Source organism: Bradyrhizobium sp. 956_D2_N1_4, assembly GCF_052076025.1.
GTDB classification, from domain to species: domain Bacteria; phylum Pseudomonadota; class Alphaproteobacteria; order Rhizobiales; family Xanthobacteraceae; genus Bradyrhizobium; species Bradyrhizobium barranii.
This window is the reverse complement of the sequence record NZ_CP197237.1, coordinates 1,841,113-1,956,455: the sequence shown is the minus strand read 5'-3', so window position 1 is coordinate 1,956,455 and position 115,343 is coordinate 1,841,113. Positions and strand designations below refer to the sequence as shown.

105 protein-coding genes (2 of these 105 only partly in view) are annotated in these 115,343 nt (G+C 62.8%); 42 read left to right on the top strand and 63 right to left on the bottom strand.

The features are described from left to right. From AB7535_RS08760 to AB7535_RS08750, 3 genes are all read left to right on the top strand, one after another. Positions 1–1,432, top strand: the 3' portion of a protein-coding gene (locus AB7535_RS08760; protein WP_085404202.1) for a branched-chain amino acid ABC transporter ATP-binding protein/permease. It extends 338 nt beyond the left edge of the window; only the last 1,432 of its 1,770 coding nucleotides appear in the window; the start codon falls outside the window, past its left edge; it ends in the stop codon at positions 1,430–1,432. Beyond that, positions 1,429–2,142 carry an ABC transporter ATP-binding protein gene (locus AB7535_RS08755; protein WP_014496276.1) on the top strand — a complete coding sequence of 238 codons (714 nt, stop codon included), beginning with the start codon at positions 1,429–1,431 and terminating at the stop codon, positions 2,140–2,142. The genes AB7535_RS08760 and AB7535_RS08755 overlap by 4 nt, the downstream gene beginning before the upstream one ends. A 643-nt stretch (positions 2,143–2,785) precedes the next feature. Further along, complete coding sequence (locus AB7535_RS08750; protein ID WP_085404203.1) at positions 2,786–6,145, top strand: adenylate/guanylate cyclase domain-containing protein; 3,360 nt, start codon at positions 2,786–2,788, stop codon at positions 6,143–6,145. 63 nt (positions 6,146–6,208) lie between these two features. Here AB7535_RS08750 and AB7535_RS08745 read toward each other — a convergent pair whose 3' ends face one another. The 6 genes from AB7535_RS08745 to AB7535_RS08720 form a co-directional block, all read right to left on the bottom strand. Continuing rightward, the gene (locus AB7535_RS08745; protein WP_439037272.1) at positions 6,209–7,471 is read right to left on the bottom strand and encodes a patatin-like phospholipase family protein; all 1,263 of its coding nucleotides are present in this window, start codon (positions 7,469–7,471) and stop codon (positions 6,209–6,211) included. A gap of 425 nt (positions 7,472–7,896) precedes the next feature. After that, positions 7,897–8,973, bottom strand: a complete 1,077-nt coding sequence (locus tag AB7535_RS08740; protein ID WP_354077561.1) for a hypothetical protein — start codon at positions 8,971–8,973, stop codon at positions 7,897–7,899. Between the two features lie 995 nt (positions 8,974–9,968). Continuing rightward, positions 9,969–10,187, bottom strand: coding sequence for a DUF1127 domain-containing protein (locus AB7535_RS08735; protein ID WP_434057411.1), 219 nt, complete (start codon positions 10,185–10,187; stop codon positions 9,969–9,971). Between the two features lie 1,212 nt (positions 10,188–11,399). Next, complete coding sequence (locus AB7535_RS08730) at positions 11,400–11,804, bottom strand: nuclear transport factor 2 family protein (protein ID WP_085398148.1); 405 nt, start codon at positions 11,802–11,804, stop codon at positions 11,400–11,402. Positions 11,805–12,747: 943 nt separating this feature from the next. After that, positions 12,748–13,878 (bottom strand): L,D-transpeptidase family protein, encoded by a 1,131-nt coding sequence (locus AB7535_RS08725; RefSeq protein ID WP_439037271.1) that lies wholly within the window; start codon positions 13,876–13,878, stop codon positions 12,748–12,750. Between the two features lie 195 nt (positions 13,879–14,073). After that, on the bottom strand, positions 14,074–14,343 hold the full coding sequence (locus AB7535_RS08720; RefSeq protein ID WP_085401693.1) for a hypothetical protein: 270 nt from the start codon (positions 14,341–14,343) through the stop codon (positions 14,074–14,076). Positions 14,344–14,615: 272 nt separating this feature from the next. On the opposite strand from AB7535_RS08720, the gene AB7535_RS08715 reads away from it, so the two are divergent. After that, positions 14,616–15,845, top strand: coding sequence for a cupin domain-containing protein (locus tag AB7535_RS08715; RefSeq protein ID WP_071915263.1), 1,230 nt, complete (start codon positions 14,616–14,618; stop codon positions 15,843–15,845). Positions 15,846–16,055: 210 nt separating this feature from the next. Here AB7535_RS08715 and AB7535_RS08710 read toward each other — a convergent pair whose 3' ends face one another. From AB7535_RS08710 to pdxR, 3 genes are all read right to left on the bottom strand, one after another. Next, positions 16,056–16,376 (bottom strand): DMT family transporter, encoded by a 321-nt coding sequence (locus tag AB7535_RS08710; protein ID WP_085401694.1) that lies wholly within the window; start codon positions 16,374–16,376, stop codon positions 16,056–16,058. Positions 16,377–16,482: 106 nt separating this feature from the next. Further along, positions 16,483–16,938: a carboxymuconolactone decarboxylase family protein gene (locus tag AB7535_RS08705; RefSeq protein ID WP_063984223.1), complete on the bottom strand. Its 456-nt coding sequence runs from the start codon at positions 16,936–16,938 to the stop codon at positions 16,483–16,485. Positions 16,939–17,065: 127 nt separating this feature from the next. After that, positions 17,066–18,487, bottom strand: coding sequence for a MocR-like pyridoxine biosynthesis transcription factor PdxR (gene pdxR, locus AB7535_RS08700; protein ID WP_085401766.1), 1,422 nt, complete (start codon positions 18,485–18,487; stop codon positions 17,066–17,068). A gap of 203 nt (positions 18,488–18,690) precedes the next feature. Between pdxR and AB7535_RS08695 the strand changes: the two genes are divergently transcribed. Beyond that, positions 18,691–19,341 carry an FMN-dependent NADH-azoreductase gene (locus tag AB7535_RS08695; protein ID WP_135217212.1) on the top strand — a complete coding sequence of 217 codons (651 nt, stop codon included), beginning with the start codon at positions 18,691–18,693 and terminating at the stop codon, positions 19,339–19,341. A gap of 136 nt (positions 19,342–19,477) precedes the next feature. On the opposite strand, the gene AB7535_RS08690 is transcribed toward AB7535_RS08695, so the two are convergent. Further along, positions 19,478–22,345 (bottom strand): ATP-binding protein, encoded by a 2,868-nt coding sequence (locus AB7535_RS08690; RefSeq protein ID WP_135217211.1) that lies wholly within the window; start codon positions 22,343–22,345, stop codon positions 19,478–19,480. A gap of 317 nt (positions 22,346–22,662) precedes the next feature. Here AB7535_RS08690 and AB7535_RS08685 point away from each other — a divergent pair, with 317 nt between their 5' ends. Continuing rightward, entirely contained in the window at positions 22,663–23,550 is an 888-nt protein-coding gene (locus tag AB7535_RS08685) for a haloalkane dehalogenase (RefSeq protein WP_085401697.1), read from the top strand. A 162-nt stretch (positions 23,551–23,712) separates the two neighbouring features. Here AB7535_RS08685 and AB7535_RS08680 read toward each other — a convergent pair whose 3' ends face one another. Beyond that, positions 23,713–24,516, bottom strand: coding sequence for a ThuA domain-containing protein (locus tag AB7535_RS08680; protein ID WP_244623528.1), 804 nt, complete (start codon positions 24,514–24,516; stop codon positions 23,713–23,715). A gap of 200 nt (positions 24,517–24,716) precedes the next feature. Here AB7535_RS08680 and AB7535_RS08675 point away from each other — a divergent pair, with 200 nt between their 5' ends. Continuing rightward, positions 24,717–25,139 (top strand): DUF805 domain-containing protein, encoded by a 423-nt coding sequence (locus tag AB7535_RS08675; RefSeq protein WP_085401698.1) that lies wholly within the window; start codon positions 24,717–24,719, stop codon positions 25,137–25,139. A 200-nt stretch (positions 25,140–25,339) separates the two neighbouring features. Here AB7535_RS08675 and AB7535_RS08670 read toward each other — a convergent pair whose 3' ends face one another. From AB7535_RS08670 to AB7535_RS08655, 4 genes are all read right to left on the bottom strand, one after another. Next, the gene (locus AB7535_RS08670; protein ID WP_085401769.1) at positions 25,340–26,419 is read right to left on the bottom strand and encodes an NAD(P)H-dependent flavin oxidoreductase; all 1,080 of its coding nucleotides are present in this window, start codon (positions 26,417–26,419) and stop codon (positions 25,340–25,342) included. Positions 26,420–26,429: 10 nt separating this feature from the next. Beyond that, on the bottom strand, positions 26,430–27,143 hold the full coding sequence (locus tag AB7535_RS08665) for an SDR family NAD(P)-dependent oxidoreductase (RefSeq protein WP_085401699.1): 714 nt from the start codon (positions 27,141–27,143) through the stop codon (positions 26,430–26,432). Between the two features lie 137 nt (positions 27,144–27,280). Further along, a complete protein-coding gene (locus AB7535_RS08660) occupies positions 27,281–28,240 on the bottom strand; it encodes a helix-turn-helix domain-containing protein (RefSeq protein ID WP_245344104.1) in 960 nt (319 codons plus the stop codon). 180 nt (positions 28,241–28,420) lie between these two features. Continuing rightward, on the bottom strand, positions 28,421–29,230 hold the full coding sequence (locus tag AB7535_RS08655) for a LytTR family DNA-binding domain-containing protein (protein ID WP_161495844.1): 810 nt from the start codon (positions 29,228–29,230) through the stop codon (positions 28,421–28,423). A gap of 120 nt (positions 29,231–29,350) precedes the next feature. Here AB7535_RS08655 and AB7535_RS08650 point away from each other — a divergent pair, with 120 nt between their 5' ends. The 3 genes from AB7535_RS08650 (at position 29,351) to AB7535_RS08640 (ending at position 31,450) form a co-directional block, all read left to right on the top strand. After that, positions 29,351–30,322, top strand: a complete 972-nt coding sequence (locus AB7535_RS08650) for an alpha/beta hydrolase family protein (RefSeq protein WP_085401700.1) — start codon at positions 29,351–29,353, stop codon at positions 30,320–30,322. 165 nt (positions 30,323–30,487) lie between these two features. Next, the gene (locus tag AB7535_RS08645; RefSeq protein WP_201266186.1) at positions 30,488–30,856 is read left to right on the top strand and encodes a hypothetical protein; all 369 of its coding nucleotides are present in this window, start codon (positions 30,488–30,490) and stop codon (positions 30,854–30,856) included. Between the two features lie 27 nt (positions 30,857–30,883). Continuing rightward, positions 30,884–31,450, top strand: coding sequence for a hypothetical protein (locus AB7535_RS08640; protein ID WP_085401701.1), 567 nt, complete (start codon positions 30,884–30,886; stop codon positions 31,448–31,450). A gap of 415 nt (positions 31,451–31,865) precedes the next feature. Here the strand turns inward: AB7535_RS08640 and AB7535_RS08635 are convergent, their stop codons facing one another. After that, on the bottom strand, positions 31,866–32,279 hold the full coding sequence (locus tag AB7535_RS08635) for a hypothetical protein (protein ID WP_245328455.1): 414 nt from the start codon (positions 32,277–32,279) through the stop codon (positions 31,866–31,868). A gap of 579 nt (positions 32,280–32,858) precedes the next feature. On the opposite strand from AB7535_RS08635, the gene AB7535_RS08630 reads away from it, so the two are divergent. Further along, on the top strand, positions 32,859–34,001 hold the full coding sequence (locus AB7535_RS08630; RefSeq protein WP_144030759.1) for a hypothetical protein: 1,143 nt from the start codon (positions 32,859–32,861) through the stop codon (positions 33,999–34,001). Positions 34,002–34,117: 116 nt separating this feature from the next. On the opposite strand, the gene AB7535_RS08625 is transcribed toward AB7535_RS08630, so the two are convergent. The 8 genes from AB7535_RS08625 to AB7535_RS08590 form a co-directional block, all read right to left on the bottom strand. Next, entirely contained in the window at positions 34,118–34,450 is a 333-nt protein-coding gene (locus AB7535_RS08625; protein WP_144030760.1) for a hypothetical protein, read from the bottom strand. Positions 34,451–34,484: 34 nt separating this feature from the next. Then, complete coding sequence (locus AB7535_RS08620) at positions 34,485–35,954, bottom strand: DUF692 domain-containing protein (RefSeq protein ID WP_085401704.1); 1,470 nt, start codon at positions 35,952–35,954, stop codon at positions 34,485–34,487. 17 nt (positions 35,955–35,971) lie between these two features. Next, positions 35,972–36,169 (bottom strand): hypothetical protein, encoded by a 198-nt coding sequence (locus AB7535_RS08615; protein WP_135217343.1) that lies wholly within the window; start codon positions 36,167–36,169, stop codon positions 35,972–35,974. A 655-nt stretch (positions 36,170–36,824) separates the two neighbouring features. After that, a complete protein-coding gene (locus tag AB7535_RS08610; RefSeq protein WP_085401706.1) occupies positions 36,825–37,154 on the bottom strand; it encodes a GcrA family cell cycle regulator in 330 nt (109 codons plus the stop codon). A gap of 83 nt (positions 37,155–37,237) precedes the next feature. Next, positions 37,238–37,879 carry a glutathione S-transferase family protein gene (locus AB7535_RS08605; RefSeq protein ID WP_085401707.1) on the bottom strand — a complete coding sequence of 214 codons (642 nt, stop codon included), beginning with the start codon at positions 37,877–37,879 and terminating at the stop codon, positions 37,238–37,240. A 151-nt stretch (positions 37,880–38,030) separates the two neighbouring features. Then, positions 38,031–38,210, bottom strand: coding sequence for a hypothetical protein (locus AB7535_RS08600; protein WP_085401708.1), 180 nt, complete (start codon positions 38,208–38,210; stop codon positions 38,031–38,033). A 147-nt stretch (positions 38,211–38,357) separates the two neighbouring features. Next, positions 38,358–38,663, bottom strand: a complete 306-nt coding sequence (locus AB7535_RS08595; RefSeq protein ID WP_085401772.1) for a hypothetical protein — start codon at positions 38,661–38,663, stop codon at positions 38,358–38,360. A gap of 144 nt (positions 38,664–38,807) precedes the next feature. Further along, positions 38,808–39,023, bottom strand: coding sequence for a dodecin family protein (locus AB7535_RS08590; protein ID WP_063986511.1), 216 nt, complete (start codon positions 39,021–39,023; stop codon positions 38,808–38,810). A gap of 271 nt (positions 39,024–39,294) precedes the next feature. On the opposite strand from AB7535_RS08590, the gene AB7535_RS08585 reads away from it, so the two are divergent. Then, a complete protein-coding gene (locus AB7535_RS08585; protein WP_063984238.1) occupies positions 39,295–39,687 on the top strand; it encodes a hypothetical protein in 393 nt (130 codons plus the stop codon). 886 nt (positions 39,688–40,573) lie between these two features. Here AB7535_RS08585 and AB7535_RS08580 read toward each other — a convergent pair. The 5 genes from AB7535_RS08580 to AB7535_RS08560 are packed head-to-tail and all read right to left on the bottom strand — an operon-like array spanning position 40,574 to position 44,842. Further along, the gene (locus tag AB7535_RS08580) at positions 40,574–41,281 is read right to left on the bottom strand and encodes a hypothetical protein (protein WP_439037270.1); all 708 of its coding nucleotides are present in this window, start codon (positions 41,279–41,281) and stop codon (positions 40,574–40,576) included. After that, positions 41,278–41,715 (bottom strand): acyl-CoA thioesterase, encoded by a 438-nt coding sequence (locus AB7535_RS08575; RefSeq protein WP_085401710.1) that lies wholly within the window; start codon positions 41,713–41,715, stop codon positions 41,278–41,280. Before AB7535_RS08575 ends, AB7535_RS08580 begins: the two co-directional genes overlap by 4 nt. Further along, complete coding sequence (locus AB7535_RS08570; protein ID WP_085401711.1) at positions 41,715–42,623, bottom strand: fumarylacetoacetate hydrolase family protein; 909 nt, start codon at positions 42,621–42,623, stop codon at positions 41,715–41,717. The genes AB7535_RS08575 and AB7535_RS08570 overlap by 1 nt, the downstream gene beginning before the upstream one ends. A gap of 43 nt (positions 42,624–42,666) precedes the next feature. Further along, positions 42,667–43,773 (bottom strand): cupin domain-containing protein, encoded by a 1,107-nt coding sequence (locus tag AB7535_RS08565; RefSeq protein WP_085401712.1) that lies wholly within the window; start codon positions 43,771–43,773, stop codon positions 42,667–42,669. 52 nt (positions 43,774–43,825) lie between these two features. Then, on the bottom strand, positions 43,826–44,842 hold the full coding sequence (locus tag AB7535_RS08560; protein WP_354112471.1) for a carbon-nitrogen hydrolase family protein: 1,017 nt from the start codon (positions 44,840–44,842) through the stop codon (positions 43,826–43,828). Between the two features lie 127 nt (positions 44,843–44,969). Between AB7535_RS08560 and AB7535_RS08555 the strand changes: the two genes are divergently transcribed. The 4 genes from AB7535_RS08555 to AB7535_RS08540 all read left to right on the top strand — a co-directional run bounded on the left by AB7535_RS08555 (position 44,970) and on the right by AB7535_RS08540 (position 49,823). Beyond that, on the top strand, positions 44,970–47,129 hold the full coding sequence (locus tag AB7535_RS08555) for a thiamine pyrophosphate-dependent enzyme (RefSeq protein ID WP_135215362.1): 2,160 nt from the start codon (positions 44,970–44,972) through the stop codon (positions 47,127–47,129). Continuing rightward, positions 47,126–48,691 (top strand): indolepyruvate oxidoreductase subunit beta family protein, encoded by a 1,566-nt coding sequence (locus tag AB7535_RS08550; protein WP_085401715.1) that lies wholly within the window; start codon positions 47,126–47,128, stop codon positions 48,689–48,691. Before AB7535_RS08555 ends, AB7535_RS08550 begins: the two co-directional genes overlap by 4 nt. Before the next feature lie 155 nt (positions 48,692–48,846). Next, entirely contained in the window at positions 48,847–49,341 is a 495-nt protein-coding gene (locus tag AB7535_RS08545; RefSeq protein WP_085401716.1) for a MarR family winged helix-turn-helix transcriptional regulator, read from the top strand. Then, entirely contained in the window at positions 49,341–49,823 is a 483-nt protein-coding gene (locus tag AB7535_RS08540; RefSeq protein WP_063984247.1) for a MarR family winged helix-turn-helix transcriptional regulator, read from the top strand. Before AB7535_RS08545 ends, AB7535_RS08540 begins: the two co-directional genes overlap by 1 nt. 79 nt (positions 49,824–49,902) lie before the next feature. Here AB7535_RS08540 and AB7535_RS08535 read toward each other — a convergent pair whose 3' ends face one another. The 5 genes from AB7535_RS08535 to AB7535_RS08515 are packed head-to-tail and all read right to left on the bottom strand — an operon-like array spanning position 49,903 to position 55,039. Further along, complete coding sequence (locus AB7535_RS08535; protein WP_085401717.1) at positions 49,903–50,631, bottom strand: SDR family NAD(P)-dependent oxidoreductase; 729 nt, start codon at positions 50,629–50,631, stop codon at positions 49,903–49,905. Positions 50,632–50,633: 2 nt separating this feature from the next. Next, positions 50,634–52,250: an ATP-dependent acyl-CoA ligase gene (locus tag AB7535_RS08530; RefSeq protein ID WP_167768111.1), complete on the bottom strand. Its 1,617-nt coding sequence runs from the start codon at positions 52,248–52,250 to the stop codon at positions 50,634–50,636. Positions 52,251–52,257: 7 nt separating this feature from the next. Then, positions 52,258–52,734: an aromatic-ring-hydroxylating dioxygenase subunit beta gene (locus tag AB7535_RS08525; protein ID WP_085401719.1), complete on the bottom strand. Its 477-nt coding sequence runs from the start codon at positions 52,732–52,734 to the stop codon at positions 52,258–52,260. Beyond that, a complete protein-coding gene (locus AB7535_RS08520; protein WP_135215363.1) occupies positions 52,731–54,071 on the bottom strand; it encodes a Rieske 2Fe-2S domain-containing protein in 1,341 nt (446 codons plus the stop codon). Before AB7535_RS08520 ends, AB7535_RS08525 begins: the two co-directional genes overlap by 4 nt. Positions 54,072–54,088: 17 nt before the next feature. Further along, on the bottom strand, positions 54,089–55,039 hold the full coding sequence (locus AB7535_RS08515; RefSeq protein ID WP_085401721.1) for a PDR/VanB family oxidoreductase: 951 nt from the start codon (positions 55,037–55,039) through the stop codon (positions 54,089–54,091). 445 nt (positions 55,040–55,484) lie between these two features. Between AB7535_RS08515 and AB7535_RS08510 the strand changes: the two genes are divergently transcribed. Further along, complete coding sequence (locus tag AB7535_RS08510; RefSeq protein ID WP_085401722.1) at positions 55,485–56,408, top strand: catalase; 924 nt, start codon at positions 55,485–55,487, stop codon at positions 56,406–56,408. 8 nt (positions 56,409–56,416) lie between these two features. Here the strand turns inward: AB7535_RS08510 and AB7535_RS08505 are convergent, their stop codons facing one another. Then, positions 56,417–57,346 (bottom strand): helix-turn-helix domain-containing protein, encoded by a 930-nt coding sequence (locus AB7535_RS08505; RefSeq protein WP_085401723.1) that lies wholly within the window; start codon positions 57,344–57,346, stop codon positions 56,417–56,419. Positions 57,347–57,795: 449 nt separating this feature from the next. Here AB7535_RS08505 and AB7535_RS08500 point away from each other — a divergent pair, with 449 nt between their 5' ends. The 10 genes from AB7535_RS08500 (at position 57,796) to AB7535_RS08455 (ending at position 68,037) form a co-directional block, all read left to right on the top strand. Beyond that, positions 57,796–58,749: a helix-turn-helix domain-containing protein gene (locus tag AB7535_RS08500; RefSeq protein WP_085401724.1), complete on the top strand. Its 954-nt coding sequence runs from the start codon at positions 57,796–57,798 to the stop codon at positions 58,747–58,749. A 52-nt stretch (positions 58,750–58,801) separates the two neighbouring features. Then, positions 58,802–59,752, top strand: coding sequence for a helix-turn-helix transcriptional regulator (locus AB7535_RS08495; protein ID WP_244623229.1), 951 nt, complete (start codon positions 58,802–58,804; stop codon positions 59,750–59,752). Positions 59,753–59,853: 101 nt separating this feature from the next. After that, positions 59,854–60,147 carry a hypothetical protein gene (locus tag AB7535_RS08490; protein WP_085401726.1) on the top strand — a complete coding sequence of 98 codons (294 nt, stop codon included), beginning with the start codon at positions 59,854–59,856 and terminating at the stop codon, positions 60,145–60,147. Between the two features lie 116 nt (positions 60,148–60,263). Then, positions 60,264–61,469, top strand: coding sequence for an NAD(P)/FAD-dependent oxidoreductase (locus tag AB7535_RS08485; RefSeq protein ID WP_085401727.1), 1,206 nt, complete (start codon positions 60,264–60,266; stop codon positions 61,467–61,469). A 79-nt stretch (positions 61,470–61,548) separates the two neighbouring features. Next, positions 61,549–62,346 (top strand): acetoacetate decarboxylase, encoded by a 798-nt coding sequence (locus AB7535_RS08480; protein WP_085401773.1) that lies wholly within the window; start codon positions 61,549–61,551, stop codon positions 62,344–62,346. A gap of 33 nt (positions 62,347–62,379) precedes the next feature. After that, the gene (locus AB7535_RS08475; protein WP_085401728.1) at positions 62,380–63,555 is read left to right on the top strand and encodes a DUF3734 domain-containing protein; all 1,176 of its coding nucleotides are present in this window, start codon (positions 62,380–62,382) and stop codon (positions 63,553–63,555) included. 32 nt (positions 63,556–63,587) lie between these two features. Further along, positions 63,588–64,736, top strand: coding sequence for an HlyD family secretion protein (locus AB7535_RS08470; protein WP_085401729.1), 1,149 nt, complete (start codon positions 63,588–63,590; stop codon positions 64,734–64,736). 83 nt (positions 64,737–64,819) lie between these two features. Further along, positions 64,820–66,436, top strand: a complete 1,617-nt coding sequence (locus tag AB7535_RS08465) for an MDR family MFS transporter (protein ID WP_135215364.1) — start codon at positions 64,820–64,822, stop codon at positions 66,434–66,436. Positions 66,437–66,470: 34 nt separating this feature from the next. After that, positions 66,471–67,253, top strand: coding sequence for a 3-hydroxybutyrate dehydrogenase (locus tag AB7535_RS08460; protein WP_085401731.1), 783 nt, complete (start codon positions 66,471–66,473; stop codon positions 67,251–67,253). 52 nt (positions 67,254–67,305) lie between these two features. Further along, positions 67,306–68,037, top strand: a complete 732-nt coding sequence (locus AB7535_RS08455; RefSeq protein ID WP_085401732.1) for a YoaK family protein — start codon at positions 67,306–67,308, stop codon at positions 68,035–68,037. A gap of 63 nt (positions 68,038–68,100) precedes the next feature. Here AB7535_RS08455 and AB7535_RS08450 read toward each other — a convergent pair whose 3' ends face one another. The 3 genes from AB7535_RS08450 to AB7535_RS08440 all read right to left on the bottom strand — a co-directional run bounded on the left by AB7535_RS08450 (position 68,101) and on the right by AB7535_RS08440 (position 70,082). Then, positions 68,101–68,967 carry a PhzF family phenazine biosynthesis protein gene (locus tag AB7535_RS08450; protein ID WP_085401733.1) on the bottom strand — a complete coding sequence of 289 codons (867 nt, stop codon included), beginning with the start codon at positions 68,965–68,967 and terminating at the stop codon, positions 68,101–68,103. Positions 68,968–69,036: 69 nt separating this feature from the next. Next, positions 69,037–69,246: a hypothetical protein gene (locus AB7535_RS08445; RefSeq protein ID WP_085401734.1), complete on the bottom strand. Its 210-nt coding sequence runs from the start codon at positions 69,244–69,246 to the stop codon at positions 69,037–69,039. Next, entirely contained in the window at positions 69,243–70,082 is an 840-nt protein-coding gene (locus AB7535_RS08440) for an AraC family transcriptional regulator (RefSeq protein ID WP_085401735.1), read from the bottom strand. The genes AB7535_RS08445 and AB7535_RS08440 overlap by 4 nt, the downstream gene beginning before the upstream one ends. A 452-nt stretch (positions 70,083–70,534) precedes the next feature. Between AB7535_RS08440 and AB7535_RS08435 the strand changes: the two genes are divergently transcribed. From AB7535_RS08435 to AB7535_RS08405, 7 genes are all read left to right on the top strand, one after another. Further along, positions 70,535–72,412 (top strand): PAS domain-containing sensor histidine kinase, encoded by a 1,878-nt coding sequence (locus AB7535_RS08435; RefSeq protein WP_354074959.1) that lies wholly within the window; start codon positions 70,535–70,537, stop codon positions 72,410–72,412. After that, entirely contained in the window at positions 72,409–73,080 is a 672-nt protein-coding gene (locus AB7535_RS08430) for a response regulator transcription factor (protein WP_038944749.1), read from the top strand. The genes AB7535_RS08435 and AB7535_RS08430 overlap by 4 nt, the downstream gene beginning before the upstream one ends. Positions 73,081–73,180: 100 nt before the next feature. Continuing rightward, positions 73,181–73,561: a response regulator transcription factor gene (locus AB7535_RS08425; RefSeq protein WP_038955794.1), complete on the top strand. Its 381-nt coding sequence runs from the start codon at positions 73,181–73,183 to the stop codon at positions 73,559–73,561. Positions 73,562–73,714: 153 nt separating this feature from the next. Next, positions 73,715–75,616 (top strand): FUSC family protein, encoded by a 1,902-nt coding sequence (locus AB7535_RS08420; RefSeq protein WP_439037267.1) that lies wholly within the window; start codon positions 73,715–73,717, stop codon positions 75,614–75,616. Continuing rightward, positions 75,613–75,816 (top strand): DUF1656 domain-containing protein, encoded by a 204-nt coding sequence (locus tag AB7535_RS08415; RefSeq protein ID WP_028155834.1) that lies wholly within the window; start codon positions 75,613–75,615, stop codon positions 75,814–75,816. The genes AB7535_RS08420 and AB7535_RS08415 overlap by 4 nt, the downstream gene beginning before the upstream one ends. 10 nt (positions 75,817–75,826) lie before the next feature. Beyond that, a complete protein-coding gene (locus AB7535_RS08410; protein WP_354112470.1) occupies positions 75,827–77,125 on the top strand; it encodes an HlyD family secretion protein in 1,299 nt (432 codons plus the stop codon). Between the two features lie 256 nt (positions 77,126–77,381). Continuing rightward, positions 77,382–78,428, top strand: coding sequence for a helix-turn-helix domain-containing protein (locus AB7535_RS08405; protein ID WP_063986513.1), 1,047 nt, complete (start codon positions 77,382–77,384; stop codon positions 78,426–78,428). Between the two features lie 195 nt (positions 78,429–78,623). Here AB7535_RS08405 and AB7535_RS08400 read toward each other — a convergent pair whose 3' ends face one another. The 10 genes from AB7535_RS08400 to AB7535_RS08355 form a co-directional block, all read right to left on the bottom strand. After that, complete coding sequence (locus AB7535_RS08400; protein WP_085401739.1) at positions 78,624–79,562, bottom strand: malonate decarboxylase subunit epsilon; 939 nt, start codon at positions 79,560–79,562, stop codon at positions 78,624–78,626. 9 nt (positions 79,563–79,571) lie between these two features. Next, a complete protein-coding gene (locus AB7535_RS08395) occupies positions 79,572–80,522 on the bottom strand; it encodes an AEC family transporter (protein ID WP_071915304.1) in 951 nt (316 codons plus the stop codon). After that, on the bottom strand, positions 80,519–81,400 hold the full coding sequence (gene mdcB / locus AB7535_RS08390) for a triphosphoribosyl-dephospho-CoA synthase MdcB (RefSeq protein ID WP_085401740.1): 882 nt from the start codon (positions 81,398–81,400) through the stop codon (positions 80,519–80,521). Before mdcB ends, AB7535_RS08395 begins: the two co-directional genes overlap by 4 nt. Further along, complete coding sequence (gene mdcG, locus AB7535_RS08385; protein WP_085401741.1) at positions 81,397–82,077, bottom strand: malonate decarboxylase holo-[acyl-carrier-protein] synthase; 681 nt, start codon at positions 82,075–82,077, stop codon at positions 81,397–81,399. The genes mdcB and mdcG overlap by 4 nt, the downstream gene beginning before the upstream one ends. Then, on the bottom strand, positions 82,052–82,774 hold the full coding sequence (gene mdcE / locus AB7535_RS08380) for a biotin-independent malonate decarboxylase subunit gamma (protein WP_085401742.1): 723 nt from the start codon (positions 82,772–82,774) through the stop codon (positions 82,052–82,054). The genes mdcG and mdcE overlap by 26 nt, the downstream gene beginning before the upstream one ends. Continuing rightward, positions 82,761–83,699, bottom strand: a complete 939-nt coding sequence (locus AB7535_RS08375) for a biotin-independent malonate decarboxylase subunit beta (protein ID WP_085401743.1) — start codon at positions 83,697–83,699, stop codon at positions 82,761–82,763. Before AB7535_RS08375 ends, mdcE begins: the two co-directional genes overlap by 14 nt. Continuing rightward, on the bottom strand, positions 83,696–84,013 hold the full coding sequence (mdcC, locus tag AB7535_RS08370; protein ID WP_085401744.1) for a malonate decarboxylase acyl carrier protein: 318 nt from the start codon (positions 84,011–84,013) through the stop codon (positions 83,696–83,698). Before mdcC ends, AB7535_RS08375 begins: the two co-directional genes overlap by 4 nt. A 9-nt stretch (positions 84,014–84,022) precedes the next feature. Then, positions 84,023–85,669, bottom strand: a complete 1,647-nt coding sequence (mdcA, locus tag AB7535_RS08365; protein WP_085401745.1) for a malonate decarboxylase subunit alpha — start codon at positions 85,667–85,669, stop codon at positions 84,023–84,025. Next, positions 85,666–86,532, bottom strand: coding sequence for an MBL fold metallo-hydrolase (locus AB7535_RS08360; RefSeq protein WP_135215368.1), 867 nt, complete (start codon positions 86,530–86,532; stop codon positions 85,666–85,668). The genes mdcA and AB7535_RS08360 overlap by 4 nt, the downstream gene beginning before the upstream one ends. Before the next feature lie 94 nt (positions 86,533–86,626). Continuing rightward, positions 86,627–87,412, bottom strand: a complete 786-nt coding sequence (locus AB7535_RS08355; protein WP_071915311.1) for an alpha/beta hydrolase — start codon at positions 87,410–87,412, stop codon at positions 86,627–86,629. Positions 87,413–87,717: 305 nt separating this feature from the next. On the opposite strand from AB7535_RS08355, the gene AB7535_RS08350 reads away from it, so the two are divergent. Further along, the gene (locus AB7535_RS08350) at positions 87,718–88,059 is read left to right on the top strand and encodes a hypothetical protein (protein ID WP_085401747.1); all 342 of its coding nucleotides are present in this window, start codon (positions 87,718–87,720) and stop codon (positions 88,057–88,059) included. A 336-nt stretch (positions 88,060–88,395) separates the two neighbouring features. Here AB7535_RS08350 and AB7535_RS08345 read toward each other — a convergent pair whose 3' ends face one another. Continuing rightward, positions 88,396–88,800 (bottom strand): hypothetical protein, encoded by a 405-nt coding sequence (locus AB7535_RS08345; RefSeq protein ID WP_085401748.1) that lies wholly within the window; start codon positions 88,798–88,800, stop codon positions 88,396–88,398. Between the two features lie 23 nt (positions 88,801–88,823). Here AB7535_RS08345 and AB7535_RS08340 point away from each other — a divergent pair, with 23 nt between their 5' ends. The 4 genes from AB7535_RS08340 (at position 88,824) to AB7535_RS08325 (ending at position 95,663) form a co-directional block, all read left to right on the top strand. Next, positions 88,824–89,996, top strand: coding sequence for an efflux RND transporter periplasmic adaptor subunit (locus AB7535_RS08340; RefSeq protein ID WP_085401749.1), 1,173 nt, complete (start codon positions 88,824–88,826; stop codon positions 89,994–89,996). Beyond that, positions 89,993–93,136 (top strand): efflux RND transporter permease subunit, encoded by a 3,144-nt coding sequence (locus AB7535_RS08335; RefSeq protein ID WP_085401750.1) that lies wholly within the window; start codon positions 89,993–89,995, stop codon positions 93,134–93,136. The genes AB7535_RS08340 and AB7535_RS08335 overlap by 4 nt, the downstream gene beginning before the upstream one ends. After that, the gene (locus AB7535_RS08330) at positions 93,123–93,539 is read left to right on the top strand and encodes a thioesterase family protein (protein WP_085401751.1); all 417 of its coding nucleotides are present in this window, start codon (positions 93,123–93,125) and stop codon (positions 93,537–93,539) included. The genes AB7535_RS08335 and AB7535_RS08330 overlap by 14 nt, the downstream gene beginning before the upstream one ends. A 168-nt stretch (positions 93,540–93,707) precedes the next feature. Next, entirely contained in the window at positions 93,708–95,663 is a 1,956-nt protein-coding gene (locus tag AB7535_RS08325) for a PAS domain-containing sensor histidine kinase (RefSeq protein WP_245344106.1), read from the top strand. Between the two features lie 11 nt (positions 95,664–95,674). Here AB7535_RS08325 and AB7535_RS08320 read toward each other — a convergent pair whose 3' ends face one another. Further along, positions 95,675–97,966, bottom strand: a complete 2,292-nt coding sequence (locus tag AB7535_RS08320) for an FdhF/YdeP family oxidoreductase (RefSeq protein ID WP_085401752.1) — start codon at positions 97,964–97,966, stop codon at positions 95,675–95,677. 240 nt (positions 97,967–98,206) lie between these two features. On the opposite strand from AB7535_RS08320, the gene AB7535_RS08315 reads away from it, so the two are divergent. Next, a complete protein-coding gene (locus AB7535_RS08315; RefSeq protein WP_085401753.1) occupies positions 98,207–99,454 on the top strand; it encodes an oxalate decarboxylase family bicupin in 1,248 nt (415 codons plus the stop codon). Positions 99,455–99,548: 94 nt separating this feature from the next. Here the strand turns inward: AB7535_RS08315 and cydB are convergent, their stop codons facing one another. The 13 genes from cydB to AB7535_RS08250 form a co-directional block, all read right to left on the bottom strand. Then, positions 99,549–100,535: a cytochrome d ubiquinol oxidase subunit II gene (gene cydB, locus AB7535_RS08310; RefSeq protein WP_085401754.1), complete on the bottom strand. Its 987-nt coding sequence runs from the start codon at positions 100,533–100,535 to the stop codon at positions 99,549–99,551. Positions 100,536–100,537: 2 nt separating this feature from the next. Further along, positions 100,538–101,947 (bottom strand): cytochrome ubiquinol oxidase subunit I, encoded by a 1,410-nt coding sequence (locus AB7535_RS08305; protein ID WP_085401755.1) that lies wholly within the window; start codon positions 101,945–101,947, stop codon positions 100,538–100,540. 18 nt (positions 101,948–101,965) lie between these two features. Beyond that, positions 101,966–103,504 (bottom strand): malate dehydrogenase (quinone), encoded by a 1,539-nt coding sequence (gene mqo, locus AB7535_RS08300; RefSeq protein WP_085401756.1) that lies wholly within the window; start codon positions 103,502–103,504, stop codon positions 101,966–101,968. A 42-nt stretch (positions 103,505–103,546) separates the two neighbouring features. After that, positions 103,547–103,951 carry a hypothetical protein gene (locus AB7535_RS08295; protein ID WP_085401757.1) on the bottom strand — a complete coding sequence of 135 codons (405 nt, stop codon included), beginning with the start codon at positions 103,949–103,951 and terminating at the stop codon, positions 103,547–103,549. Further along, positions 103,948–104,373, bottom strand: a complete 426-nt coding sequence (locus tag AB7535_RS08290) for a hypothetical protein (protein ID WP_085401758.1) — start codon at positions 104,371–104,373, stop codon at positions 103,948–103,950. Before AB7535_RS08290 ends, AB7535_RS08295 begins: the two co-directional genes overlap by 4 nt. 13 nt (positions 104,374–104,386) lie before the next feature. Then, entirely contained in the window at positions 104,387–105,823 is a 1,437-nt protein-coding gene (fumC, locus tag AB7535_RS08285) for a class II fumarate hydratase (protein ID WP_085401759.1), read from the bottom strand. A gap of 164 nt (positions 105,824–105,987) precedes the next feature. Then, positions 105,988–106,653, bottom strand: a complete 666-nt coding sequence (locus AB7535_RS08280; RefSeq protein ID WP_085401760.1) for a YoaK family protein — start codon at positions 106,651–106,653, stop codon at positions 105,988–105,990. A gap of 18 nt (positions 106,654–106,671) precedes the next feature. Next, positions 106,672–107,508, bottom strand: coding sequence for a formate dehydrogenase accessory sulfurtransferase FdhD (gene fdhD, locus AB7535_RS08275; RefSeq protein WP_439037266.1), 837 nt, complete (start codon positions 107,506–107,508; stop codon positions 106,672–106,674). Positions 107,509–107,511: 3 nt separating this feature from the next. Further along, a complete protein-coding gene (locus tag AB7535_RS08270; RefSeq protein ID WP_085401762.1) occupies positions 107,512–108,111 on the bottom strand; it encodes an HdeD family acid-resistance protein in 600 nt (199 codons plus the stop codon). A 137-nt stretch (positions 108,112–108,248) separates the two neighbouring features. Beyond that, positions 108,249–108,872, bottom strand: a complete 624-nt coding sequence (locus AB7535_RS08265; RefSeq protein ID WP_085401763.1) for a histidine kinase dimerization/phosphoacceptor domain -containing protein — start codon at positions 108,870–108,872, stop codon at positions 108,249–108,251. A 38-nt stretch (positions 108,873–108,910) separates the two neighbouring features. Continuing rightward, positions 108,911–109,411 carry a Dps family protein gene (locus AB7535_RS08260; protein ID WP_063986515.1) on the bottom strand — a complete coding sequence of 167 codons (501 nt, stop codon included), beginning with the start codon at positions 109,409–109,411 and terminating at the stop codon, positions 108,911–108,913. Between the two features lie 125 nt (positions 109,412–109,536). Next, positions 109,537–110,100 (bottom strand): cytochrome b, encoded by a 564-nt coding sequence (locus tag AB7535_RS08255; protein WP_085401764.1) that lies wholly within the window; start codon positions 110,098–110,100, stop codon positions 109,537–109,539. Then, positions 110,097–111,149: a catalase family peroxidase gene (locus AB7535_RS08250; RefSeq protein WP_085401765.1), complete on the bottom strand. Its 1,053-nt coding sequence runs from the start codon at positions 111,147–111,149 to the stop codon at positions 110,097–110,099. Before AB7535_RS08250 ends, AB7535_RS08255 begins: the two co-directional genes overlap by 4 nt. 357 nt (positions 111,150–111,506) lie before the next feature. Between AB7535_RS08250 and AB7535_RS08245 the strand changes: the two genes are divergently transcribed. Both AB7535_RS08245 and AB7535_RS08240 read left to right on the top strand, forming a co-directional pair. Then, positions 111,507–112,400: an SDR family NAD(P)-dependent oxidoreductase gene (locus AB7535_RS08245; protein ID WP_085401048.1), complete on the top strand. Its 894-nt coding sequence runs from the start codon at positions 111,507–111,509 to the stop codon at positions 112,398–112,400. 229 nt (positions 112,401–112,629) lie between these two features. Next, a protein-coding gene (locus AB7535_RS08240) for an ATP-binding protein (protein ID WP_085401047.1) crosses the window boundary here: on the top strand, positions 112,630–115,343 show its 5' portion. 190 nt of this gene lie beyond the right edge of the window; 2,714 of the gene's 2,904 nt are visible here — the first part of the coding sequence; its start codon is at positions 112,630–112,632; its stop codon lies beyond the right edge, outside the window.

Below are 115,343 nucleotides of genomic sequence, written 5' to 3'. Positions count from 1 at the left end.
CTCGACCGTCGCCTGGGGCCTTGCGATCGGCTTCCTGTTCGGCAATGTCGAGGGGCTCGGCCGCTTCAACGGCATCTCGTCGATCCCGCCGATCAGCTTCGGTTCCATTGCGCTGGTCACGAGCGCCCAGATCTATTTCCTGATCTGGGGCATCGTCGCCGCAGTGCTTTTCCTCGGCTACAACCTGCTGGACTCCCGGCTCGGCCGCGCCATGCGCGTGCTCCGCGGCGGCAATACGCTGGTCGAGAGCCTCGGCATCAACGCTTTCCGCATCAAGCTCGTGACCTTCGTGATCGCGGCCTTCCTCGCCTCGCTCTCCGGCTGGCTCTATGCGCATATGAGCCGCTTCATCAGCCCGGGTCCGTTCGATGCCGGCATGGGCATCGAATATCTGATGATGTCGATGGTCGGCGGCGCCGGCAGCCTGCTCGGCGGCGTCGTGGGGGCCGCGGTCGTCACGCTGCTCAAGAACAGCGTGCAGGATTATCTGCCGCTGATCGCCAAGGGTGCCTCCGGCCAGCTCGAGATCGTCGCCTTCTCCGCACTGTTCATCTTGTTCCTGCAATGGGCCCGGCAAGGCATCGTTCCCTTCGTCGCCCGCTATCTGCCCAAGGCCAGGCGCGAGCGACCTCAACCGGCGCCGCCCCTGCCCCGTCGCGCGCAACCGACGCCCGGGGAGCTGCTTCTGAAAGTGGATGGTGCCGAGCGCCGGTTCGGCGGCCTCGTCGCGGTCAACAATGTCAGCTTCGAGGTCCGCGCCGGCGAAATCCTTGCCGTCATCGGCCCCAACGGCGCCGGCAAGAGCACGATGTTCAACTGCCTGACCGGGGCGCTCCGGGTCAACAAGGGTGAGATCGTCTTTGCGGGACGCCCGATCACGCATGACGCGCAGTCCCGCATCGCCAAGGCGGGCGTCGCGCGAACCTTCCAGCATGTGAAGCTGAGGCCGCGCATGAGCCTGCTGGAAAACGTGATGCTCGGCACCTATGCGCGCACGAGCGCCGGCCTGTTCGCCGGCGCCTTCCGCCTCAACGGGCGTGAGGAAGCCAGTACCCGGCACGAGGCGCTGATGCAGCTCGAACGGGTCGGGCTCGGCGAGAAGCCGTTCGAGCTCGCGGGCAATCTGCCGCTCGGCAACCAGCGCATCCTCGAGATCGCGCGTGCGCTCGCCGCTGACCCTGCGCTGCTGGTGCTGGACGAGCCGGCCGCCGGCCTTCGCCGCCAGGAGAAGCTGCGGCTTGCGGAACTGCTCAGGTCGCTGCGGGCGGACCATCTGACCATCCTGATCGTCGAGCATGACATGGAGTTCGTGATGTCGCTGGTCGACCGCATCGTGGTGCTCGATTTCGGCTCAAAACTCTGCGAAGGCGCGCCAGCCGCGATCCGCAGCGACGAGCGGGTGCAAGAGGCCTATCTCGGAGGCGTCGCGTGAGCGAGATGCTGTCCATGACGGATGTGACGGTCTGCTACGACAATGTCGAAGCGGTCCGCAACGTGTCGCTGTCGGTCGAGGAAGGTCAGATCGTCACCGTCATCGGCCCGAACGGTGCCGGCAAGACCACGCTGCTGATGGCGGCCATCGGCCTGCTGGCCTCGCGCGGCCGCATGGTCTTCCAGGGTCACGACATCGGCAGGATGTCGGTCGAAGACCGCGTCGAGCGCCGGCTGTGCCTGGTGCCGGAGAAGCGCGAGCTGTTCTCCGACATGACGGTCGCGGACAACCTCCTGCTCGGCTCCTACAGCCTGCGCGACCGCTCGGGCGTCCAGAAGACGCTGGACGAGGTCTATGACCGCTTCCCCCGGCTGAAGGAACGGCAGCGCCAGGCGGCAGGCACGCTCTCCGGCGGCGAGCGCCAGATGCTCGCGCTCGGCCGCGCGCTGATGGCCAAGCCGAAACTGCTCATGCTGGACGAGCCGAGCCTCGGCCTCGCGCCGCTGATCGTGCGCGAGATCTTTCGCACCATCGCGTCGCTACGCGACTTGGGCGTCTCCATCCTGCTGGTCGAGCAGAACGCCCGCGCCGCGCTCGAGACGGCTGACTATGGCTATGTGCTCGAGACGGGCGAGGTCGTGCAGTCGGGCCCGGCCAAGGACCTCATCCACGATCCCAGGCTGATCACGGCCTATCTCGGCGGGCACTAGCGCTGGTTCGGATCAGGCTCGGCGAGCCGTACAACAAAAATATCGAAAAACAACCCCATGCACAGTAGCTGGCGACAGCGATATCAATGGCTTGATACCCAGCAACTGCGGATTTAGCGAAATCAACTTGATCCGTCGGGCAAAACAGTGGCACAATGCCATCATCGCTGCCCATGGATAGCCGATGGCTTCCATCGCCAACTCGGACATCCCAGTTACTAGGGGATCAGCAAGCTAAAGCCCGCCCGCGACGATTGGGAACGGTGGAGCATACCATCACCCGATGAAATGGCGTCGCCTGCGCGCCCACATCTTGGGCGACAGCAAAGGCTAATCAATGATGCTCTAATCGGCGCGATAAACCGAACATCAGTTGCGCTCCATCTTGAATCCGCATTTTGGCACAAAGTGCATATTACGTCCGGCCTCGCCGAGCACCGCCATTGGCTCATGGCAGACCTATCGTGGCCGTCTGCTTGATGTCGACTTTTGACCCAACTGCGACATCGCTTGGCAGCATCCAGTTTTCGCCGGAGCCCTTTCAATTGGGCGAGAGGTCCGGCGATCTGCGCCTCCGGCGATAGATGCGCCTTCGCAGGCTATTCCAATGTGCTATTCTTATCGCATAAGCCATAGGTATCCCATGACAGGTACTGCGGAGTGGCTCGCATCGATCGGTTTGGGGGAGTACGCCCAGCGTTTCGCCGAGAACGCCATCGATTTCTCGGTCGTTAGCGATCTCACGGAGCAGGACCTCAAGGACCTTGGCGTCCTGCTTGGGCACCGGCGCAAAATTCTGCGCGCAATTGCAGAACTCAAGAGTGAAGTCCTCGTATCAGTCCGAACGGCCGCCAAACCAGCGCCGCGGGACAGCGCCGAGCGGCGCCAACTGACGGTCATGTTTTGCGATCTGGTGGACTCGTCGGCACTTGCGGCCCGACTGGATCCAGAGGACTTGCGCGCAGTCATCGGCGCCTATCACGACTGCATCGCGGATGTTATCGCCCGGAGTGAGGGCGTCATCGCGCGGTACATGGGGGATGGCGTGCTTGCCTATTTCGGCTATCCCCAGGCGCACGAGGACGATGCCGAGCAGGCGACACGCGCGGGACTGACACTGGTCGATGCCGTGGCCAATCTCCAGACAGATATCGGTACGAGACTACAGGTCCGCGTTGGCATCTCCACCGGAATGGTCGTCGTGGGCGATCTGACCGGCGAAGGCGCCGCCAAGGAGCAGGCGGTGATTGGTGAGACACCGAACCTGGCCGCTCGCCTGCAGCAGTTCGCCGAGCCCGGCATGGTGCTGATTTCCGAGAGCACCCACCAGCTCACCGATGGACATTTCGAGTACCGCGATCTCGGCCCTGTCGCGCTCAAAGGATGGGCGGAACCAATACCTGCCTGGCAGGTGCTCGGGATCAGTGGAGTGGAAAGCCGCTTCGAGGCGCAGCACAAGACGCGGTTGACATCGCTAATCGGGCGTGACGAGGAGATCGAGCTGCTGTTGCGGCGCTGGCGGCATGCCGCGTCAGGCGAAGGCTGCGTCGTGGTTCTAACTGGAGAGCCGGGTATCGGTAAGTCGCATATCGCGCTGGCGCTTCAAGAGCGGCTCCAGGCCGAACCACACATTACGGTACGGCACTTCTGCTCGGCGCACCACGCCAACAGTGCGCTGTATCCATTCATCGTCAACCTCGAACGTGCCGCCCGGTTCGAGCGAGGCGAGACGCCGACGGAGAAGTTTGCCAAGCTTGAAGCTCTGCTCTTGCGGTTTGGCGCCGATGCAGACCGCGTGGTGCCGGCCCTGGCCAATCTTCTGTCGCTTCCGCTCTGCGATCGCTATCGCCTTCCCGAAATGACTCCGCAAACCCGCAAGGACATGACGCTGGCGGCGTTCCTGGCCCAGCTCGAAGCATTGGCGGCGCGTCAGCCGGTGTTCGTGATATTCGAGGATGCCCATTGGGCGGATCCGACGTCGCTGGAACTGCTCGCGGTTACACTGGAAAAGCTGCCGCGGCTTCGCGTGCTGCTGCTGATCACGGCGAGACCGGAGTTCGCCCCGCCCTGGCCTGGTCATGCCCATGTGACGACGATCTCGCTCACGCGGCTCAGTCGGCGCAACGGGGCGGCATTGGTCGAGCGCGTCACCGCCGGCAAGACGCTCCCCGAGGAGGTCATGCACCAAATCCTCGCCCGTACCGATGGCGTACCCTTGTTCGTCGAGGAACTGACGAAGGCCGTGCTCGAAACCGGGCTGTTGCAGGAACGGGACGACCATTACACGCTCAGCCGTCCGCTACCATCGATGGCGATTCCGACGACGTTGAGCGCATCGCTGATGGCCAGGCTCGACCGATTGGCTCCTGTGAAATACGTGGCTCAGATCGGCGCCGTCGTGGGGCGCGAGTTCTCCTACGAACTGCTGAGCGCCGTTGCCGAGTTGCCAAGGCAGACGCTGGAGGAAGCGCTTGCCCAGCTTGTCCGGGCGGAGCTGATATTCTGCCGGGGCGAGATACCCCGGGCTGTCTATACTTTCAAGCATGCGCTGGTACGCGACGCTGCAGAATCCGGGCTGCTGAAGAGCCGACGCGCTACGCTGCACGCCACCATCGCGGACGTGTTCGAGCAACAGTTCCCGGAAATCGTGGAGGCTCAACCCGAGACTCTCGCGCTCCACCTCACGGAGGCGGGACTGTTCGAAAAGGCAGGAGAATATTGGCTTCAGGCGGGAAGGAAGGCGGCCATGCGCTCCGCCAACCTCGAAGCTATCGCACACCTGCGGAAGGGCATCGAGGTGTTGGCCCATTTGGCCGACGGTGCTCGGAAGGACAGACGAGAGCTTGATTTCCAGTTCGCGCTGGGACCATGCCTGATCGCTACCCAGGGACCGGCATCGCCACATGCGGTGGCGATCTTCGCTCGCGCGCGCGAGCTGTGCCAGCGCCTCGCCGATCCCCCCGAGCAACTACAAATCATGTTCTGGTTGACCACCGCGAGCGTCATTCGTGGTGAGTTGCCGGTCGCCGAAGAAATGATCTCGGCGCTGCTCGAACTCGCGGAGGCGCGCGGCGATCGACCAACGTTGCTCAACGCGATGCGTGGACAAGGCATGATTCGACTTTTCATGGGACATCTCGAAGGAGCCCACGAAGTGATCGTACGGGCCTTCGAAGCGTTCGAGGCAAGCAACGAGCAGGACAGATTGGCGGCGCGTGCCGCCGGCCAGGATGCGGGCGTGGCCGACCTTGCCCTGATGTCATGGGTGCTCTGGCTGCTGGGCCGCCCCGATACCGCGCTCGCACGACTGGATACCGCCATTCGGCGTGCCGACGCCATTGGTCATCCGCATTCGCAGGCCTATGGATGTTACTATGCGTCCATTCTCCACGCTCTTCGGGGCGAGTTCCTGACTGCGCACGGCTATGCGGAACGCTGTCTTGCCTTGTCGGAGGAGCACGGATTCCGGCAATGGAGAGGATTGGCGCGCGCCGTTCGAGGGATAAGTGCCACCTTTCTTGATCCTTCGTCCGCCGCGCTCGCGGAAATCCAGGGGGCGATGAACGAATATCGCAACGCGGGCTATCAGCTCGGCATCACGGCCCTATACGTGCTCCTGAGCCCGGCCCTATTGTCGAGCCGTCAGCGCGAAGCCACGCTCGAGCTGATCGAACAGGGCCTTGCCACAACCAGCCGCAATAGCGAGCGGATATTTGAGGCCGAACTGTACCGACTGAAGGCGCGCGCGCTGCTCTTCGATGAAGTACCGGGAGCCGGCACCGAGGCGCAATCACTGTTCGAGCGCGCACTGACAACTGCAACAAGCCAACACGCCAAGGCCCTTGAACTTCGAGTTGCAGTGGACCTCGGCGCCTTGTGGGTCGATCAGGGCAGACACAAGGACGCGCTCAATCTGCTCGCGCCCATCTACGCCGGCTTCGCCGAGGGTTTTGAAACGCAGGATCTAAAGCAAGCGAAGGCACTGCTCGATCGACTGCAGTAATTTTTCCCGGATCACAGATATTGGAGTCTGGTTCAGCGGTCGCAGAGCTACTTGCCTTTGGCACTAGGCATCCGCTCGCTCTTGGCATTTACGATACGTATCTTTCACCTTTTGCCATCCCTCCTTGTCGTTCTTCTCTGGATGCTCATTTATGAAGTGTGGCCCTTCATGCGGGTCGAGGTCTGCATGTGCGTGATACCTCTTGATTGCTTGTTCCGCAGCGGCTCTTCCCAACACTCGCCCGTTATAGAGGTTGCTGTGATTCCATTTGAAATTGATGTGCCCCGGCACCTGGATCTCGACGATTATGCCTTCCCATTTGGGTTCGTCGTACTGCACGTGATATTTGAAGATCCTGACGTCGTCTTCGCCAACGGTCGCTGCGAATAATTGGCAAAGATTCGCCAGGGCATCATGAAGGTCTTTCGGTTTGCGGACCTGCTTCGAATCGACGATCCTGCTCACCCATATTTCGTCCAGATCACGGTGCTCCTCGAGCAAGCTCTCGAAGTTGACCGTGTCGATCAGCGCTCCTTCGCAGTACGTAACTCCGTCGATCTCAACTGTTTCTTCGATGAAGGGAAGAGCTGAGCACGCACATAGGCTGGACGCGCTGATTGGCCCTTTGTACTCTTTCTTGTCGGCTTGCTGGATCATTGGTCGGTTGGAAAACAACGCGAGCTTATGGTCATCAAGATTCCAGGCGTTGTGAAATATGACGGGCTTTCCAGGCTCTTTGAGCGCTTCGAACTTTATGCTCTTCATGAACTGGCTATTCGGATAGTTGATCTTGGAGAGGCCAGTGACATGGGACAAGTACATCATTGACGTGAGATAGCGAACGAAGGGATTGGGTGCCAGGACCTGATTAAGGATCCATCTGTTGATGTCTCCGTCGTCCGGGATCGTGAACTTCTGTTGAGGGAACCAGAGCGACATAGAATCCCTGAAGGCATTCACCATGGTCGATGGGTCCCATAAATGCAGATAGTTCTTGGGATCCATGACGAAGCTGGTCAGAGCCCTGCTCATGCTTCCTGCCCAATCCGGACCAAACACGGTGTTTATGGGGAAGCGCTTATAGCCTTCGTCGTCTCGAAACACGCCATTCTTGAAGAATTGATAGGTCTTTTCCGCCATGGCTTTGTTTTCAACTCCATCAAACTGATTGTAGACGATCCCAACCCAAGCGCCGATGCAGGACAAAGCCCACACGTCAAACCTTATATCTTCGTTGGCAAGGGCTTCCAGAACCCCGATGTGCAATCCTGCTGCCGGACCGCCTCCGCCGAGCGCAATCGCTCTCTTTACCATCGGATCCTCCATCTGATTTATCGTGTGGCTTATTCTCCAATCAACTTTCTGAATTGCGTGAAGAGATTGGTCATTCTTGGGCTCTCGGCCGCACAGAATGCCATCGAACCAAATCTGACAGTTCATAGAGCCAGCATTGCGAAATACGATACGTGCGACGGAGCGGTGGACGTCGATATTCGATCTCGAATCTGCTGATCCCACTGGCGCACGAAGAGCCTGCTTAGCCTATCGCGGTCTGAACCGTCCATTTGTGAACCACTTCACGTACGATACTTATTGCCGCCCATGGCCGCGGACCTGTTGTCCAATCGCGACTTCCGTTATTGGCCCAAAGCGGACGCTTTGTAGTCTTTGCTCAGATGTCGGCTTGTGACCCGGAACGGACATATCGAAATCAAAACAGACCGAAACGGACGAGAAGCACCGCGACTCAACTACGGGAGTCCTTTTGTCACCGTAAAGGGATTGAACCCACGTTCCGCGAGGGCAGCCCACGAAGCTGCGCCAAGATGTGACAATCGGAAATAGAGCCGCGGTTTGGTCGGATCGGTGTCCAACACGAACCCGGTCGGCAACTCGCGGGCAGTTGTGGCATAGAACCCACCATCCGGCGACCTCTGGGATTCGACTACAGCGATCAACGAGTCTGCTCTCCCAGTCCTGCCGAGCAATTTCATCAAGAGAGCCATTTGGCCCGTTCCTTCGGTCCACACACCGTCTCGGTCTTCACCGTAAGAAAAGCCCTCATCGACACTCATTCGCTGTTCGGCGGTCGTAATTGCCGATGCAAATTTCTCGGCCGCTCCGTGGAGCGCTATTAAAGGCCAGACCTGAGCATCGAGAGCCAAAATCGGATTGTGCGTGACACCGTCTTCAGCGGTACCTGCGGCGAAACAGGCGCATGCCGGATCCCACATCGTATTTACGAAGTACTCAGCGACCGTTGCCTTATCGCGCCAGCGCGAATCCCCTGTACGGATCGCAAGAAGGCCAAACGCGGCGGCGAGGTCAGTATTATGTTCAGTCGATTTCCACGCCCGCACTTCCGGCGTCGGTTCGTGCCCAAACGTACCACCCGTGAAACCGCCAGTACCGCGCGTATCGGCCCATTGCGCGACCCAGGCGCCAAGCCGTGCTGCACCATCGCGGAACCGAGGGCCGGCGTTCACATCATCAAGCGACAGCAACGCCAACATGGCCCATGCCATGTTACCAACATCGCTGCCCACCTGATATCGATCCTCTAACCATTTGTTCTGAGTATTGTCCCACCACCCCGGAAGTTTGACGGGGCCATTCCCCACCACGCCCGCGGCGTAAGCGTTCCGGAGCCGTCCATCATGCCAGGTGCGGTCGTTGTCGATGGCCCAGAGAAGCGCCGAGCCAATCCGATACGCTTTGTCTTGCTCACCGCAACCGACCAACGCGATGGCGGCTACCGCATTGTCATAGAGGTAGGCGGCGCCATGCAGAGGCCCCGATTCGACGGTCGGATAGCTGGGCAGGAACAACGGCCCTGATGGCGGTGCCTTATCAATTAGACCAGCGAGGTATCCGCACGCTGACGTTTTTGGTGCTGTTGAGGCTTGCAGTGGAGCGGAGGCCATCATGATTGCGAAAGTCGCGACGATCCAAGTCTGAAGGCAGAGTCCGCGACAACGGTAGAAGCAACAAGTGATTGGTGCCGGTAGCATTTCGCTGCCTCTCGTGTCTTTTCAACCAAGATAGACTTTAGGACATCGGGAAGAATGCCGGTCAGGATCGAGAAAAAACTGTGCCTTCGTCTTCAATGGCAGCTTATGGCACTTTTCGGACCTGCGGCGGCAGTGTTCCGATGTCCGCTGTTGAGGGTTGAACGGACCTAAATCAGCCGCGCCCGAAGGTCGCCTTTTGACCCAGACCGGACCACCCGTTCGCCGCGCAGGCATTGGGCTTAGGCTCGACCGGTCCTCGCGCTAGTTTGAAGGACCTCGTGTTGCCAGACAGAGCGGTCGTCCCCATCGTATAGTGATCAGAAATCGCCAGCCACGAAAAGACCAGACTACTGGCGATTGCCGCGCTTGCGTCGCCTGCTTGGGCGGAAGGGCGCGGGTACGGGTGCCAGGGCGAGCCCCTGGTACGGTATGGCAATCATCCCTCGACCATGGCCGACGAGTGCCGGTCATGCCAGTCCCGTGGATTATCGAAGAGCTGATCTATGGCCAAAAGCATTCTTGTCATCGTTGCTATTCTCGCAATTTCTACTTCTGGCGCTTTGGCCGCACAGAGGACCCATCATGGCCGCGCGTCGCCTGCGCCGTCGCCGAGCGAGGGGTCGAGGGGGCTGAGCCCATATGCCGTGGGCCCAGGTAATTCCAACGACCGCGAGATGTACATCAAGAACCTGCGCGACTCCGGGTATAATCCGGAGAACAACTTCAACAGGTTCGGGAACGTGCAGGCAGCACCTTATGGGGGCGGCTAAACCTCGAATCCCGTTAACCCGGTACCGGCGCGGCTGCCGTCGCTAGGCCCGCCAAAACGGCTTTTCGAGTTCGTGCGCGATGTCGCTCCGGGAGACGCCGATATCGTGCAGGTCGGGCTCGGTCCAGCGCGCGAGCTCCCGGCGATTGCGATAACGCTGCCGCCAGAGATGAAGGGTCGCGCCAACGCTGGCCCAAACCTCGTAGAGGTTGACGAGAGCCTTGATATCAGCGGAGATCAGGCGTGTTGAAGATAACTTCACAGCTTTATCTCCCCCTATAAGTTCGGGAGGACTGTATCGCTGTGCTACTGACAGCATACTGTCAGCAGCAGGTAGCATCTCTGGCCCAAGGAACGGAGATGCCCCGGCTTCGGCTGACAATCACTTTGCGTCATGTATTCTTGGGAAGTCCGATGTTGGCCCATCAGCGAAGTGACGACACCGCTCAAGGAGGTCCGCTTAGCGAGGCGGTGCGGACTGGATTTGCTCGCTCTGAGTTCTTCGCATTTTGACCCGAAGTCGACCTTAAACTCGTAACCAGCGAGAGGCTGATCGCAGCTTAGCAGAGTCCTTGGTGGGACTTAGCACAAGCGGCACGCTCCCCAGGATCCGCAGCAACCCGCGCAACCACCGAACCCCCAGCCACCATACCCCCAGTCATCGAACCCGATGTCGTCATAGAATCCGATGCTGAACCCGCAGCCGCCGCAACCGCAACCACGGAAGCCACGGCAACCACGGAAGCCACCGCAACCTCGGATGCCAACGAACCCGCTACCACCGCAACCTCGAATGCCAACGAACCCGCCACCACCGCAACCTCGGATGCCAACAAACCCACCACCACCGCAACCTCGGCCGCCAACAAACCCGCCGCCGCCGCAACCTCGGCCGCCGCCGCACCCCCCGCCACCATGGCCGCACCCGCAACCACCGCACCCCCGCGCTAGCTGCACGCCGCCGCCAAAGTTTTCTCTATCGAAAAGATGAAACGTGGCCAGACTGACGTCGGCCATTTCCTCTTCGCCAAGAAAGAAGCGCTGATTTGGCGAGGTGTTGGATTGCGGGATACCGGTAGCGGGCATCGTGGATGCGGATGCGCTACTCGCCAGCGAAAGACCCAGTCCGGCCGCACCTAGCACCTTCACGGTGGCGGCTTTGGCTGTGCGCTTCTGCTTCGAAGCTTGCTTGACCCGTGGCATGATCGCACCCTCCGTAGTTCTTGTGAAAGCGCTCTGCAAGAGTGCGCTCGGCGAAACCGGCGCGCAAGGGTTACCTGTGCCATAAAATGCGAAACATCTCATCGAGCTCCATTCATCTTCAGAACCGAGATCGACACATGACCGCTTTTGGTTAAGCAGAATCACGCCAGCCGACCAGCGCAAGAGGCGTCGCGATGTCGGCTGTCTACGGGAAAGCGGACGTCACACGATGGTTGGGCTGACCGCAGCTTTTGACCCAAAGCGGAAATCACTAGCTCGGTACCCCGCTTAGGTGAAATGTCGTAGCAAGGATGCGCCAGCCGTCGGGGGAGCGAACAAGGTTGTACGACTGCCGCCATTGCCTTGTGACGCTTCCATCCGGTCGGAGGTTTTTCCACGTTACAGTTCCGAGAGCACTGCGTTCGCCTATAGGAACAGCCACTACATCGTGCAGAGTTCCACTTTCGGCCCCTTCGCGTCGGTAGGTGTCGGCCACTCCTTGGAAAAACCGCGCAATCTCGTCACGTGACTGAAAACAATGTATCGACCCGTCACCCCGCATGGTGATGCAGGGAGCGCAGTAGAGTTTGGCGATTTGATCACCATCCCAGGTGGTGAATGTCTCCATGTATTTGTTGAAGAAGGCAGATATCTCGACTTCAAGCGCTTCCGGCATGATTTGTCTCCAGAGCTTTCATGTTCTGCGACGAGCAAGCCAACCCGAATTGTCTTGGGTTGCGATACAGCGCACGCGGAATTCGGATGGCGACATGCCGTTCAGCCGATCCGCTGCTGGGTCCAACTCCGCGCAACTGGCCTGCTCTACAGTTACGATCTGATCCGCGGCCAACCAAGCTACGATTGGAACTGAAGGGCCAATGATTACGAGATAGGCCAAGCCGAGAGCGGGAGACCAACGTTCAATACCAAGCCCTGTCCGGAAGACCACGGCCATTCCTAAGCCGAAGCACGCGATCCAAACGGCAAGCCAACAAGCAGAGATCATTCGTCTCTCCCCGCTCCAACAGTGTGCGCAATGTTACCGTTGACGCCCATCTCTCGCCAGAAGACAGTTTGCACCGAAGGGGCAATGCACTTGACCGATTCTGGATGGTTAAGCTCACCTGCCAGTCAGGTGTTGATGGAAACGACGAGGTCATTGAATGCAAAAGGCTGATCGGCGATGTCGCCTATTGGCCCCAAGCAGCGGTTGGTGGATGTGTGCTATTCCGCTGCTGTCAGGGGAGAAGCAGACATCCGGCAAACAGGCCAAAAATGACGCGAATGACCCATAGCAGACCTGCACCCGAGCATTCGCCGAGTGGCCGCCTTAACCTCGCAGTGGCAGCGGGATGGAAAGCAGTTAACGCGCTAGTGCACTTCGTAATCTTAATTTGCGCGAAGGCGTCCCACCGAAATTGCTCACCCGCGCCGACGAGTTGATCGAATAACTCGCTCTTAGCTGAGACGCATGGGTCCACACCTATCCCGAGCCGACTCGCGCAGCGCTTCATCGCACTCCGCTTCCGGGCGTATTCAGACCTTGAGAAAGCATTGGCGAGGTCTGGCAGTGACCCGGCAGCTGACTCTGGATGCAAGCCTGAAGTAGACCGGGCGCTCTAGCACCCGTCGTCTCCTTCCACGACGGTCGACAGGAAGCTGGAACGAGCCAGATCACATGCAATCGGTTTCGAGAACGAGGTGCCAAACCATCTACTCGTCAACGAACCATCGTTGGTGACCCAGGGGATTGGCGGCAGTTGCGGCAGATAAGATGCATACGGCATCACTTTCGCAAGCGTCACTCTGACCAGATACTTTGCAAGAAAAGCCTCGTTCATTCCGCCGTCCAGTCCGCTATAGATCGGGGCTGCCGGCACGTTGTCATTGAGCAATCGCGCGAATTCGAGTTCGTCGGTGCGTTGCTTCTCAAGCGCCCGCCGCGCAATTTTGGAATCCACGACAAACGCGGGGCATTTATCGGTGGGACTGAACACGAGAGGATACGGCGAATTTGGTGGAGCTTGCGCATCGAACACATAGCGTCGATTGCACACGTCCACCTTAGGTTCGAGATGCGTCGTCTCGAAGTGATCGTTGCCGACTTTGAGAATTTTCCAGAAGGAGAGGTTCGGGCTATTTCGATGCTGCGCCAGGTTTGCCGGCGTCAGGCGGAATGGATAAGCCTGGACCTGAAAGGACGGTCGGCCGCCGAGGGAGTCCCGCGCTAGCGAATAGATCTCGCTTATCTGTTCGTCGGTCATGGCATAGCAACCGCTCGATGAGCAGTCGCCATGGATCATGAGTAAGCTGCCGTCGCGATTGTTTGCCTTGTCGAAGCTGTTGGGAAAGCCGACGTTGATCGCGAGATGGTAATCGGAGTTGGGATTCATCAGCTCGGGAGTAATCGTATAGAACCCCTCTGGAGCCTGACGGTCACCCTCCTTCAGTTTCGGCCCGAGATCCCCCGACCACCGACAGATCGGGTACACCTTGAGGATTTTGAAGAGGCCGGTGGTGTCCTGTTTCCAGACTTCGAGCTCCGCCTCTTGCTTGAAGACGCGCACAAGGATAGGCGAGTATTTTGGCATCTTCTTTTGTCGGAGCAGCGAGAGCAACTCGGGTGGTAGCTCCTTTGTAGCCTTGGCCGGCAAGCGGTTGCTGTTTTCGCCAAGGCAGGTGGCCGGCGACAACGCCGCGAAAAAAGCTGCAGTCAGCACAAGCGCACGGAGTGCCGTGGCGCCGATCATGACCTTACCTCGGGCGTGGAATCTGCTCATTTGGGTAGCGTGTAGTCAGTGGGTTCGTAAGGCAAGCCCAGATGGACGCAGCCACCGGAGAAGTTCGAGCTTATCGTTGGCCTTGGGGATGCCAAGACGCTCGGTCTCGTCGTCCGCTTCTGGCCCATAGCTGACCTGCCCGATCGGTTCAGCCGAGGACTTCTTTTAACCCAAAGCTGACCTCAAGCAGTTCCGGAGACAATTAGGCAAAAAGCCCGCATTGGTTATGACAGCATTCTTGGCGGCGCTCGCGACATCGGCCAAGTCGGAGTTCATCAATGTGCCGACGGAGTGATCGCCACCGATAGCCAAGACCGGCATCGGCAATTTTCCGGTCTTTGCGAACAGCGTTTTGTTGTCCTCGCCGTCCTTAGTGAAGGCAGCCAACTGTCCGCCAAAGGCATCGTGGATGGCATCCGTACGAGCATAGAGCACCGCATCGTGATCCCGGGTCTTTCGTCGATCGCAGCGGGGGTATGGGTTCACGGCCTGGTTCGAAAACCGATACGGCTATCGAAACATCGAGGCGGACAGCGCCAATGTTGGCGCTCGCCCTGCCGGAAGCCGCCGGAACTCGTGCTAACGAGAAATATCGAAGTGTACTGCTTTGATAGTGTGAACCGCTTCCAACGGACGACGCTCGGAGACGTCAGGCGCAGGTGTCGTGCGCAGAAGCATTGTAGCCTGGAATCATGGGAGAACCGCGCATGGATTCCATTTCTCGTCGCCATATGTTGGCAGCGACCGCTACCGGAGGTCTGCTAACGAGCGTTGGGCTGGCGCACGCGCAAACCGCGGACGGCGCGATTCCTCAGCCACAGCGACCGGGTCACGGCGGCACCGATCCCGGTCCGCGCAATCTCATGCGGGATCGGCAGAACCCGGATCTGCTGGTTCCGCCGTCGACTGATCATGGTACCTTGCCGAACCTGCGCTTCTCGTTCTCGGACGCCCATATGCGGCTTGAGCCGGGCGGCTGGACCCGCCAGGTCACGCAGCGTGAGCTAGGCATTGCCAAGTCCATGGCCGGCGTAAATATGCGCCTGAACGCGGGCGGTGTGCGTGAGCTGCATTGGCATAAGGCGTCAGAATGGGCCTACATGCTCTATGGCACGGCTCGCGTGACGGCCGTCGATTCTGAGGGACGCTATTTCGTCGATGACGTCGGCGTCGGAGATCTCTGGTTCTTCCCGGGCGGAACCCCGCACTCGATCCAGGGCCTCGGCCCCGACGGCTGCGAATTTCTTCTCGTGTTCGACGATGGCGATTTCGACGAAGACAACACCTTCCTGCTCAACGACTGGTTCAAGCGCATACCGACCGATGTGCTGGGCAAGAATTTCGGAGTGCCTGCCTCGCTGTTCGGCCACACCCCCGATGAAAGCGAGCGCTATATTTTCCTGGCTCCGTTGCCGGGGCCGCTCGGATCGGAAGCCATATCGGGCGCAAAGGCGTCGGAGACGAGCTACACGTGGCGGATGATGGAGCAGGTGCCCATCAAGACGAAGGGCGGAACGGTGCGGATCACCGATTCCCGTTTGTTTCCAATCAGCACCACGACCGCAGCGGCCCTGGTTGAACTCGAACCTGGCGGATTGCGCGAGGTGCACTGGCACCCTAACGGAGACGAGTGGCTCTACGTCATCGAGGGACAGGCGCGCATGGGTGTGTTTGCCGGCCAGGGGCAGGCGCGCACATTTGATCTGCAGGCCGGTGACGTTGGTTACGTCCCGGTGGCGATGGGCCACTATCTCGAGAATACCGGCTCGACCAACTTTCGATTTCTCGAGACGTTCAAGAGTGACCGCTTTATCGACTTCTCTCTCGATACCTGGATGGCGGCAACACCGCCGGGACTGGTGCAAGCCCATCTCAAACTCGATCCGAAGGTGATGAGCGCGCTGCGCACGAACAAGGCTCTGGTCGTGCCGGAATAACCGCCCAAGTCGGAGTGAATCGCGGCGCACTCGTCCGGCGCCCGGTGGGCAGGCCGCTGGCGGACCGCCGGCAAGATTGCGCCATCTCCGGCTGCAGAAGGAGAACGCCATGAATGTTCTGACCTGGGCCGCCCTGCGTTGGTGGTCGCCGGATCCGCCTTAGCATCAAACGGTCAGGCCGAAACGGGCACCCAAGCGTCAGTGGCATCCTCAGTTTGCAGAGACAAGCTTTAGTCCAATCACGCCGGCCACAATCAAAGCAATGCAAAGTATCCGCGCCGGCGACGCAGAGTCGCCCAGCACTGCGATACCCAGAACGGCGGTACCCGCGGCACCGATACCGGTCCAGACCGCGTACCCCGTTCCTACGGGAAGTGTGCGGAGCGCCAGCGAGAGAAGAAAGATACTCGACAAACCGGTGGCAGCCGTAAACAGCGCGGGTATCAGCAGCGTGAAGCCTGCGGACCACTTCATGCCGAAGGCGAATCCGATCTCGAGAAGGCCGGCGGAGGCCAATATCATCCATGCCATGTGGGTCAATCCATTCGCTGGTCACCGGGCGTTACGGCCGGGCCGCTTGTGAGGGGCTGGACGCGCATGGAGGATTCCATGCGCGACATGCTTGCTGATGGGCGCCTCAAGCCTTACTGGCGGCAGCGGGAATCGAGCGGAACGAAATTCCCAATCGATTGAACGCGCTCATCAAGCCGATGGCATAGGTGAGGTCAGCGAGTTCCTTGTCGCTGAATTCGCCGGCGGCGGCCTCGTAGTCGGCATCGGGAACGCCGGTTTCGGCCACCCTCGTCACAGTTTCGGTCCAGGCCAGCGCAGAGCGTTCGCGCTCACTAAAGACTTCCCCCGCGTCTCGCCACACAGGCACCAGCACGAGCTTGTCCGCGGCGACACCAGACTTGAGCAGGTCGCGGGAGTGCATATCGATGCAGTAGGCACAGCCGTTGATCTGCGAAACCCGCAGATACACGAGATCGACAAGTTGCTTTGAAAGGCCGCTTTTTTGAAGATAGACGTAGACCCCTCCAAAAGCCTTGAAGCCTTCCGGTGAAGCCTTGGCGTAATCGATGCGCTTGTTCATGATCGAATCCTCATCTGGTTGAAGGATTCCATCGTTTCGCATCTTGGCCTATTCAAGAAGGACCATGATAGGCGTTTGTAGCTGGGCCATGATTTCCATAATCCAGCAGATCACGCTCGAACTTCAGTCACATCAATCCCAAGATGCGCCGTCCGAAATTTTCGGCCATGCGCCGCGAGGCGATATTCGTGAAGTTCAAAAGAAGGGCGGAAGCCCCATCATTGCGCCTCGTCCAATCCGTAAGTGCCTCCGCGTACAGGCCTTGTTCCCGCATGCTCGCAGCGAGCCGGCGATCTGAACGGTTGCCTCGCAGACGCAAGATCAGGTGCATGCCCCCCGGCTGTAGATCTATTCGCACATTTTTTCCCAGCACGCTTTCCAGCCCTGCCGCGGTTGCCGCGCGGCGCTCGGCATAGAGCCTCCGCATCCGCTGGATATGGCGCGCAAAATGTCCTTCGGCGATGAATGAAGTGACGATGGTTTGCGTAAGCCCCGGAGAGCCGGTTGAAAGGCTTTCGGTGACCTCCTCAAACCGCTCGACCTGCGCTTCCGGCACGACGAGATAGGCCAGCCGCATGCCTGGAAAAAGTACCTTGCTGAAGGTACCCGCATAGAGCACCCGCCCGTCACGATCGAGGCTTTTCAATGCAGGGAGGGGGCGGCTGACATAGCGGTATTCGCCATCGTAGTCGTCTTCGATGATCCATGCCTTGTTTCGCGCGGCCCAGTCCAACAACGCCAGACGCCGGGGTAACGACAGGGACATGCAGAGCGGGCTCTGATGCGCAGGCGTGACCACCGCTGCGCGCGCCCGGGGCGCGAACTTGACGGCATCGGAAACGACCATGCCTTCCGCATCGACCGGCACCGAGATGCCTTCGATCTGCATATATTCGAAAATTTCTCGCGTGGGCGGATATCCCGGGTCTTCGAGCCAGACGCGATCGCCCGCCTTCAGCAGGGCATGACCGATCAGTTCCACGGTTTGGCGGTATCCCGAGGTAACGAACACCTGAGACGGCGAGCAGTTGATCCCACGCGAGACCTGGAGATATCTCGCGATTTCAGCACGCAGCGAAGGCAAGCCGGACACAGGGGGATGGATCATATCGGAAGGCTGCATGGCCCGCGCACTACGCGCGCCAAGGCGCGCCCAGATCTTCCGGGGAAACGCATCCAGGGCGGGCAAACCCATCTGGAATGGCAGGATGGAATCCGGACGAAAACTGACTGCATCCATCCGGGGATCCGCTCGCGGCGTCGGGTTCGCAATGGATATTCGCGGCGTAAGGTCTGGGCTTACAATGGTTCCTGCCTGCCCGCGCGCCTCGACATACCCTTCAGCGGCCAGCAAGGAATAAGCCGTGTCGATGGTACCTCTGGCCAGCCCCAATTCCTTGGTCAACGCCCGTGCCGACGGAATGCGGTCACCAGGCTTCAACATTCCAGTGGCGATAGCGTCGCGAAACCGATCGTAAATCTGCCGGTAGAACGGTGCTGCCGCCTTCGGATCAAGCGGCGGGAGCTTTCGGGGATTCGCGGCAGGCATGGCCCGATCCGATCTTTCGATGAACAAAAAACCCACTATGCCATAACGGTTCGGATTGGTCTCCACTCCTCGCACGCTGCAGCGGTCGAGCCTGCGCCGGCAAATCATGGACCAGTCGCAAAGCTCATTCATGGTCCTTGGATGCAGGCCGAAATTGCTCTTTGCTGATGATCAGAGTTCGGACAGCAGCGATTGGAAAGCAGATGACGAAAATACTGCATTTGACTTGCAGCCCCCGCGGGCAAGCCTCGGAGAGTTACAGGCTATCTCAGAAAATCGTCGGCTACTTGCTGGATAGCGAGCCGACGGCAACCGTCATAATCCGACCGATCAGCGGCGTCCCCGATATCGATGAAAGCTACGCAACTGCTCTTGGCGCGACCGAGCGATCGTACCTGGAAATGTTTGTCGAGGGTTCCATGTCCCGGTCCGAAGAACTGATCCAGGAACTGGAGAGCGCGGACTTCGTCGTCATCGCAACTCCGATGCACAACTTCACCGTGCCTGCCGCTCTCAAAGCGTGGATAGATCACGTCGTTCGAGTCCGTCGAACGTTCGACGTGACTGCCCAAGGAAAACTGGGGGCGTTGCGCGACCGCCCGGTTTTTGTCTCAGTGTCCTCGGGCGGACGATTTTCCGGCGATCGCGCGCATCAGCCCGATTTTCTCACGCCGTATCTAAAAGCTATCCTCGGTACTATCGGGCTGCATGATTTGACGTTCTTCTCCGTCGAAGGATCGGCCCTTGGTCCTGATGCATTGGTCGCAGCCCGAACCAAAGCGGATCAGGCAGTGCAGAGGTTCTTCCTCCGTTTCGCGCGCCATTCAACGGGGGCGTTTCAGCAAGCTGTATGAACGGGCAACGGCACCTCGCGGGATTCCCTACCAGCGAGACCAATACAGCGCCCGGGAAGCTGAGGTACTTGCCTCCTCAATTGCGCAAGCAAAACTTCCCCCAAACATCAGAGCCTCGCTAAGAACGGAGATTGGCTTAACTGAGATCACGCAAGAGACCTTTTGCTCGCTTAAGGTCGGCGGTGTCGAGACCTTCGGTAAACCGGTCGTAAATCGGTTGCAGCAGCGCCTTCGCTTCAGCCGGTCGGTCCTGATCGCGAAACAACTGTCCCAAGCTTGTGGCGGCGCGTAGTTCCCAGGACAGAGCGCCCTGCAGGCTCGCCCACTTCATCGCCCGGAAAAACTGATCCTCGGCCGTTGCCGCAGCGCCGGGTGCACCTTGCAACAGCAGCAGTTCGCCCTTGATGCGCAGCAGCTCGGCGATGCTCAAGCGTTCTTCGGTCTCCTCTGCGCGCGCGATCGCATCGTGTACCACCGAAAGTCCTTCGCCCACTTGCCCGACGCGCCCCAAGCCTTCCGCCATCTCACCAACGAACAGGAAATAGCGATGCGATGCGTTGACTTCGTCGCCGAGTTCGTCGATGCCTGACCGCAGCAGCGGCAATCCGCCGGGGGTATCTCCGCGCTTGATCGCAAGCAGTCCTTGATGGCTGCGGGCAAAGGCAACATAGCGCATCAGCGAATGCCTGGTCGAAAGGTCGATCAGCCTTGCCACGTAATGGTCTGCGACATCCATATGGCCGCTCCACAGCGCGATCGGGCATGCTGCGTTGGCGACGATGTAGCACACCGAGTTGACGTGTCTGCTGGCAGATGCCTCATGCAGGTATGTTTCGGTGACGTGCATTGCGCGATCCGGAAATCCCTGCAGCCATAGGGTCCGGCCCAGAAAGGCGCCGGCGGTCACCCGCTGGTTGCTCCGGAAACGGCTGATCCGCGACTTTTGGACTGGAGGAACATAGTGCGCGAGCATGCGTTCGAGGTGATACCGCGCGCTCGCTTGATCGCCGAGGCATTGCTGCGAGATGCCGATCAATCGCTCACCGATCAGCCGATCGTTGGAATTTGACCGGCTTGCCGCAAGGGCGCTGAATCGTTGCGCGGCGGTCAAGGAGGCGCGAAGGCGGCCGGCAACCCGGTGAAAGAACCACAGGCCTAGCAGCGACCGCAATTGGTGCTCGACATCGTCAAGCCTCTCTGCAAGCTCCAGCGCCTTTGTCCAGGCTTCGCCGAGCGCGGGAATTTTCGCGTCGGTGACAAATATCAGGGTCGTACCGAGCGCGGTATGCAGCTTCATCTCGAGGCGCGCGTCGCCATTGACGGCAGCCCCAAGGGCGGCGATCGCCCGCTCCACGCGGCCGCGGCATTCCTCCAGCAACGACGAATGGACGCATAGGGGCACTGCGGCCGCGGTCAGCCCCGCGCCAATCTGCACGTCACCGCTGGGTGAAAAGGCCCAACCCAGCGCCGCGCGCAGGTTGTCGATGTGCCGTCCATAGTCGCCCATCCAGTCGACCGTGGGGCGCATCTCCAGCTCCGCTTCAGCCCGCTCGAACAAGTCCCGGTAATATTCGGCATGGCGACGTGCGAGCCGTTCCCGCTCCCCGCTCTCGCCGAGCTTTTCGAGGGCATACGTATGGGTCGTATCCAATAAGCGGTAGCGCGCCGTGGTGGCATCGATTTCCGCCACAACCAGCGACTTCGAAACCAGGCTGGAAATTCCATCGACCACGTCCGGCAAAGCGATCCCGGCGCCCGTTACCACCGCGCAGATCGCCTCCAGGTCGATGGCACCGGCGAAGACCGCGAGCCGGCGGAGGAGCACCAACTCAGGCTCAGTCAGTAGCTCGTAGCTCCAATCGAAGGTCGCCCGCAGAGTTTGGTGCCGCGGCAGCGCCGTCCGCCCTCCGGTCAGCAGCTGAAAGCGATCGTCAAGGTGAGCGGCGAGTTCTTCGACACCGAGTGCCGTGACACGTGCCGCCGCCATTTCAATCGCGAGCGGTATGCCATCAAGACGCCGGCAGATCGCCGCGATCGTCTTTGCCTGATAGCCATCCAGAACCGCCCCTGCCTCGGTTGCTCGTGCACGTTCGATGAATAGTCTGACGGCGCCGTATTCCAGGAGATCGTCCGCGTCCTCCGTCGGAATCGAGAGCGGCTGCACCCAGTAGACCTGCTCCCCCTCGGCCCGGAGCGGCTCGCGGCTGGTTGCGATGATCTGAGCCGAGGATCCGGCTCGCAGCACGCCCTCAGCCATCCTCGCCGCGGCGTCGATCACATGCTCGCAGGTGTCCAACACCACCAACAAGCGCCGCGCTGCCAGTGCCAGCGCCACGCGCTGCGTCGAAATTTCACCTCCGCCGAACTTGAGTCCGATCGCGGCAGCGAGCGCTATGGGAACCAGACTGGGATCAGCGAGCGGCGAGAACTCGGCCAGCCACACGCCCTCTGGAAAATGCGGCAGCAGTTCACGGGCGACCGCGAGCGCGAGCCGTGTCTTGCCGATGCCCCCCGCCCCGGTCAGGGTGACGAGCCGGCCGGCACGGACAAGCTTCGAGATTTCCTCGACCTCGGCGGTGCGGCCGATCAACGCTGAAACCGGCTGCGGCAGGTTGGTCGACGCTAATGGCTGCGCCGACGCACTTTCCTTTAGGTAGAGTGGATGTCCCGGTCCGGTTGCTGGCCGCATGGTCCAGATGCCGCGCAGGTGATAGCCGCGGCCGGACACCGTCTGCAACAACTCGCGATCGGCGCCAAGCGCCTTGCGAATGGCGGATATATGAATCTGGAGCGTGTTTTCTTCGACCGTCGCAACCGGCCACACCCGATCTATAAGATCGCGCTTGGTGACAAGCTCGCCACCCGACTGAACCAGAATCTCCAGAATCTCGAATGCGCGGTTCCCGATCGGAACGGAAACACCTCGGGACCGCAGCTCACGCTGGGTAAGATCGATCTCCCACCCGTTCGACTCATAGACGGCTCGTAGGCCTTGCTCCACCATCACGGCCTGCCCCGTCGGTTGAGTAATCCTAAGAAACTCTCAGCATCAGATCAGGGAACCGCTCCAGGAAAGCAGCTTAAACGTTGATCTGGGCAGTGGGCAAGCGCCGTCGAACTATCCGCTTAACGCGCGGCATATCAATGGCTTGATACCCAGCATCTGCTTGGGTGATCTTCTGAGCAAGATTAGCATAACAGCATCAATGGCGGGCAAGCGATTGATGCAAGGCCCTAGTAAGATCACTCTCGAGCCCAGCGGCGCGCTGTTGCGCAGGCTTCGCGGTGTCGCTGCGCCCAAATGTAAACGGGAGAGCGAACATGATCTCTGCGGCATTTCCCTATAAGAAGCAGCGGCGGCGGGTCCTCGGCCGCGAGATGGCGTATGTGGAGGTGGGAAAGGGCGACCCCATCGTACTGCTGCACGGCAATCCCACTTCGTCGTATCTCTGGCGCAATGTGTTGCCGCACCTGAAGCCGCTGGGTCGCTGCATCGCCCCCGACCTGATCGGCATGGGCGATTCCGACAAGCTGCCTGACAGCGGTCCCAACTCGTATCGCTTCGTCGAGCACCGCCGCTATCTCGACGCCCTGCTCGAGTCCCTGGACGTGCGCGAACGGGTCACCCTCGTCATCCATGACTGGGGTTCGGCGCTCGGCTTCGACTGGGCCAACCGCCACCGCGAGGCAGTGAAGGGTATCGCGTACATGGAGGCGATCATGGGGCCGCAATACTGGGACCACTGGGACAAGTTCGAAATGCGTCACGCCTTGCAAGGGCTGCGTTCCGAGAAAGGCGAGGAAATGGTCTTGCGAGACAATTTCTTCATCGAGAAGATCCTGCCGGGAGCCATCCTTCGCAAAATGTCCGACGAGGATATGGCGGAGTACCGACGGCCCTTCGCCGAGCCCGGCGAGGGCCGGCGTCCGACGCTGACGTGGCCCAGGCAAATCCCCATCGAGGGCGAGCCCGCCGACGTGACTGCGATCGTGACCGCCTACGCCGACTGGCTTAAGACGAGCCATATACCCAAGTTGTTCCTGAGGGCGGAGCCCGGTGGGATCCTCGCCCATGGCCCGGTTCTCGATTTGGCCCGCAGCCTCCCGGCACAGACCGAGGTGACGATCTCGGGACTCCATTTTGTCCAGGAAGATTCGCCGGACGAGATCGGACGGGCCGTCGCCGGCTGGATGGAGGCGTTGGGCTGACGGCGGCCATGCAGGGCTGCGATGTCAGGATCATCAAGGCTCACTCTGAGTTCTTCGCATTTTGACCCGGAGCGGAAGTCGCAGACCAAGACGGTCCGAACCTCAGGCATGGACACCAGCCAACGAATCCGGCGGTGGCGCAAATGCGAAGTGCCGCGGCGTCTACCAGGGCGACCTTCGCATAGACCACAGGATAGCGTTCGTGAGAATTCGCTGGTAGCGGGCGTCCCGCCAAACTGACGGCTCGTGGCCTAGCGCCGAATAAAATACTCGTCCCTCGCCATAGAATCGGGTCCAGGTGAGAGGCCAGCCATAAAATCGTTGATGTACGCCGGTCTTGCCAAGGTCCACCGAGCTTGGGTCGAGGCGCAGGAGCACGCGTGAACCACGATAGTCGAAGTCGCTGATTTGGTAGATCTCGTCCTCGACTTGCAACGCATTCCCAAGAAATGCCACCAGGGGATCGCCGGGATCAACCACCTCGATCTTCACGGCCTGATGCCAAGGATGACCATTAAAGTAGCCGCCGACCAGATCTAGATAGTCCGGCCAAGTGTAGAATGTGTCCGTCGCCGAATGAACGCCGAGGAACCCGCGGCCCGAGCGCACAAAGTCGAGAAGAGCTCTCTTTTGCGCGTCGCTCATCGGAAGTTCTCCTGACGTATAGAACATCACCGCTGCGTAGCGCTCGAGGTTTTCGGTAGAAAATTCGGACGTGTCTTCCGTTGCAGTGACTTCAAAAACACCCGAATGGCTTCCGAGCTGGGTCAGGATAACCTTAGAAAGCGGTATGACATCATGCCGGTAGCCGGCGGAGTATGTGAAATAGAGGATGCGCTCTCGCGGACGCTCCGCATGCGCGCCGAGTGGTCGGATTGCCGCCGCGCCGCCGAGGAGCGCGATGAACTCACGTCGCCTCACAATCGCCTCCGCCAAAACCAACCATGTGTTGAAGAAGCCTAGCACAGATCAGCCCAGCGCCGACCGGGGGGCATCGCCCTCTCGCGTCCTATGCAACGCTGCTGGCCTGATCCTATTGTGACTGTCGGCGATTGTCCGCCCGTGCGCACAATTTTAGGTTATCTATTGGGATAGTGTTGGGCTGTATAGCCTATGCTGCTTAAGCGTTGCACTACAGCTATCGGACAGGATGATCTCGGAGGCGCATGCATTCAGCTTTCATTTGGTATTTCTTATCCATGAAAGGCCGCATCGGTCCGCAGGAATTTCGATTGGGACTTTTGGGACTTGTGCTAGTCGACATGCTCGTCGTGCGCATCGCGAGGAAGCTCACTGATTCAGGACCCCAATACTATAGCGTCAACCCTCCGCTCGACTGGCCCATCGTCCCGGCTGTCCTCTTTATCTCGCTCTGGCCGCTCGCTGCAATCCTTGTGAAGCGACTACATGACTTCAACATCTCGGGTTGGTGGGCGCTCACAATCCTCGCAATTCCTCTCCTCGTCGACGCGCTCAGCATTCCGTATTGGCTTCCTTATCTTTTATTGGCGGCAATCCTGAGTGCATTTCCCGGACGGCCTGGCGACAATCGGTTCGGCTCGACCTCGCTACCGCGCACGCGCGTCTAGCGCGCGCCCAAAGCAGACCGGCCGGGCGTTTGAACGGTGGCGCGAAAGTCAGCCGCAATGTCTGCTGATGGTCCATCCCTGCCGACAGCGCTCCTCAACGACAGGTCAGCTTCGCAGGGTAAACCCGGCGCGCCGATCCGCAGCGAACCACGCCGGACTTCGACCCAATTCGGACTTTGGTTGGTATCCCAAGCCGGACATCAGCTGCCTCCAGACTTGGTGGCTTCCCGCACGAGGACGTCCATCAACATTTTGGCGGGTATCTCGCGGGCAAGCGCCGCCGCCTGACCTGACCAGAGTGGCGTGAAATCGGAGCTTCCATTCTGCTCAGCCACAGCACGCAGCGGCGACACTTCGCCCATGGGCAGCGGAAAGTCCGGTGCCGCGTCCGACCAGGGACCGATCTCGGCGGCAAGGCGATTGACCAGAACCCTCGCCGGTCGCCCGGAGAACACGTTTGTCACGACAGTCTGGTTCAACCGCGCATTTCGCAGGGCCTCGCGATGGAGTGGGGGCGTTGCCGACTCGGCGCAAAGCAGAAAGGCGGTTCCCACCTGCACGCCGGCGGCACCGAGTGCGAACGCCGCTGCGATCCCTCGCCCATCCCCGATCCCGCCGGCTGCGATCACGGGCACGCTGACGGCGTCAGCGACTTGTGGCACAAGGGCGAACGTGCCGGCCTGTGAGGCGATCGCGCGCTCGCTGTTAGAATCGAGGAATGAGCCTCGATGTCCTCCGGCTTCGTACCCCTGAGCGATGATCGCATCGGCACCATGCTTTTCGAGCCAGCATGCTTCGTCGACTGTCGTCGCCGATGAGATCACCTTGCAGCCGGCTGCCTTGACCCGATCGACCAATCCGGGCTCGGGCAAACCGAAATGAAAGCTTACCACCTCCGGCCGGACCTGTTCGACTACGGCGGACGCGGCATCGCCGAACGGAGCGAGATCGAGGCGCGGTGTAACCGTTGCGGGGGCGATGCCCAGTTCGCGATAATACGACGAAAGCTTCTCATGCCAGGCACGCTCGCGAGCGGCGTCCACCTTTGCCGCATCGTGGCAGAAGAAGTTGAGATTGATTGGTTTCTTCGTCAGTCGCCGTAGCTCGGCAACGGTCTTTGCAATGAGCTCAGGCGTCAAGACAGCGCAGCCGATCGAGCCAATGCCGCCGGCATTCGAGACCGCGGCTGCAAGGTCTACCGTGCCCAATCCGGCCATTGGTGCCAGCACAATCGGATGCTCGATCTTGAACAATTCAACAAGACGTCGGTTAGACCACATCGCACACCTCCTACCAGCGGCCGGCGGACGCGCCGCCATCGACATGCATGATCTCGCCGGTGACGAAAGCCGCTCGCTCAAGATACATCACGGCGTCGACGACCTCCTGTATCTCGCCCATGCGGCCCATCGGCTGAAGACTTGCGAGGAAGCCATGCGCCTCCGGCGCATGCATTGAGGTCGCGATCGCGCCAGGCGATATGGCATTCACACGGATATTCCGGCTTGCGTACTCGATCGCGAGCGAGCGGGTGATCGCGTTGAGCCCGCCTTTGGTTAGCGCCGCGAGCGCCGCCGCCAGGGACGCCATCGGCTGCTCGGCGATCGTGGCCGTGATATTGACGATGTGACCCGAGCCCGCGAGCAGCATCCTCGCCGCCACCCGCTGCGTCAGATAAAAAAAGCCCGCGAGATTGACACCGACCATCTTGGCGAAGTCGGCCTCAGAATAATCGGTAAAGGGCTTCGCAATGAACAGGCCGGCATTGTTGATGAGCGTATCGATCCGCCCGAAGCGCTCGATGGCCAGTTCCACGATGCGATCGGCCGTCTTTGCGCTGGCGATATCGCCATCGACCGCGAGCATCGACGGATCGTCGCTCCTGCCGATCGAACGAGAACTGGCAACGACGTGGTAGCCGATATCCCGGTAGGCCTCGAGCAATCCTGCGCCAATGCCGCGCGATGCTCCGGTGATGATGGCAACCTTCCGTTCGGACGTCATATTCGCTTCTCCTTCACGCAAAGTGCATGGATGGGCGAACAGTTACCCTGATCGAGGCAATGCCGCTTTGCATCGCCTGCTCAGCTATTGTCATTTCCTGCCGTCGGTGGATGCAGATCGTTACATCGGTAACAAAGTCAAGCCAGCCGGTTTCGCCGATATTGCGCCGGCGTCTGGCCCGTGGCTCGCCGGAATGCGCGGGTGAAATTGGCCTGGCACGAAAACCTGAGCCCGAGGGCGATATCGACCAAGGCCCGGTCCGCATCGCAGAGCAGGTCCTTGGCGCGTTCGAGGCGCCTTGCACTGACATGCCGATGCGGCGATTTACCGATGGCGGCCTTGAACGCGCGCGCGAAATAAAACTCGCTCAGGCAGGCAACCGAAGCCAGCCGCGCTACCGTCAGATCGCCCTCCAAATTGGCTTCGATATAGTCGAGCACGCGCGCCAATCTGCGTCGGTCGAGCCCTTCCCCTGCGGCCGGCATGACCAGGCCGGACCGCGGCGCAGCATGGTTCTGGATCAATCTTGCCACCAGACTGAATGCCAGGGTTTCGGCGAGCAGCCTGCCCGCGGACGTCTCGTGTTCCAGTTCGAGCATGATGGCAAAGGCAATCTCGGCAAGCAGTGGATCGCGGAAGCCGCCCTTGTGGCGGAGTGAATCGATCGCCGTCGCGTCGAACCCTTCACCCAGATCATGCGACAAGAACAAGCCAGTCGGTAGGTAAAGATGCAAGATCGCGGGCACCGGCTCGGACATGTCGATCAGGCCTTGCTGCACGCCGGCCGGACGAAACCAGATGGTTCCACGTTCGGAGATGGTCGAGTCGATGGCCCCGTCCAGCCGACGCGTGACAACGGACCGACTACCGCGCACATCAACGCAGATCTCGGCATCAGGCTGGGGGTTATTCCAGGCAACCGTACCGCGGTGGCTGCGAAGCTCTGCCGTGAGATTTGACCAACCTCGCGCGGCGGATGAGGCCAGCAGCCCGGCGAGGCCGTATTTGTTGGGGCTGCGTTCGCCTGACGGCGACGGCCGAGATGTCAATTCCTGATTTCGGCCAAATAAATTCACGCCGGCGTCACCTTTGGACATGCTGCGGGCTCGACGGCGTCAATGTGGTCGGACTCGTGGCTGACCGCAACTCTCGCCCCCGCCCTATCACGCATCTGCGATCAAGCAGTGTAGCCGCTCACTTCCGTTATTGGCCCCCAACCGACGTTGCCACGCTGCTGCCGACCGCCAGCTTTTGACCCACAACGGACATGGCCTCCGTCATAGGGGCAATATTTCTGTTTCGGGGCTGCGGCCCCCCGTCGAGCTCTCGTTCGTCAACCAGCCCGCCTCCCGCACGATGGCGACGGCTGACCGGGCGACCGGGGCCGTGATTCCATTGACGAGTTGCAGTCGCAGATTGCGACCCTCGGTAACGGCCCGCACGACCGCCTTCCTCGCGACCCACCAGGAGCGATGTACCTGCAGGCCATCGGCATTTTCGAGCGCCATCATCGCCTGGTTGAGCGTTGCCAGTACAAGGCGAGAGTTGCCGGCGGTATGGACGCGCACATAGTGGTCCTCCATCTGCAGGCAAAGCACCGCGGAAGGTGGCGCACCGAGTAGCCCGAAAGCGGTTGGCGGCGCTTCGCCGGCTTCCTTGGCCTGTTGCCGGCGATGTAACCGGGCCTGCATAAGAAGGGTGAAACCGAGCACAATCGGCAAGGCGGTGATCAGCCCCTGCAAGTACCAATCGAGCGGTCGCAAGATTTTCAGGAAGGGCCATATCGATACGGCGATCGACGCGACCCAGATCTGGAATGGCGCGTTCAGGATGACGACGCCGAGAAAGATCGACATCCAGGTCATTGCCGGGTTCAGGCGGAGCCGCAGCACCACCCGGATGAGCGATCCGAAAAGCAGGATTCCGGGTAAGAAGCAGGCGAGTTGAAACACCACGCGCTGCCAGGTCGGTCCGTTCAGATAGCTACCAAACGGTCCGATCAGGCCGAAAAAGATGGCGCAGACGCTCGCGATCGCGAGGTCAACGGCCCAATCCCGCAGAAAGTCACTCCGACGCGCTTCGCTCATAAGGCCATTATAGTGGCGGTTTGCCCGCCGGCGAACCCATTCGCCCGTTGGCGAACAAGTGCTGGCGCAGGCCTGTGCCGTTTGCTGGATCCTTGGCGTCCCACTCGCCGAGAGGTTCCCATGCGCTACACGATTGCATATTTTTTCGCCGTACTCATCGCAGTCACCGCCGGCCAGGCCGACGCCGCGGTCGGGTTCCGGCATTTCAGCATCGACGATCCGCAAGGCCCACCTATCGAGGTGGGCGTCTGGTATCCGACCACGATGACCCCGAAGCCGGAGGCGGTCGAGTCCGATCAACAGATGGTCGCCCGCGACGCGCCGGTTGAGGGCACCGGTCTTCCGCTGGTGGTCATATCGCACGGTCACGGAGGCTCCTATGCCGGGCACCTCGACACCGCCACGGCCCTGGCCAATGCAGGGTTCGTCGTCGCCGCTCTTACGCACAATGGCGATAGCTGGCGCGACCAAAGCCGTCCTACCGCAATCTGGGAACGGCCACGGCAATTGAAGCTGCTCACGGATTACATGCTGGGCGCGTGGAGCGACCACGCCCGCCTCGATGCCAATCGCGTTGGCGCGTTCGGCTTCTCGGCTGGCGGCTTGACGGTGCTGGCGGCCGCCGGCGGCGAGCCGGACCTTCGGACCCTTCCGAGTCACTGCAAGGCGCATCCCGCCTTCGAAGACTGTCAGATCATGGAAGAGCACCCGTTGCTGCCGGATAGCGATATCGTCTGGACCCACGATCCGCGAATCAAGGCGGTGGTCTCCGCCGCGCCCGCTCTCGGTTTTGCCTTCGGGACCAACGGTCTGGCGGCGGTCCTCCAGCCGGTACAGCTCTGGCGGGCCGAGGATGATCAAGTGCTACCACACCCCTATTATGCGGAAGCCGTTCGGCTCGCGTTGCCGACACCACCCGAGACGCACGTCGTGGCTGACGCCGGGCACTACGACTTTCTGAAGCCGTGCTCTGCGGACCTGGCAACCCGCATGCCGGCAATCTGCACAAGCAAGCCGGGCTTCGACCGCGCTGCGTTTCATGAGCGCTTCGATCACGACATCGTCGCCTTCTTCAAGCGGACGCTGCAGTAGCAGGTTTTGAAGTGGGATGTCCGTTCTTGGCCGTTAGTTGATATTCCCGCGCTCAGAGCGAACGTCCCCTTGTGACCCGAAGCGGACATTACGGATATTGGTGGCTGTGGAAATCGACGTGACTCAATGCTCACCTCCTGAGTTGCAAGCGGAACGACGCAAAGCATGAAGAGCGGCACAGAGTCGCTGCACCCATGCGCCCCGTGCTTCATCCGAACAACAGGAGAATTGCATTTTTCGCAGCGCATTCGGTCAGGACAGCTGACGGTGCGCGCTGCGTATTCCGGGCATGACGCTGACGTTCGCCGCGTTCCATGCTATTATGCTAATATTCCAGGTCGTTCGGTCGAGCCTTGTATTGAGGTCAAAACCGATGATTGGAGCCACCATCCCCACATACTTCGTCAGTCCAAGGCGAAGCATCAAGAAAGCATGATCACGTTGACGCTCGGCGCCGGCGTGCAAACTCGATTTGACAGGAGAAAGCATACGCAGGTCGATTTCAACTCGCGGCAGTTCACGGCGGAGACCTGAACCGCCGCTTGATCTAAGGAGGCACTCATGAACTCCATCAACGTGCGCATAGTCCCCACAGTCACCGCAGCGATGAGACTCACCAAAGCAGCGGCTTTTGCTGCTGCGCTCGTGTCCTTTGCCCCCGCGGCTGTCGCGGGAGAGCCGATTGAAAAGAAGGGGACTACTCCTTATGTGACGCACTTTATTTTTCGGCCCTTGATGAGCATTGACACCGCCGAACTCGGCAAGGCCACTACGCTGGAGGCGGTCGGGACCACTCAAAACATGAAGGGAGAGAAGATGCTGGACAAGATGTCAGCACGCTGCGTGGCGCTGAACGTCGCGTCCGGAGACAAGAAATACATTGACGGCGCTTGCGTGCTCGCCGACAGCGACGGCGACAAGATTTTCTCGACCTTCGATACTCGAGACCTCGACAAGGCCCAGCCGAAGATGGATTGTGGAACGCATATCATCACCGGCGGCACCGGTAAGTATAAGGGCATCACCGGAAGCGAACCATTTGCGTGCATAGCTATGCCTGCGCTGGCTGGCTCTGGCGATTATTTTGCGATGGACATCCCGCACAACACGTCCTGGGAAATCAAATGATCCTGAACCCGATGTCGCCGTAAAGATGGTTGTTGAGGCGGCCATCAATCGCTGAACGAGAGCCCAGCCCACCACAGCTGGGCTCTTCTTCTGTTCGTAATTTGGGTCAGATGGTCCGCTTGTGGCCCCAAGCGGTCGACCCGGCATGTCCGCTAGATGTCCGCTAGATGTCCGCTCCTTGGGGGTGAAGCAGACTTGATATGCTCAGCCCGAGTTCTTCCGGGTGTGCCCCGAAGGCGAAGTCGCCGCTGTCCGTATGCATGTCCGTTAATGGGGGGCTGAGCCGACTCGTTCTGCTCGCGGCGAGTCTTTCCGTTGATGAGTCGGCCCATCGCCTAGGTTGCTGCATCCAATATGTCGCTGAGCGACGCGACCGATCATACGTCCGACGGCAGTGGATAGCATTGTTGCCTGATCAGTCATTCGCGCCGACGTCCGTAAAAAGGAACCCCGCCGGCGTCTTGGTAAAGACGAAGATGAGCTCGCCGCAGAAGACGAAGTAATTGTCATTGTTCTCTTGATCGCGATCGTAGACGGCCTTGCCGCGCTGGACACACGCGCGATTTTTCGGCGTGAACGAGGTCGGATAGGTCTTGGCGCGAAATTGCGCGGCGTCGCGAATTGCGCTGTCGTTCATGAACGGCAATCGTGTCATACCGGCGACGGCGGCGGAATCGTTTGTCCTCAGCGCCGCGCGAAACTTCTCGATGAAGCCATCGAATTCCTTCTGCAAGGCAGGAGAAGCGACGGCTTTCTTCGGCGCCTGGGCGACGGCTGGAGCAAGGTTCACGAGAGCGGTTACGAGCATAATTCTCAGCAAAAATCCCACGGGTCGGCTCCGTCCATCGTCCAATCAAGGTCTTCCGACCGATCCAAATCCGTGGTGTTCTGTTGCGTCAAGGACTTTCTGGCTCGCCGGCGCAGCGTTAACCCCGCCCAGGCATGGACCAATAGCATTTGCCGGAGCATGCGCTGGCATGTTTTGCCGCGCTCGCTTATGGCCCTCAGCCGAAGGTCAATTGAGCGCGTGTCATGTCGGCTGTCAGGGGCAAACCGGACGCCGATACAGCTTGGCGCCCACTGCTGCTTTTGACCCACAACGGACATTGGCGCCATGGTTTGTACTTGCGTCATTTTATGTCCTGGACGTTTTGATCCGGGCCCACTTGGGATATTCAGACGGCAAGAATCGCTTTCGCGTTATGTGAACTAGTTCACCAGCGTAGAGTTCGGCGCGTGGTAACGGTCTCTACAGCGGAGACTAGTCATGCCTGACAAGAAGCCCGCCCACCCTCGACGCGCACCGCGCCAGACGAATCGGGGATCCCGTTAAATTTCCAATACATTTCCGAAAGACGTGAGCGGACGGCATGTCGGCCTCCAAGGCCCCCCACCGATGGAGATGCAAATGGATGAAATCCTCGTCACCACCAAGCACGGGAGCGGCCGGCCGGCCGTAGTGGGGCTCGGGTCGGAGTTCGTCGTCGTATGGACCGAACCTGGCGACCAGAACCTGCGTGGAGCAAGGTTCGACCTCGCGGGCAACAAGCGGGCCGAATTTCAGGTTAACACGACGCCGGGAATCTTCGGCTTGATCACGGTCGAGCGGATACGGAGCGGCTTTGTCGTCGCATGGGTCGCGTTCCCACCTGCAAAGCTGGTGTTCCAGAGGTTTGGTCTCGACGGAAGAAAAGCCGGCCCTGAAAGTGTCGTCAGCAACAACCATGTTGCCGCCGATCTCACGCGGATGCGAGCGCCTGCGGTCGCGTCCACTCTGGATGGGAATTTCGTCATCAGTTGGGTGGCGGCACTGCCCGATCCTCAAGTGCGCGCGGCTATTTTCAACAGCGAGGACGGTGGAAGGGTCGGCCCCGAGATTGCCGTCAACAGTTCCTCGGGATCCCATTTCGCTCCCTCCGTCGTGGCGTTTGCCGGGGCCGGGCTAGACGACGTCACCTTCGCAATCGCGTGGAAGGGTGGCGAGAATGGAATCTTCCGCAGCCGCTTTCAGCTGTTCAACTTTGACGGAAAGAAGTCGGGGCCGGAGATCGCACCGAGGGGCCCTGGCGTCGGCGAAATCGCGCCAGCCACCTTCGGGGGGAACATCGAAGATCCGAGGGAGTTCATAAGCGTTCTAGGTGGTATCAACAGTATTGAGGGGCAAAAGCTCACGGCAGAGCTGTTCGTTCGGGACGGTACTTCCCTCGGTGTGACCGTTAGCGGTGACGACATGGTCAATTTCGAACCGCTCGTGAAGGCTTTGCCCCACGGCGGCTCTGTCGTGACGTGGACCCAAAAGCCGGTGGCTACGACGGGCAAGTTCGGCACCAGGGTGATGGCCGCCATCGTCGTGGTGGCGGGCGGTCCACCGGACTTCCTGGCCCTAAGTGGCGTCAGGCAGGTCGGCACCACCGATGTCGGCGGCCAGATGTCTGCCTCGCCGATGGTGGACAACTCCGGCGGCTCCCATATCGCCTTTACCTGGGTGGAGCAACCACACGGATCACCCGACTCGATCAAGGCAAAAGTCCTGTCGGAAACATTGAACTGAGCGGACGCCAGATTGAGCTGACCGCAATTCGACCGATGTCGACTATTGGCCCATCAGCGAAGTGGCGACACCTTTCATTGAGGTCCGCTTGGTGGGGTAGAGCGGACTGACTTTGCTCACTCTGAGTTCTTCGCATTTTGACCCATAGCCGTCATTTGCGTCCATCGATCGACAAGGCTCTTCCCAGGAACGTAGGATCGCGCCGGCCGCAGGCTGCTACCTTGACGCAAGATATCGCATTTCCAACGCCGCGAACGTTCCGTCACCGTAAACAGCTTTGCTACCAATGGCTGTTCAGCACCTGCTCGAATGGCGTGGCATCGCAGCATCGGCGCGGAGATCGGCACCATGGGCCAAATCGTGAAGCGAAGGCGTTCGGCGAAATGTCCCGCTGGTTTCAATTCGGCGTTGCGCAATAATTCCTGCATGGTCGCCCAGGCCTTGACCACCAGGTGGAGTTCATCAATCGCGACGACCTTCTCCTTAGTGAATCATTCGCACGACCGGCACCGGGTCCACCGCGATTTCGAGCACCGTGCCGGGACGGTCCGTCGAGGGCCCCGGCAATCTTCCCATTGCGATTTCGTCGAGCATCGCATCGATATCCTTCGAGAGTTCCACCTGCATCGACCCACCGTCCGCCGCAGCAGCAATCAGTGTCGATTCGAATTTCGAGAGGTCTTCAAGCCCCGGAATTGCGAGCGGGTTTTCTTCAAGGAACCGCCGGAAACTCAGAGCTTCATCGGTCGGGAAAGCCACCGGCGGGGTCGCTGCGACATATCGGTCCATAAGCCAACGAAGCTCCGACTCTCCCATCCCGAGCAGAAGTAATCGTGTCGTATTCTCCATCAGTTCTGCAACGGCGCCTCTGCGGAACGAAGCAACGAGTTGCAGGTAAAGCGAAAACGCCCGCTCATCCGATCTTCTCAGTTCCAGTTGTTCCGTACTCACAGGCAACGGGCCTCCCGATTGCAGCATCCGGTTCGCGAGCATCCGTTCCCAATCTTCCGGCGAGAGCGTGGCGGGCTCCGCAAGCGCCTGCCGAGCCGATACTTTCGTGTTTGACGTGCATCGGGCCGCACCTCGAGCCCTGTCCCAGAGAAGATGCACCTTTTCCATCTCCAGAAGCAGATTTCTCTCGCCGAATCGGTCAATCCGGTCGGGCGCGATTTCGAAGATGATCGCGCCGAGGTTAGGCAAGTCAGCAACAACGTCAGATGCAATATCGACTAACTCATCGTCGATTCCATTCGAATGCGCGTCCAGCCAGTGGCCGTGTGCAAACTCCAAGCCCGCGAGATGCACCTCCCACACGCGTTCAAAAGGCAAGCGCACCAGCACGTCGTGTATCTCAGCACGACCGTTCTTATGGTTCGCCCATAGGTTGGTCAGGTCGAGCAGGATCCCGCAGTCCGCAGCTTCGGCCACTGCCCTGAAGAACTCCCCGTCCGGCATCTCGCACGATCGCGGAGCGAAGTAATTGACGCCGGTCTCAAATGCAAACGGCTTTCCCAATGCGGCCGCGCGGCGCGTGATGTTCCTGGCGGCAAGGCTCACTCCCGCCTCAGTCTGCAGCGGAGGCATGAGGAAGCCGCAGGGCTGTTCTCCGCTTGGGCCACGCACATGAAAAATGCTGAGATGTTCGCTTGTCCACGGAGCATTCAGCGCTTCGGTCCAAGCGCGAAACTGCGGCACTTGGCGTGCTTGATCACAGATCGTTCCGCCGATCGGGCAACCGACTCCGTGCGTCAAAATGGTTTGCGGCAGCGCTTGAAGATGGCGCAGCTCTCCCGGGCTGCCTCGCGGCAGCGAGCCGGGCGCAGTACCTTTCGTCCACAGACTCTGTGGCTCGATCTCCGCTACCTTGATCAGATCGGCGTGTGACCGGAACAAGCCATCAAGCGAACGCAAATAGATCGCGCCTGGGCCGAGCCGGGGTGGTTCAAATGTCATGGGAGGGATCTATGGCCCTAGCCAACCTCAATAACTTTTTGGCTGCCCTTCTCCACAATCATGATGGTGTCAGCCGGATTTACGGCATTCTCAAAACTGATGTTGATACCCGAGTAGCACGTGGGATGCCCGGCCCTTCCCAGCACCGACGCCAAGACTTTCTGACTTTGTTCCAGGTTGAGGTGCTCGTGGACACGTACTGTAATTCTCTTCATGTGTTCCTCCATGAATGATCTAGTCGAGGCTAACGCTAACCAGCCAAGGTAGAGCTGCTAGTCCGGTTAACCATTAACGAGCGTACGCCATTTCCGACATTGGAATGTGAAGTAGCTCATAGGGCCTGAAATAAGTCGTTGATCCGGCCACGGGTGGATTCGACGTCCTTTCTCGCGTTCTCCCGATCTATGTCGGCTCTTGGCCGTGCGCCCCGAAGGCGCGAACATCAGTAGAGGAGGATTCTACCCGGAAAGTTGTCGATTGGTCCGGTAGCTGCGAGCAGCTTGGTCGGGTAACCGGCTGGGTTGGAGCCTCGCGACAAAGGTCCAATCTCGTCTCCTCCGCTCGCTCGACGCCGATCGAGCCCCGACGATGGGCGTATCGTCAATGCCCTGAGACGGCGAAAAGAGAGACCGGATATTCAACTTTTTTGCGGGAGCCGGAGTGGGAGGTCCGCTTCTGGCCCGTTTGAGACCTGGCGAGGGGTACTAAAGATGTCCGCTGACTGGGGCTGACCGGAAGTCGTCACGGGAGAACCAAACCGACGCGATTGACCCGAAGCAGACCAAGGCTTGGGGAATGGTCACGACAGCCGAACCGTTCGAGTTGGACCAGGACACGGACGCGGAGCGTAACGCCCGTCGTGGTTAGCGCTTAGCCAGTGTTCCTGACCGCCTCAGCTAGAATGGCGTACAGCTGCTGCTTGCTGAATTCCTTGGGCTGCTGCCTCTCTGCGGTGCTTCGCGACACCTTCTTCTCTACTCGACGTACCAGGGCGGCCGACGACGCCGGCCTTGGCTTCGGGGGCGGCCTTATCTTGGGTCTTGCTGTTGGCGGCTTGTGGCCACGCTTCAAGCCCGAACGGGTTAGCATCCCGCAGACCGCGTTACGGCTACACCCGAGACGGCGCGCAATCTGTGCCGCGCTCTGTCCTGCGGCCCAGAGCCTTTTGAGCAGCGCTACGTCTTTCGCATCCCAGCCCATGGAGAGATTATAGCGCGGACTGACCGACACTGGCTAGTCCAGGCCGCTCGCGGGAATCCCTTCTATGGATTCACGACCTGGCTCTACAACGCCGGTGATCTCTCCGCCCAAGCCTTGGTGGCTTGGCAGATTTCCATCGCCCGGGCGTAGGCGGGGCGTGTCGTCGTACGGGCGAGATAGGCACGCTCGACTGAACCCGGGGTATAGTTGCTGGTTCGCAGACCAAGCAGGAGTGCGTAGCTCACTGAAATGTCAGCAGCAGTGAACCGGTCACCGGCGAGAAATGGACGATTTGCGAGACGCTGGATGACCAATCCCAGCCGGCTATGAAAGGTCTCCAGTGCCCAGATTGTGACCCGGGCGTTTCGCTCTTCTGCGGGGGCGAATGCGCGACCGACGATGACGGCGTTCATTGGTCCAGCGAGCCCGGCCTCTCCCAAATGGAGGAATTGCAGATAGGCGGCGAAAGCCGGATCATCCGGGGCGACGGCGAGCGGGCTCGGGCCGTGGCGGGCGAGCAGGTATTCGAGGATCGCGATCGACTCGACCATGATCATCTCGCCGTCCAGCAGCGCCGGGATAAAGCCGGCGGGGTTGATCGCAAGAAAATCGGGATCATTCTCGATAGCGAACAGATCGACCGGGCGTAGCCGATAAGCCACCCCCAATTCCTCGAGCAGCCAAACGACACGGAACCCACGACCTTCGCCATAGACGGTGAGCATACTTGAGCGTCCTTACGTTGGCTTAAGTGCCTTAATTCGCAGGAGCGAGATTTCCACACCTGCTGCTATCGCTCTGACACGATATGCACAAGGTTCGTCGAATACTCGGCATCATGCAGCGCCGGTCCTCCTCGCTTTATGGGTTCACGGCCTAGTCTTCATCCGGCTCGCGGACGACTGCCGGCTCGTCGGCTTCATCCTCGTCGTCGTCGCCCTCTTCGTCCTCCTCGTCTTCATCAGGATCTCGGGGCGGCATCGCGGTGCCCATAGCTACGAGCGGCGTCCAGACGGTCGCTGTGATGAAAAATGCTTCGAAATCGTGTTGCCTCATGTTGTTACTCCTCGAAAACCATGTCGAATATTCCTGACCGACGACATCCGGATGTCCAGGACGCGATCGCCCCTGCGCGACGGCGATCAGATCCACAGCAGTGGCAGGGGCCGGCACCCCACGCAACTGGCGACGTTTACGAGTACTTCATGCCGAGGACGCATCAGGTTCTATATTTACCAGCACTTCGCCGGCAGTGATTTCGGGATCCCCAAGATCGAGGTCATGCAGACTTGCTTGAATAAACTCCATTATCCTGGCGTTCGCTGCATTGGCGCTTTCGCGGTCCTCGAATATCATCACGGCGACACCAACGCCGTCGCCCCCATCCAGCACGTAGTAAGATCTGAATCCGGGCGATTGCTTCAGGATCTGACCGACGCCGCTCTTGGCGCGACGAGCAGCGTCCGCGACCGAACGAACCTTGGTGTACTTGCGAATGACGATGTACATGAGGTCACCGCGCGTTACAGTTCCCGCCCCACGCATCAAAGCATACCGGGTCCCGGTTGGACCAGAGCGCTGCTTCCCGAACGGCCGCGCGCCTTTCTCCAGCGAGCCAACCTCGCCCCGCAAGCGGGGGCGAGGTGCCGAGGCTCAGGACCCCTCGAACTTGAACGAGACGTTGAGCTTGGCGCGATAGGACTCGACGTTTCCCTTCTCATCCAGTTGCATATCGAGCTTGACGACCTCTGCAATGCGAAGATCACGGAGAGTTTTTGCAGCTTGCCCGACCGCATTGGCGGCCGCCTTCTCCCATGAGTCACTGCTGGTACCGATCAGTTCAATGACCTTGTAGACGCTATCAGGCATATCGTCCTCCTGTTCGGTCTGAAGCAGGAAGCAGCTGCTCCCCGCCGTTGTGAAATCTAGCATCAGGATGTCGGCGCTGATACGACGCGATACGGTCTCGGACGCCGCCCGGGGGCCCGATAAGGACAAACCGCATTTGGCGGGGATGGCGGCTTTTGGCCCGAAGCAGGCCGTCGCCCGTAGCGGACCATCCCATCAGAGCCGTGATCACCCTCGCCGCGGTCATGGTAGGGTGGTCTTGTTCTTGCTGGCGAGCCAAAGGTGACAGCCGATGAAGTGTCTTCGGATATACGCAACGCCGGACGGTGAATCTCACTTCGGTGAGGTGGAAATCCCCATGACGGCAAAGCTGACCGTCGCTCCCGGTGCCAAGCCGTTTCAGGTGTCCCAGCGCTACCCCGCGTCAAGCATGGAGGTTACTCAAATTCCTGCCGGTATGCGACAGGTCGATTGGCACACCGTTCCCGCGCGGGTATTGACTGTGAGACTGACTGGCGCGGTCGAATACGAGACGAGCGACGGCGAGGTGCGGCACGTCTCTGCGGGCGAGTTCGTGTTGGTGGAGGACACACACGGAAAGGGCCATCTGTCTCGTCATTCCCCAGACGAGCAAACCGTTCTTTGGATCAGGCTACCCAACGGCCTCGATTTGCCGTCCCCATAGTTCGCAGGGATCGCCATCGCCCACGACGCCGAAAATCTGCAAATGGGCTCATCGCCGACAAGGCGGGCCGCGGCTGTTGTCAGCATCTGCCCCAAAGCGGACGTCAACCGTCGATGCCGGCAAACCCGCTCGGTGACCACGGTCGCTATGCCTCTGTTGGTGACGGCTGCAATCCTAAGAGCTCGCGTGGCGCTGAGCGGGAGGCGATGGCAAGACTCGGAATCGCGCCCCATCGTGTCGAATAGAGGCCGTGCCGAAACCGGCGTCGCTTGCGCCAAGATGCAGGATGGGTAGAGCTCTTGCGAAACCCATCGCCCCCGGCACGCCGATGCAGCGCCCGTGTCATTCTTTAGCTCGATGCCGTTGCGAGGATCAGGTTTGATGGGTTTCGCTTCGCTCTACCCATCCTACGAACTACGTCAGTGTCAGCACGCCTTAAAGGTGGGACGGCACCCCTGCCGCCATGAATAGCGGCCGTCACAACGGTTGCACTTCCATAGAAAGCCGTTGTTACACTTGATCCTGGTGATGCAGTAGTTCTTGTATGCTGCAGGCGATTGCGCTGAGGCAGAGGCGATGCTGAGCGCAAGTGCTCCGACACTCATGGTCGCAACCAGGGCGACGAGAGCAAATGGTTTCGCTATCGTAGTCATGGTCGGTCCCTCCCTGGAGGCATGACAATCCCCGCATCAGAGTCGCCCCACGTTGCGATGATAGCAGAATTCACACGAACAGGCGCTAAGATTGCTGGGTAATTTCGTCGCAACCTTGGGGTGTTTACAAAGGCTACCGGCATAGCGAGTCCGGCGCGATCTGACGGCCAAAGCGGACATCTGGCGATCCATCTCAATTCACGGCTCACGCCATCGTTTTCACGCTCTCGGCTCTAGCGCTTCGGCCGCACCACCCGCGTCAGCATCGGAAAATGCTTGTTGCCGCCTGCGAATGGCGGGAACTGGACGAAGTCTGCGCGCATGCGCTGGATCACGTCGGAGCCGAGCGCGTGCGCGAGGGCTTGCGGGCTGTCGAACACTAGCTTGTTGCGCTGCATGTGCTCGACGCGCTGCGACGGCAGCCGGTCGACCCAATCGATCCGGGTGTAGATCTCGATCTGGCGAACATCAGGGAAGGTTCGCATGATCGATGGATGATGCTCGAGATAGTGCAGGTTCCAGGCGTTCATGTCCTCCGCCGGGCCGGGATAGTGCACGAGGTAGCTGCACGGAGTGGTCGTGCCTGCCAGATGTTCGGCGACATCGACGGGAAACGCGCGCGTCAGCATGACCTGATGCGTGACGTCCAAGCCGGTGAGGCTCGCCAGTCCGGCCCCCGTCGCGAGACCGGCAAGGATGCCACCGCGGTCCATTGCCGCCTCGCAGGCGAGCAGGTCCGGAAACCGGAGTTGAAGCGCAAACACCGGGCCGGAGCCATCGGCCTTGTAGGGATGATCGATCGACTGTTCGAGCGGCGTGAACAGCAAGCCCTCGGTCATATCGGGGATCGATCCGACCAGCTCCGCTGCGGCGACGACCTCGTCGGGATGAATTCGCCGTTCGCCTGCCGGATCGGAGAATGTCATGAACAGCGAGATCATGCGGGCGTTGCCTCAGCGCCCTCGCCCGCGCTCACATGCGCCATCAGCACGGCGCGAATGTCATCCGGCCACGGGATCGCATGGTGATCCACCAGCGACGTCGCGGCCAGGATCTGGCGGGCGCGCCAGCGCATGCCGTTCGCGCCGGAGACGACATGCTCCAAATGGAGCGACGATCCGCCGACCCGGCTGATATGCAAGTTGAACGTCAGGCGATCGCCGAACATCGACGGCCGGGAAAAGTCGCAGGACAGATGCACCGTGGGTGTCCCGATCTTCCGGACCGTGATCAGCTCCGGCCATGGAAATCCAATTCTCGCCCAGAAGTCTTCGACGACCCCATTGAGGATGTTCAGGTAAGACGGGAAGTACGCGATCCCAGAAGGATCGCAGTCTCCGAATCTGAGCTCGCGATCGAACGAGAACGTCGTCATCAGATCGCGACGACCGGATGCCTGATGACACCGACCCCGTCGACCCCCGCTTCCACCACGTCACCCGGCCACAGCCATTCCTGGGGAGTCCTGCCGGCGCCGACGCCTTCCGGCGTTCCGGTCGCGATGATGTCGCCCGGCTCGAGTGTCATGCCCGACGAAATGTCGGAAATTAAAACCGGGATGTCGAAGATCATGTATTTGGTATTGGAGTCCTGCTTCATGACCCCGTTCTTCGTCAGCCACAGCCGGAGGTCATGCGGGTCGGGGATCTCGTCCGCGGTCACGATGCAGGGGCCGAACGGCGCATAGGTGTCCATGCCCTTGGAGAAGATCCACTGGCCGGCGCGGCGATTGTCGCGCGCGGAGATGTCGATCATGACCGAATAGCCGAAGACGTGGTCCATCGCCTTGTCGGTCGCGATGCGGGTTGCGGTCTTGCCGATGATGACGGCGAGCTCGACTTCCCAGTCGAGCTGCTGCGTCATCTTCGCATTGTGCTGGATAGCGCCGCCCGGGCCGATCACCGACGTCGGCGGCTTGGAGAAGACGACCGGCTGCTTCGGCAGGTCCTTGTCGGTATCCAGGCTCTTGGCGGACTCCGCCACATGCGCACGGTAGTTCAGCCCGATGCCGAAAATGTTCTTGCGGGGCCGCGGGATGGGCGCCTGTAGCTTCACGTCCTCGAGCGGAACGGCGGAGCCGGCCGGCAAGCGTCCATCGGCATCGTCCAGACGCTCCTTCAGCGCCGGCAGCAGCGTCACGCTGTTGTCGATGAACGACAGCATGTCGCTCGGCCATCCAAAGCCATGCGACGCACCGAGGTGCTCGACGTCCACGACCAATCCGTCAACGAGGACCCCGAGGCGGGCACCGCTGGAGCCCAAGGTGTAGGTAACAAGGCGCATGAAGCTTTATCCGGCTCTTTCGGTTGAATTCTGTGCGGGGACGTCAGGCGGCGACCGGCTGGTGGCCGGCATTGTCGCCATAGGCCTCTTCCCGATAGAAGCCGAGGCTCTCGATGACGGGCAGATCGTTGAAGCAGAACAGGCAGGCGTCCTCGCTGCCCGAGGCATTGCCGTGCTCATGCCAGGCCCAGGAGGGAACGCAGAAGATGTCGCGCTCCTGCCACTCGAAGCGCTTGCCGGCGATGATCGAATAGCCGCGCCCCTTGGCGACCTGGTAAATGAAGCTGCCGGTGTGCCGGTGCGACTTCGTCTTCTCGCCCGGCCGCAGCAACTGCATGCTCGCGCCGATCGTCTGCATCACGTGCCCGCCGGTGATCGGATTGACGTAGTTCATGAGAATGCCGTCATAGGGCGAACCGTCGGTCGCGGCGGCATATTTGCGCAAGGACTCGTAGGTCGGCTCCCACTCGTACTTGAACATGGGGGAATAGTCCTTCGACCATTTCGAATCCGCCGGCCGAAGCCCGGGATTGCCCCAGGTCTTGGTCATGTCGTCCACGGGATAGCCGGACTCTTCCTGCTGCACCTTGGGATGGACCGCGAAAAAATTCGCCTCCAGCGCGTTGACCAGCGGGATGTCCAGGCCGTCCTGCCAGATGCACACCGAGCCGTTGGCTTCGACGCCATGCTCGTGCCAGGTGCCGTTCGGCGTGAGCACGAAATCCCGCGCCCCCAGCGTCATCTTGTGCCCGTCGACGATGGTGTAGGCGCCCGACCCCTCCATGATGAAGCGCAGGGCTGAAGCCGAGTGCGCGTGCGCTGTTGCGACCTCGCCGGGATGCATCACCTGCAATCCCGAATAGAGCCAACCGACCGCGGCCGACACGTCGCGGCGGCCTGGATTGTTGAGATAGATCACCCGCCGCCCCGCCTTCTCCGGCGAGACGAGTTCGACCGAGCGCAGCACGTGCTCGCGCAGATCGTCGTAGCGCCAGAGCACGGGAACCGACGCCGATTGCGGCGCCCATGGCTCGATCTTGTTGGCGACCGTCCACAGCGCGCCGGCTTCGTACTTTTCGAGGTCCTTGTAATAGGCCTTGAGCTCGGGGGTATCTTCGACATTGGCCCGGCCGACGACGTTCTCGCGCATCCTATCCTCCAAGTCCTGTCTCGTGGCGCCGCTTTATCGACGCGCCCAACCACTATTCCAATCTCAGCGGGATCGGCGTGAAGCCCTGCCCCGCGTCATCGCCCTCACTGTCTGCGAGGCCGAGCGGTGCCAGCGGACGTCGGTTGACGCGCAAATCGAAAATATCGAACCGGTTGTAGTGCCCGACGATGTCATGCATCTGCTTCGGCTGGATGCAGCGGTCGAGATCGATGTCGGCGTAGACGATGCCTTCATCGTCGATCAGGGGATCGCCGACCACGCGGCCGTCAGGTCCGATGATTCCGGAGAACGCGCTCGACTTCCGCTGCAGGCGCGCACGCGCGTCGGGGACGACCGTTTCCATCGCCGTGATGATCTCCTCCGACACGGTCGAGCAGGAGACGACCGTAAAAATCTTGCCTTCAAAGGAATGGGCGATCGCACGCAACTTGATCGCCTCCGCCATGTCGTAGTCGGGCGGCGCGACCGGAAGCGAGATGTAGCTGGCGACATGCACGAGCTCACCCTGACCCAACAGCGCAAAGCGCGCGAGCGTGTTGGTGTTCTCGCCGCAGGCGAGGCCGCCGAGACGCCCGATCTCGGTATCATAGACGCGCAGGCTCGATCCGTCACCGCCGGTCCAGGTCAGCTTCTCCGCCCAGGTCGGCACCAGCTTGCGGTGCTTGCCAAGCACCGCGCCGTCCGGCCCGATGAAAACCAAGGTATTGTAGATCGCACCCAGCGACACAGGGCTGCGCTCGTTCACGCCGAGCACGACGTAACAGCCGGTATCGCGCGCGGCTTTCCTGACGACATCGACCTCCGGACCCGGCACCAGCACCGATGCCTTGGCGAGCTTCTCGAACCATGCGCTGCCCGTGACGGGGTCGGTGATCCAGTTCCAGTAGGGATAGCCGGGAACGAACACTTCGGGGAACGCGACGAGCTTCGCGCCATTGGCTGCGGCTTCACGGACCAGTGAAGCTGCCTTGTCGGCTGTCGCGCCCGGGTTGAGATAGACAGGTGAAGCCTGGACGGCGGCGGCTCTAAAGCGAGGCAGCTTCAGCATTGGCCCTACCCTGTCGCTGGCTCATGATCGCCTTGCAGGAGCAGAGGTCCGCAAGCGTGATAGCATGGCGCGGCGTTGACTTACTTCACATGTAAACGTATGCTATCGCATATTTCTGGAGGGTGCAATGGCTGAACGGTCTTTTGCTCGCGAAGTCGAGGATCTCCGGCTCGGCGATGGCGATACGTTCCGCGGCGAAGGCATCCTCGCCATCACCAAGGCGCTGCTGCAATCGGGCGTCGCCTATGTCGGCGGCTACCAGGGCTCGCCGATCTCGCACCTGATGGACGTGCTCGCCGACGCCAAGGACGTGCTCGACGATCTCGGCGTCGTGTTCCAGAGCTCAGCCAACGAAGCGGCCGCGGCGGCGATGCTGTCGGCCTCGGTGATGTATCCCCTGCGCGGCGCGGTGGCGTGGAAGTCGACGGTCGGCACCAATGTCGCCTCCGACGCGCTCGCCAATCTCGCCTCGGGCGGCGTCACCGGCGGCACCATGATCATCGTCGGCGAGGACTATGGCGAAGGCTCCTCCATCATGCAGGAGCGGACCCACGCCTTCGCGATGAAATCGCAGATGTGGCTGCTCGATCCCCGCCCCGATCATGAATGCATCGTCAATCTGATCGAGAAGGGTTTTGAGCTCTCCGAATTCTCGAACACGCCCGTGATGCTCGAGGTTCGTGTCCGCGCCTGTCACATGCACGGCAGCTTCGCCTGCAAGGACAACGTCAAGCCCGCGCATACCATCAAGGATGCGCTCAACAACCCCAGGCGCGACGTCAACCGCATCGTGCTGCCGCCGGCGGCCTATGAGCACGAGCAGGAGAAGATCAAGACGCGGATGCCCGCGGCGATCGGCTTCATCCGGGACAACAAGCTGAATGAATGGATGGGGCCGAAGCAGGGCAAGGTCGGCATCATCATGCAGGGCGGCATGTACAACAACGTGATCCGCGCGCTGCAATATCTCGGGCTGTCGGATGCCTACGGCAACACGCAGGTTCCGCTCTACGTCATGAACGTCACCTACCCCGTGATCGACACCGAGGTCGCTGAGTTCTGCGTCGACAAGGACGCCGTCCTGATCGTCGAGGAGGGCCAGCCGGAATATCTGGAGCAGGCGATCAACACCGTGCTGCGCCGCAGGGACATCCAGGCGCGCATCCATGGCAAGGACGTGCTGCCGATGGGCGGCGACTACACCGCGCAGGTTCTGCTCGGCGGCGTCAGGGACTTCCTGGAGAAGACCGAGCCGCGGCTGCTCGGCAACCGGCCGCCGGCGCCGGACGCCGTTCCCGTGCTCAATCACCCCGCGGTCGAGAAGCTGAAGCAGGTTGTGCCGGCGCGCCCTCCCGGGCTCTGCACCGGCTGCCCGGAGCGGCCGATCTTCGCCGCCATGAAGCTCGTCGAGGAAGAGCTCGGCCAGCATCATGTCTCGGCCGACATCGGCTGCCATCTGTTCTCGATCCTGCCGCCCTTCAATATCGGCGCGACCACCATGGGCTTCGGCCTTGGCCCGGCCTCGACCTCGGCCTTCAACGTCAAGGCCGACAAGCGCTCGATCGCGGTGATGGGCGACGGCGGCTTCTGGCACAACGGACTGACCAGCGGCATCGGCAATGCCGTGTTCAACAAGCACGACGGCGTGTTTGTCATCGTCGACAATTTCTACACCTCGGCGACCGGCGGTCAGGACATCCTGTCGTCGCGCGCGACCAACAAGCGGCGCGACACCAACAATTCGATCGTCAAGGCCGTGAAGGGCATCGGCGGCCAGTGGGTGCGCCAGCTCGACCGCACCTATGACGTCGGCAAGATGCGCGACACGCTGAAGGAAGCGCTGACGACCAAGGAGGAAGGCCCCAAGGTCATCGTCGCGTCCTCCGAATGCATGCTGAACAAGCAGCGCCGCGTGAAGCCGCAGATCAACAAGGCCATCAAGGACGGGTTACGCACCGTCAAGGAGCGCTTCGGTGTCGACGAGGACGTCTGCACGGGCGACCACGCCTGCATCCGGCTCTCGGGTTGCCCGTCGCTGTCGGTGAAGCAGCTGGACGACCCCTTGCGCGACGATCCCGTTGCGGCGATCGACAATTCCTGCGTCGGCTGCGGCAATTGCGGCGAGGTCTCCGAGGCCGCCGTGCTCTGCCCCTCGTTCTATCGCGCGGACGTCATTCACAATCCGACCGGCTGGGACAGGTTCAAATCCAAGGTCGCGATGGCCGTGATCAGCTGGTTGCAACGGCGGCGTGATCGCCGGCGTCCGGCGCTCGAGGCGTTGGCATGAGAGACGAGACGGTCCGGCTGGCCCTCCCCGCCGCCGGCGAGGCGACCGAGCGGCCGATCTCCATCGCGATCGTCGCGATGGGTGGCCAGGGTGGCGGCGTGTTGACCGACTGGATCGTTCAGTTGGCCGAGAACCATGGCTGGGTCGCGCAATCGACCTCGGTACCCGGCGTCGCCCAGCGCACCGGCGCCACGATCTATTATATCGAGGCGATGCCGCCGCTCGACGGCCGCAAGCCGATCCTGTCGTTGATGCCGACGCCCGGCGACGTCGACGTGGTGATGGCGGCGGAGTTCATGGAGGCCGGCCGGTCGATCCTGCGCGGCCTCGTGACGCCGGATCGCACCACGTTGATCGCATCCAACCACCGGTCGTTTGCAATCGGCGAGAAGATCGCACCGGGCAACGGCATCGCCGACGGCGGCGCCGTCACCGGCGCCATCGGGGTTGCTGCCAAGACCGAGATCATCTTCGATCTGAACGCGCTGGCGATCGCGCATGGCAGCGTCATCTCGGCCGCGATGTTCGGTGCGCTCGCGGCGGCCGCTGTGCTGCCGTTCAGCCGTGACAGCTATCTCGACGTCATCCGTGCCGGCGGCAGAGGTGCGAAGGCCAGCGTCGAGACGTTTGAGGCCGCCTTTGACCGGGTCAAGACCGGCGCACCCGAGGTCGCGGCATCAGCGCCATCAAAGCAGGCCGATCACGTCCCCTCTCCCGCAACGCCCGATCCAGATCTTGCCGGGCTCATCGCAAGACTGAAGCAGGAGCTGCCCGAGCCCCCGCTCGCCATGGCTCGCGCCGGCCTGAAAAAGGTGGTCGACTTCCAGGACGTCGCCTATGGCGCCGAGTATCTCGACATTCTCAGGACGTTGCACACGGCCGACCGAAACGCTGGCGGTGGTGCGCGCGCCTATGCCTTCACTGAGGCCGCGGCAAAGTATCTCGCCAACGCCATGACCTATGACGACGTCATCCGCGTGGCCGACCTGAAGACGCGCGCCGGTCGCCGCGCGCGCATCGAGAGCGAGCTCGAGATGTCCGAGGGACAGGTGCTCCAGACCACCGAGTTCATGCATCCGCGCATGGAGGAGGTCATGGGCGTGCTGCCCGCGGGCTTCAGCCGCTGGCTCGGCGCGCGGCCGCGCCTGCTCGGCTGGCTCGATCGCCGCGTCAACCGGGGGCGCCGGGTGCGGACCTACTCGCTACCCTGGTTCCTGACCCTCTACGTCGTGGCCGGACTACGCGGCCTGCGACGCCGCTCGCTGCGTCACGCGGTCGAGACCGCGCATCGGGACGGATGGCTCAAGGCCGCAACCGATGCGGTCGCCGCCAACTACCAGCTCGGTGTCGAGATCCTGCAATGCCGACGCCTCGTGAAAGGCTATTCCGATACCCACAGCCGCGGGCTGTCGAAATTCGACAAGACGCTGGCGGCGATCAAGCTGGTCGAACGACGCGAGGATGCGGCCGATTGGGCGCGCCGCCTGCGCGAGGCCGCGCTGAAGGACAGCGCCGGCAAGGAGCTCGACGGCGTGATCCAGACCATCAAGACTTTTGCATGATTCCATCGGAGGGGAACGCGGGAGTGGATTGCCGTTCGCCCCCCAAGACGTCAGGATCAGGCGACTTGACTACGATTCTCAAATTGTTAATCGGAGCGAAAGACCCGCGATAATCCCTCCAATCGACGAGACATCTTGTACTCGATGGTCATGCAATGCCGGCAGCACTCAAAGAGAACATTGTTCCCGTCCCTGGGCAGATCGAAACCCGGCTCTGGCTTCAATTGCTGTCGCTGCATGGCGAGCTGTTCGCGTCGCTGAATTCGATGCTGAACTCCGAGTTCGGCCTGTCGCTCGCAAAATTCGACGTGCTGGCCCAGCTCGATCGCTACCGGGATGGCCTCGCGCTCGGGCAGTTGTCGCAAAATCTGAAAGTCACCGGCGGCAACGTCTCGGGGCTGGTGCAGCGTCTTCTCGCCGACGACCTCATCAGCAGGGAAATGTCGAGCGAGGACCGGCGCTCCTTCATCGTGCGCCTGACGCCAAAGGGCGAAGCGTTGTTCAGGAAGGCAGCCGACGTCCACAAGAAGCATCTCGGCAAACGGCTCGAGAATGTTTCGGCCCGGGAGCTGGACGGTGCGCTGTCCGTACTGAAATCCCTTTCTTCAAAACTTCATACCGAGAGCAAGAAGCAAAGTCGCAAGAGATAATGGCCAGAGAATCCAAGAGCAGATGGAAGTCGGGTCCGCCGAGGACGCGGGACCAGCTGCAAACCTACATCCCGTATCTGTTCAACCGGCTCGCCAATCGCTGGAATCTCGATCAGAACCGCGACCTGAGCGACCACGGCATCAACAATGTCGTGTTCCGGACGCTGTCGGTCCTGTTCATCTACAAGACCCTGACGGTCAACGAGGTCGCCGTTCTCGCGGTGACCGAGCAGTCGACGGCGAGCCGAATGGTCGAGTCCATGGTGTCATCGGGCCTCGTCAAGCGCGAGATCGCGGAGGAAGACCAGCGCCGCCGCGTCGTGGGTCTGACCCCGGACGGCGAAGCGCTGCTGCGCAAGATCTGGCCAATCATGGCGAGCAACTACGACAAGCTGATCGAAGGCATCGAGCCCGACGACATCGAGGTCTGTGCGCGCGTGCTGGCCAAGATGGTCGAGAATATCCGCCAGAACCAGATCTGATCTTGTTTATTGGAGCATGATCTTTTCGGAAAACCGCTTCACTTTGCGCTAACGCGGCCCTCCGGGTCCGGATCATGCTCTACGGGCCAAGGCCGACGAGGCTGGTGCCGCCGCAGACATAGAGCACCTGGCCAGTGACGAAGTCCGAACGTTCGTCGAGGAAGAAACTGATGGCGTGCGCGACATCCTCGCGCGAGCCGAGCCGCCCGACCGGCACGTTGCGCGCCATCCGCTCCTGCTGCTCGGAGCCCTTGGGAATGATGCCCCAGAAATTGTCGGTCAGGATCGGCCCTGGCGCCACGACGTTCACGGTGATGCCGCTCGCGGCGAGCTCCAGCGCCCAGGTCCGCGCCATGCCGTGCACGCCGGCCTTGGTCGCCGAATAGGCCGACCGCGTCGCCGCGCCCATCGCGGCTCGCGAGCTGACGAACACGATGCGGCCGAAGCGGCGCGCACGCATCCCCTCCAGCGCCGCCTGGGTCAGCAGCATCGGCGCGCCCAGGTGCAGCTGCGCCAGCATCAAAATGTCTTCCGGCTTCGCATCGGGCAGCAGGTTCGGCAGGATCACGCCCGCATTGTGCACGAGGCGATCAACGGCGTGATCGCGGCAGATCTCCTGCGCGATCGCGCGCGTCTCCTCGATATCGGAGAGATCAGCGCGATAGGCCGCGAGCAGATCATGCGTCCAGTCCGGCTTCTCCAGCCCGACCGAGATCACGCGCTGCCCGCTCTCGACGAGCCTTTTCGCCAGCGCCTCGCCGATCCCCGAATTGCCGCCGGTGATGAGTGTGGTGCGGATCTCGCTCATGATCAAACCTGCCGCCGCTTGAGGTCGCGAAGGTCGAAGAACGCACCGTCAGACATCAGCCTGGCGACGAAATCCTTCAGGCCGCCGCGCTGGATCTTCTCGGTCGCGGTCAACGGCAGGCTGTCGACGAAACAGATCCAGCCCGGCGCCTTGTAATAGGCCATCTGCTCCAGGCTCCAGCGCACGATCTCCTCGGCGCGCGCGCGGTCGGCACCGGCCTCCTCGGCGATGATGACCGCCGCAACCTCGTCGCCGCGCACCTGATCGGGCGTCGCGGCAACCGCGGCCTGCCTGATTGCGGGATGGCGGTTGAGGACGGACTCGACCTCGACTGCGGCAATGTTCTCGCCGGAACGCCGGATCACGTTCTTCTTGCGGTCGACGAAATGAAGGTCGCCGTCCGCATCGCGCGACACGATATCGCCGGTGTGCAGCCACCCGCCGGCCCACGCCTCGGCGGTGGCGGCCTCGTTCTTCAGGTACTCGCGGAAGAAACCGTAACGCGGGTCCGCACCCGCGCGCCGCACCAGGAGCTCGCCCGGCGTCCCGACCGGCGCGTCGTTGCCGCTGTCGTCGACGATACGAATGTCGACCTCGGGGCCCGGGCGTCCGAAACAGCTCGTGCCGATCTTGCGCGGCTCGATATTGGCGGCGATGACGCCGCCGCTTCCCGTCTCGGTCATCGCCCAGGCCTCCAGCAGCGGAAAGCCGAAGCGCTCCTCGAACGGCGCATGCAGGAGCTTGTCGACGCCGGCGCCGAAGCCGAAGCGCACGGTGTGGGCGCGGTCCTGCTCCGATTGCGGCGCGCTCATCAGCATCGAGGGCATCACGCCGAGATAATGCAGACAGGTCGCGCGGCTGTCGCGGACGGACGCCCACCAGGTACGCGGATGGAAGCGATCGAGCATGGTGAGGCTGCCGCCGACCGACAACATCGCCATCAGCGACACCGCCATCGCGTTCATGTGAAACAGCGGCAGCGGCGTGATCATGCGCTCACAGTCGGGCTTGAGATCGATCAGCCCGCCGACATCGCGATACCAGTTTCCGGAATGCAGGAAATATGTGTTGGTGAGCACGCAGCCCTTGGGCTGACCCGTGGTCCCAGACGTATAAAGCAGCGCGCATTCGCTCGCCTCGTTTCCGGCGGTCGAAGGCCGCGCACCTCCGAGGGGTACGGGAACGTCGTCCTGATCAGTCACGACCGGGATCGGCCGGCCGGCCTGGCGCGCCGCGGTCTCGACCTCGTCGCGCCGCTCGGCGAGGACGAACGCCGCATTCATCTCGGAATGCGCAATGATGTACTCGAGCTCGCTGAGCCGCAAATCGGGATTGATCGGCACGACGGACACGCCGAGCGCGTTGAGCGCGAACCACAGCTCGACGAACACCGGCCTGTTCTGGAGCAGCAGCCCGACCCTGTGGCTTTCGCCATAGCCCCGGCTTGCAAAAGCCGAGCGCCAGCGCTCGACCCGGTCGAGCATGGCGCGGTAGGAAATCTCGCCTGCCGCGATGCCATAGATATCGGCGGTCTCCGGCAGCACGTTGAGGAAGCCCGCCTCCTCCCGGCGAAGGGCGGTCTCGCGAAAGCGGGCGTAGACTGTGGTCGCAGCGGTCAAGGCGTACTCACATGAAAAGCTGGATGTTGCCGAACGGCGCGTCGAAATTGACGAGATCGACTCGCTTGAGCTTGATCTTCAGGGCATCGCCGACCTCTACGAATTCGTGCGACGCCCATCCCGAATACCGCTCCAGCAGATCACCGCGGGTCTCGGTGTAGATATAGGACGTCCGCGCCTTGTAGACGCCCGCAGCCGGGTCGCACGCCACGATCCGCGGTGCCTGGAGAAGATGATGGCAACGGCTCTTCGGCTTCTGGCTGAAGGTCCGCTCGCCGGAGAGCCGCTCGACGCGGACCTTCAGAAGCAGCAGATCCTCGTACATCAACGAGGGCTGGAGCACCGGATCCTGCTGCTGCCATTCGAGCGGCATCCAGTAGCGCCCTTCGGGGTGAAACAGATCGAGCCAGGCCTGCCATTGCATCGTGTCGAGCAGCTCGGCTTCCAGATAGATGAAGTCCGTGATGGCCTTCTCGTCGATCATTCCGCGGCCTCGGCACGCTTGTCCATGTCCATGGTCATGAATTTCGACCAGGCATGGAACTGGTTTCGCATCTGTCGCTCCGACGTGCCGTTGATCACGGCCGTGACGTCCTGCTCTTCATGGCTCTCGTAGAGGCGCCGCAGATTGACCCATTGGTTGCCGTTCGACTTCAGTCCTTCCTGCGCCCGCTCGTACATTTCGAGATCGTCGTGCCCGACGATCGAGGTCGGCGCGTTGATGAAGCGGTTGTACATCAGAGCCCGCTCGTAGAGCTTGTCCGGCGCGCCGACCAGGCGATAGACCCAGCTCTCAACCAGCGTCCTGTCGACCGCGATCGGGATGAAATTGCGCAGGATCTGCACGGCGCCCTTGACCATGATGTTCGGGAAATACACGGTGTTGTGCCTGACCTCGCCGAGGATCTCGTGCGCCCGCTCCTCGCCATAGGCCGCGACCATCTGGCCGACATAGCCTTCGATGTCCGAATAGTTGGAATGGATGGAGTTGGCGACGCCGGTATGGCCGTGGCCGTTCGGCCAGATCCTGATGCCGCTCTGCTCGTAGAACTCGTACGGGCTCATGAAGGGACCGTAGAGCTGCACCGCCATCGGCGTCTCCGTGGAATCGCCCTGCTCGCGCTTCCAGACCTTGACCGCGGTACCGGCCGAGCTCTCATGCGCCACCATCGGATGGCAGGTGTCGGTCTGGTTCTCGACCAGCATCTTCCAATTGCAGGTGTGCATGTAGCGGATCGGCGTCGCCTGGACAGCGAGCTTCCCCTCCGGCGAGCGGTCGACCATGTTGTCGATGGTCGAAAGGCTTTCGCCGAAATAATCCTCGAAGGACACGCCGTCGTCGCTCAGGCGGGCGAAGATGAAATCGCGATAGATCACGACGTTCCTGACCTTCGACAATCCCTCATTCGCTTGCGTGTCGCCAAAGCCGGTGCCCTCGTAGCCCTTTTTCAGAGGGATCGCGAGCAGCGAGCCGTCGGTCTTGAAAGACCAGGCGTGATAGGGGCAGCGGAAGAACTTTCCGGTGTTGCCGCAGGGCTCGGAGGCGATCTTCACGCCCTTGTGCGGACAGCGGTTGTAGAAGACGTGAATGGAGCCGTCGGTGTGGCGGCTCGCCAGCACCGGCTGACGGCCGATATTGGCTGTGATGAAATCGCCGGGCTTTCCCAACTGGCTCGCGTGCCCGACATAGATCCAGCTGTTCGGGAACAGGTGCTCCATCTCGAGCTCGAAGATCTCGGGGTCGACATAGACGTCGCGATGCACCTCGGCCTCGCGCACCAGCGCCGCGATCGCGTCGGCATTCTGTCCGTATTTCGCCATGACGTCCCTCGCCTCCCCTAGAGATCCAGCACCAGACGTTCCGACTTCGCGCGTGATACGCAGATCTGCATGACCTTGTTGGACGCCTTCTCGTCGTCGCTGAGGATGACGTCGCGATGGTCGGGCACCCCTTCGATCACGCCGCACTGGCAGATGCCGCAATCGCCGCGCTGGCAGTCGTAGAGCACGTCGAGACCCGCGGCCTCCAGCGCCTGGATGATGGTCTGACCGGCCGCCACGCTGACGACCTGCCCGGTCGATTTGAGCTCGACCTCGAACGGCAAGTCGGCCGAGGACGATTGCTCGGCCTTGAAGAGCTCGTAGTGGATACGGTCTGCCGGAATGTCCCTGCCGAGCGCAACCGCCTTCACCGCTTCGATCATGCCGGCCGGACCGCAGGCGTAAATGTGGGCGTTTGCAGCGGCATCGCCGAGCGCCGCTGCGATGTCCAGGCGGGACTCGTCGCTGTCGTAGTGGATGGACAGGCCCTTGGCGCATATCTCCTGCAGGTGCGGCAGGAACGCGAGCAGGCCTTGCGTGCGGCCCGCATAGTGCAAGCGATACGGGCTTCCTCGGGCCGCGAGTTTCGCCGCCATCGACAGGATCGGCGTGACACCGATGCCGCCGGCGAACAGCAGCGCGGGCGCCGCTCCCTCATGCAGATGAAAATTGTTGACCGGCGCCGTTGCCTTCACGACATCGCCGATCTTCAGCGCGTGCATGAACTGCGAGCCGCCGGTCGATGCCTCCTCGCGCAGCACCCCAAGCGCCAGCATACCTTCGGGAAGGCCCGGCAAAGCCATCAGCGAGTACGGCCGGTCGCCTCCATTCGGGAGCGCCACGCGGATATGTGCACCCGCCTGCCATCGCGGCGCGACGCCGTCCTCCACGCCAAACACAAGGCTCCGTATGAACGGCGTCTCCGCGGCATACGATCTGACCTTGAGCTTGAGCGGATGCGTGTCCATTCAGGCATCTCACGAATTATATGAATTTGCATATTTTTAGACATGTAATAATTAGCTGTCAATCGCCGGCGCGGGCTCAGGCTCGGATTGCAGTCCCAGGCACGTCTCGTTGGTGCAGGACGGTTGGCACGGCCCCTCCGAGGTTGCCCACGCCTCAGCAGATCACTCCGAAGAACGGCCGGCCGTGCTTTCAATGGACTTTGCTGCCCGTGCACACGCCGCCTTTGAGCGCCCGCCCCGATCCATCATGGGCCGTGGGAAGATTTCAACTCAAGCCATTCATTTTGCTGAGATATTCCATCGCCGACGACCTGCCGACGCCGCGTTCAGTGCCCTGGTGACCGCGCAAGAAGACAGCAATCGCGCTGCAAGCACAGCAATCGCTCTGGAGCGGGGAAGCATCCACGCCGCTAACGGTTGAGGGGAGCAAATCCAAGACCAAGCCATGTCCCTGTCCCCGAGCGGCACCGCCACACCCGCCTCCATTGTCGAGGCTCAGAAAGCCGTTCTGGGCAATCCACCCAAGGCACGCGCGAGCTTTGCCAAAGGCCGCTGCGTCAGGGGGACCTACATCCCTTCGGATCGGGCCGACGAGGTCACGAAGTCGCGGAGCTTCACAACACCATCGCGCGTGCTGGCGCGCTTCTCGGTGGACGGCGGTCCCCGCGAATCCGAGACCAGGGATCTCACGCTGCGCGGCTTCAGCTTCAGGCTCGGCAACGACGAGCATCGCTCCGACATCCTCACACAGAGCGCTCCGGTTCATTATGCGAGGACGCTCGATCAAATGCTGGCATTCCTCACCTCGCGCATGCCCGGTCGCGACGGAAGGCCGGACCTGGAGAAGATCAAGGCCTTCTCCACCGCCAATCCCGAAACGCTGCGTCAGGCGAACTACATCGCCGCGCATCCGCCTCCCCCGAGCTTTGCCGGCACGACCTACTGGGCCGTCCACGCCTTCCCCGCAACGAATTCGAAGGGCGAGACGCAGTTCATCAAATTCAAGGTCGTCCCGGTCGGTGGCGAACTTGCGATGATCGAGGGCAAGGCCAGGACGACGTCCGCCGACGTCCTGCACAACGATCTCAAAGGAAGGATCGCGACACGCGATATCCGGTTCAGCCTGATGGCGCTGCTCGGCCGTCCCGATGACCCGACGCAGGATGTCACGATCCGGTGGCCGGATGAGGACAGCCGGGAAGCCGTACGGCTCGGAACGATCGTGATCACCGCGATCGAAGCGGACGAGACGTGCGATACTTCCGGCTTCGATCCGGCAAATCTTGCGGAGGGCATCGGTTATCCGCCGGACGAGATCTTCGCGGCGCGCCGCGCCGCCTACGCCGGTTCACTGGCGCAGCGCCGCTGATCGGACGATCACGTCTCGCTGTCCCTGATGCCAAGCGCTTCGCGGCGCCATGCCGCCGGGCTGACGCCCACCTGCGCCGAGAACACCTTCGTCAAATGGCTTTGATTGGCGAACCCGACCGAGATCGCAATCTCGGACAGCGGCAGGTCGCGCAGGGTCATCAACTGCTTTGCCGCCTTTACACGCTGGCGGAGCAGCCACTGGTGAGGCGGAAGGCCGGTCGAGATTCGAAACGCGCGGGAAAAATGGCTAACCGAGAGACCAAACTCGGCCGCGATCTGTTGCAGTGAAAGCGTCCCGCCGAGATCCGAGTCGAGCCTTTCGCAGGCTCGCCTCACCTGCCATGGGGAAAGACCGCCCCGGGCCGCATCCGCGACGCGCTGCCATCCGCCATAGGTCTGGGCAATGTGGGCCGTGAACGCGAGCATCATGTGGTCGATGAAGAGCTGGTTGGCCTCTGCCGGACGACGCAGTCCTTCCAACATCAAGGCGCCGATATGGCGCATGATCTCGTCGTCATGGCCGAAACCATACCGGCACGCGAGGTCGCCAATGGGCGGCGTGCGGGCTTCTCGCGCGATTCCGTCGAGCGTCAGACGAGGAAGATAGAAATGGACGGAATGGAACGGCTTGTCGATGACGAAGCGCGGATCGTGCCGGAGATCGTACAGATAGGTCGTACCGGCTCTGACATTCGTCTTCGCAAAGCACTTGCCGTGCTCCCAGAGCTCGCAGTCAGGATAATCCTGCAGCTTCAGGCTGACGAGATAGGCGTCGTCGGCAAGCGAGCCGGAAAGACCCTCGACCGGCTCACTGTTCAGGGTTTCGGTGACCGCAACGTCGACGCCTCGCCGCGACCGCGTGATCAGCGAAGGCGGCGCATCCGCCAGGCTCAACTGCCGCTTGACCCTCTGTCCGAAGGTGCCCGCCAGTGCCATTCGATCGACCCATCCGTGGAATTCTGACCAGGCAACCCATCTGACTGCCGTCGCCCTGGAGGTCGGTAGCATTATCCGCTTCGGAGTACGGGGGTCCAGTCGCGTCGCGGCGTGATTTGCGATTGCGACGGGGCGCCGCGGCCGATTGTGGCAAAGCCATTTTCAGAAGCGATTTCAACATCTAATGCGCAAATCGTGAGCTTGATTCTCCGCAGTCGTCCAGGGATCGCCGATCACAAGATCTCGCGTCCGAGCGCTTTGAGCAGAATCAGGACAAGCACCGCGGTTTCAGGAAAGACCCCGTAGTCCCACGTGCCTAGAAAACCACACCGAGCGCTCGCGGCGCGCTGCGGCACCCGTACGGGCGCAAAAGAAGCGATGGCTTCACGCCGGGCGCGCAAATCGCGCTCAGCGCCGCGAGTGCAAGGCCCCTGAGACGAGCACGTCCAATGAGCAAACCGATCTCGCACAATTCTGCGCGTGAAAATCCTCCGGCCGCATCCGAGCCAAGCCAAGGCCAGTCGTCGGCGACCGGGCGGCGTGCCGCTGACGCCGAGATGGCGCGTGTGCTCCACACCGAACCATTTCGCGTGGCATTGGACTCCTCCGGTGCCGGGATCGCCCACTGGAAACACGAACCCTTGCACGACGTCGTCGAGCCCATGAGCCATCACGTCATCATGGCCTATAACGGAGCGGTGCAGCACATGGAGCGGCGCTCAGGACGGTCCGTTGCGATTGGAACGTTTCGTCGCGGGGCTGTGATCATCATTCCCGAAGGATCGAGCTCCCGATGGGATATTCCGAAGCCTGTCGACGTCGTTCAGCTCTATCTCCCCCACGCAACGCTGAAACGCGTCGCCGACGAAGCCGCGAGCGGCACATCGAGCGAACTCCTGGAGCGAACGGCGCATCCTGATCCCATTACGTCCCGATTGATCCTGAGCGCGGTCAACACGCTGGAGAGCAATGCGGCCCTGGACACGCTGTTCAGGCATCAGTTGATCGACCTCCTGGCGATGCGTCTCCTGGTTGCCCATACCGGCTCGCAAGCCCCATTCCAGCCGACCATCGGTGGGCTTTCGCCCAAGGTCCTGGCCCGTGCCATCGAACGCTTGCGCTCGGACAGCGATACCGACGTCTCCCTCGATGCCCTCGCCTCCGATGCCGGTCTGTCGCGCTTCCACTTCTGCCGCGCATTCAAGGAAAGCACCGGGCTCTCGCCTCACGCCTGGCTGCGCCAATACCGGCTCGAGCAAGCCATGAACCTGCTCCGCGATACCGACACATCGATCGCCCTGGTTGCGGCAGAGCTTGGTTATGCCTCGCAAACGGCCTTCGCCGCGGCGTTCAAGCGATTGAACGGCGAAACGCCGAGCGATTGGCGACGACGCGTGCGTTAGCAGCAATCGCTCCGCGGGTCCCGAAGTGCCTTCCGAACGCGAGACTAACTCCATGGACAAGCCAATCCTGCACGATCCTTTGGGGGCTCTGCTTGCCGCACCCGTTGCGCGCCACAGCGACTCGCCGAACGTCGAGCGGCGGCGTGCCGATGTGGAGATGGCGCGCATCCTGAAGACCGCGCCGCTCCAGATGGCCTCGGACCCCTCCAATGGCGGCATCGCGCATTGGAAGCACGGCGCTCTGCACGACGTCGTCGAGCCCATGACCGACCACGTCATCATGACGTACCCCACAGGCGTTCAGCGCCTGGAGCGACGCGCCGGAAAATCGGTTGCGATTGGAACGGCCCGTTCCGGAGTCGTGACGATCATCCCGGCTGGTTCGAGCGCCAGATGGGATATTCCCGGTCCTGTCGATGTCGTCCAGCTGTATCTTCCGCACGCAACGCTCGAACGCGTCGCCCGCGAAGCCGACGCGCCCATTCCCGGTGATCTTCTGGAGCGAACCGGGCATCTCGACCCTGTCACATCCGGACTGCTGATGAGCGGGGCGGATGTGTTGGAGGGCAACGCGGTTCTGGATGCACTCTTCAGGCAGCGACTGACCGATATCATCGCCACGCGCATCCTGGCCGCGCACATCGGCGAGCCGACCGCCATCGAGCCGATCATAGGCGGGCTGGCTCCCCAAGCTCTGCGACGCGCGATCGAACGCTTGCGTTCGGACAGCGATTCCGACGTCTCTCTTGCGGCGCTCGCTTCGGACGCCGGCCTGTCGCGCTTCCACTTCTGTCGTGCTTTCAAGGAAAGCACCGGTCTTTCGCCGCATAGCTGGCTGCGCCAGCACCGGCTCGAGCAGGCCATGAACACGCTGCGCGACACCGAAATCCCGATCGCCACGGTGGCGGCTGAGCTTGGCTATGCCTCTCAAACCGCCTTTGCCGCCGCGTTCAGAAGATTGACGGGAGAAACGCCGAGCGATTGGCGACGTCGCATGCGCTAAGCAGCAATCACTCTGCAGGCAGAGCAATCGCTCTGGCGCAACTGCAGGTCCGCTCCGCTAAATGATCAGGGTGCCCTCGATCCAATAGACGGAGACGAACAATGACCTGGAAGAACTTCGTTAGTCCGGTCAAACTCGTGCCGCGACGAAGGATGGCCGCAAGCGCCATCATGTACGGACTTTCATTGGCCGTTCGCTTCACCTCGGCAACCGGCGAGGAAGTGGAAATACCGGCGCAGTCCGTACACGACGCAAGTCCGGTGATGCCCATCATCGACAGGGATGGCGGCCAGCTCCCGTACGCCGATTGGCGTCCGAACGCCATCGAGCCAATTTTCTTTCGGCACCGCTGGCCGCCGCCGATGGCTTCGATGCCAGGCTGCCCCTCTCCCTGAGAATTCGCGATCTCGCGTCACGTCTTCGCGTCATCGGTCTCGACGATCCGCCACGAGAGTGGCGGCGGCGATGACGCGCCCATGCCCGGAAAGCTCAATCCACAGGAGATCATCAAATGCGACTCGTCATTATCGGCGCCGGCTTTGCCGGCATGTACGCCGCACTTTCCGCCGCGCGCCTGCGGGACATTCAGGGCGCTTCGCCCGAACAACTCGAGATCGCGCTTGTTGCACCGGAGCCGACGCTCGTGGTTCGGCCCCGCCTCTACGAAAGCAAGCCCGAGACCCTGACGGCACCTCTGCAAGACGTGTTGAAGGCCATCGACGTCGTCTACGTGCAAGGCAGCGCCGGGACCATCGATACCAAGTCTCGTGCGATCGAGCTCGTCACGGCCGAAGGCACGAAGCAGACTCTCTCCTACGATCGGCTGGTCGTTGCCACCGGCAGCCGGCTTTTCCGACCGAACATCCCCGGCATCGCCGAGCACGCCTTCAGCGTCGACAAGCTCGACGATGCGATTGCGCTCGAGCGGCATCTCCATGATCTGGCCGATCGGCCTGCAAGGAACGGACGCGATACGGTCGTCGTGGCCGGCGGCGGGTTCACCGGTATCGAGACGGCGACGGAGATGCCGGCGCGGCTGCGTGCGGTCCTCGGCAAGAACTCCAAGGCACGCGTCGTCATCGTCGATCGCAACAGTACGATCGCTCACGATATGGGCACAGATTCCCGCCCCGTCATTGAGGATGCGCTGCGCAAGCTTGGCGTGGAGACCCGTCTCGGCACCGGTGTCGCGTCGCTCGACAAGTCTGGCGTCACGCTTTCCAGCGGCGAACACATCGAGGCGGAGACCGTGATCTGGGCCGCGGGCATGCGCGCCGCTCCTTTGACCGCGCAGATCCCGGCCGAGCGCGACAATCTGGGCCGCCTCCTTGTCGACCGCGACTTGCGAGTGCCGGGCGTGGCCGGCGTCTTTGCCACCGGCGATGCCGCCAAAGCAGCGTGTGACGACGTCGGCAACCACGCGCTGATGTCGTGCCAGCATGCCACGCGAATGGGCGCGTTTGCCGGCAACAATGCCGCTGCCGAACTTTTGGGTGTCGCGACCAGGCCTTATCACCAGAAGGCCTACGCCACCTGCCTCGATCTGGGAGAAGCCGGCGCGATCTTCACGCGAGGCTGGGATCGGAAGCTCGAGCTCGTCGGCGACGAGGCGAAGCGGACCAAGCAGCAGATCAATACTGTCTGGATCTATCCGCCCCGACCGGAACGTGCGGCCGCGCTGGCCTCGGCCGATCCGGAGCACGTCGGCGAGGTGTAGCTGCCTCGCGCGAAACCGGGCCGCGTCGACCGTGCGCGAGCCCGGCCCGATCACCCCATACCAACCGGAGCCGACCATGATGAAACACGAAACCGTGCGCGCGAGCGCGTTCGCCATGCCACTGACCAGCCCGGCTTTCCCGCCCGGCCCCTATCGCTTCATCAATCGCGAATACTTCATCATCCAGTACCGGACAGATCCCGAGGCACTGCGCCGGATCGTGCCCGCACCACTCGAAATCACCGAACCGGTGGTGAACTATGAGTTCATCCGAATGCCGGACTCGACCGGATTTGGCGACTACACCGAAAGTGGGCAGGTCGTTCCGGTGTCCTATCAGGGCAAGGCCGGCAGCTTCGTCCACCAGATGTTCCTCAACGATCATCCGCCAATTGCGGGCGGGCGCGAGCTCTGGGGCTTTCCCAAGAAGCTGGCGCAGCCGAAGCTTGAGGTCGAGACCGACACCCTGGTCGGCACCTTGAACTACGGCTCGGTCCGCATCGCGACCGGCACGATGGGCTACAAGCACCGGGCCCTGGACGCCGCGGCCGAAGCAAAAAAGCTCGCCGCACCGAATTTCCTGCTCAAGATCATTCCGCATGTCGACGGCACGCCGCGCATCTGCGAGCTGGTGCGCTTCCATCTCGAAGACATCACCGTGAAGGGCGCCTGGACTGGGCCGGCAGCGCTCGACCTGTACTCGCACGCCCTTGCCCCCGTCGCCGAACTGCCGGTGCTCCAGGTGCTCTCGGCCAAGCATATCGTCGCCGACCTGACGCTCGGGCTCGGCACCGTGGTCCACGACTATCTGGCCTCGAGCGAAATCGTGCGGCGGCGCGGATCCTCCGAAACCCTGGTCGACGCGAATGCCGGCTGATCGACATCATCCGTACCATCGGGAGTCCTCAAAATGCTGAACGTGATGCGCGAGCAAACCAATCCTGTGCCGCAGCGGAGCAATTCGCTGCCCTACGATGTCGTCGCCCTGGTGTTGCAAGGCGGCGGCGCACTCGGCGCCTATCAGGCCGGAGTCTATGAAGGCCTGCACGAGGCCGGCATCCGGCCGAACTGGCTGGCCGGCATCTCGATCGGCGCGCTCAACGCCGCGATCATCGCGGGCTCGCCCGAAGGCGAGCGTGTTGCACGGTTGCGCGAGTTCTGGGAAACCATCTGCGCGTTTTCGATCGAGTGGCCCGCCGGCGAAGGGCTCGCCAACGCCCTGCCGTTTGCGTTCGACATCAACTCGGTACGCAACGCGATGGCGGCGGCGCGGGCCTTGATCCATGGCCAGCCTGGCTTCTTCAAGCCACGCTTCCCCTCGCCGCTCTGGTCACCGTTCTCGGGCGACGCCGCGACCAGCTTTTACGATACGGCCCCCCTGCACCGGACGCTGGAAAGGCTCGTCGACTTCGACCGGCTGAACTCGGGCGACGTGCGCGTCAGCGTCGGCGCGGTCAACGTCCGCACCGGCAACCTGACCTATTTCGACACCGCCGAGCGCCGGCTGGGACCGAAGCATTTCATGGCATCGGGCGCGCTGCCGCCGGGCTTCCCCGCCGTCGAGATCGAAGGCGAGCACTATTGGGATGGCGGCGTGGTTTCGAACACGCCTTTATCCCGCGTGCTGTCCGGCGAGCCGTGTGACACGCTGACGTTCCAGATCGATCTCTGGTCGGCCAAGGGCCACGTTCCCCACGACATGATGGAAGTGTCGAGCCGGCAGAAGGACATCCAGTATTCGAGCCGCACACGCGCCGTGACCGACCAGGTGCTGCGGATGCAGAAGATGCGTCAGGCCTTGCAGCGCACGATCGCGAAATTGCCGGACGCCGCCAGGCACGATCCCGAGATCCGCGCGATTGCGGAGATGGCGCGCCATCGTTGCTACAACATCGTGCACCTGATCTATCAGACCAAGATCCACGAGGGCCATTCGAGGGATTACGAGTTCGGGTTGAGCGCGATGCGCGCTCACTGGCAGAGCGGACTGGACGATATCCGCCGCACGCTGGCCGATCCGCGACGCCTGGACCCGCCGGCTCCCGAGCTCGGCATCGTCACCCACGACGTCCATCGCCGCGACTGAATCTCACCGCCCACCTCGTTTCGGAGAATACCATGTCTTCCATTCCCTATGCTCCCGAGCAGGACGCCAAAGCCAGCCTTCGGCCGTCCGGGCAGGCGATCAGGCGGGCCGCCCTCGCCTTGGCACTGGCCCTGGGCGTCGTCGCCGCAGCCGAGTTCGGCCACCACTATCTCACCATCGGCCGCTATCTGGAGACCACGGACGACGCCTACGTGAAGGCGGATTCCACGATCATCTCGCCGAAAGTGTCGGGCTATATCGCGCAGGTCCTGGTCGGCGACAACGAAATGGTGAAGGCCGGCCAGTTGCTGGCAAAGATCGACGATCGCGATTTCCGCGCCGCGCTCGATCAGGCCGGCGCTGACGTCGCCGCATCCGACGCCGCTGTCCGCAATCTCGATGCACAGCTTGCCCTGCAGCAGCCGATCATCGAGCAAGGCACGGCCGATGTCGCGGCCGCCACGGCCAATCTGAACTTCGCGCAGGAAGAGCAGGCCCGATACGACGGGCTGATGAAGACGGGCTCCGGTACGGTGCAGCGCGCGCAGCAGACCGACGCGGCACTGCGCGCCGCCGCCGCGCAATTGCAGCACGCCAAGTCGGGCCTGCTCGCGGCCGAGCGCAAGGTCGACGTGCTCTCCACCGAACGCGCCAGGGCAGTCGCGCAGCGCGACCGCGCCCGCGCGGTCGAGCAGCAGGCGGCATTGAACCTCTCCTACACCGGCATCATCGCGCCGGTCGACGGCACCGTCGGTGCGCGCTCGCTCCGGGTCGGGCAATTCGTCCAGGCCGGTACGCAGTTGATGGCCGTCGTCCCGCTCGATGCCGTGTACATCGTCGCCAATTTCAAGGAAACCCAGCTCACCCATGTGCGCGGTGGCCAGCCCGTCGAGCTGACCATCGACAGCTTCCGCGGCACCAGACTGCAGGGCCATGTCGACAGCCTGTCCCCGGCAAGCGGCCTGGAGTTCGCGCTGCTGCCGCCCGACAACGCGACCGGCAACTTCACCAAGATCGTCCAGCGCATGCCGGTGAAAATCGTCCTCGACGACCGCAGCCTGACCGGCCTGCTCCGTCCCGGCATGTCGGCCGAGCCGACCATCAACACCAGATCGGCGGCGATCGCCGAACGCGAAAGCAAAAAGCGTCTCGCATCGCAGCGCCCCGAGCCTCGCAGTTGAATGAACACGCGTCCCTGGCGGTTGTCTCCTCCCGGACAGTCCGCTCAGGCAATGCTTCTCTCGCAAGCGACGAGCAGACAACCATGACCACACTGCAACCGGCCATCGATGCCGTGCCCGCCGGCGAAGACGAGCGGTCCGTCATCACACCGACTCCGGCGGTCTCCGCCAAGACCTGGATCGCCATCGCCGGCGCCACGCTCGGCGCCTTCATGGCGGTGCTCAACATCCAGATCGTCAACGCTTCGCTGGCTGACATCCAGGGCGCGATCGGAGCCGGTATCGATGATGGCGGCTGGATCTCGACCTCCTACCTGATCGCCGAGATTGTGGTGATCCCGCTGTCCGGCTGGCTCGCGCAGGCGTTCTCGATCCGCATCTATCTCCTGACCAATGCGACGTTGTTCCTGGTGTTCTCGGCGGCCTGCGCGCTGGCGCAAAACCTGTCGCAGATGATCGTGTTGCGCGCCGTTCAGGGCTTTACCGGTGGCGTGCTGATCCCGATGGCGTTCACGCTCATCATCACGCTGCTGCCAAAGGCGAAGCAGCCGATCGGGCTGGCGCTGTTTGCGATCTCCGCGACCTTTGCGCCCGCGATTGGGCCGACCATCGGCGGCTATCTCACCGAGAACTGGGGCTGGCAGTACATCTTCTACGTCAACCTGGTGCCGGGCGCGGTCATGATCGGCTTGCTGTTCGTCTCGCTCGAGTCGCAACCGATGAAGCTGTCGCTGCTGCGCGAGGGCGATTGGGCCGGGATCGCCACCATGGCGATCGGTCTCGCCGCGCTGCAGACCGTGCTCGAGGAAGGCAACAAGGACGACTGGTTCGGCTCGCCGTTCATCGTCAAGCTGTCGATTGTCGCGGCGATCGCGCTGTCGGCCTTCCTGTGGATCGAGCTGGCGGCCAGGAAGCCGCTGCTGAACCTCCGCCTCCTGGCGCGTCGCAATTTCGGCTTCGGTATCCTCGCCAATTTCCTGCTCGGCATCGCGCTCTACGGCTCGGTCTTCATCCTGCCGGTCTATCTATCGCGCATCCAGGGCTACAACGCCGAGCAGATCGGCATGGTGCTGGCGTGGACCGGGCTGCCGCAGCTGTTGCTGATCCCGCTGGTGCCGCAACTGTTACGGCGCTTCGACGCGCGGCTCATCATCGGTGTCGGCTTTGCGCTGTTCGCAGCCTCCAACTTCATGAACATCTCGATGACCAACGACTACGCCACCGACCAGCTCTTCTGGCCGAACGTCGTCCGCGCCTTCGGTCAGGCACTGGTGTTCGCCCCGCTGTCCGCTGTCGCGACATCGGGCATCGAGGCGGAGAACGCGGGTTCGGCCTCGGGCCTGTTCAACATGATGCGTAACCTCGGCGGCGCCGTCGGCATCGCGCTGCTGCAGACGCTGCTCACCAAGCGCGAGCAATATCACTCCAACGTGCTGACGCAGTCGGTCTCGCTGCTGGAGCAGGCCACACAAGCCAGGCTCGAGAAGCTGACGCAGTATTTCATGAACCACGGCGTGACCGATCGCATCGACGCCGCTCACCGCGCCTATGTCGCGATCGGCAAGATCGTGCAGAAGCAGGCTTTCATCCTGGCTTTCGGCGACATGTTCTACCTGCTCGGTGTCGCGCTGATCGTCGCACTCGCCGCCTCCATGATGCTGAAGAAGCCCGGCCAGATCGAGGCCGGCGGGACCCACTAGTCCCCCACCCCACCTGACGTCGAAAGGAACTCCCATGTTGAAGGATAAGGTCGCTATCGTCACCGGATCGACCAGCGGTATCGGGCTCGGAATCGCCAGAGAGTTGGCTAGGCTCCGCGTCAACCTCGTGTTGAACGGCTTCGGCGACCCCGGCGAGATCGAAGCCATCCGCAGCGGGATCGAGCGCGAGCACGGCGTGCGCGTAGTCTACGATGGCGCTGATATGTCGAAGGGCGATGCCGTGCGCCGATTGATCGCCGCGACAATCGAGACGTTCGGACGCCTCGACATCCTCGTGAACAATGCCGGCATCCAGTTCACCGCGCCGGTGGAAGAATTTCCGTCGGCCAAGTGGCATGCGATCCTGGACATCAACCTGTCGGCCGCGTTTCACGGCATCGCGGCGGCAGTGCCCCAGATGAAGAAGCAGCACTGGGGCCGGATCGTCAACATCGCCTCAACCCACGGCCTCGTCGCTTCGACGCACAAGGCGGCCTACGTCGCCGCCAAGCACGGGTTGATCGGCCTGACCAAGGTGGTTGGCCTGGAGACCGCCGGCAGCGGCGTGACCTGCAACGCAGTCTGTCCCGGCTGGGTGCGGACGCCCTTGGTCGAAAAGCAGATCAGCGACATCGCCGCAGAGAAAAACATCAGTCAAAAGGACGCCGCCAAGGCACTCCTGGGCGAGAAACAACCGTCATCCGAGTTCGTCTCTCCGGAGCAGCTTGGAGGCACCGTGGCCTTCCTGTGCTCGCCTGCGGCGGACCAGATCACGGGCACCGCGATCGCGGTCGATGGCGGATGGACGGCACAGTAGCCGGCGGTCAGTGAGCGGCCCATGCGAACGGCCAGCATCGGAGTAGCCAAAGATGTCCCTGCTCGCCAGAGACCTCATCGTGCTGCAAAGGTCCGCGGATTCAGCGGATGACGCAGCGGAGCTGTCGCGCCTGGAGGCGCGGCTGCCACCGCTGCTCAGCATCATCGCCGGAATGGTCGACTTCACCGGCTTCTTCACGCTGGGTCATATCTTCACGGCTCACGTGACCGGCAATATCGTGCTGGCCGCCGTCGTTGCCATCGATGGCGGCTCGTTTCATTGGGCACAGTTGTTGGCGATTCCCGTCTTCATGCTGACCCTGGCGACCGTCTGGCTGATCGCCCAAGCTTCCGGCCGGCACGGTTCGAGCCTGGCGCGACTGTTGCTTCGGGTTCAGTTCCTCGTGCTGGCCGCGTTGTTGATCTTCAGCGTCATCACAAGGCCGTCTGCCGATGCGGCTGGATCCCGGGCCGGCGCGGCCGCGATGATCGCCGTGTCGGCCATGGCCTGCCAGTACGCGCTCCTTCGCCTCGCTCTGCCGGGCGCGATCTCGACGGCGGTGATGACCGGCAATCTGGCCAATGCCGTCTTGTCGGCGATGGACCTGCTCGCTCCACGCACCCCTCTGCTGCCGCATGATTCAACGCCGCTGGGTCGCTCGCTCCATCGCTTGCTCGGCTTCATCTTCGGCTGTGTCGCCGCCGCGGCGGCTGTTTCAGTACTGGGAGACTGGGCCTGGTCCCTTCCGGCAGCCTTGTCTGCCGTCGCGGTCGCGGTGCGTTAGCGGGTCTGACTCAATATGCATACCGCAGCCGAAGCGCGGCATGATCGACCATCGACCTGTGGCTTAATCGGCAATCCTGCCATCCACGCACGTAACGCAAGCGCCGCCAACGCTGATCTCGCCGTCCGCTTCGATCGCCAAGGCGATGCGGCCATCGCGCCCGACGCAGCGCCCCTGCGCCGCCGTGTAGCTCGTCCCGGCCTTGAGGAGACCGCGGTCGCGATGGAACACGGCGATGGCGCCGTTTCCACTGCCGCATACCGGGTCCTCCTCGACGCCGCATGATGGTGCAAAAGAACGCACCTCGATAGCCGCCTCGCCATCAGCGTGACGGCCAAAAAGCGAGAGCCCGGTCACACCGAGCCGCTTCTCGAAGGCAGCCGAGCGCCGGAAGTCTGGGGTCAGCGCGAGCACACTGTCCGCGTCGGCAAGTTGCGCGACGACCCAGACGGCCCCGACATCCACGATCGCTGGAGCCACCTCGCGAACGATCCGATGCCCGATGACTGCCTCCAATTCGTCGACGTCTGCGGCTGAAAGAGCCGTGACCTTCGCCGGCGGCAACGCAAGCGTCAGACGCCTCTCCGCGCCGTCGCCCTCCACGGCAATCCGCACCAGCCCGACACCGCATTCCTGGACGAGACGACCGCCCCGGGGCATCACGCGGCCTGCCTCCAACACGGCATGGGCGCTGCCGAGCGTCGGATGCCCGGCAAACGGCAGTTCGCTGCGGGGGGTAAAAATGCGCAGGCGGTAGTCCGCCTCGGAACTCGTGGGCGGCAAGAGAAATGTCGTTTCCGACAGGTTCGTCCAGCGGGCAATTGCCTGCATTTCGGCCGTCGCCAGCCCCTCGGCATCACGGACGACTGCGACGGGGTTTCCCAGGAAGGGTTTGGAGGAGAAAGCGTCGACGACTTTGTAGGCTCTCATGACTCTCGCTCTGCGGTTTGCCATCGCAGTGTTAACGCTTGACCTGCCCCGCTTGTAAAGGGCTCGAGGCTATCGCGCGAGCACCGTGACGATGGTTCGGCAGAAATCGAAAATGAACCGGCCATAGAGAGCGCCGGATCCCGGATCTGAAGATGCCAGGCGATAGGAGTTACCGAGAGCACGGGCGATCTCCAGCACGCCCGTGACTTCATGGTGCGTCATAGCCAGGTGAATGCCGGCCAGCGGCAGCATCAGGGCCTCAATGCCAACACTGCTCATGACGGCCCAACTTCGGCGCGAGGCAGCGGCAGGAATTGCGCAAGGTAGGCGCTCCTCCATTGATAAGGCGTATCGCCGGCGAAACGCTTGAATACCGTCGTGAAATGCGCCTGGGTCTGGAATCCGACGGTCAAGGCAACGTCGACCAGCGAGACGTCGGCGCGCCTCAGCAGTTCCTGGGCGCGTTCGATCCGCCGCTTCAGCAGAAAGTCGTGAGGCCGCATGCCGACGGCCGCGCGGAACTGCGCGGCAAAGTGCATGCGGCTGAGGCCGGCGACCGCCGCCAGATGCTGCAAGGTGATCTTGCCAGCCAAATTCTCGTCGACATATTGCAGCACGCGCTTCAGGCGCCATTTTTGCAATGACCGCACAGACCGGCACCGCTCGTCGGCCTGATGGGTCTCGTTGCGCGCGACGGCCGTCGGCCGGCTGGCTCTGCGGGTCAGGATGGCAAGACGCAAGGCGTCCGCAAGGATGGCGGAGTGAGGATGATGGGCCGCTTCGGTTGCCGCGAGCGCATCGGAGAGGCTTCGCATCACCGGGTCCGGGAACTCGCCTGCACCGGCCTCCCGATCGGTCTCGACGGAAATGCGCGCGAGGCGTTTCGCCGATACCCTGAAGCTGGGCCCGTCGCCGGCGCATCTCCGCACGCCCGGCGGGGGCGTCTCGATGGCCAGGGCCACATCGAGGTGAACGAGGGACAGCGTCATCGCCTTTTCGCCGGCGCGATCGGGACGTTCCGCAAGCCCGGACTGGCAACCATCGATGGCCGAGACGCCGATCGAGCCGACGACATGATCCTTCGCGCCTAGCGGGTGTGACATCTGTAGCGACATCGTCGAACTCCTTGTCCCATTTTCGATCCGGCGAGACCCAATGGCTCGTCCGAATGTGGGAGCAGAGTAGTTCGGCGGTCCCCGCGCTCCATTCTACGCGCGGGTGCACCGGATAGGTTCTCGGGTTGATCGCGTCATACCTAGGTATGACCGTGGCGTCGCCGGCCGCGCGGACGTCCCGTTCGCCGCGATGGCGGAACTGGTCTCGCCCTGCGGTATGTTGACGCGCTCGCCAATGGTCGGAAACTCACGCAAAACCCCGTTTTTGCCGGGGAATGTGCCTCATCGGCACGCGCGCGGGATCGAACCGCGGCAACGTCTTTCAAGAGAGCACGAAAATCATGTTGCCGCATGTTGTCGGCCCGATCAAATCGCGGCATCAACGTGACCGAAAATGAGCAGAGCGACCACCAGCGACGATGACCAGTCTTGATCGGGCCACGGGTTCATCGATGAGCCGCGCCGGCTTGCGGTTCTGGTCTGCCGTCCTCGCTTTCGCGGTTTTCCTGGTCGATGTGCTGACGCCGCTCGAGGGCGCGGTCGCAGTTCTCTACGTCGTTGCGATCCTGCTCGCGGCGAGGACGCACCGGCGTAACGACATCATCGCCGCCGCTGTCGGCTGCAGCGTCCTGACCATAACCGCCTATCTACTGTCGCACGATCTGGAGGCGATCGCCTCGCCTGCCCTTCGTGCGCTGGTGAGCCTCGCAGCCATCGGAATCACGACCTTGCTGGCGCTCCAGAATCAGGCGGCGACGAAGCGCCTCGCGGCGCAGGCGCGCCTGCTCAATCTCTCGCATGACATGATCTTCGTCAGGGATCGCGGCGGCGTGATCAGTTTCTGGAACAGGGCCGCGGAACAGGCCTACGGCTGGTCGGCCGACGAGGCGGTCGGGCAACTCGCCGACGCGCTGCTGAGAACCAAATATCCCGACCGGCGAGAGGCCATCGAGGCCGGCCTGCTCGACATCGGCCGATGGGAAGGCAGGCTGGAGCAGCGGACGAAGGCCGGCGGCGCACTCACCGTCGATGCAAGATGGGCGCTCCAGCACGACCATCTCGGCAAACCCGTTGGAGTCCTTGAAACCCACACCGACGTCACGGACCGCGTCGCGGCACATAACGCGCTGGTGCAGAGCGAGCAGCGATACCGCCGGATGTTCGACGCAAGCCGGGTCGGCATCGTCGAGGAGGATTGGAGCGCAGTGCGGACCGCGCTGAATTCGCTGGAGACCGGAGGCGCCACGTTGCGGGACTACCTTGCACGAAATCCTGAATTCGTGCGGCATGTCCGCCGGCTCGCCAGAATTACCGACGTCAATCCGGCCCTCCAGAAGATGGCGGGAGCAAGCGACTCTGCGGCCTTCATCGCGAACGTGGACAGGCTTCTGGACGAGAACCACCGCCGTTTCCTCGGCGCGCTGATCGCATTCGCGGAAGGAGAGCGGTTCCACGAAGGCGAGACCGATTTCGTGAGTCTCGACGGACGCAAGGTTCCCGTCATGTTTACGATCACCTTTCCGGCCGAGCCCGACGGAGATCGCAACGTGCTCGCCTTCGTCATCGACATCACCGAGCGCAAGCAGGCACAGGATGCGCTGCTCGCGGCGCAGGCGGAGCTGGCGCATGCCGCGCGCGTCGCCACCCTCGGCGAGCTCAGCGCGTCCATTGCCCACGAGGTGAATCAGCCTCTGGCAGCGATCGTCACCAGCGGCGAGGCTGGCTTGCGGTGGCTGCGCCGCGACGTGCCCGATCTCAAGGAGGTTGCGGCGACGATCGGTCACGTCGTTGCTCAGGGCCGCCGCGCCAGCGAGATCGTGACCCGCATCCGGACTTTCCTGAAGAAGGCCCCTACCCAGCAGGATCTGCTGCAGATCGACGAGATCATCGAGGAAGCGACCCTCCTGGTCGCGCGCGAGCTCGTCAAGGACGACGTCACCCTCATCGTCGAGACGGAGCATGGCCTGCCGCCGGTTCGCGGCGACCGGATCCAGCTTCAGCAGGTCCTGGTCAATCTTCTGATCAATGCCGGCCAGGCCATGTCAGGCCGGCCTGGTTCCCGCACCGTTACGCTGCGCGCCGGAACCGTGGACGGCGAAAACCTCGCCATCACGGTCGAGGACAGCGGCCCGGGCATCCAGCCGGACGACCTGCCGCGCCTGTTTGATCCGTTCTTCACCACCAAGGGCGGCGGCATGGGCATGGGACTTGCGATCTGCCGAACGACGGTGGAAGCTCACGGCGGCCGATTGTCCGTGGAGAGCTCTCCGGGCTCGGGCGCGACATTCCACCTGACACTGCCATTTAGCCAAGAACACGCCTTGCCATGACACGACCAAACCAAGTGCAACCGCCGGCCCAATCCTCCAGTTCAGTCGTCATCATCGTTGATGACGACGCGAGCATTCGTGCCTCGCTCGACAGCCTGTTCCGATCCGTCGGCCTCGAGACACGCCTGTTCGGCTCACCGGCCGAGCTGCTTGGCGGCGTCATGCCCGACAAACCGGCCTGCATCGTGCTGGACGTCCGGCTCCCGGGCGTGAGCGGCCTCGATCTCCAGGGGCAACTGACCCGCCAGGGCATCAGATATCCAATCATCTTCATGACCGGTCATGGGGACATTCCAATGTCGGTGCGCGCCATGAAGGCTGGCGCCGTGGATTTCCTGTCCAAGCCGTTTCGCGATCAGGACATGCTCGATGCAGTGACGGCAGCGCTCGAGCGCGATGCGCAGCGCCGTGCGGAAGCCGCGACGAAGGAGGATATCCGGATCCAGTATGAGAGCCTGACGGCGCGCGAGCGCGAGGTGATGGGCCATGTGACCGCCGGCTTGATGAACAAGCAGGTGGCAGGCCTGATCGGCCTCAGCGAGATCACCGTCAAGATCCACCGCGGCAACGTCATGCGCAAGATGGAGGTCCGGTCGCTGGCCGACCTCGTTCGCAAGGCCGAAGCGCTCGGGATTTCCCAGAACCGAAAGACTACGGACCAAACCTGAGTATAATTCCGGCGGGACTGCCGCACGGTGCATAAGGCCCCATCGGCCGCCCAATGGGAGATATCCTCCCTGCGGAACACAGCGGTCAGGATGTGTGCCAATGGCCAAAACCCCGGTGATTGCGATCGTGGACGACGACGAAGGCGTGCGCGCGTCGCTGGCGAGCCTCGTGCGTTCGCTCGGCTATGAAGCCCACGCCTACGAGTCCGGCGTCGCCTTCCTGCGGGAACCGGCGGGAGAAGATCCGGCCTGCATGATCGCCGACGTTCAGATGCCGGTCATTACCGGCGATGAATTGCAGGCTCGCCTGGTTGCCTCCGGCCGCCATTTCCCGATCATTTTCATGACCGCTTTCCCGAGCGAACCCGTGCGCCAGCGCGTCATGGCGGCTGGCGCGCATTGCTATCTCGGCAAGCCATCCAGCGGCGACGAGATCATCCGCCGCCTCGAAGAGGCCCTGGCGGGCCACGCGCCGCAATAGTCGGGCCCCGGCTCGGGCAAACTGCGCCTTCCCGGCGTGCGTTCCCGAAAGCAGGTTGATGGACCGAAAATACCGGCCGGCACAGCTCATGCTCCCCTTTGATTTCGCGACGCCGGCAGGCCGCATGCTTTGCCGCGCATGGAGGGAGCATAATTGCCAGGTGACGCCACCAGCGCTGCCGATGACATCCGCCCGCGGGTCTTCGCCGGCTTCCCGGTGAGTTCCTGGGCGTTCGCGCTGCGCGTCCTGCTGGCAATGCTCCTCGCACTCTATGTGAGCTTCTGGCTCGAACTCGAATCCCCCTCGTCGGCAGCCGTCACCGTGGCAATCCTGGCGCTGCCCACGCGCGCGCAGGGCATGGAAAAGGCGGGCTATCGGCTGCTCGCAACCGCCATCGGCGTGATCGCATCGATCGCCATCGCCGGCACCTTTTCCCAAACCGGCGCGCTGCTGCCCGCAGTGTTGGGGATCTGGGTCGGACTTTGCGTCTACGTCGCCGGGATGCTGGACGGCAATCGCGCTTATGCGGCGGCTCTCAGCTGCATCACCGTTGCCCTGATTGCCATCCAACAGATCGACAGCCCGTTGCAAGTGTTTCCGACCGGCGTCGCCCGGGGCGCCGCCATCGCCATCGGCGTCCTCGCGGTCGCTCTGGTCAACGAGGTGCTCGCCGCGCCGGACTATCATCCGGTTCTGGCGAACCGCCTCGAAACACTGCATCACCGGGTCACGGAGTTCGCGCAACGCGCCGTCCGCGGTGAAGCCTCATCCGCGACGGCTGCTGCGGACATGTTGCGCGATGTCGCGGCCCTGCATCCGGAGATCGCGAGCCTCGTCACGGAGTCGATCAGCGGCTCGGCCAGAACCGCAGCCGCACGCTCCGCGATGGTGGGCCTCGTGAGCGAGCTCGCGCTCGCCCGCACGCTTGCCGCGCTGCCGGCCGCATCCGCGACGTCCCGGGACGACCGAGACCCCGGCGCCTCCGGCCTGATCGCGATCTGCCGGACCAATCTGCGCGACGAGATCATCCGCAGGAATGCAGACGTGCGCGAAAGTCTCGAGGCACTGCGGGCCGGGAACTATCCACTCCGGCAATGGCGCGCGCCGCTTTACCGCTCGCCTCGCATTGCGGCGGAAGCCGGCGTCAGGGCCGCGATCCACTTCATCCTCATTGCAATCATCTTCGTGATGGCGGGATGGCCGACCACCGCGCTCTGCCTCTCGCTTGCCGCAGTGATCATCGGCCTGAGTGCGACGGCTCCGGATCCGCGCGCCTTCACGACACTGGCGGTCTTTGCCATGCCGATCGCATGCCTGCTCGCCGGCATCCTGAAATACCTCGTCTTCAACGGCGTATCCGAGTTTCAACTGCTGGCGATCGGCCTTGCGCCTCTCGTGATCGGCGCAGCGCTGCTGATCACGCTGCCGAGCGGCATCCTGCCGCCGCTCGGCCGGCTCTCCCTCGTATTCACGCTTGTCATTCTCGCACCGAGCAATCCGCAGAGCTACGACCCCGACGTATTCCTTGTGACGTGTCTATTTGCCCAGCTTTCCTCGGTTCTGGTCTTCGCAGCGCAGCTCCTGCTGCCGTCCTTGTCCGGCGAACGGAGGATCCGGCTGCTGCTGGACGAGGCCCATCGCGAGCTGAGCCGCCTCGATTCCGGGCGAGCCCGGCATCTCGCGCCGGAGGAAGCCGCGTTTCGCGATGCCGCCCGGATCGAGCAGATCCTGACGACGAACGGCGCCACGGCACCTCCCCCGCGGGTCGTCGCGGAAGCGCTGCGCTGCTTCGACGAGGCCGTGGTGCTGCGACGGTGCCATGCCGAACTGGACCGCCTGGCCGAGACCTCACTCGGCGACGCGGCGCGCGCCGCGCGAGCCGCGCTCACCCTACGCGATGGAGGCGCAATCCTGACTGCCGCCGAGGCGCTGCGCCAGACGGCTGCCCGAAGCAACCTGTCTGTCGATCCGGTGCTCGCCGCGCTCGTTCCGGCCAGCATCGTCCTCGAACCATGGCAGGGTTTCGCCGGTTCCGGCCAGGGGACGCATCCGTGACGAATACTTATCGTGAACTCGTCGTGGGCGGCGTGCTGATCGCCCCGATCGTGTCCTATGCGGCCACGGCGCTGCTCGCATTCCTGCTGCTCCGCCCGGTGCTGCGCTTCGTGGGATTTACAAGAATCTTCAGCAACCCGTCGCTGGCCGAGCTCTGCCTCTACGTGTCGATCTTCGGCCTGCTCGCGCTCTTTTGCTAGGGAGAAAGTCATGGACGCGGCTCTGCCTCGAGATGCGGCCTTTCCGCCCCACCCCGAATCTTCAGCCGAAGCACGGGCGGACGCAGCCGACGCCGTCGCGTGTTCCAGCCCGACGGAGGCCGCGGCGCGCGCGACCAGCGACCGCGCCGCGAACGATGGCGAAGCTTCCCGGCAGGCGACGTCATTGACGCGGTCGCTGCGCAAGGCCGCCGGGCGTTTCATGGCTGGCGTCGGCAAGCATTTTGCCACCCTTGCCATCGCCCTGGTCGCTATTCTGATATCGGTTGCAACCTGGCAGCACTATGTCACCGCGCCCTGGACGCGCAATGGCAGCGTGCGCGTGCAGGTCGCCAATGTCGCGCCGCAGATCGCAGGCAAAATCGTGGAGCTGCGGGTGGCCGACAACCAGTTCGTCCACAAGGGTGACGTGCTCTACGTCATCGATCCCTTCGACTTCGACGTAGCCGTCCGCATCGGCATGGCCCTCGTCGACCAGCGAGCGGCGGACCTCGAGGTGAAGCAGGCCGAGTCCGACCGGCGCCGGCGTCTGTCCGACCTCGCGACGACGCCAGAGGAGCAGCAGATCTTCGCCGGCAATGCCTCGCAGGCGAAGGCCGCCTACGCAGCGGCCGCTCACCAGCTTGCACAGGCGGAATTGAACTTGAAGCGCACCAATGTGCTCAGCCCCGTCGACGGCTATGTCACCAATCTCCTGCTACGTGTCGGCGACTATGCGCTGACCGGCGTCACCAACGTCTCCATCATCGATTCCAACAGCTTCTGGATCGACGGTTATTTCGAGGAAACCAAGATGGCGCATGTCTGCGTCGGCGATCGCGTCGAGGCACAGCTCATCGGTTACTCCAAGCCGATCCTGGGACATGTGAAAACCGTGACCCGCGGCATCAGCCCGTCAAACGCCGCGGCGGGCACGCAAGGTCTGCCCAACGTGGACCCGATCTACACCTGGGTGCGGCTTGCACAGCGCATACCGGTTCGTGTCGCCATCGACACGGTGCCGCCGGGCGTGCCGTTGGTCTCCGGCATGACGGCCACGGTGACGATCCGACAGCCCGATGCGGTCGATCGCCAGACCTGGCCTCATCGGCTCCGCACGACCTTCGTGGACCCAATGTTCGATGTGTTCGGCGCAGGAGATCCGCCGCGACCCAACTGCCTCCAATCCCCATCCCAGCAGCCTCCCGAGGTGACGGCGCTTCCCTACGCGCGGGTGCCCGCAATTCCGCCGGCGGAGAAGATCGCGCCCGGACTCACCCCCGGCATCGATGCCTCGCCACGCCTTCCCTGAATCCGGTCAGATCGCCCGACCTGAAGAGAGCTGCATCGCGCCGCAACATCGGAGCTCACAGCGCAGGCCTTTGATTCTTCTTGCTTAATTCGGAGTTTCGCGACGTTCCGACGCACCTGCAGCTTTCGCAAAATCTAACACGATTTCAGCAACGCTAACGGGCCTTGTGGCGGCATCAGACATATCGTTCGAGCGTCAACCAATGGCATTCAGCAGCCGTCACCGCGGCAGCGGAATCCAAAAGACGGGACGAACGATGCTCACCGATATGCAAGCGGCCGGCGCCCGATTGACACATCAACCCGGCGCCCGCGAACCGGATTTCTCTCAGGGGGCACGCGCATTCCCCCACGAACGAAAATGGCGCCAGCCCGAGCAACGCGCGGGCGTCGCGCGCGAGGACATCACGATCTCGCGCTTTACCTATGCGCAGACGGCCGTCAGGCGCGAGGATGCAACGACGCCTCCCGACCGGTACTTCTTCTCGATCGCCCTGAAGAGCACACGTCTCAAGCTGACCAGAGGCAGTCAGACCATTTTCGACGGCGCCATGCCGGCAGGCACACTCTATGTCGGCGCGCCGTCGAAGCCGCTCCGCGCGCAGTTTCTTGCGCCGTGCGATTTCCTGCACTTCCACATCTCGGCCAATTGCTTTCCATCTCCACAGCAGGGAACGGAGCCGCTCGCGCCCGAATGCCTGAACGATCTCCTTCTGTTGCGCGACCCGTTCGCCGAGCAGCTCGCAAAGGCGCTGACCGAACAAGGCCATTCGGCCGATCGCGAATTTGCGTGCTGCATCGCCCAGACGCTGGTGATGCACGTCGCTCGGCGCGAGCCCCCGCGTACGAAAGTCAACGCCTTGCCGAAATGGCGGCTCCGACGCGTCGAGGAGTATGTCAGGGCGCGCTTCGACCACTCCATCAGCCTGTCCGACCTCGCCGGCGTCGCGGGATTGTCCCGGATGCACTTCGCAGCGCAGTTTCGCGCCGCGACTGGATACCGGCCGCGCGAGTATCTCCTGCAACAGCGCATCGAGCATGCAAAATCTCTCCTGTCGAATACCGAGACGCCGCTGGTCGAGGCGGCGCTGGCCGTCGGTTTCTGCACGCAGGCGCATTTCTCGACCGTCTTCAAACGTCTGACAGGCGACACGCCGGCACGTTGGCGGTGCACCAGCCGGAACGCATTGGCGTCACCCAGGCTCGCTGAATGCGACCCGGTTCCGTCACGCGAGCCGGTGTCTCATGTCCTGCCGGCGGACCTCCGTGAATCATGCGAAATGAGAAACAGCGTGGGGACGTGAAATACTTTGCACGCGGGATCGGCGATGTTGGCAATGTTAGTGACTGAGACCCCCAAGTCACGGCTCGAGCCTTCTCCTCCCAGGCATGCGAGCATTGGGCCGTCCTCCCCACAAGGACGGCCCCTTTTTTTGCCGCGCCGCACGTCGATCCGGAGCGCGCCGTCCGTCCGATTCCGGAACGAAGCTGTTGCCATTTCAGTCGCTGAGATGCCGCGCAAGCCAGTTGCGCACGCCCTGAAGACTCCTGAAATCATCCAGCGACCGCACCGGAAGGCCGGGCTCGATGCTCGCAACCATCCGGCTCAGTGCATGTCCAGGTCCAAATTCGAGAAATGCCGTGGCACCCGCTTCGAGACAGCTTTGCAGGCAATTTCCCCACTGCACGGTTTGCGAGATCTGCGCGGCGAGCTTGTCGTGGCCCGTCTCGGCGGAGACGACCGAACCGCCATCGATGCCGCTCAGGATGCGCGCACCGGCGGCCGACGGGAACGCCACCGGCGCCGACCGCAAGACTTCGCGAAACACGACCGACGCCTCGGCGAGCCGTCCGGTGTGGGAGGCAACCCGAACCGGCAGATCGACGATCCTTGTGGCGCGCATCGCCCTCGCCTCTCCGGCAATCCCGTTCAATGCCTCCCGGCCACCGCCGACCACGAAGGCATCGCCTGGATTGACGATGGCGATCGCCGCGCCGTGGCGCTCGCAAAGGCGGGTCATATCGTCATGTGAAAGACCACGGACAAAGATCAGCCCGTCACCGGCGCAGGTGGCGGCGTCCATCGCTTCCGCGCGGCGCACCGCGAGGTCAAGCGTGAGGACCGGTTCGAACAAATCTCCCACGCCCCATGCCGCCACCTCACCGACGCTGTAGCCTGCGATGATGGCGCCATGTGGAATGATGTCCCTGAGCCCGGCAGCGGCGGCCAGTGCCTGCAACGTGCATAGAATCTGGCCGGACCGGTTGCGATGCAGAGCCTCGTCAGATTCGCTGCGCACGAAATCGCGCGGATCCCTGCCGCCCAGCAACGTTGCCGCGTGTGCAAACAGGTGCGTCGCTTCCGGCGCATCGCCCGTCAGGGCGAACATGTCCCGATGCTGTCCGCCTTGTCCCGAGCACAGGATCGCAAGTGTCATGATCGCCGCCTAGTGCGGAAAGAGCACGGCGATCGCAACCGCCATGGTCGCGACGCTGAATCCGGTGCTCGAAATGACCATCGATCCGACCGCTGCCGAGTCCAGCCGGTAGTTGACCGCAAACAGGATGCCGAAAAAGCCGGAAGGCACCGCGGCGAGCAGAATGGCCGTCCTCGCTGTGTCGGGAGCGATTGGAAAGACGTGAGTGATTGCAACGGCTGCGAGCGGCCGAACCACGTCCGCGGCCACGGTTGCGGCCGCGATCTTCCAGTTCAGGCGGAACGACTGTGCCGACAGGATGGCTCCGGTGAGAAACAGCGCGACGCCGGCGGCCGAACTCCCGATCAGCGCGAGGCACGCATGAGCGAGCGCGTTGAGGCTCAGATCCGACACCGAAAACAGGATGCCGAACACGGGCGCGAGCACGACCGGCTTGGTGATCGCACGCCCCACTGCCGTCAGCATCTGCCGCGCCGCCATTTCCTCGCCACGGGACCTGGCGGCGTCCATTTCCGCCATGATCAGGGTCACCGGGCTGATGAGGACCGAACCGGTTGCCAATGCGACGGCGACCGGAACGGCGCCCGCCTGTCCCGCGACGGATGTCAGGATTGGAAGACCGACGCCGGCAAGATTTGGAAAGCCGACCGTGAGTGCCTGAATCGACGCATCGGGCCGCGACACCTTGAACAACCTGCGCGCGGCAAGATACCAGGCGGCATAGAGCAACGACATCGTTATGCCGAGCACCAGAAACAGCGGAACCTGCTCGATCATCTCACTGCGCGACGCTGAGGCGGTCGCGGCGAACAGGGACGCCGGCACGGCGAAATCCATCACGAGTGCGTTGAGAGCATCGACATGAAGATTGTCGACGACATGAAACCTTCCGGCGGCGTATCCAAGCAGCAAGACAAAGAACACCGGCACCAGCGCCATCAGGATTGCATTGGACATCATGGCCCCGGCGCGTCGTGGGCATCGACGAAGAGCGACATCGCAAGCAGGTCAGCCGAGCCACCGGGACTGAGACGACGGGCGACGAAGCTCTCATGGATCCATTGCGCGCTGACGCGCCAGCCGGGAGCGCGCACGCCGCCGGCGTCGATGAAGCGACGTGCCGCGCGACGCGCAAAACGAAGCCCCTCGAGCCCGCCACGATGCAGCAGATTCGTGTCTTCCACCGACGCAATCAGGGCAAAGCACGCTTCGACCCGAGCCGCTTCCGCATCCTCGGGCGTGGCAGGCATTGTTCTCCGCAGGGCCGGCAAGCCGATCCGGTAGACGCTGGGAAACCCGCTCGCCGCCTCGATACGGGCTCCGCCTGCGCGAAAGCGGCGGCGAGCAGCGCTGCCATGGCTGTGCAGCAACACCGGACCGTCGAGTATGCTGGCGCCCCAGAGGCGTGCCACGACGTCGCCGAGCGGACGTGCCGGATCGACCAGCCCGCCGGCCCTCGCACCGGCCGCCGCGCACAACAGGCCAAGACCGAAGATCGCGCCGCGATGCGTATTGACGCCCGCGGTCGCCTCGAGCATCGCCCGTTCGGCCTCCAGGCCGATGACCCGCAGCACTCCCATGCCGCAACCGAGCGCGCCCGCTTCGGCAAGACTTTGAAGGTAAGGCCTGATGGCCGCAGCGCTGCGACGAAACGTGCCGGCATCCATGTCGACGTGACTACCATTGTCGACATGGCTCACGAGCCCCGGCTTGGGCCAGGTTTCCAGCTCCATGGCAAGGCAATCGGCAGCGAAGCCGCCGATGGCCCAGATACCGGACGGCATCTGCCTCCGGCTGGAAACAAGCGGTTCGATGCTTCGTGCGGCCGCTGTGGTCATGATCCCATCGCTCCCGAAATGAATCGATCCCTGTCGAGCAGGGCTACGCACCCGATGGTCTTGACCAGAAGCTGGTCCGTGCCGGCATGGAATTCGCGCCAGTTCACCGCTGCACCATCCGCGCGCATCAATTCGCCATCGAGCCGCATCGGCGCATCGGTCTCGATCGCAGCCACGTCGGCGGCGAGACGATCCAGATCGGCTTCGCGGGGGAACGCGAACAGGACATCGAGGTCGGAACGAGCGGTCACGTAATCGAGCCCGGTCAGCGATTGCCATGCGAGGCTGCCGAACACGCGCACGTCCACCGAATGACGAAGCGCGAGCCCGTCGAGCCGATCGAGCGTCGGCCACCAGTTGCGCGGCGCCGAGGCGCGCACCTGCCGCAGCGCGGGCGGCCTCGCGACCGATGTGACGTGGTCGATATCCGCGAGAAACGACAGCCGCTTCTTGCCGGCGGAGGGCGGCAACGGCAGGCCGAGTGCAAGGCCGGTCGCTTCGCTAGGTAGAGCGCGCCGCCTGATGGTCGGCCATCCCATTTCGGACCAACGCGAAACCAGCGGGTCGGCTGCGAGATCGCCGCGCATCCCGATCATCGCGCGCCAACCCTGCGGGCTGACAAAGACGAGGTCGTGGCGACCGGCCGGCGGTTCACCGGATTTGCAGGGCAAGGTCACGAACGCGCTCCGCGATATCGGCGGCCTTCGGCCGGCCACCGCGCTCCTTGCCGAGCGCATCTCTTCGATCCCGCGCAGCCGGCATGTCGGCGAGCAGCGCCTCCAGCTGGTCTGCGAGCGAGGTGGCGTCGCTCCATGTCATATGAACGGCACCCATCTGCTCGAGATTGGAGAGCCCCGGCGCAAAAACCGGCGTCGATTTGGCTTTCTCCTCAAGAGCGGCCATCGACAATTTGGTGACCTTCGCCATCGACGGCAGATCCATCACCGCGGGAGAGGCGCCGGGCAATCCGACCAGCACGCGCGTCGCAAGGCCCGTCGCAAGCAGGGCCCCCGCAGCCGAGTGGCCGTAAAGAAGACCGATGGTCGGGCGACCGTGCATATCCGCGTGGATCAGCACTTTCGCCAGATGCGCGAGGAATTCGTTGAGCCCGAGCAGCTCGTCACGCTTGCTCATGCGCTGGCTGTCGCTGTCGACGAGCACCAGGATCGGTCCGCTCCCCCGGTCGATCGACTCCAGGACATGCGCGGAAAGTCTGATCGCCTCGTCGACGCCGAGCGCAGTCCGATCCGCAACACCAATCACGAGTATCCTGCCACCGGATCGCAGCGTCGCGGCGCCAGCAATGACGCCATTGTCGTTCCTGACCTCATGGCCATCGGGAAACAGCGAGGCGAGAATGTCATCGAGCGTCACGGCTGCTCCTCCCGATCCTGCTAGCAAGCGCAATGAACTGGTCGGCCGGCAATTCCGGAACTGTTTCCGCATGCGCAACACCTTCCGCGGTCCAGATATCGACGGCGTCCTGGCAAGCGCCGAAGCGGCGCAACCTGTCGGCCAGACGCCCCTGCTCCGCCCTGAGCCGGTCGAGGCCGAAGGGGCCAATCAACCCGATCAGCTCGAGTGCGGCCTCGCGAAAATCCTGCACAGTGTCACCGGCGAAGACGTCGGCTGCGCCGAGCAGCCGCCGGTGCTTGCCGCCCATGGTGCGCCAGACCAGGGCACGGTCACGGGAGTCGAATTCCTCGACGCCGCGGTTGGTCTCGATCACCTCGGGGCCCGACACCGCGATGCGTCCCGCCTCCGAAACGGCGAGCGCGGAGCAACAGCCCGCGATCAGACCGCCGCCGCCATAGCAGCCGGAGCGCCCGCCGATCAGGCCGATGACCTTCACGCCGGCACTGCGCGCCTCAATCACCGCGCGCATGATCTCGGCGATGGCGAGTTCACCGGCATTGGCCTCCTGCAGACGGACGCCGCCGGTATCGAGCAGGATCAGAACGGGGATCGATCCGATCTCGCGCGCCGCGCGGAGCAGACCCAGCAGTTTGGCGCCGTGCACCTCGCCGAAGGCGCCGCCCATGAAACGTCCTTCCTGTGCGGCGACGAATACCGGCGCGCCGCCGAGCCGGCCATGGCCGACGACGATGCCGTCATCGAACTGCTCGGGAAGGCCGAATATCTCCAGATGCGGACTGACCTCGCGCTGTTCCGGCCCGATGAACTCGACCAGGCTGCCGGCATCAAGCAGCAGATCAAGCCTCGTCCGCGCCGATGCCTCGTTGAAGCTTGTGCTGCGGGCCCGTTCGGCCGGGGCGATGTGCGGGAGCGGCGCAGTCATTGCTCGCTCCCCTCGATCAATCGCACCGCCTGCGCCAGCCGAAGCGATACCGTGTCGGGCCGCGCGCCGCCGTCATTGATGGAAAATTTCAGCCCGCCGGGCGAATAGCGCTCGACGAAATCGCCAATGACGGCGCTCCAGACTTCGCCGAAGCCCATCGCCGCGGTTTTGATCTCGACCGCGCATTCGGCATCCGGCAGGACGCGCTCGACCAGGACTTCCAGATTGCCCGAGGCGACCACGCCCACGATCGCGCTCCGCCTGATGCCGCCCGCGCGCTCGCGAACCGGGTGATGAAAGCTGAGATCTTCCATGGCCTGTCCTCACCAGTTCCTGAATTTCGACGGCGGTGCGTAGAGCCCGCCCGACCAGCGCACGAGATCCTTGATCGAGCGCGCCGCCAGCATGTTGCGATCCGCATCGAGCGGGTTGATGCCGATATCTTCGGGCCGCCGGATCACGCCGCGCTCGCGCAGCTGCGCGACCATGCTGCGATCCCGCCCGCGACCGACATCGGTGTATCCGGCGACGCCGCGGATCGCCTGCTCGCGCTCTTGCGCCGTACGGCACAACAGGAGGTTCGCCACGCCCTCCTCGGTGACGATGTGCGTGACGTCGTCGCCGTAGATCATCACCGGCGCGAGTTCGAGGTTCAGCTTCTCGGCGAGCTCGATCGCATCGAGCTTCTCGACGAACAGCGGGACATTCTTGTCGCCGAAGGTCTCGCCAATCTGCACCACCAGCTTGCGGCCCCGGCGCAACGGAGCCGGGCTGTCCGGATCGGCCTCCGCGCCGGCCTTCAGCCAGGGCTCGCTCGGATGCCTGCGCCCGCGTGCGTCCGCGCCCATGTTCGGCGCGCCGCCGAACCCGGCGATGCGCGAGGTGGTGATGGTCGAAGAATTTCCCTGGAGATCGATCTGCAGCGTGGAGCCGATGAACATGTCGCAGGCATAGAGCCCGGCGGTCTGGCAAAAGGCGCGGTTGGAACGCAGCGAACCGTCGGGGCCGGTGAAATAGATGTCGGATCGCGCCCGGATGTACTCGTCCATCCCGACCTCCGAGCCGAACGAGTGGATTTGCCGGACCCAACCAGATTCGATCGCGGGAATGAGCGCGGGATGCGGATTCAAGGCGAAGTGGGTTGCGATCCTGCCCTTCAGGCCCAGCCTCTCGCCGAACGTCGGCAGCAGGAGCTCGATCGCGGCCGTGCTGAAGCCGATCCCGTGATTGATCCGCTGCACGCCATAGGGCGCGTAGATGCCCTTGATCGCGAGCATCGCGGTCAGGATCTGCCCCTCGGTGATCGCCGCCGGATCGCGCGTGAACAGTGGCTCGACGAAGAACGGCTTGTCGGACTTGACGACGAAATGGACGCGGTCCGCCGGGATATCGACCCGCGGAACCGTCTCGACGATCTCGTTGACCTGGGCGATCACGACGCCGTCCTTGAACGCCGTTGCCTCCACCACGGTGGGCGTGTCCTCGGTGTTCGGGCCGGTGTAGAGGTTGCCGTCACGGTCGGCGCTGACGGCGGCGATCAGGGCGACGTGCGGGGTGAGATCGATGAAGTAGCGCGCGAACAGTTCGAGATAGGTGTGAATTGCTCCCAGCTCGATCTTGCCGCCGAACAGCATGCGCGCGATGCGCGCCGATTGCGGCCCGGAATAGGCATAGTCGAGCCGCTTCGCGACCCCGCGGTCGAACAGGTCCAGATGTTCGGGCAGAACGACGCCCGACTGCACCATGTGCAGATCGTTGACCTTGGACAGATCGACCGCCAGCAGCGCGCGGCTCAAGAGATCCGCCTGCTTCTGGTTATCGCCTTCGAGGCAAACCCGGTCGCCCGGCCGGATCACGGCCTCCAGCAGACGCGTAGCGTCGGACGCTTCCACGACCTTGCCGTGGGCAAGTCCGGCACCGGCCGCGATGCGGGCATCGCGCGCGGCGCGGTTGTTCTGCCAGCTCGTCATGACCTTGGCCCCTTTGCGGCGTTGGCTCCGCTCCAGAGCGATCCCGGATTGGCACGGTCGGGATGAAGCGCAAGCATCGCGTCGTAGAGCTCGCGCGGAGAAATCGTCGCCTGGTCGAGGCGGTTGAAATCGAGCAGATATTGCCGGGTGTCCGCGATGCTGCGCGGATTGTCATCGTTCTCCGGCTTCTTGTGTCCGGCCACCACGAAGCGCGGCTTCAACGCTTCGAGCCGATCGAGCGCGGCGATCCATTCCAGCCGGCTCTGCGTGTCGGTTTCGGCGAGATAAGGATGAATGCCGTTGTATGTGGTGTCGCCGGCGACGATCAGATCGAGAGACGGGACATGAACGGCGGTGGAGCGCGCCGTGTCGGTTCGTCCCATGTCGATGACGACGAGCTTGTGTCCCTCGAGCGCGAGCTCGCCTTCGAGAGGCTCTGCAGCGACCAGGCGCTGCGCGATCTCGCCCGGAAAGCGCTTGCGCCAGAAACCGTCGAGCGATGCCGGCGAAAGCTGCGTCTTCATCTCGTCGACAACCTCAGGAACGGCCACGGCCCGTGCCCGCGGAAAGCGATCGAGCAGCGGCGCGAGACCGAAGAAATGATCACCGTGGCCATGCGTGACGTAGATCGTGGTCAGATTTCGCTCCCGCGACACGACCCAATCCAGCAACGTCTTCGACTGCCCGGCGGTGAGGAACGTGTCGACGAGGATGGCATCCCGCTCGCCGTAGATCAAAGTCGACGAATTCGCGACCCACATCAGGTCCGGATTGCCGGACGGCAGATCGCGGCTCAGTCCAGCCCGCTTCACCGTCGTCACGACCCAGTCCAGGATCGTGCCGGTCGTCTCGATCATGCTCATGGAATTCTCCGGAGGGGCAGTCGGGCCGGCGGGAGTGCTGTCTCTCCCGCCGTCCTTCCTTCTGCCGGCCGTGCGTCAGGACCGGCAAAACGCGTCAGCGGGTGGCCGGTTGATCGATGCTGCGAGCGGCACGGGTGATGATCTCCGCCACTTCCTTCGGATGCGACTCGTAGACCGAGTGGCTTGCACCCGGGATCACGGTGGTGTGGCTCTTGGCGCGCTCGTAATACCAGCGCTCGAGATCCGGATTGATGATCTGGTCGTTGCCGGCAACGATGCCCCAGCTCGGCTTGGTCTTCCACGCAGCCGCCGTCAGCGGCGTGCTGAACACCTGCGTCGCGGCCAGAACCTGGGAGCGTGATTCGAACTCCGCCTGCTCGCGCGGCAGATCGGGGGCGAACAGCTTGGGGAATTGCACGGGATCGAGATAGGTGAATTTGTCGGGCGTGACCTTGATGGCGCCTTCGGTCTTTCCAAGTACGCTCGGCGTCTTCTTGCCCAGCGCCGCTTCGTCCTCTCCGACGTCGGGCGCATGCGCAGCGACGTAGACCAGGCCGACGACATTGGGATGAACACCCGCCTCGGTGATGATCGAGCCGCCATAGCTGTGGCCGACCAGAAGCGTCGGGCCATTCTGGAGATCGAGCAGCCGCTTCGCCGCCGTGACATCATCGCCAAACGACGTCTCGGGCTCCTGCAGCATGCTGACGCGGAAGCCTTCCTTGACCAGGATCTCGTAGACCGGCTTCCAGCCGGACGCATCGACCCAGGCGCCGTGCACCAGGACGATGTTCTTCGGGGGTTCAGCGCGCGCCGGGGCGACGGTCGCGAACAGGGAGAGAGCGGCAGCGAAGGCGAGGCCAGCGTTGAGGTGTTTCATGTCGGGATCACTCCAGGTTGGAATGGTGCGACAGTAGTGTCGACACTCGCCGGCGTATTTCGGCAAACAACGGCCCTTGCCACTTCGCACGTCGGGACATGCCGATCGCGACAACGGCTGCTCGTGCATCCTCGGGACACTGCCTAGCTAGGGCGCGCACTTCAAAGCGCAGCGCATATGTCAGGCGTACAGACCTCTCATTACTGTGAACGGCCGGCGTTCATACGCGAAAGACGAACGATCCGCTTTGGCATTCAAGAGGTCGCATCTGATGCTGATTAAACTCCATGCATGGGATCGGACACATGACATCCACAGCAAATCTCCAGATCGCGCTTCTCATCCTGTTGTGCGCAGCTTCGCCCGCGCGTGCAGGCACTTGTGCGGACGACATCGCGAAAACCCAGATCCAGCTGGATCAGGCCATAGAAAAAGACGCGGGCGCCCACGGCTGGCAGCGGGAGAGCCTCAGCGCGCTGCGCAGTCATCAACCGACGCCTCGCTCGATTGCAGAGGCCGAAGGCGGCCGCGGAGCGGTTTTCGCGGATGCGCTGGATTCGCTTGATCGCGCACGTACCGCCGAACAAAACGGCGACACAAGCACATGCAGCCGGGAACTCGCGCATGTGCGGGCCATTCTGAAATAGCGAAAGCGAGCCGAAGCCAAAGCCGGCCAACGGCGCTGTCATCGGCGAGGCAACTCGGCGACGCGGCCGAACGAAGACGAATGCCCGCTTACGATGCGTCGAATGCCCGTTGTCGTCGTGCTGCCGGGTAGCGGGACGTGCGTTCTGGAAATACCCCACCGTTCCGCACCTCTCTAGTGCTCGACAGCATTCAGCCGGAGCATTTTTCATGCGAGAGCAGCACCCATCGAACGACGTCGGCTCGGGAAGATCCAGCTCGCACCGGTTCACCCTGATACCGCTCGCCGTGGCACTCACGGCCGGCATGCTGTGGCTCGTCCCGGCTGCGACGTCCGCTCAAACGACCATGCCGGGAATGCAGCCTTCCACCGGCATGCTGGCGACGTCGCCGCTCAACCCGCAATCCACGCGGCCCGTCGGCGTTCCGCTGGGATCGACCGAGATCGCAACACCCGGCATTTCGCCGCTCAATCCGGCGCAAAGCACGGCGGGTTGTGCCGGATCCGGCAATACCGCCTCGTCCGGAGCCTTGTTCGACGGCGGCGGACTGTCCGGGGGCTCATCCGTCACCTGCAACGGCAGCATCACGGCGGCGCCTCCGCTGCCTTCAGCATCGACGGTCGGACGCGTCGGGATACCGCTCGGAGCCACCGAGCTCGGCGGCGCCGGAATCAGTCCGTCCGTCCCGGTGCAAGGCCCTGCCGCAACGGGCAGCACGACTTCGATCAGCGGCTCAAGCAATCCCTGACATCCAGGACGGTCTCATGAAACGAAATCTCGCCATCGCGCTTGTCGCTCTCGCCGCGATTCTCGTCGGAGCCGGCCTCTGGTTCTTCGCCGCGGACCGGAAGCCGGTCGTCGCCGCCGCGCCGGTGCCCGCGGCCGTACCGGTGGTCACCGCCGCGGTCACCGGCAAGGACGTTCCGATCTATCTGCGCGGCATCGGCACCGTGATCGCCTACAACACCGATGTCGTGCGCAGCCAGATTCAGGGACAGATCGTCAAGATCGCCTTCACCGAGGGACAGACCGTCAAGGCCGGAGATCTGCTCGCCCAGATCGACCCGCGTCCCTACGAGGCCCAGATCGAGCAGCTGACGGCCAATCGCGACCGAGATCAGGCCCAACTCACCAATGCCGAAGCCAATCTCTCCCGATACAGTAAACTCGGTGACAAGGGTTATGCGACCCCGCAGCTGATCGAGACGCAGACCGCGCAGGTGGCCCAACTCAAGGCCGCCGTGAAAGCGGACCAGGCGCAGATCGACGAGGCCAACGTCCAGCTCAGCTACACACGCCTGACATCGGCCATTCCCGGCATCACCGGCGTCCGCCAGATCGATGTCGGCAACGTGATTCATCCGACCGACCCGAACGGTCTCGTCGTCGTCACCCAGATCGAGCCGATTTCGCTGCTGTTCACCCTTCCGCAGACGGATCTGCCCGTGATCCAGGAACACGAAGCAAAAGGCCAGTTGAAGGTCATCGCCTACAGCCAGGACAACAAGATTAAGCTCGGCGAAGGCACGCTGCTGCTCGTCAACAACGAGATCGCAGGGACGACCGGCACCGTCCAGCTCAAGGCCACATTCGCCAATCACGAGCACCGGCTGTGGCCGGGACAGCTGGTGAATGCCCGGCTGCTGCTGAAGATTCAGAAGGATGCGCTGACGGTCGCCGGCTCCGCAGTCCAGCAGGGCCCGAACGGCAGCTATGTCTATGTCGTCTCTCCGAACCAGACCGCTTCCTTGCGTCCTGTTCACGTCGCGCAGATCAGCGAGGGGCAGGCCCTGATCGACCAGGGACTGAAATCAGGCGATACCGTCGTCGTCGACGGTCAGTATCGGCTGACGGAAGGAAGCCAGGTTCGGGAACTGCACGGCAAGGCCGCGCGCGAAGCCGACCTGCAAAGCTCCGTGCAGGACGCGCTCCCATGAACCTGTCCGCGCCCTTCATCCTGCGGCCGATTGCAACCGCTCTGCTGATGGCGGGCCTGCTGCTGTGCGGCCTCGCGGCCTATCCCCTGCTGCCGGTCGGCGCGCTGCCGAACGTCAACTACCCGACGATCCAGATTTCGGCGCAACTGCCCGGCGCCGACCCCGGAACCATCGCCTCGTCGGTCGCGACGCCACTCGAACAGCAGCTCAGCCAGATCCCCGGCGTCACGCAGCTCACCTCGTCCAGCGCACTCGGCGTCGCCCAGCTCACGGTGCAGTTCGAGCTGTCGCGCACGGTGGACAGCGCGGCGGTCGACGTGCTCTCCGCGATCAATGCCGCGAGCCCGTTCCTGCCGCAGAACATCCCCTACCCGCCGACGATCAGGAAGGTGAATCCGGCGGAAACGCCGATCATGCTGATCGCGCTGACGTCGGACTCGCTGCCGATGACCACGGTGGATGCCTACGCGGAAAACATCCTGCTGCCCAAGATTTCCCAAGTGCCAGGCGTCGGCCTGGTCGGAATCGGCGGCCAGCAGAAGCCCGCGATCCGCATCCGCGTCAATCCGCAGGCGCTGGCCGCCCGCGGCATCGGCCTCGAAGACGTCCGCACCGTGATCGCCGGCGCCAATGTCGACCTGCCCAAGGGCACGCTCAACAGCCCGCGCGTCACTTATACGCTCAATACCAACGACCAGTTGCTGAAGCCCGCCGCCTATGAAGCCCTCATCATCGCCTATCGCAACGGCTCGCCGGTGCGGCTGCGCGACATCGGCTCGGCGATCGAGGCGCCCGAAAACGACCTGCTGGCCGGCTGGTACGGCAAGGACCCCGCCGTCATCCTCGCCGTCCAGCGCGTCCCCGGCGCCAACGTCATCGAAACCGTCGATCGCATCAAGAAACTGCTGCCGCAGCTGCAGGCCTCCGTTCCGCCGGCGATCAAGGTGACGATCGCCGCCGACCGCACCGCCACGATTCGCGCCGCGGTTACCGATGTGCAATTCACGCTACTGCTGACGGTCGCATTGGTGGTGATGGTCATATTCCTGTTCCTGAGGAATTTCTGGGCCACCATCATCCCGGCGATCACGGTTCCGCTGGCGCTGATCGGCACCTTCGCAGTCCTCTACGTGCTCGGCTACAGTCTCGACAACCTCTCGCTGATGGCGCTGTCGATCGCGGTCGGATTCGTGGTCGACGATGCCGTGGTGGTGATCGAGAACATCGTGCGCCATCTCGAGCAGGGCATGACGCCCATGGAGGCTGCGCTCAAAGGCTCCAGCGAAATCGGCTTCACGATCGTCTCCATCACCCTGTCGCTGATCGCGGTGTTCATCCCGCTGTTCCTGATGGGCGGCTACGTCGGAAAGCTGTTCCAGGAGTTCGCCGTCACGATCACCGCCTCGCTGCTGCTGTCGCTGGTGATCTCGCTCACTTTGACCCCGATGATGTGCGCGCGCCTCCTGAAGGATGAATCGCGGAGAAAGCACGGCCGGCTCTATCTCCTGTTCGAGCGCGGCTTCGATGGCCTGCTTGCGCTGTACGCGCGCGGCCTGCGAATCGTGCTGCGCCATCGTTTCGTGACGCTGCTCGTGATGCTCTCGACGATCGCGCTGACCGGCTATCTCTATGTGATCATCCCGAAAGGCTTCTTCCCGCAACAGGATACCGGACAGATCGTCGGCATCACCGAGGCTGCCCAGGACATCTCCTTCCCCGCCATGTCCGAACGCCAGCAGGCGGTCGTCGACATCCTGTCAAAGGATCCGGCGATCCAATCGGTGGCCAGCTATATCGGTCCAGGCGGGCCGACGGCGACCCTCAACCAGGGACGCATCTTCATCGTCCTGAAGCCGAAGCCCGAACGCAAGGCCAGCGCCGACCAGGTGATCGCGCGGCTAGAACCCCGGCTCGCCCATATCCAGGGCATCAAGCTTTACATGCAGTCGGCCCAGGACATCACGATCGGCGCGCGCCTGTCGAAGACGCAGTATCAGTTCACGCTGACGGACGCCGATTCCAACGAACTCAACCACTGGTCGGCGATCTTCCTGGAGAAGATCCGCGCGCTCGACCTCGTCACCGACGTCGCGAGCGACCAGGCCAATGCCGGCCCGAGGCTTCAGGTCACCGTCAATCGCGAAGTCGCCTCGAGCTTCGGCATCCTGCCCACGACGATCGACAACACCCTCGACGACGCGTACGGTCAGCGCATCGTCTCCACCATGTTCACCTCGCTGAACCAATACCACGTGGTCATGGAGGTCGATCCAGCCTTCCAGTATGGGCCCGACGCGCTCAAGGACATCTATCTCAACTCGGCGACCGGCCAACAGGTCCCCTTAAGCACGCTGGTCCACAGCGTGATCATGCCGGCGCCGATTCTGATCAATCACCAGGGCCTGTTTCCCTCGGTGACGATCTCGTTCAACCTGCGGCCCGGCGTAGCGCTGGGCGATGCGGTGACGGCGATCCAGAAGATCGAGAAGGACACCGGCAAGCCCGCCTCGCTGTCGACCTCGTTCCAGGGCAACGCGCAAGCCTTCCAGTCTTCGCTGTCCGGCACACCGTTGCTGATCGGGGCGGCGCTGATCGTGATCTACATCATCCTCGGCGTCCTCTATGAGAGCCTGATCCATCCGATCACGATCCTGTCGACGCTGCCTTCCGCCGGCATCGGCGCGCTGCTGTTGCTGCTGGCAGTCCACATGGATCTCAGCGTCATCGCCATCATCGGCATCATCCTGCTGATCGGCATCGTCAAGAAGAATGGCATCATGCTGGTCGACTTCGCCCTCGAGGTGGAGCGCAATCAAGGGCTGAGTCCTGAGGAAGCGATCTACCAGGCCTGCACGCTCCGCTTTCGCCCGATCCTGATGACGACCATGGCCGCGCTGCTCGGCGGTGTGCCTCTGATGCTCGGCAACGGCACCGGCGCCGAACTGCGCCAGCCGCTCGGCTACACGATCGTCGGCGGCTTGATGCTCTCGCAGATCCTGACGCTCTACACCACGCCCGTGGTCTATCTCTATCTCGACCGGCTCGGCAATTGGTTCACCAACCGCAAGCCGCATGCGGTCGAGACACCCGCCCCCTCCACGAGCGAAGCAGATGCGGGATTGGGCCATGAGTCCGCTTGATCAGGTGAGCGTCGGCATGACGGCGGAAAAGCTGGTGACCGTCACGGCCGAGATGACGGTCGGCCACGTGGTGCCGGGAATGCCTGAAGTCTACGGCACGCCGATGATGATCCTGCACATGGAGATGGCGGCGGGATCGGCGATCCAGCCGTCCCTGCCGACCGGCTATGTCAGCGTCGGGATGATGGTCAACGTCCGTCATCTGGCGGCGACGCCGGTCGGCCGCACCGTGCGCGCGGTCGCACGGGTCGTCGCCGTCGAAGCCAGGAGCGTCCTGTTCGAAGTCGAGGCCTGGGACGGCGGCCGCAAGATCGGTGACGGGACCCATCGGCGCGGCGTCGTCGATGTCGCCGAGTTCGAAAGGCGTTTCGGCGTGACGAGGCCCACCGCGGCGTTGGCCTAAGGTCGCGGAATCCTTCCCGCGGCAACATCCCGGATCTGGGCGCAGGCTCGCATGGTGCCGCCGTGCGTTTTGACAAAGGGTCCGCGAAAAAGCAAAAGACCGGTTTTCCACGCTGCGGTACATCGCTTGCATCCCGCGTCCGGACATCCGGGCTCGGGAATTGGTCTCATGCCCGGCGAGTATCTCTTGGACCTCTTCAATCTGCTGGCCCAGTCCGGACTCGCTCACGAAGGCAAGGAACCCGCGACGGTCCGTCACACGGGGATGGTCTGTCGCGCATCGTGGCCCGACCATTCGCGCTACGCCCATCCCGCCCTTTGGGTCCTGGGAGGCGTCGCGCTCGGCGTGTTGTCATTCACTTGCTTCCTGCTCGGGATCGACCTCACCACCAGCGCCCTCGCCCTGCTGGCCGTCATTCTCGTGTTGTCGTTGCTTGCGATCGCCGGCTTGGTCAGGCGGCAGCACCGGCTCGAGCGAGAGGACGTCTTGCGGCGGCGTCAGGTCGCCTATCTCGCCGAGGCCCAGAAGCTCAGCCACACCGGCAGCTTTGTCTGGAACGTCGCCAGCGGCGAGCTGTTCTGGTCCGAAGAGACGTTCAGGATCTTCGATCTCGAGCCGACCTTGCCGCCGTCGCTCGACACCATCCTGAAGCGTACGCATCCCGACGATCTCAATGCCGTACGCGAGGCGCTCGATCGCGCCGCGAACGACAGGAACGACTTTTCCCTGGAACATCGGCTGATCCTGAACAATGGCTCGATCAGGCACATTCGCGTGGTCGCCCGTGGAACGTCAGAAGATCGCGGACAATTTCGGTTCATCGGCGCGGTCATGGATATCACCGCCCAGAAGAAGGACCACACCGAGCTGGAGCGGAGCGAGCAGCGCTACCGCCACCTGTTCGGCCGCATGCCGATCGCCCTCCGTCAGCTCGACGCCAGCAGACTGGTGGTGTTGTTCCGAAAACTGCGGGCCGAGGGCATCAAGGACCTCGGCAGCTATTTCGACAGCCATCCCGACTTTCTCCGGACCTGCATGGACGCGCTCTCGTTTCAGGAAGCCAACGAACGGGCCATCCAGATGTTCGGAGGAGGCGTCGACGGCTATGTCGGGCGTTCCATGTCCGACACCTGGAAGGCACGCCCGGATACGTTTCGGCGGGCCATGGAGTCCCGCTTTCGCGGTGAAACGAACTTCGAGGAAGAAACCAAGATGGTGACGTGGGACGGCCGCGTCGTCGACGTTCTCTTCACAACGGCCCGCGTCGGCCCAATCAATGATCTCGAAATAAGCCTGGTCGCCACGATCGACATCTCGCAACGCGTCCGCGCCCAGGAGAGGCTTCGGCAGGTGCAGGCGGAGTTCGCGCATGCGGCACGCGTCTCGATGCTCGGCGAGCTCACCGCCTCCATCGCGCACGAAGTCAACCAGCCTTTGGCCGCCATCGCGACCAACGCCGCTGCCGGTCTGCGCTGGTTGAACAGGCCGATTCCCGACATGGCCGAGGTCCGCAGTACAATCGAAAATATGGCCACGGATACGAGGCGGGCCGCGGACATCGTGGCGCGTGTTCACGGGATGGCTTCGCGCAAGGCGCCGGAGCGCGCCGTTCTGTCGCTTGACGATGTCATTCGCGAGGCGCTTCTGTTCCTGCGCCACGAGATGGAATCCCGCGGCGTAACGATCCTGCACCGGCCCGACGCGGAAGCTGCACTCGTGCTCGGCGACCGCACCCAGCTCCAGCAGGTGATCGTCAATCTGGCCATCAACGCCGTGCAAGCGATGGCGCAGGCGGGACGCGACCATGGCAAGATCGTCATCACCACCGCCGCGCAGGACGTGACGACCCTGTGCTGCTCCGTGGAGGACAACGGTCCCGGCATCTCCGCCGAACATGCCGGCCGGGTGTTCGAAAGCTTTTTCACGACCAAGGAGTCCGGCATGGGCATGGGACTGCCGATCTGCCGGTCCATCGTCGAAGCGCATGGCGGCCGCATCGACGCCGAAGGCCTTAGCACCGAAGCCGAAGGCCTTGGCGCCGATCGCGGCGCCCGGTTCTGGTTTACGCTGCCGATCGCGACGCCGGCGTCATCGCCGCCATCCGGTCGGGACGCCGACGCCTGACCCCGCCCGCTCTATTGCGCCGGGGCGGTCGAGCGCACCAGGCGGATCGGGATGCCCTTGAATGACGGCGTGAAGCTGAGGGGATCACGGGCATAGAGCGGCACCAGCGGATTGGTCTCCGGATAGTACGCGGCACAGCAGCCGGTCGGAAACGAATACGCAACCACGCGGAAGTTGCGCACGATCCGCTCGGCGCCATCGGTCGACTCCGTGATCAGGTCGACGCGATCGCCGTCCGCGAGCCCGCGCTTCTTCAGTTCATATTCGTTGAGGAAGACCACGTCGCGCTGGCCGAAGACGCCGCGATAGCGGTCCGACAGCGAGTAGAGCGTCGTGTTGTACTGGTCGTGGCTGCGTATCGTGCTGAGCCACAGGAAATCCGGATCGGCCTGCGGCGGGTCCTCGCCACACCCCTCAAACACCAGGAAATTGGCCTTGCCGGACGGCGTTGCCCAGATGCGCTCCCGCGCGGTCGAGGTCAGATGGAAGCCGCCGGGAATGCGGATACGGGCATTGTAGCTCTCGAAGATAGGGAAGACGGCCTCGATCGCATCCCGGATGCGATCGTAGTCGCCCACAAAGCCGTCCCAATCGACCACCGTGCGCTCGCCGAGCGTCGCCTTGGCGAGGCCTGCGATGATCGCGACCTCGCTGAGAAGATGCTCCGATGCCGGCTTGTTGCGACCGCCCGAGGCGTGGACCATCGACATCGAATCCTCGACCGTGATCGACTGCGGCCCCGAATCCTGAATGTCGATCTCGGTTCGCCCGAGGCACGGCAGGATCAGGGCAGCGCGGCCATGGATCAGATGGCTGCGGTTGAGCTTCGTGGAGACGTGGACGGTCAGATCGAGCTTGCGCAGCGCGGCCTGCGTCGCCTGCCAGTCGGGTATGGCCGCGGCAAAGTTGCCGCCCATCGCGAAAAAGACCTTCACCTCGCCGCGGATCATTGCCTCCAATGCCGTCACGACGTTGTGTCCCGGCGCGCTCGGCGGCTTGAAGCCGAAGCGGTGCTCGAGGCGCTCGAGGAAATCCGCCTTGGGGATCTCCGTGATCCCCACGGTTCGGTCGCCCTGCACGTTGGAATGACCGCGAACCGGACAAACGCCGGCGCCGTCGCGTCCCACATTGCCGCGCAAGAGCGCAAGATTGGCGATCTGCTGCACGTTGTGCGCACCACGCTGGTGCTGGGTAATGCCCATGCCGTAGACAAGGATGGCGCGCTCCGCCTTCATATAGGCGCCGGCGGCATATTCCAGGTCCTCGCGCGTCAGGCCGGACTGGCGTTCGATGTCGGGCCATTGCGTTCGCTTGAGATCGCCGATCAGCGCTTCGATGCCGGCGGTGTGCCCGCGAATGAAATCCCAGTCCAGGATCTCCGGCTGCTCGGCCGCACGGGCGGCCTCGTCCGTTTCGACGAGGATCTTCATGATCCCCTTGAGGACGGCGACGTCGCCACCGACACGCACCTGGAAAAGCTTCGAGCTGATCGTCGTCGACGACAGCGTGATCATCTCAACCGGGCTCTGCGGCGCCTGGAAGCGCTCCAGCGCGCGCTCGCGGAACGGATTGAACGAGATGATCGAGGCCCCTCGGCGGGCCGCGTTGCGCAGGCTGGTCATCATCCGCGGGCTGTTGGTGCCCGGATTCTGGCCGAAGATGAAGATGCAATCGGCCTTGTCGAAATCCTCCAGCAGCACGGTGCCCTTGCCGACGCCGAGCGATTCCGGCAGGCCGACGCTGGTCGCCTCGTGGCACATGTTCGAGCAGTCGGGAAAGTTGTTGGTGCCGTACTCGCGCACGAACAGCTGATAGAGGAAGGCGGCTTCGTTCGAGGTTCGCCCGGACGTATAGAACTCCGCCATGTTCGGATCCGGCAGCGCATTCAGCTCGCGGCCGATCATGGCGAACGCATCGCTCCACTGCACCGGGAGATAGCGATCGGATGCGGCGTCATAGGCCATCGGATGGGCGAGCCGACCGACCATTTCGAGATCGTAATCGTTCCAGCTCGCGAGCTCCGTGACGGTGTGCTCGGCAAAGAATTCGGGCGTGCAGCGCTTCGATGTCGTCTCCCAGGCGACCGCCTTGCCGCCGTTCTCGCAGAATTCGAATGACGAGGTGTGCTTCGGATCGGGCCAGGCGCAGCCGGGGCAATCAAAGCCCTCCGGCTGATTCATCCTGCTGAGCGTCGCTGCACCCTTCAGCGGCGCCCGCTGCACCAGAAGCGCCTCGCTGAGCGCCTTGAGTGCGCCCCAGCCGCCGGCGGGTTCACGGTAGGGACGAACCGATTTCGTTGTCATCTCGATATCTCGCGATATGGCAATTCTCCGGGCCAGTTAAGGATCGTGCGGGCAGAGCCGTCTTTTCAAAACGAAGCCGAATTTCGCAATTGCACATGTTCGGAGCCGGGCGCAGCAGCCAGTGCATTCCGGCAAAAAGAGCGCGTTCACGGAAGCTGAAACGGCGACCGGAAACTAGGTTTGTGAGTTGGAGCCCCGTCGCTACGGAGGGCTTTCGACATTTTTCAGGAGCGAGCCAAGATGTTCTCAAGACGTGATTTGCTGGCCATGTCCGCGGCAGGCGCCGCCATGGTCGGCTCCAGCGCGCAGGCCGCAACTTTCGGCAATCCGGACGAGCCGCCGCAAGGCGCCGTGAACGCCAAGAGCCCGGGAAGCCTGTCCGATCCCGGTCCTCAAGATCCAGACCTTGCCAAGCACTTCCCCTCAGCCCAAACCCCGCCCCCGACGGACGTCGGCGGCCTGCCGATGGATTGGGCCTCGTTCAACAATGCGCCGAGGCGCATCCAGAATGGCGGCTGGGCCCGTCAGGTCACGGTCGAGGATTTCGCCATCTCGAAAGAGATCTCCGGCGTCAATATGCGGCTGGCTGCCGGCGGAATCCGCGAGCTGCATTGGCACCAGGCTGCCGAATGGGCGATCCTGACCTACGGCTCCTGCCGCGTCACCGTGCTCGACACGCAGGGGCGTCCCTATGTCGGCGACCTCAAAGTCGGCGACCTCTGGTATTTTCCGCCGGGCGCGCCGCATTCGCTGCAGGGCTTGGGCCCCGATGGTTGCGAGTTCGTGATCTGTTTCGACGACGGCCACGCCAATGAATTCAACACGCTGCTGGTGACCGACTGGTTCGCCCACACGCCGCCCGAGGTGCTGGCGAAGAACTTCGGTGTTCCGGCCGATGCGTTCGCAAAGATCCCGCTGCACAACCGCTGGATCTTCCAGGGGACCGTGCCCGGCGATCTCGCCGCCGATCGCGCAGCCGTTGCGAAGCACGCCGAAGCGCCGCCCTACCCCTTCGTCCACTCGCTCGGCGGCTCGGCCCCGGTCAAGGAGAGCTCCGCCGGCAGCATCCGCGTCGCCGACAGCACGACCTTCAAGGTTGCCACCACCGTCGCTGCGGCGCTGGTGTCGATGCCGCCGGGCGCTGTCAGGGAGATGCACTGGCATCCGAATGCCGACGAGTGGCAGTACTACATCAAGGGCAAGGCGCGAATGACGGTGTTCGACACCGGCCCCAATGCGTTCACGACGGACTTCGCGGCCGGCGACATCGGCTATGTCCGGCGCAATCTCGGCCACTATGTCGAGAACGTCGGCGACACCGAGCTGCAGTTCGTCGGCGTGTTTCGAGCCCCTCGCTACGAGGAGGTGTCGCTCTCCTACTGGCTGACGCACACGCCACCCAAGCTGGTCGCCCAGCACTTCAACATCGACGAGAAGCTGATCGCCCAATGGCCGGACAACAGCCCCGGCGTCATGCCCAAATCCTGAACCAGCCTCGCAAGAGTTCTGAACGAGAAAGGCGCCGAAACCGGCGCCTTTCTTTTATCCGTGGCAGCTCACGGCAACTTCGAGCGTGCAGCCGTCAGTAGTGATCGGCAGCAGGGGCCGACTTGCCGCGGAAGACGCGATAGCCGATCGCCACATAGAGCAGCATCAGCGGGAATACGAACAGGCCGGCGCCCCAGAACATGAATGCGAGACTTGCATGAGGCGCCGCGGCCTCGTCGATCGTGACGACGAACGGGATCATGTAGGGCCAGAACGACAGGGCGAGCGTGGCGAAAGCCGCGACGAAGATCAGGGCGACCATATGGAACGGCCAATAGTCGTCATGGCGCAGGATGCTCTTGGCCAGCACAGCGGCCGCACCGGCGCCGATCACGGGAAACACGAACAGATAGGGCCGGTCGGTCCAGCGCTGCAGAATCGGAAGATGTTCGACAAGTGCATACGCAAAGACGATGACCAGGAAGACCAGGACGCCGATCGCCAGCGGCGGGATCTGGCGCCGTGCGACATCCCGAACGGGACCGTCGCACTTCCTCACCAGCCAGCAGGCGCCGAGCAGCGAATAGCCGAAGCAGAGCCCGATCCCGCACAGCGCGGAAAAGGCGGTCAGCCAGCCGAGCGTTCCGCCGGTATAATCGCCGTTGGAGAACTGGAGCCCTTCGACGAGAGCGCCGACCATCGCGCCCTGCATGAAGCTGGCGGCAAACGAGCCCACGACGAAGCTGACGTCCCAGACCCAGCGCGAACTGAGCGCCTTGCCGCGAAACTCGAACGCCACGCCGCGCAGGATCAATCCGAGCAGCATTACGAGAACGGGGATATAGAAGGCCGACATCACCATGGCGTAGACCACCGGGAACGAGCCCCACATGATCACGCCCGTGACGATCAGCCAAGTTTCATTGCCGTCCCAGACCGGAGCGACCGTGCTCAGCATGGCATCCCGCTGCGACTCGCCGCCGGCCACGCTGAACAGCATGCCGACGCCAAGATCGAACCCGTCGAGGAGGAGATAGATCAGGATGCTGATGGCAAGAAGGGCAACCCAGTACATCACCATGGCTATTCTCCCGCCCCGAGATAGCTGCGTGCGGAGGGCACCTGATCGGCGAGCGACATCGGCCGATTGGGCACGGGAACGTGGAGCGGCCTGCCGCCGAGTCCCGCCGGGCCGGCACGCAGCAGCTTATAGATGTAATACGTCCCGAATGAGAAGATGAAGGCGTAGACCGCGACGAACAGGATCAAGGAAGTCATCGCAGCCGACGCGGTCAGGAACGGCGTCACGGCGTCTGCAGTCCGCAACACGCCATAGACCGTCCATGGCTGGCGCCCCACTTCCGCGGTGTACCAGCCGGTGAGAATCGCGACCCACGGCAGCGGGAAGCTGAGGAAGATGCCCCACAGCAAGAGGCGGTTCCGATCGAGCCGATGCTTGAGGCCGAGCCAGGTCCCGAGCCAGGCCAATCCCAGCATCACGAAGCCGCAGCCGACCATGATGCGGAAGGCAAAGAACGGGATCAACACCGGCGGCCGGTCCTGCGGCGCGAAGCTGGTGAGGCCGACCTCTTTCGACGTCAGGCTCATGCTGCCGATGATGCTCCCGAGCACCGGAATCGATATCGCATATTTGTTCGATTCGGTGCTCGAATCCGGGATCGCGATCAGCACCTCGGAGGCCGGCTGCTCGTCATGCCAGCGCGCCTCGATCGCGGCGAACTTGGCCGGCTGGTAATCGTGGACATAGTCGCCGACGAGATGCCCGATGAAGAGCTGGACTGGCAGCAGCACCGCCGCAAGCGCAAGGCCCATCCGCAGCATGACATGGGCCTCGGGGCGATAGGTCCGCCGCAGCAGATACCACGCGCCGGTTGCCGCCACGCAGAACGCGCCGGTCAGGTAGGACGCGAGCAGCATATGCGGAAACCGGACCCAGACCACGCGATTGAAGATGATCTGCGTCCAGTCATCAGGCACGAACTGGTCGTTCTGCAGGACGTAGCCGGTCGGCACCTGCATCCAGCTGTTGTTGACCATGATCCAGAACGCCGAAAGCGTCGTCCCGAGCGCGACCATCGCCGTCGAGAACAGGTAGAACCAGGGCGGCACCCGGGGGCGACCGAAGATGAGGATGCCGAAAAAGGCCGCTTCCAGCATGAAGGCGGTGAAGGTCTCGTAGGAGAGCAGCGGGCCCTGGATCGGGCCCGACATCTTCGAGAGCACGCTCCAGTTCGTTCCAAACTGAAACGCCATCACCACGCCCGATACGACGCCCATGCCGAACGCCACGCCGAAGATCTTCAGCCAGAACGCGAACAGGGTCCGGTAGACGGGCTTGCCACTGTACTGGTGCATCGCTTCGAGCACGGTGAGCCAGGCGGCAAGCCCGATCGTGAACGCCGGGAAGATGATGTGGAACGAGATGGTGAAGGCGAATTGCAGCCGCGACAGAAGGAGCGCCGTCGGGTCCATCGAACATTCTCCGTTGGTTCACGCCCGCTTCGCGGCCGCCGGCGCGCGTGCGGCCGGCTGCGGAATGTTGTCGACCTTGAGGACCGCAGCGGTCGCTGCACGAATCTGGCGGCAGAAATCCGCATCGTCGATCAGCGACACGCCATAGGACGGGATGATCTGCTTCAGCTTGGGCAGCCAGGCGCTTGCCGTCAGCTCGCCGGCGAAGCACTTCTCGAGCACGCTGATGGCGATGAACGCGGCGGTGGACGCCCCCGGTGAAGCACCGAGCAGGGCCACCAGCGAATGATCGTCCGCGCCGACGAGCTCGGTCCCGAACTCGAGCAACCCACCACGCTTGACATTGGGCTTGATGATCTGGACCCGCTGGCCCGCGACCTGCAATCTCCAGTCCTTCGGGTCGGCCTTCGGGAAATATTCGTCGAGCGCCGCGAGCCGGTGGCCCTCGGATTGCAGCACCTGCCCGACCAGGTATTCGGTGAGATCGAAATTGTCGCGCGCCACCGAAAGCAGCGGCTTGACGTTGGCGGGACGAATGGACTCGAAGAGATCCAGCAGCGAGCCGTGCTTGAGGAATTTGCTCGAGAAGCCGGCATAGGGACCGAACAACAACGAGTGCTGGCCGCCGATCACCCGTGTATCGAGATGCGGCACCGACATCGGCGGGGAGCCGACCGCGGCCTTGCCGTAGACCTTGGCATGGTGACGCTTGTTGATCTCGGGATCATCGCAGCGCAGCCAGATCCCGCTGACCGGGAAACCACCATAGCCGCGCCCCTCCGGGATACCGGATTTCTCCAGCAATGGCAGCGCACCGCCGCCGGCACCGATGAAGACGAATTTTGCGCGCACCGATCGCGTCTCGCCGCTCGCGGTGTCCCGCACTTCGACGCGCCACCGGCCGCCCTGCTCCCGGTCAAGACCGGTGACGCAGCTGTTGTAGTGGACCGCACAGCCCGGCTGGCTGACCAGATGCTTGACCAGCAGATGCGTCAACGAGCCGTAATCGACGTCGGTGCCGGTGATGATCCGTGTTGCGGCAACCGGCTCGTCGCCACTCCGTCCGTCCATCACCAGCGGCGCCCATTCGGCAATCTTCTTGGAATCCTCGGTATGCTCCATCCCCTCATAGCAATGATGGGCCGACATCGCCTTGAACCGTTTCCGGAGAAATTCGACGTTCTCCGCGCCGTGCACGAAGCTCATATGCGGCACCGGATGGATGAACGCTTGCGGATCCGCGATCGCTCCGCGACCGATCAGGTAGGACCAGAACTGCCGGGACAGATCGAACTCGACATTGACCTGGAGCGCCTTGGAGATGTCGATGCTGCCGTCGGGCCGCTGCGGCGTATAGTTCATCTCGCAGTTCGCCGCGTGGCCGGTACCGGCATTGTTCCAGGAGTCGGAGCTTTCCTGCGCGCAATCCCCGAGAATCTCGCACATCTGGATCGACAGAGAGGGCTCGAGCTCCTTGAGAAAGACGCCGAGGGTCGCGCTCATGATGCCGGCGCCAATGAGGACGACATCAGTTTCGCGGTCGGAAGCTGCTGACATGGCTATTTCCTTCGTCGGGTGTTGCTGCTTTGGATGGCTCGATCAGGCCCGCACCGATTGCCGCACCTTGGCGCGGAACGGCACGTCCGCTCCCGGGCGCAGGATCACGTAGGCACGGCGCCAGGATGAATCGTCGGTCAATCTCCAGCTATGCCCCGAGCCGGCGGTGTCCTCCGCCAGCAGGATGTTGCCGGGGTGGAGCAGGAAGTGGTGGCCGTCACGCGTCAGGAAATCGAGCGTTCCGCTGAGCGTGATCACCAGCTGCCGGATCGGCGCGGTGTGCCAGGCGAAAGCTCCGCCCGATTCCGTTTCCTGAAAGGAGACGCTGGCGGCATCGATCTTTCCGGTCAGGAAGTCGCCGCGCTGTCCCGGCTCCATTTCGAGGAAGCCTTCCTCGAAATGCGAGTTGTTGTCCTCTCCGGTCCATAGGCGCACACAGCGGATCATCGTGTCTCTCCTTGCATTGTGGTTGCGCCGCCTGCGCGGCGTCGTTCGGACCGGAACGGCACCTCGGCGTCCGGCTCGAGAACCGTGTAGAGGCGCCGCCACGGCGCCTCGTCCGTCATGGTCCAATTGTGGCCCGTCCCACCGGTATCTTCCGTGAACAGGACATCGCCCGGGCGCAGCGTGAAGCTTCCATCCGCCGTTTCGAACCGTAGCGTCCCGCTCAGGGACATGACGAGTTGGCGCGCCGCGTCGGGATGCCAGCCGAGTTTCGGATCTGCATCCGTTTCGTGGAACGAAGCGGCATCGATCCGAAGCTTTGCGCTGAGCGCATTGCCCCTCGCCCCGCGCGCGAGCTCGACGACGCCATCCTCGAAGTGCGACTTGCCATCCGCACCCGTCCAGAGTCTGACGCACCGGATCATTGCCGCCGTCCCTTCAGCCGGCCTTCGCGCCGATTGCGAGCGGCACCTTGATCTCCGCCACATAGGGCTTGACCATCTTGGCGGGATCCACGATGCGGTCGAACTCCGGCTCGGTCACGAAACCGAGCTTGAGCGCCGCCGACTTCAGCGTGAGATCGTTGTCCATCGCATAGTGCGCGATGTGCGACGCCTTGTCGTAGCCGATCACGGGCGCCAGCGCAGTCACGAGCATCAGCGATCTCTCGACATACTCCTTGATCTTCCTGTGGTTCGGCTCGGTGCCCTCGACGAGGAAGGTGCGGAAATTGGTGCAACCATCGGTCAGGATGGTAACGGACTGCGCGATGTTGTGGATGATCAGCGGCTTGTAGACGTTCATTTCCAGATAGCCGCCGGCTCCGCCGAACCCGACGGCGACGTCGTTCGCCATCACCTGCACGGCGATCATCGTCAGTGCTTCGGCCTGCGTCGGGTTGACCTTGCCCGGCATGATCGACGAACCCGGCTCGTTCTCGGGGATCAGCAATTCGGCGAAGCCCGCGCGCGGGCCGCAGGACATCAGACGGATGTCGTTCGCGATCTTGTAGAGCGACCCCGCGAGCGTGCGGAGCGTGCCGGATAGCTGCACCAGCGCGTCATGCGCACCTTGGACGGCAAACTTGTTCGGTGCGCTGACGAAGGGCAGCCCCGTCAGCCGCGCGATTTCCGCGGCGACGGCCTCGGCGAAGCCCGGCGCGGCATTGATGCCGGTGCCGACGGCCGTGCCGCCCAGGGCGAGCCGGAAGACGCCCTTGAGCGCGTCGTCGATGCGGGCCAGATCGTCGGCGAGCATGCCGGCGTAGCCGGACCATTCCTGCCCGAGCGTCAGGGGGGTCGCGTCCTGCATGTGGGTCCGGCCGATCTTCACGACGTCGTCCCACTGGCTCGATTTTGCCGCGATTGCGTCGTGCAACGCCTCGACCGCCGGAACGAGCCGCCCGGTCACGTTCATCGCGGCTGCGATGTACATGGCCGAGGGAAAGCTGTCGTTTGACGATTGCGACATATTGACGTGATCGTTCGGATGAACCGGGTGCTTGCTCCCGAGCGGCGTGCCCGCAAGCTGGCAGGATCGGTTCGAAATCACCTCGTTCACGTTCATGTTGAACTGCGTTCCGCTGCCCGTCATCCAGACGTGAAGCGGAAACATGTCCTGATGCTGGCCGGAGAGGATCTCGTCGCAGACATGCGCGATCAGCTTGTGGACCTTGCCGTCGAGACGGCCGCCGGCGCAATTGGCGTCCGCGGCCGCCTTCTTCAGGATCGCGTAGGACTGGATCATTTCGCGCGGCATCAGGTCCTTGCCGATGCTGAAATGCTCGAGCGAACGCTGCGTCTGCGCCCCCCAGAGCTTATCCGCGGCAACGTCCACTTCACCCAGGCTGTCCGTCTCTTTGCGAAGGTTGTTCATCCGTGCCTCTTGGCAGTTGACGTCGAAAGGCCATCTCGGCGCTGCTAGAAAGTGTATGCACCGCATGACGCGCATGCTTCCGTGAATGAACGTCCTTTTGCCGAATGGCATGGTGCGCGCTCCGCACCGTCAACGAGCAAAATCATGGGACGTAGATCGACGGTTCAGCTTCGCAGCTGTGGCCGGCAGAGCCAAAGAACGCTCACCGACGATGCGATCGGCAGGACAAGGCTCCAGGCGTGCAGCCATTTCGTCACGCAGGCCCCGATGGCGGCCCCCGACAGGAACATCAGGCAGACCAGAAGCATGACTGCGGTGCCGCGCGCCGCATCGCGATCGGACGCAACTGATTGATCGAGGGCACGGAGCATGTTGCCGGTGACGGTGACGGTGAGATATTTCCAGCGCTCGACCTGCCTGAAGCTGGCCGACTGCAGCGCGGCGCCGAAGGAGATTCCGAGGATCGTGATCATGTCCGGAATCCGATGAAACAACAGCATCACTGCGACCAGGCAGACGATCTCTCCGGCGAGGCAGAGCAGCGGTGCCTTGAGGCGGATTGCCAGCGATGCGCCGAGCAGAAAGGCGGCAAGGGGAAGAAGATGATGGGTTGCCTGCCGCCATTGCCCGGACATGGCGTCGATGCCGAGGAAGATGACATTGCCGGTTTGCGAGCTTGCAAACACGCCGCCGAGTGAGAGCCATGTAAAGGCGTCGAGAAAGCCGCCCGTCATGCTCAGAAGAGACGCCACGAGAACCGATCGCTCCGCAGCATGGACGACGCTTCCGGTCTCGGCGACCGGTTCCGGAGATACGGCTTGCATCGCCATGTGCGCCGCCCCGCGAGGTCAGCAGCCGGCGTGCGTTGCGGCCTGATCCGGCAGCAGAACGCGACGCGGGTGCGTGAATACGCCGTATCCGTCATCGCGCGCGATCGCGAGCAGCGTGATCCCCGCTTCATCCGCGGTCTTGATCGCGAGTGCGGTGGGTGCGGATACGGCCACGATGACCGGTGCGCCGAGCATCGCCGCTTTCTGCACCATCTCGACCGAAACCCGGCTGGTCAGCAGCACGGCGCCATCGCACGCCGATCTCCCCTCGCGTACGATCGCACCGGCGAGCTTGTCGAGCGCATTGTGCCGGCCGACGTCCTCTCTGACCAGGCCGACGCCGGCCCGCGGATGCCAGAAGGCCGCCGCGTGGACGGCCCGCGTTTGCTGATTCAGGATTTGGTGCGGAGAAAGGGCCTGCATGGCGCCCAGCAAGTCGCGCGCGTGGAAAACGATGCCCCGGCCCTTCACCCGCGCCGGCGCGCGGCGAGCCTGTTCGAGGCTCTCGATGCCGCATAGCCCGCAGCCAACGGGGCCGCTGATGGTTCGGCGCCGTGCAGCCAGGGATGCCGCGCGGTCACCATCGAGCCACATCCGAACCTCGACGCCGAGATCGTTCGGGATCAGCTCGATGCTGCTGATCTCGCTCGCACGTTCGACGATGGCCTCGGTGAGGCTGAAGCCGATACCGAAATCCTCCAGATCTCCCGGCGTGCCCATCATCACCGCCTGGGTCGAACCGTTATAGGTGAGCGCGATCGCGGTCTCCTCGGCAACCAGCCGCGAGGTCGACTTCGTCTGATCGCCGCGCCAGGCAATCTCCCAATGCCGCGTGAATGTCGAGCCTTTCGCCATGACTCATACCGTCGCCGGCTGGGGCGAATGGCGCGACGCGCGGCTCTTGAGCGCGATCCCGAATGCGATGAATCCCCATCCCTGGAAGATCAGGTCGACGACCAGCATCACACCAAGCAGCCACAAACCGATGGCGGGCCAAGCCGCAACCAGCATGACACCGACGCAGAAGGTCAGGACGCCCGCAGCCACGATCCAACGCCAGCCCGCGGCCGGCCGGATATGGAAACCGGCCCAGATCCTTATCACCCCGGCTACGACCAGGAAGGCGCACACTGCGAGAGACAGCGTGAACGAAGCCAGGATCGGATCGTAGAGTATGATGGCCCCGGCGGCCGCATAGACGATCCCGGCCAGTAGCCAAAGCAGGAATCCTCGCAAGCCGCGCACTGAAAACGCTTGCACGATCTGGAAAATGCCAGCGACCGCCATGGTGGCGCCGATGACCAGTACGGACGCGAGGTTCGCCGCCATCAGATTGGCAGATGCAACACCGCCGAGGATCAGTTCGCCGACACCCAGCGCAACGAACCAGCCCCATTTTCCGGTGATGGCGTGGATGGCCCATCCGAGCGAGGCCTTCGAGTTCGACATGTCCGTCATGGCTTGACCCTTGTTCGCACGACGATCCGCAGATCATGAATAGGGCAAGCGTATCGAGATCTGTCCCAACTCATCTTTCGAGGACGCAGCGATATTATTTGATCCGCACGATACGGACCGTTGCGCGAGGATCGCGACTAGCGCGGGATGGTCACGACGGTCCTGAACCCGTCGGAGCCGCCGCGGACGTCGATGGTCCCGTGCAGACGCGCCGCAAGCGTCTCGACGATGGAGCGGTCCTCTTCCCGGTACCGACTTTCGTCGGACGAGCCGTTGTCCATGATGCTGCACGCAACCGACGTCGCCGTGAGCCATACTTCGAGACGAATGGCGCCTGCTCCGCAGTGGGACACGTGGCGCACCGCACCGGTGATCAGTTCGAAGACGATCATCCCCAGCAGCCAGCAGCGCTCGGAACTCATCTGCAGCGGATGCAGCAGCAGCGAGAGCGCAATACCCTTGTCTTCGAGGCTCGAGCGGCTGATCGACCGGCACAATTGCTGAAGATAGGCCGCCAGATCGACGGTGGTGGTGAACTGCGGCATTTGCAGCGCGTGGTGAAGTTGTGCATGACCTTCCAGCCGGTCCTGCACGGAAGCGAGGGTCGCCCTCGCTTCGATGCCGTCGCAACGATCGGCCGCCTGCGCCACCAGATCAATCGCCGAGGCGAGCTCGTCGTCGATCCGGTGCGCGAGCTCACGCAGCAGCAGGCGCTCCGCCTTGACGCCGCCATCCGGCAGGAGTTCCGAGAGGCTGCTCATCCTTTACCCGCCTCCCGGCCCAACGGCGTGCTTTGCACTTACGGGTTCTGGCCGCTTCGGCCGGTCTCGTAGAGGAACCAGATGCGCCGTTCCGTTTCGTCGATCCAGTTTTCCAGGACGCTCGCGGTGGCGACATCGCCGTACTCGTCGCAGAGCTCGTGGACCCGGCGCATTTCCCGCGTTAGCTGCTGGTTGTCGCTGCGCAGCTCAGCGAGCATGTCCTGCGGATCGACATAGTCGGCATCGTTGTCGAGAATGCGCTGCTCGCGCGCGATGTGGCCGATCGAGCGTAGCGTCGTGCCGCCGATCTTGCGTGCGCGTTCGGCGATGTCGTCAGTCATGGCGAAGATTTGGTCGGCCTGCTCGTCGAGCATAAGGTGGTAGTCGCGAAAGTGGCTGCCCGACACGTGCCAGTGGAAGTTCTTGGTCTTCAGGTAGAGAGCGAAAACGTCGGCGAGCAGCGCTCTCAGCGCGGCTGGAACGTCCCGGTTCGCATTCGCTCCGAGATCCGTCGGGCTTTGGAGGTCTGCTTTGGTCATGGTCGGCATCCTTGTGTTGGAGGTTGGAAACATCTAACCGCGCGGTGCGCGAGGAATCTTTCCAGCGCGAAAGATCCTTTTGGGATCGCACGCCTGCGAGGGGCGCCCGCTGGCGCGCCGCGGGTTCATTTCACTTGTGTCACCCTGTCCCGCAGCGGCAGAAGCGACATCGATGCGAATACGCCATCGCGACGGATCAATGCGTGGAACAGCCCCGCCGCCAGATGCAGCAGCACAAGGGCAAAAAAAGCGAAACCCAGATAGACGTGGGCATTCCAGAGCAGCGTGTGCATCAGGTCGCTCTGCGGCAGCAGCGCGGGAATTCGGATCCCGCCATACAGGACGACCGGATAGGCCGCGGCCCAGAGCATGCCGAGACCGAGCAACGGCATGACGATCATGAGGCCATACAGGAGCTGATGCGACAATTTTGCTCCAAACTTCATAGGTCTCGAAAGATCGGCCGGCAATGGCGGCGCACCGTAATGCAGCCGCAACGCCAGCCTGATCAGCACGAGGACCAGCAGGATGACGCCGATCGTCTTGTGGACCAGGATGAGCGGCAGATATTTCGGCGCGACCGTGGAGACCATGCCGACGCCAATGAACAGCATGGCGAGGATGCAGACCGCCATCAGCCAGTGCAGAACCCGCTGGATCAGGGCAAAACGATGAGGAGCGCTGGTCATGGCTTGGCGGTCCCGGTTCGCGGATAGTCCCTGGCTTCGGCCGCGCGCAGATCGTAGGATTTGCGGTAGACCGATGAGCGTGCAGCCGGGAACGGATCGTCCGACACCCGGATTCCCTGTGGCAGGACCGCCGGATCGAAATTGATGTCGCGGCACGGTCCATCGCGCTCCGGCTCGATCCGCTGCACGATCAGCGTTCCGACCTCCACTTTGCGACGGTTCTCCGGCCAGGCCTTGCTCGGATCCGCGGTCGGGTCGCCCGGATCGGCGACGGTCGTGACCATGGTCCATCGCAGTGGACCGGCGGTCCGGACCCGTTCGGTGATCTCCTGCTCGAGATAATCCGGCCCGCGCTTTTCGAGGTCGGCCTGCGAGATCGGAATGGGTTGCGCCGAGGGCAACAGCGACCATCGCACGGTGTGGTCGCCGCCTCCGGCGTCCGTGAAGACGAAGCTGTTGAGACCGTTATAGGGCTCCTCCGCATAACTGCCGGTCCAGGGCGCCGTCTTGGCCCAGGCCGCGAAGGGGCCGAATTCCGGGTTGGCCTGAATGAATGCCTTCATCGCCTCCGGATCCTTCTTTCCGGATGCGATCAGCAGGTCGTGAAATGCTTGCGGCGTGGAAACCGCAAAGACCGGCGGGTTGATCATCGCCATGCGCCACTCTTCGCCGTCTGCCGTCGTGATCTGCAATCCCAGGCCGCGGACGCGCACGGTCGCATCAACCGCGTTCGGATCGGCCGTGCCGAGATTGAAACGGCCCAAGGCCGGATAGTGCCCCTGCGCGAAGACCTTGGCCCGGGAGAGCTCCGCACCGTTTCCATTCGCCTCGAATGTCCCAGTGAAGCAGATTCCCTTGGCATGATTTCGCCGGTGCCCGAGCGGCGGGCCGCTCGGAGGCGTCAGCGCAGCGATCATCCGTTCCGGCGTCAGGCGCCCCGGCGAGAGCCATCCCGCAGTGTATGCGAAGGCAGCCGCGCCGCCGCCGACCACGGCCGCAATCAGGACGAGGGACCCAAGCCCCGAACGTGGTAGCTTGCCTTGATTCATCCGGTCTCCTTTGCGATGCGCAGACCGCCTGGCAATCGGGTGCGCGCGGCGCTCTTTCGAGCGACGCAGCCTCCTTGTAGCCGGCGGCCAAGGCCCGATCTTTTCGAACCCACCGCCAATTTCGCGAAGGCACGCCTGAACTGTCTTCGGCGTTCGCCGGACCGGATCCGGCTTCGGGCATTCTCGAAATTTTTCGTGCAATTTGACAATCGATCGTGATGCCCGAAAAGACCCACCCTGCGCCCCGCCCTATTCCAGATGCGCTTCGCACGATGGCGGCGGTCGACTCCCGAACGATGGACCGTGTCGCGACGGGGCCGCCAGCGCCGCAGAGGCTGGAATGCGATTGGGAATCGAATGAGCAAAGTGATCATCGTCACGGGTGCTGCAAACAGCATCGGACGAACCACCTGCCGGCAACTGATGCAGGCAGGCCACACGGTCTACGTTTCAAGCCGGGAAATGAGTGGCCCTATTGCGCAAGGGATCGAGGAGGCTGGATCAAATCCCGGCCAGCCCGGCCCCGATCTCCGCACGATCGAGTTTGACGTCTCTTCGGAATCCTCAGTGACCTCGGCCGTTGAGACCATCATCGCCGAAAACGGCCGCCTCGACGTGGTCGTGCACAATGCCCGGCAAGTCGTTTACGGACCCGCAGAAGCCTTCACGCCGGAGCAGCTTGCCGAGCTCTACGATACCAACGTCCTGATCGCACAGCGCCTCAATCGCGCGGCGTTGCCACAATTGCGCAAGCAGGGTCAGGGCTTGCTGATATGGATCACGTCAAGCAGCGCGCGGGGCAGCTCGGTTCCGTTCCTCGGCGCCTGTGCTTCAACGGAAGCCGCCCTGGATTCGCTGGCACTCAGTTACGCCGGCGAGCTCGCACGTTGGGGCGTCGAGACGACCATCATCGTTCCCAGTGCTCTCGGACCCGGCCACTATGTCCGATCCGGCCGGCCGCAGGATACTGTTCGGGCGGAAGAATACGCGGATGGTCCAACCGCCGACGTGAGTGAAATCGCGCTTGCGGGACTCGCGCAGCTTTCGCCGAAGGATACGGCCCCACAAGATGTCGCAAGCACAGTTGCGAATGTCGTGAACATGCCGTTCGGACAACGTCCGCTGAAAGTTCATTTCGGCCCGGATGACGATGGGGCGGCAGCTGTCGACGCCGTCGCCGACCGCGCTCGCACGGAACTGTTCCGCCGGATCGGCCTGGAGGATCTTCTCAAGCCCGTGTTGATCCGATGAGATCACCCATTGGCGGAGATTTCCCCAATCGACGGTCGTTCCCAAAAAATCGGGACTCTCCCCGGAGTTCCCTGCCCTCCGGACGAAAGTGATCAGCGACATTCATCGGTGATCCTTTACCGCGATACTGCTGGATGTTACGTTTGGAGCTGCCACCGCGGTCACACGTTTCGGCCCGAGTTCAAGTCATAGAGTACGACGAGTCGGTCGTCGGATTTAATATTTTCAAATGGTCCACCGCTGGCAGAGCAACGCCACAACAGCCACGACCGGACCCTCTCTCCAGGAGAGCTCCGCTCAAGAGATTTTCGTCTTTGGGCCGTTTCGTCTGGACGCCTCGCAGAGACGGATCGAGAAAGATGGCAATCCGGTTCAACTGTCGGCTCGCGCATTTGACCTTCTGCTGACACTGATCCGGCATGCGGGCGACGTCGTCAGCAAGAGCGATTTGATCGCCAGGACATGGCCAGGCTCCAGCGTCGATGACAACAGCTTGCGCGTCCATATCGCAGCACTCCGCAAGGCGCTCGGGGACGGCAATGCCGGCGCCAAATATCTGAGCACGGTCTCGGGACAGGGTTATTGTTTCGTCGGTTCGGCCGCGAGCCCGGAGCAGAATCAACCTGCACCGACCAAGCCTGTTCGCGCGCACAACCTGCCGGCACATCCCTGGCAGATGGTGGGCCGCGAGCAAACCATCCAGGATATATCGGAAAGGCTCAAAGCCCAGCGTTTCATCACGGTCGTCGGCCCGGGCGGCATCGGCAAGACGACGGTCGCTGTTTCCGCGGGCCACGCCCTTCTCGCGGAATTCGCCGGCCAGGTTCACTTCGTCAGTCTCGGTGAGACCCGCGATGCCGCTCTGGTACCGGCCATTGCAGCATCTTCGCTCGGGCTGCGGGCGCGATCGGACGATCCCTCAAACAGTCTTGTTGCAGTCCTGCGCGACCGGCGGATGCTGCTCATTCTGGATTGCTGCGAGCATGTCGTCGACGCCGCAGCCGCGCTGGCCGAACGGCTCTACCAGGAGGCACCGCAGTTGCACATCATGGCCACGAGCCGGGAGCTGCTGCGGGTCGAAGGCGAGCACACATATCGGCTCTCGCCTCTGACAAGCCCGCCGGAAAATGCCGTTCTGACGGCCGAGAGCGCGATTGCCTACCCCTCCGTAAAGCTCTTCGTGGAGCGCGCGGCCGCAGCTGGAGGTGAGTTCGGATTGACGGATGCGAACGCGTCGGACGTCGGCAACCTCTGCTGTCGGCTCAATGGCATCCCGCTCGCGATCGAGCTCACCGCCGGCCATGTGACCGCATACGGAGTCAAGGCCATGGTCCAACTCCTCGACAAGCACTTCAATCTGCTGTGGGAAGGACGACGCACGGCGCTGCCCCGGCACCGGACGCTTCGCGCAACCATCGAGTGGAGCTACGATCTTCTATCCGAGCCCGAACGGGTGGTTCTCAGCCAGCTATCCGTGTTCGTCGGCAGCTTCACCGCCGAAGCCGCCCGAGCGATCGCCGGCAGCGATCCCACTAGCGACGACACGACCATGGCTGCGCTCGACAACCTCGTGGCCAAGTCGATGCTTGCCCTGAACCAGGGCTCGCAATCGATGCGCTACAGGCTCGCGGACGCGACGCGGGCCTACGCGCAGGAGAAGCTCGCCGCCAGCCCCGACGCCGAGATCGTGCCGCTACGCCACGCCTCCTACTTTCGGGATTTGCTTGAAAAGACGGCCGACGAGCCGAATGAAGGCCTGTCGTCGATGGCCGATCAATTCGGCGACATACGCAGCGCGCTGGCGTGGTGCTTCTCGGATCGAGGCGACCGCAGAACCGGCGTCCGCCTCGCTGCGGCAGCGATCCCCCTGTTCTTCAAGCTGTCGCTCTTCACCGAATGCCAGTTCTGGGTCACGCGCGCAATCGAAGCGCTTCATGAGACGGGCGGAAGTGTCAGGCACGACCTCGCACTTCATGCCGCGTTGGCGTCGGCCCGGATGCTGACGGGACAAATCGACGAATTGGGCGTCGGCTATCTCGACAGAGCGGTCAGGTTGGCCGAGACAATTGGCGATGTCGCCGGCCAAATCCGCCTGATTGGCCGACTGCATCTGCTCCAATTGCTGGTCGGCAATTTTGACGATGCGCTGGCCACCGCTAAGCGCGGCGAAGCGATTGCCCTCGCCAGCAACGATTCCGTCGGAGTGGCGCGCATGCGCATGTTGCTCGGAACGTCGTGCCACTATCTGGGCGAGGTTGCCGCGTCTCGCTCGTACGTCGAAGCGGCGCTGTCCCATCCGGGACTGGAAGGCGACTCCCGTGGCGGCCTGACGTCCGATTACCCGAAGCGTCCTCAAATCACCCTCGCCCGCATCTTGTGGCTCGAGGGACATCCCGATCAGGCCACGGCGACGGCGCGCCAAGCCATCTCCGATGTGATCGCCATCAACCATCCGACCATACTGTGCATAGCGCTGCCCTGGGCATTCGGTGTTTTCCTCTGGAACGGAGATGTGGGGGTGTGCGAGGAGCACATTGACAGGCTCCTCGTGGAGACCCGCAAGCATAATCTCGCCACCCTCCAGACGGTCGGCGACGCCATGAAAGGGATTGCGCTACTGGCCCGCGGCGAGAGTGATATCGGGCTGGCCATGCTGAACGCCTCCGTCAAGAAGCTGCAGAGCCAGCGCTACGGCGCGGCGGCCGGACTTTGCGTGCCGCTCGCGGAAGCTCTGGCGGCGACAGGTCGTGGAGATGAAGCACTCGACATCCTCGATCAGGCGATTGCCCGGGGTCGGCGTCGCAACTTCATGGTGGAGATGCCGGACATGTTGCGGGCAAGGGCAGAAGTGCTGATCCGCAAGGACAATCCCGACTTCCTGGAGGCGGAGCGGAGCCTGGCGCAATCACTTGACCTTGCCCGACATCAGGGGGCGCTCGGTTT

Bases quoted from the DNA above. Each gene is read 5' to 3' on its own strand.
- AB7535_RS08395 (WP_071915304.1), bottom strand. From the start codon at position 80,522: ATGATGTCCAATGCAATCCTGATGGCGCTGGTGCCGGTGTTCTTTGTC.
- AB7535_RS08335 (WP_085401750.1), top strand. From the start codon at position 89,993: ATGAACCTGTCCGCGCCCTTCATCCTGCGGCCGATTGCAACCGCTCTG.
- AB7535_RS08505 (WP_085401723.1), bottom strand. From the start codon at position 57,346: ATGGCACTGGCGGGCACCTTCGGACAGAGGGTCAAGCGGCAGTTGAGC.
- mdcC (WP_085401744.1), bottom strand. From the start codon at position 84,013: ATGGAAGATCTCAGCTTTCATCACCCGGTTCGCGAGCGCGCGGGCGGC.
- AB7535_RS08465 (WP_135215364.1), top strand. From the start codon at position 64,820: ATGACCACACTGCAACCGGCCATCGATGCCGTGCCCGCCGGCGAAGAC.
- AB7535_RS08540 (WP_063984247.1), top strand. From the start codon at position 49,341: ATGGCCAGAGAATCCAAGAGCAGATGGAAGTCGGGTCCGCCGAGGACG.
- AB7535_RS08460 (WP_085401731.1), top strand. From the start codon at position 66,471: ATGTTGAAGGATAAGGTCGCTATCGTCACCGGATCGACCAGCGGTATC.
- AB7535_RS08670 (WP_085401769.1), bottom strand. From the start codon at position 26,419: ATGTGGTCTAACCGACGTCTTGTTGAATTGTTCAAGATCGAGCATCCG.
- AB7535_RS08490 (WP_085401726.1), top strand. From the start codon at position 59,854: ATGACCTGGAAGAACTTCGTTAGTCCGGTCAAACTCGTGCCGCGACGA.
- AB7535_RS08595 (WP_085401772.1), bottom strand. From the start codon at position 38,663: ATGTACATCGTCATTCGCAAGTACACCAAGGTTCGTTCGGTCGCGGAC.
- cydB (WP_085401754.1), bottom strand. From the start codon at position 100,535: ATGGTGATGTACTGGGTTGCCCTTCTTGCCATCAGCATCCTGATCTAT.
- AB7535_RS08605 (WP_085401707.1), bottom strand. From the start codon at position 37,879: ATGCTCACCGTCTATGGCGAAGGTCGTGGGTTCCGTGTCGTTTGGCTG.
- AB7535_RS08705 (WP_063984223.1), bottom strand. From the start codon at position 16,938: ATGAACAAGCGCATCGATTACGCCAAGGCTTCACCGGAAGGCTTCAAG.
- AB7535_RS08245 (WP_085401048.1), top strand. From the start codon at position 111,507: ATGAGCAAAGTGATCATCGTCACGGGTGCTGCAAACAGCATCGGACGA.
- AB7535_RS08270 (WP_085401762.1), bottom strand. From the start codon at position 108,111: ATGACGGACATGTCGAACTCGAAGGCCTCGCTCGGATGGGCCATCCAC.
- AB7535_RS08615 (WP_135217343.1), bottom strand. From the start codon at position 36,169: ATGAAGAGAATTACAGTACGTGTCCACGAGCACCTCAACCTGGAACAA.
- AB7535_RS08575 (WP_085401710.1), bottom strand. From the start codon at position 41,715: ATGACGACGTTCTCGTTCGATCGCGAGCTCAGATTCGGAGACTGCGAT.
- mdcA (WP_085401745.1), bottom strand. From the start codon at position 85,669: ATGACGAGCTGGCAGAACAACCGCGCCGCGCGCGATGCCCGCATCGCG.
- AB7535_RS08695 (WP_135217212.1), top strand. From the start codon at position 18,691: ATGACGAAAATACTGCATTTGACTTGCAGCCCCCGCGGGCAAGCCTCG.
- AB7535_RS08665 (WP_085401699.1), bottom strand. From the start codon at position 27,143: ATGACGTCCGAACGGAAGGTTGCCATCATCACCGGAGCATCGCGCGGC.
- AB7535_RS08560 (WP_354112471.1), bottom strand. From the start codon at position 44,842: ATGCTGAAGCTGCCTCGCTTTAGAGCCGCCGCCGTCCAGGCTTCACCT.
- AB7535_RS08565 (WP_085401712.1), bottom strand. From the start codon at position 43,773: ATGCGCGAGAACGTCGTCGGCCGGGCCAATGTCGAAGATACCCCCGAG.
- AB7535_RS08475 (WP_085401728.1), top strand. From the start codon at position 62,380: ATGCTGAACGTGATGCGCGAGCAAACCAATCCTGTGCCGCAGCGGAGC.
- AB7535_RS08610 (WP_085401706.1), bottom strand. From the start codon at position 37,154: ATGGGCTGGGATGCGAAAGACGTAGCGCTGCTCAAAAGGCTCTGGGCC.
- AB7535_RS08470 (WP_085401729.1), top strand. From the start codon at position 63,588: ATGTCTTCCATTCCCTATGCTCCCGAGCAGGACGCCAAAGCCAGCCTT.
- AB7535_RS08330 (WP_085401751.1), top strand. From the start codon at position 93,123: ATGAGTCCGCTTGATCAGGTGAGCGTCGGCATGACGGCGGAAAAGCTG.
- AB7535_RS08280 (WP_085401760.1), bottom strand. From the start codon at position 106,653: ATGGCGATGCAAGCCGTATCTCCGGAACCGGTCGCCGAGACCGGAAGC.
- AB7535_RS08485 (WP_085401727.1), top strand. From the start codon at position 60,264: ATGCGACTCGTCATTATCGGCGCCGGCTTTGCCGGCATGTACGCCGCA.
- AB7535_RS08250 (WP_085401765.1), bottom strand. From the start codon at position 111,149: ATGAATCAAGGCAAGCTACCACGTTCGGGGCTTGGGTCCCTCGTCCTG.
- AB7535_RS08320 (WP_085401752.1), bottom strand. From the start codon at position 97,966: ATGACAACGAAATCGGTTCGTCCCTACCGTGAACCCGCCGGCGGCTGG.
- fdhD (WP_439037266.1), bottom strand. From the start codon at position 107,508: ATGGCGAAAGGCTCGACATTCACGCGGCATTGGGAGATTGCCTGGCGC.
- AB7535_RS08650 (WP_085401700.1), top strand. From the start codon at position 29,351: ATGCGCTACACGATTGCATATTTTTTCGCCGTACTCATCGCAGTCACC.
- AB7535_RS08690 (WP_135217211.1), bottom strand. From the start codon at position 22,345: ATGGTGGAGCAAGGCCTACGAGCCGTCTATGAGTCGAACGGGTGGGAG.
- pdxR (WP_085401766.1), bottom strand. From the start codon at position 18,487: ATGCCTGCCGCGAATCCCCGAAAGCTCCCGCCGCTTGATCCGAAGGCG.
- AB7535_RS08745 (WP_439037272.1), bottom strand. From the start codon at position 7,471: ATGGAGGATCCGATGGTAAAGAGAGCGATTGCGCTCGGCGGAGGCGGT.
- AB7535_RS08630 (WP_144030759.1), top strand. From the start codon at position 32,859: ATGGATGAAATCCTCGTCACCACCAAGCACGGGAGCGGCCGGCCGGCC.
- AB7535_RS08600 (WP_085401708.1), bottom strand. From the start codon at position 38,210: ATGAGGCAACACGATTTCGAAGCATTTTTCATCACAGCGACCGTCTGG.
- AB7535_RS08710 (WP_085401694.1), bottom strand. From the start codon at position 16,376: ATGGCATGGATGATATTGGCCTCCGCCGGCCTTCTCGAGATCGGATTC.
- AB7535_RS08400 (WP_085401739.1), bottom strand. From the start codon at position 79,562: ATGACACTTGCGATCCTGTGCTCGGGACAAGGCGGACAGCATCGGGAC.
- AB7535_RS08715 (WP_071915263.1), top strand. From the start codon at position 14,616: ATGGATTCCATTTCTCGTCGCCATATGTTGGCAGCGACCGCTACCGGA.
- AB7535_RS08660 (WP_245344104.1), bottom strand. From the start codon at position 28,240: ATGTCCAAAGGTGACGCCGGCGTGAATTTATTTGGCCGAAATCAGGAA.
- AB7535_RS08340 (WP_085401749.1), top strand. From the start codon at position 88,824: ATGAAACGAAATCTCGCCATCGCGCTTGTCGCTCTCGCCGCGATTCTC.
- AB7535_RS08545 (WP_085401716.1), top strand. From the start codon at position 48,847: ATGCCGGCAGCACTCAAAGAGAACATTGTTCCCGTCCCTGGGCAGATC.
- AB7535_RS08535 (WP_085401717.1), bottom strand. From the start codon at position 50,631: ATGAGCGAGATCCGCACCACACTCATCACCGGCGGCAATTCGGGGATC.
- AB7535_RS08430 (WP_038944749.1), top strand. From the start codon at position 72,409: ATGACACGACCAAACCAAGTGCAACCGCCGGCCCAATCCTCCAGTTCA.
- AB7535_RS08515 (WP_085401721.1), bottom strand. From the start codon at position 55,039: ATGGACACGCATCCGCTCAAGCTCAAGGTCAGATCGTATGCCGCGGAG.
- mqo (WP_085401756.1), bottom strand. From the start codon at position 103,504: ATGTCAGCAGCTTCCGACCGCGAAACTGATGTCGTCCTCATTGGCGCC.
- AB7535_RS08405 (WP_063986513.1), top strand. From the start codon at position 77,382: ATGCTCACCGATATGCAAGCGGCCGGCGCCCGATTGACACATCAACCC.
- AB7535_RS08360 (WP_135215368.1), bottom strand. From the start codon at position 86,532: ATGAGCATGATCGAGACGACCGGCACGATCCTGGACTGGGTCGTGACG.
- AB7535_RS08455 (WP_085401732.1), top strand. From the start codon at position 67,306: ATGTCCCTGCTCGCCAGAGACCTCATCGTGCTGCAAAGGTCCGCGGAT.
- AB7535_RS08570 (WP_085401711.1), bottom strand. From the start codon at position 42,623: ATGCGCCTTGTTACCTACACCTTGGGCTCCAGCGGTGCCCGCCTCGGG.
- AB7535_RS08520 (WP_135215363.1), bottom strand. From the start codon at position 54,071: ATGGCGAAATACGGACAGAATGCCGACGCGATCGCGGCGCTGGTGCGC.
- AB7535_RS08315 (WP_085401753.1), top strand. From the start codon at position 98,207: ATGTTCTCAAGACGTGATTTGCTGGCCATGTCCGCGGCAGGCGCCGCC.
- AB7535_RS08255 (WP_085401764.1), bottom strand. From the start codon at position 110,100: ATGACCAGCGCTCCTCATCGTTTTGCCCTGATCCAGCGGGTTCTGCAC.
- AB7535_RS08425 (WP_038955794.1), top strand. From the start codon at position 73,181: ATGGCCAAAACCCCGGTGATTGCGATCGTGGACGACGACGAAGGCGTG.
- AB7535_RS08640 (WP_085401701.1), top strand. From the start codon at position 30,884: ATGAACTCCATCAACGTGCGCATAGTCCCCACAGTCACCGCAGCGATG.
- AB7535_RS08260 (WP_063986515.1), bottom strand. From the start codon at position 109,411: ATGACCAAAGCAGACCTCCAAAGCCCGACGGATCTCGGAGCGAATGCG.
- AB7535_RS08450 (WP_085401733.1), bottom strand. From the start codon at position 68,967: ATGAGAGCCTACAAAGTCGTCGACGCTTTCTCCTCCAAACCCTTCCTG.
- AB7535_RS08580 (WP_439037270.1), bottom strand. From the start codon at position 41,281: ATGATCTCGCTGTTCATGACATTCTCCGATCCGGCAGGCGAACGGCGA.
- mdcB (WP_085401740.1), bottom strand. From the start codon at position 81,400: ATGACCACAGCGGCCGCACGAAGCATCGAACCGCTTGTTTCCAGCCGG.
- AB7535_RS08645 (WP_201266186.1), top strand. From the start codon at position 30,488: ATGAAGAGCGGCACAGAGTCGCTGCACCCATGCGCCCCGTGCTTCATC.
- AB7535_RS08480 (WP_085401773.1), top strand. From the start codon at position 61,549: ATGAAACACGAAACCGTGCGCGCGAGCGCGTTCGCCATGCCACTGACC.
- AB7535_RS08445 (WP_085401734.1), bottom strand. From the start codon at position 69,246: ATGAGCAGTGTTGGCATTGAGGCCCTGATGCTGCCGCTGGCCGGCATT.
- AB7535_RS08730 (WP_085398148.1), bottom strand. From the start codon at position 11,804: ATGCCGGAAGCGCTTGAAGTCGAGATATCTGCCTTCTTCAACAAATAC.
- AB7535_RS08500 (WP_085401724.1), top strand. From the start codon at position 57,796: ATGAGCAAACCGATCTCGCACAATTCTGCGCGTGAAAATCCTCCGGCC.
- AB7535_RS08295 (WP_085401757.1), bottom strand. From the start codon at position 103,951: ATGATCCGCTGTGTGCGCCTATGGACCGGAGAGGACAACAACTCGCAT.
- AB7535_RS08325 (WP_245344106.1), top strand. From the start codon at position 93,708: ATGCCCGGCGAGTATCTCTTGGACCTCTTCAATCTGCTGGCCCAGTCC.
- AB7535_RS08265 (WP_085401763.1), bottom strand. From the start codon at position 108,872: ATGAGCAGCCTCTCGGAACTCCTGCCGGATGGCGGCGTCAAGGCGGAG.
- AB7535_RS08375 (WP_085401743.1), bottom strand. From the start codon at position 83,699: ATGACTGCGCCGCTCCCGCACATCGCCCCGGCCGAACGGGCCCGCAGC.
- AB7535_RS08725 (WP_439037271.1), bottom strand. From the start codon at position 13,878: ATGATCGGCGCCACGGCACTCCGTGCGCTTGTGCTGACTGCAGCTTTT.
- AB7535_RS08290 (WP_085401758.1), bottom strand. From the start codon at position 104,373: ATGATCCGGTGCGTCAGACTCTGGACGGGTGCGGATGGCAAGTCGCAC.
- AB7535_RS08590 (WP_063986511.1), bottom strand. From the start codon at position 39,023: ATGCCTGATAGCGTCTACAAGGTCATTGAACTGATCGGTACCAGCAGT.
- fumC (WP_085401759.1), bottom strand. From the start codon at position 105,823: ATGAACAACCTTCGCAAAGAGACGGACAGCCTGGGTGAAGTGGACGTT.
- AB7535_RS08435 (WP_354074959.1), top strand. From the start codon at position 70,535: ATGAGCCGCGCCGGCTTGCGGTTCTGGTCTGCCGTCCTCGCTTTCGCG.
- AB7535_RS08350 (WP_085401747.1), top strand. From the start codon at position 87,718: ATGACATCCACAGCAAATCTCCAGATCGCGCTTCTCATCCTGTTGTGC.
- AB7535_RS08750 (WP_085404203.1), top strand. From the start codon at position 2,786: ATGACAGGTACTGCGGAGTGGCTCGCATCGATCGGTTTGGGGGAGTAC.
- AB7535_RS08620 (WP_085401704.1), bottom strand. From the start codon at position 35,954: ATGACATTTGAACCACCCCGGCTCGGCCCAGGCGCGATCTATTTGCGT.
- AB7535_RS08525 (WP_085401719.1), bottom strand. From the start codon at position 52,734: ATGATCGACGAGAAGGCCATCACGGACTTCATCTATCTGGAAGCCGAG.
- AB7535_RS08495 (WP_244623229.1), top strand. From the start codon at position 58,802: ATGGACAAGCCAATCCTGCACGATCCTTTGGGGGCTCTGCTTGCCGCA.
- AB7535_RS08550 (WP_085401715.1), top strand. From the start codon at position 47,126: ATGAGAGACGAGACGGTCCGGCTGGCCCTCCCCGCCGCCGGCGAGGCG.
- AB7535_RS08685 (WP_085401697.1), top strand. From the start codon at position 22,663: ATGATCTCTGCGGCATTTCCCTATAAGAAGCAGCGGCGGCGGGTCCTC.
- AB7535_RS08355 (WP_071915311.1), bottom strand. From the start codon at position 87,412: ATGAAACACCTCAACGCTGGCCTCGCCTTCGCTGCCGCTCTCTCCCTG.
- AB7535_RS08305 (WP_085401755.1), bottom strand. From the start codon at position 101,947: ATGGACCCGACGGCGCTCCTTCTGTCGCGGCTGCAATTCGCCTTCACC.
- AB7535_RS08410 (WP_354112470.1), top strand. From the start codon at position 75,827: ATGGACGCGGCTCTGCCTCGAGATGCGGCCTTTCCGCCCCACCCCGAA.
- AB7535_RS08555 (WP_135215362.1), top strand. From the start codon at position 44,970: ATGGCTGAACGGTCTTTTGCTCGCGAAGTCGAGGATCTCCGGCTCGGC.
- AB7535_RS08655 (WP_161495844.1), bottom strand. From the start codon at position 29,230: ATGAGCGAAGCGCGTCGGAGTGACTTTCTGCGGGATTGGGCCGTTGAC.
- AB7535_RS08440 (WP_085401735.1), bottom strand. From the start codon at position 70,082: ATGTCGCTACAGATGTCACACCCGCTAGGCGCGAAGGATCATGTCGTC.
- AB7535_RS08675 (WP_085401698.1), top strand. From the start codon at position 24,717: ATGCATTCAGCTTTCATTTGGTATTTCTTATCCATGAAAGGCCGCATC.
- AB7535_RS08510 (WP_085401722.1), top strand. From the start codon at position 55,485: ATGTCCCTGTCCCCGAGCGGCACCGCCACACCCGCCTCCATTGTCGAG.
- AB7535_RS08585 (WP_063984238.1), top strand. From the start codon at position 39,295: ATGAAGTGTCTTCGGATATACGCAACGCCGGACGGTGAATCTCACTTC.